The following is a 112,729-nucleotide window of genomic DNA, read 5'->3' on the forward strand; positions in this document are numbered from 1 at the left end:
GAGCTGGAGGGCGTCTACCCGGCCCTGGTCGAGGCGTACGAGGAGGTCGCCCGCCAGGCACCGGCGTACCGGGAGTGGCTGGAACGCGGCGGCGCGGAGCCACCGGTCCCGGCCCTCCCCTGAGGTGTCCTCGAGCTGTCCCCAGGTGTCTCAGACGCCGACGTCCCGCCCGTCCGCGCGCCAGACCGCGACCACGGCGGGCCGGACGTAGCTGCCGGGGCCGTCGGGCCAGGTGCTGGCCGGCTTCTCCACCGTCGCGCCGTCCACCTCGCCCGGGTGCTGCACGGCGACCAGCACCCGCCGGTCCTGGATGACCGGGCCGCAGGTCTCCGCGCCCGTCGGCACGGTCAGGAACTGCTTCAGCTCACCGCGCCGCTCGCCGTGCGTGGCGACGCCGAACAGGCCGTCGTGGGAGCCGAGGGCGCTGCCGTCGGTGGAGATCCACAGGTTGCCGTAGTCGTCGAAAGCGACGTTGTCCGGGCAGGAGATCGGGCTGACGGAGTCCTTCGGGAAGCCGGCGAAGTACGTCGCCGGGTCCTCCGGGTCGCCCGCGACCAGGAACAGCGACCAGGCGAACTTCGTGCTCTCCGGCCGGTTCCAGCGCTCGGTGAGCTCCAGGACGTGGCCGTGCTTGTTGGCGTTGCGCGGGTTGGCCTCGTCCGCCTTGGGGTGGGAGCCGACACCGCGGTTGGAGTTGTTGGTGAGGGCGACGTACACCTTGCCGGTGACCGGGTTGGGCTCGATGTCCTCGGGCCGGTCCATCTTCGTGGCGCCCACCTTGTCGCCGGCCAGGCGCGTGAAGACGAACACCTCCTCGGCGGTCATGCCCTCGACGTGCGAGACGGCACCGTCGGCGGTGGCGGTCGCCAGCGGGATCCACTCACCGCTGCCGTCGAACTCGCCGTCCTTGGGCAGCTTGCCCGTGCCGTCGATCTCGATGGCGGGCGAGTCGCCGGTGAGCTTGGCGACGTACAGCGTGCCCTCGTCGAGCAGCGTGAGGTTGTGCTCGCGCGCCCAGCGGCTGTTGCCGTGCCGCATCCGCTTGCTGCTGACGAACTTGTAGAAGTAGTCGAACCGCTCGTCGTCCCCGGAGTACACGACGGGCCGCCCGTCGTGGGTGAGCCGCACGGTCGCGGCCTCGTGCTTGAACCGGCCGAGCGCGGTGTGCTTGCGCGGGGTGGAGGTCGGGTCGTACGGGTCGAACTCGACGACATACCCGAAGCGGTGCACCTCGTTGGGCTCCTGGGCGACGTCGAACCGCTTGTCGAAGCGTTCCCACTTGCGCTCGGTGGCGCCGGTGCCGATGCCGTACCGCTTGTCGGTGGCGCGGCTGCTGTTGGCGAAGTACTGGTTGAAGTTCTCCTCGCCGTGCAGGGTCGTGCCCCACGGGGTGGTGCCGCCGGAGCAGTTGTTGAGGGTGCCGAGGACCTTGGTGCCGGTCGGGTCGGCGGAGGTCTTCACCAGGTCGGACCCGGCGGCGGGCCCGGTGAGCCGGAACTCGGTGGTGGCGGTGACACGCCGGTTGAGGTGGTGCCGGGTGACGGGCGTCAGCTTCCCGGTCTTCCGGTCCTCCTCCACGACCACGGCGGACAGCCCGTGCGCGGCCCAGGCGATCTCGACCTGCTCACGGGTGGGGTCGGCGGCGTCGTACCCGCGGAACATGAGCACCTCGTCGGTGTACTCGTGATTGGCGACGAGGAGCTGCCGCCCGCGCTCCCCCCGCAGCGGAAGCAGCGCGAGGAAGTCGCAGTTGTACCCGAACTGCCCGGCCTGCGCCTTGGCGCTCTGCTTCTCCGGGTCGAAGGCGGGCGCGCCGCGCAGGATCGGCTCGCCCCAGCGGATGACGACGTTCTGCCGGTAGCCCTCGGGGACGGTGACGGCGTCGGTGGTGTTGGGCGGGACGGGCGCGAACCGCAGCCCGCGGGCGCCCTTGGTTTTCTCGCGCCCCTCCTGGGCGGCGCTCGGGACGGCGTGCGCGCCGGGAGCGGCGGCGCCCCCGGCGACCCCGGCCCCGGCGGCGGCGACGGTCACGACGGCGGCGGCCCGCATCATGGACCGGCGGCTGAGCGCACCGGCGATCACATCGCCGACGTACTCGTTGGTGCTGGTGTTGGGCACCTCGTGGAAGCAGGCGTCACCACACCGGTAACGGCAGGTAAGGGCGGACCGGCCGCCGGGGTGCGAACCGGACGGCGTTCCGATCAACGGCAGCAGCTTGCGCACTGTTTCTCTCCTTGGATGCCCGTGGTGTCAGCGCGACCGTAGGGGCACATATGTGCGGTAGCCGGGCGCCCGGGTGAACGGCGAGTGAACCCGCGGCAGCGGAAAGGAAGTTGCGCGGGGGGAGAGCGGGGCTGCCGACGCGTCCGAATGCCACCCTTGACAGCCCGACCACAGGACATCCCGACCCTGCCCAAGATCGCCTGTACGGGCCGCTAACCTTACGTGTCCGTCCTGGCCAGGGATTGACGGGCATCAACTCACGCGAAGGGTTGCGCACATGGGCATTCTCACTCTCCTGCGGAACGCATTCGGCCGGTCACGCAAAGCGAGGCCCACCGAGGCGGAGGGTGCGCCGGCGCCCGCGACCCCGACCCCCGCCTCCGAACCCTCGTCACCGACGGTCCCGGAACCCCGCAACGAACACGACCTGGTGGCAGCGGCCTTCGACAACATCACGGTCCCCAGCCCCACCCGCCCGACCGACCCCGAGGAAAAGCACCCGACTCCCCCGACCCCGGAACCCAAGCCGACCCCGGAACCCACACATGAGCTGAAGCCCGAGCCCGAGGCGGAGGCGGAGGCCGGGCGTGAGGCGGAGGCCGGGCGTGAGGCGGAGGCCGGGCGTGAGGCGGAGGCTGAGGCGAAGCCCGAGCCCGAGGCGGAGGCCGAGCCCGAGGCGGAGGCCGAGCCCGAGGCGGAGGCCGAGCCCGAGGCGGAGGCCGAGCCCGAGGCGGAGGCCGAGCGTGCGGTCGAGGCCGAGCCCGAGGCGGAGGCCGAGGTCGAGGCTGAGCGTGAGGCGGAGGCTGAGCGTGAGGCGGAGGCTGAGCGTGAGGCGGAGGCTGAGCTGAAGCCCGAGGTCGAGGTCAAGGTCGAGACCAAGCGTGAGGCGGAGGCCGAGCCGAAGCCCGAGCCCGAGGTGGAGGCCGAGCGTGAGGTCGAGGCTGACCTGAAGACCGAGGTCGAGCGGGAAGCAGAGGCAGCCCCGGAGGGCGAGCCCCAGGCAGCGGCGAGGGAGACGGCCGAGCCCGTCGCCGTGCCGGAAGCCGAAGCTACGCCTGAGACGCAGGCCGAGCCCGAGACGAAGCCCGAGGCAGAGCCACAGCCCGAGGCCGAGAGCGGGCTCGAGGCCGGCGAGCCGGGAGCGGACGAACTCAAGGCGGATGCGACGGAGCCCGAGGCGCAGGCTGAGCCCGAGCAGAAGCCCGAAGCGGAGGCCCAGGCCGAGCAGGAGCAGCAGGCTCAGGCGGAACCGGAGCAGGTACAGGGACCGGAGCAGGTACAGGAGCCGGAGTCACCGGCGCAGCCGGAGCCCGCCCCCGAACCGATCGCCGCGGCCGCCGACGGCGAGGACACCCCACAGGGGCCACCCGCACCCGACGACGAAACCCGCACGGGCGGTGCGGGTGGGAACACCAGCGAGGCCGAAGGCGCAGCCGAGGCCGAGCCGCCCGCCGAACCGATCGCCGCAGCCGAGGCCGAGGGGCCTGCACTCCCCCCCACCCTCACCACCGCCTACGACGCCGCCGCCACCGCCCTCGCCGCCGCCGACCTCACCGGCACCCGCGCCAAGGTCTACCTCGTACTCGACCGCTCCGCCTCCATGCGCCCGTACTACAAGGACGGCTCCGCCCAGGCCCTCGCCGAGCAGACCCTCGCCCTCGCCGCCCACCTCGACCCCGCCGCCGACCCCACCGTCAAGGTCGTCTTCTTCTCCACCGAGGTCGACGGCACCGGCGAGCTCACCCTCACCGACCACGAGAACAAGATCGACACCCTGCACGCGCAGCTCGGCCGCATGGGCCGTACCAGCTACCACGCGGCCGTCCAGGAGGTCCTCGCCCTCCACGACAAGACGCGCGCCCCGAAGAAGACGCCCGCGCTGGTGATCTTCCAGACGGACGGCGCCCCCGACGCGAAGACCCCCGCCACCCAGGCCCTCACCGAGGCCGCGAAGACCCACCCCTCGGTCTTCTTCTCCTTCGTCGCGTTCGGCGTGCCCGACAACAAGGCCTTCGACTACCTCCGCAAGCTCAAGACGGGCAACACGTCGTACTTCCTCGCCGGCGAGGAACCCCGTGAGCTGACGGACAAGGAGCTGTACGAGGGCGTACTGGCCGGCTGGCGCCCGTAGCCCCGGATCGCGCCCCGGACCGCGCCCCGCATCGTGTCCACGCCGCCCGCTTCTCACCCCACAAAACGAGCAGCGGGCGGCGCACCCGTGTCGGCTACGATTTCAAGGTTCCGTACATACCGACCTGGGAGCAGCCCCCGATGGCTCGACACCTCATCACCAGCGCCCTTCCGTACATCAACGGGATCAAGCACCTGGGCAACATGGTGGGGTCCATGCTCCCGGCGGACGTGTACTCCCGCTACCTCCGCCAGCGCGGCCACGACGTCCTGTACATCTGCGCCACGGACGAGCACGGCACCCCCGCCGAGCTCGCCGCGAAGGAGCAGGGCCTGCCGGTCGACGCGTTCTGCGCGCAGGCGCACGACGCGCAGAAGGCCATCTACGACGGCTTCAACCTCGCCTTCGACTACTTCGGCCGCAGCAGCTCCCCGCAGAACCGCGAGATCACGCAGGAGATCGCCCGCGAACTGAAGGCGAACGGCTTCATCGAGGAGCGCGCGATCCGCCAGGTGTACTCCAACACCGACGGCCGTTTCCTCCCCGACCGCTACATCATCGGCACCTGCCCGCACTGCGGCTACGACAAGGCCCGCGGCGACCAGTGCGAGAACTGCACCCGCGTGCTGGACCCGACCGACCTGATCGAGCCGCGCTCCGCGATCAGCGGCAGCAGCGACCTGGAGGTCCGCGAGACCAAGCACCTCTTCCTCCTGCAGTCGGCGCTCGCCGGCGAGGTCGAGGCCTGGGTCGACGAGCGAGCCGAGAACTGGCCCGTCCTCGCCTCCTCCATCGCCCGCAAGTGGCTCACCGAGGGCCTGCACGACCGCGCCATCACCCGCGACCTCGACTGGGGCGTCCCGGTCCCCGCGGACACCTGGCCCGACCTCGCCGCCGAGGGCAAGGTCTTCTACGTCTGGTTCGACGCCCCGATCGAGTACATCGGTGCCACGAAGGAGTGGGCGGACCAGGACCCGGAGCACCGCGACTGGCGCTCCTGGTGGTGGGAGTCGGACGCCGACGTCCACTACACGCAGTTCATGGGCAAGGACAACGTCCCCTTCCACAGCGTGATGTTCCCGGCGACCCTGCTGGGCACCCGCGCCCCGTGGAAGAAGGTCGACGTCATCAAGGCCTTCAACTGGCTGAACTACTACGGCGGCAAGTTCTCCACCTCGCAGCAGCGCGGCGTCTTCACGCACGACGCGCTGGAGATCCTGCCCGCCGACTACTGGCGCTACTTCATGATGGCGAACGCCCCGGAGTCGGACGACTCGTCGTTCACCTGGGAGCACTTCACGGCCACGGTCAACAAGGACCTCGCCGACACCCTCGGCAACTTCGTCAACCGCGTGCTGTCCTTCTCCCGCAAGCGCTTCGGCGACGAGGTCCCGGCGGGTGCCGCGCCCGGCGAGGCGGAGGCGAAGCTGGGCGAGGAGATCGCCCGTCTCCTCGCCGAGTACGAGGAGCACATGGAGGCCATCCAGTTCCGCAAGGCCGCGGCGGCGCTGCGCGCCCTGTGGTCGGCGGGCAACTCCTACCTGGAGGAGAAGGCCCCCTGGCTGGAGATCAAGACCGACAAGGACGCCGCGGCCCTGACCCTCCGCACGGCGATGAACCTGATCCACCTCTACGCGGTGGTCTCGGAACCCTTCATCCCGACCTCCTCGAAGGCGATGCGCCAGGCCTTCGCCCTGAAGGACGACACCGCGACCTGGGTGACCCCGGGAGAGGCCCGCGCCCTCTCCACCATCCCCGCAGGCACCCCCTTCACGGTCCCCCCGGTCCTCTTCACCAAGCTCACGGACGACGACCTGGAGACGTACAAGGAGCGCTTCGGCGGCTCCGAGGAGTAAGCAGCCCGCTCTTGCCGCTGTTCCTCCGGCCCTGGATGATCGAACAGATCGTGATCGATCGATCCGAGCCATCCCGTGGGGGGACCTTTCATGGCACTGTTCGGCAACGCGCACCGCATCGACCAGGCCCAGGCCCAGCAGGAGTACGCGCGCCTGCTGGGTCACGGCGAGCAGGTGCACGCCGCGTACCTGCTGATCCGCGACACCATCCTGTTCACCGACCGCCGTCTGATCCTGGTCGACAAGCAGGGCATCACCGGCAAGAAGACCGAGTACCACTCGGTCCCGTACCGCAGCATCACCCACTTCTCCGTCGAGACGGCCGGGCACTTCGACCTCGACGCGGAGCTGAAGATCTGGATCTCCGGCACCCCGGCCCCGATCGAGAAGACCTTCACCAAGGGAGTCGACATCTACGAGGTCCAGGCCATCCTGACGCAGTTCGTGGCGAGGTAGCCCGAAGGAGCTCACGTGTCCAGGACCCTCGTCGACACCTCACGGATCGCGCCGCGCACCAGCCGCGCCTGACCCACCGGGTCCGCGTCGCTCGCGTACGTCAGCTCGACGCCGGCCTCCGCCGCCGGGGCCTCGGCGCCCTTCTGCACCAGAGCCGAGAACGCGTCGTCGTCCCCGCCGTGGGTGACCAGCGCGACCTTCGTCCGCCCCGCGCCGCCCACGCCGTCCTGGCCGGCGGTGTCCTCGGCCGTGCCGAACGCGGAGCAGCCGGCCACCAGCATCCCGACCGGGACCGCCAGAGCCGCCTCTTCCGCGAGGATGCGAAAGCGCCCCGGCCAGACGGGGGATTCCTGGCCGGGGCCGTTTGCGGGGGTGAAGCGGGTTGTGCCGGGGACGTTGCTCCCGCCAGCTGCGCCGTCAGGTGCCGGAGCGGGCGATGAACAGGAAGACGGCCAGGCCGATGGCGACTCCCACGCCGGTCGCGACCGCCGCCACCCCAACGCTGCCGGAATAGCCGTAGGCGACCCATCCGCCCAGGAGGCTCAGCGGGAGCGCCATCGCCGCGGCGAATCCCGCCTCCTTGAGGACTACCGTCCCGGCCGTGTGGTCCTGACCGTCGCCGACGACGGGGCGGGCTTCGACGAGGCCGCGGTGCCGCCGGGCGGTGTCGGCATCGCCGGGATGCGTGAACGGATCGCCGAGCTGGGAGGAGAGGTGAAGCTGTGCAGCAGCCCGGGACGGGGAACGACGGTTACGGTGAGCCTGCCCGACCGATCCGGGTGATCATGGCGGACGACCACACCGTGGTCCGGCAGGGGATCGTGGCCCTGCTCTCCCTGGAGTCCGGCATCGAGGTCGTGGGGCAGGCCGAGGACGGTACCTCCGTGGTCAGTGCGGCGACGGCACTGCGACCGGATGTCGTCCTGATGGATCTGCGCATGCCCCAGGGCGGCGGCATCGCCGCGACCCGCACACTCTGCTCGCTGCTGCCGGAGTGCCGTGTGGTCGTGCTGACGACCTACGACAACGACCACTCCATCGTCGGCGCCATCGAGGCCGGGGCCATCGGGTATCTGCTGAAATCGACCTCCACGGCGGACCTCGTGGCCGCGGTCCGTTCCGCGGCGGCAGGACGTTCCGTCATCACGCCCGCCGTCTCCCTGCAGATGGCGCGGCGGCGTACCGGCGCGGCCTCCTCACCCCTGACGCCGCGCGAGCGCGAGATCCTCGTCCTGGTGGCACAGGGACGGACGAACGCCCGCATAGCCCGCCAACTGGGCATCGGGGAGGCCACGGTCAAGACACATCTGCTCAGTGCCTTCCGCAAGCTGGGCGTGTCGGACCGGACGGGCGCGGTCATGGCAGCGCTGTCGTCCGGCCTGCTGCCGCTGCCGGAATGAAGCGCCCTGCCCGCGCGCTGGACGCGGGCCGGTGCGCGGGGAGTCGCCTACCGGATCGCGGCCACCGCGGCCATGGAGTCGGCCCACCAGTACGTGCAGTCGGCGGGCGGCTGCAGCCCGGAGACGACACCGACGCGGAAGCTGCTGAAATGACGCAGCAGGGCGCGCTGGTGGCGGCGGCTGAGCGAGTCGATCTCCATGGTGTAGTAGCTCAGCGTGCCGCCGGCCTCCAGATGTTCCGCTGCGGCCGGAAGGAAGTGCTCTATGTAGGCCGCGTCGCGGACTACGTACTGCTCGTACTCCCGCTCGTCGGCGGGATAGGTGTCGAACAGGATGCCGTCGAACGTGCCGAGCGAGTCGATGACGTCCTGCCAGCGGCCCTCGACCACGCGCGTCCGGGTCCGCCGGCCGTCCGCCCAGGCCCGCGCAGCCCGCGCCACCTCGGGATTGGCCTCCACGATGGTGTGCGAGGCGATCCCCTCGTCCTGGAGCATCGAGGCGGAGATGCCCATACCGAAGCCGACTTCGAGGACATGGCCGTGGGAGGCGGCCGCCAGCCTGCTCAGCTCGGCCATCAACTCCCGTATCGCCGCGTCCCTGCACGTCTCCGAAGCCACGGTCAAAACCCACATGCGCCGGGTGTTCCACAAGCTCAAGGCCAGCGACCGTGCGTCCGCCGTCGCCCTCGCGATGTCCAAGGGGATGCTGGAGCTGAAGGAGGATCCGGCGCCCCCCGACGGATCCGGCGGCTTCGCGGGGCCACCACCCCGCTCGGAGCCCGGATCCTGTGCCCGGCGCCCGGCGGCCTCCTGACCGGCGCACACCAGCGGCACGTAAGGGAGGTGCGCTCGCCTTCATAGAGGGGTACAGGAGCCCTCACACCGGGCAGGGCGGCGGCCCTGCGGTGGGCGTGGCCCAGGACGAAGCGGCGCCAGCACGAGGGACAGCGCACGACCCGCGACGGTCAAGCCGTCAGTTCCCGGACGCGTACGCCACGAAGTCCGTCCATGCCTCCGGCGCGAGGGCGAGGCGGGTGCTGGCGTCCCGGTGCTTGGAGTCGCGGACGTGGATGGTGCCGGGGGTGGTGGCGACCTCGATGCAGGAGTCACCGTCAGGGCCACTGCTGTAGCTGCTCTTGAACCACGCCAGTTCGAGGGTGTCACCGGCGGGGACCTTGCGGATCATGTCTCTCCCAGCAGTTGCTCGATGAAGGACAGCGACTCCCCTGGCGGGAGAGCCTGCGCCCGGATGGTGCCATACCGCAGCTCAAGGATGCGGAGCTGCCTCAGGTCAGTGACGGGTCGGCCGTTGAACGCCCCGTCGGAGCGCCCCACGGCTGTACCGTCCTCGAACTTCAGCAGCTCGATCCTGCCGCTCATGCCGGGGTGTGCCGCACTGTCCATCGGCATCACCTGGAGGGAGACGTTGCTCAACTGCCCCACCTCCAGCAAGCGTTCGAATTGCTGCCGCCGGACCATTGTGCCCCCAACCTTGCGTCGCAGAGTCCCCTCTTCCAGGACGAAGCTCAACGCGGGCGCCGGAGACCGCTCATACACGGCCTGCCGAGCCATGCGGGCGGCTACCCGGCGCTCCAGATCCTCCGGCGCATAGGCGGGCTGCCACGACTCAAGCAACGCCCTGGCGTACTCCGAAATCTGCAGCAGGCCCGGGATGTTGCTGTTCTCGTACACCCCGATCTCGACCGCCCGAGCCTCCATCTGAGCAAGATCCCGCACCTTCTTCGGATACCGGACTTTGTTGACGTCCTCCTTCATCGCGGCGAGCAACCCACCCGCTCCCAGCACCTCGTCCGCCCTGTCCAGATACTCAGGGCGAGGAATCCGCTTCCCGCTCTCGATCTTGTAGACGAGGTCCTCGCCGTACCCCACCGCCCTCCCGAAGTCCCCGGCCCGCATCCCCACCGCCTCGCGCCGCAGCTTCAACTGCCGCCCCACGGTGGCAACTACCGCCACTCCCCACTCGTCGTCCGGGTCCACCTCCCAGCCCGGCTCGTCAGCCTCGGTCCTCAGCTGCCGAACCTCACCGTCCACCGACATGCCCGTGCCCCTCCGCCGTACCGCCTCGTGCCAGCCACGCCCTACCCGTACGCAACGCCCCGACAAGCCCGGACACCACCGGACAACCACTGGACAGTCACCGTACGCAACGACGCCGTCACTCCAAACGGTAAGCAGATCCGGCCACGCTGAGTGACGTGAATCGGAAACTCGCCCAACCCGTCAGCTGTGTCCGCAACTTCAGCGTCCTGCTGTCGTCCACACCACGAGGCGCCCGCCTGGCCCGTCTGCTCGCCACCGAACAACTGCGCACCTGGGGGCTCCCGTCGGACCCGGCACAGCTCATCGTGGCCGAGCTGGCGAACAACGCTGCCACCCACGGCCGCGTCCCCGGCCGGAACTTCCAGCTCTTGCTCTACGTGGTCCGCGACACACTCCGCATCGAGGTCGTGGACACACGCGGTGACCGGCTGCCGTGCCTCCGGCACACCACCTCCGCCGACCAGACCGGCCGCGGCCTCACCCTCGTGGCCGCCCTCGCCGACCGCTGGGGAGTGACCCCCGGCCTCCCGCCCCGCAAGACGGTCTGGGCCGAACTCACCCTCCCCGTCACGGAATAACCGGCAGCCCCAGCTGCCCACCCTCGCTGTGGAGCAAGGGGAATGACCGGGCGCGCCCCTGGGTTGGGCCCGGTATGACGATCACTTCCCGGACTCCCGAAGTCCTGCGCTACACCGCGTTCTCGGACGACCCCGGCGGTGGCAATCCCGCCGGGGTCGTGCTCGACGCGACCGGTCTGTCGGACGAGGACATGCTGGGGATCGCCGCCGAGGTGGGGTACAGCGAGACCGCGTTCCTGTTCCCGACCTGCGAGCCGGGGCGGCGCTTCATGGTGCGCTACTTCAGCCCCAAGGCGGAGGTCCCGTTCTGCGGGCACGCCACCGTCGCCTCGGCGATCGCGCTGGCCGAGCGGTCCGGGCCGGGGGAGATGGAGTTCCGGACGCCTGCGGGGCTCGTTCCCGTGACGGTGAGCGCGGAGGCCGGCGGGACGCTGCTGGCCACGCTCACCAGCGTGGAGCCGCGTGTCGAGGAGGCCGACGCGGCGGATGTCGAGGAGGCGCTCGCCGCCCTCGGCTGGACGGCCGCCGAGCTCGACGCCGCGCTGCCGCCCCGGATCGCCTTCGCGGGCGCCCGTCACCTCGTGCTGGCCGCCGCGACCAGGGAGCGGCTGGCGGACCTGTCGTACGACTTCGACCGCCTCGAAGCGCTCATGCAGCGCCTTGATCTGACGACCGTTCAGCTGGTGTGGCGGGCCTCGGAGGCGGTCTTCCACGTCCGTGACCCGTTCCCGGTCGGCGGTGTGGTCGAGGACCCGGCGACCGGTGCGGCGGCCGCCGCGTTCGGCGCGTACGCCCGTGAGCTGGGTCTGGTGCCCGAGGCCGCCGTTCTCACCCTGCACCAGGGCGAGGACATGGGCCGGCCCGGGGTCCTGACGGTCGAGCTGCGGGCCGGTGACGCGCGGGTGCGGGTCAGTGGCACGGGGACCCGCATCCCCGAGTGACGCGACATGAGGGAGGGCCCGGAACCACCAGGTGGTGGTTCCGGGCCCTCCCTCATGCAGCGCCTACTTCGGCTGGGGCTTGCGCACCGACAGGTGCAGCTCCTTCAGCCGGGTCTCGTCCAGCTCCGTCGGTGCGCCCATCATCAGGTCCAGGGCGTTGCCGTTGAGCGGGAAGGCGATGGTCTCGCGGATGTTGGGCTCGTCGGCCAGCAGCATGACGATGCGGTCGACGCCCGGCGCGATGCCGCCGTGCGGCGGGGCGCCGAAGCGGAACGCGCGCAGCATGCCGGCGAACTTCTCCTCGACGGTCTCACGGTCGTAGCCCGCGATCTCGAAGGCCTTGAGCATGATCTCCGGCTCGTGGTTCCGGATCGCGCCGGAGGACAGCTCGACACCGTTGCACACGATGTCGTACTGCCAGCCGAGGATGTCCAGCGGGTCCTGGGTCTCCAGGGCCTCCAGGCCGCCCTGCGGCATGGAGAACGGGTTGTGCGAGAAGTCGATCTTCCCGGTCTCCTCGTCCCGCTCGTACATCGGGAAGTCGACGATCCAGCAGAACCGGAAGACGTCCTCCTCGAAGTGCCCGGCACGCTTGGCGGCCTCGACCCGCACCGCGCCCATGATCTTCGAGACCTCGTCGAACTCGCCCGCGCCGAAGAACACCGCGTGGCCGGCCGCCAGGGAGAGGCGCTTGGTCAGCTCGGCGACGTTCTCCTCGGTGAGGAACTTCGCGATCGGGCCGGTCAGGGAGCCGTCCTCGCCGACCCGCACCCACGCAAGGCCCTTGGCGCCCTGCGAGACGGCGAAGTCGCCGAGCTGGTCGAAGAACTTGCGGGGCTGGCCGGAGACGTCCGGCACGGGCAGCGCGCGGACGTGCTTGCCGGCGAAGGCCTTGAACTCCGAGCCCTCGAAGATGTCGGTGATGTCGACGAGCTCCAGCTTGGCGCGCAGGTCCGGCTTGTCGGAGCCGTACTTCAGCATCGCCTCGCGGAACGGGATCCGCGGGAACGGGGAGGTGACGTGGCGGCCACCGCCGAACTCCTCGAACAGCTCGGTCATCAGCTGCTCGATCGGCTGGAACACGTCCTCCTGCTCGACGAAGCTCATCTCCACGTCGAGCTGGTAGAACTCGCCCGGCGAGCGGTCGGCACGGGCGTCCTCGTCGCGGAAGCAGGGCGCGATCTGGAAGTAGCGGTCGAAGCCGGAGATCATCAGCAGCTGCTTGAACTGCTGCGGCGCCTGCGGCAGCGCGTAGAACTTGCCCGGGTGCAGCCGGGAGGGGACCACGAAGTCGCGGGCGCCCTCGGGAGAGGTGGCGCTGAGGATCGGCGTGGCCAGCTCGTTGAAGCCCAGCGCCGACATCTTCTGCCGGATCGCCGAGATGACCTGCGTGCGCAGCATGATGTTGCGGTGCATGCGCTCGCGGCGCAGGTCCAGGAAGCGGTACTCCAGGCGCCGCTCCTCGTTGACACCGTCCTCGGTGTTGATGGTGAACGGCAGGGGGGCCGCCTCGCCCAGCACCTCGACCTCGGCGACCTCGACCTCGACCTCACCGGTCGGCAGGTCGGGGTTGATGTTCTCCGCGCCGCGGGAGACGACCTTGCCGTCGACGCGGACCACCGTCTCCTTGGAGAGCTTGTCCAGCGCCTCGTACGCCTCCGTGCCCGGGCGGGCCACGAGCTGCGTGATGCCGTAGTGGTCGCGCAGATCGATGAAGAGGATGCCGCCCAGGTCGCGCCGATTGTGCAGCCAGCCACTCAGCCGGACGTCGGTGCCGACGTCAGAGGAGCGGAGCTCGCCGCAGGTGTGGGACCTGTACCGATGCATCGTCGTTCATCCAGTCTTCGCGGATCGGGGTCGTCGTTTCACGTGAAACGCTGCAGAACGCCGCAGAGCGCTGCGCGTGAAACAGGAAACTTCCCCCCAGCCTACCGGCCGCCCCAAGATCGGCTCCCCTGGATTGCCGCCCGGTCATGTGTGCGGCAACGGTGGCACCGTTCGATGCATTCTTCCTAAAGTGGGGCAATGCGTACTGGTGAGCCCCTGCCCTCGGTGGAGGACGTCCTCGCCGTCCTGGACACCGGCCGGTGGCACTGGGACACCGCAGCCGGGCAGGTCACGGTCGACGCCGTCGCTGCCCGGCTGCTGGGGCTGCCCGCCGAGGAGGTCACGCTCACCGAGGCGCAGGTGCGGTCCCGGCTGCACCCGGTCGACTGGAACGAGATCACCGGCGTGGTCCAGCTCGCCGTCGCCGAGGGCACGCTCGCCGAGGTGCGCATCCGGATCATGGACGACCGGGGGCGGGTCGTCCGGGTCGTCCGCAGCCGCTCCAAGCCGTCCTTCGACCACATGCGCAAGGCGTATGTGCTGACCGGCACGCTCCAGGAGGTCACCGAGCCGGCGCCGGGCACTCCCGCCGGGCGCAGCGCGGTCACCGGCGACTGGCGGCGCTCCAGGGAGGCCTTCCTGCTGGACGCGGGCCGGGCCCTGGCCGAGGCGCGGTCCACGCAGGAGGTGCTGCGGGTCACGGCGAACCTGTCGATGCCCGGCTTCACACCGGACGGCCTGGCCGTGTTCGGCGTCGAGGGCGAACGGCTGACGATCATCGGCCACCACGGGCACGAGCCCGGCGACGAGGGCCCCTTCACCTACATGCCGCTGGACACGGACTACCCGGCCGCCGAGGTGGTCCGCACCGGTCGCGCGGTGTATCTGTCCTCCCCGGAGCAGTACAAGGCCCGCTATCCGCTCACCTGGCCCATGGCGCAGCGTTTCGGCCGGCAGTCATGGGCGTTCCTGCCGCTGACCGTGGCCGGGCGCACCATGGGCGCGTGGATGGCGGCCTTCGCCTACCCGGTCGCGTTCACCCCCGACGAGCGGTCCGTGCTGACCACCGTGGCCCGGATGCTGGCGCAGGCGCTGAGCCGGGCGGGCACCGCCGAGAGCGAGCGGGCGCTGACCGACGGTCTGCAGCGCTCGATGCTGCCCCGGCTCGGCCCCCAGCGCATCCCCGGCATGAGCGTCGCCGCCCGCTACGTCCCGACCGGCGGCGGCCTCCAGGTCGGCGGCGACTGGTACGACGTGATCCCGCTGCCCAGCGGACGGTTCGCCCTGGTCATCGGGGACGTGCAGGGCCATGACGTACGGGCGGCGGGACTGATGGGCCAGCTGCGGATAGCCCTGCGGGCCTACGCCTCCGAGGGCCACCGGCCCGACGCGGTGCTCACCCGCGCCTCCCGCTTCCTGCACGGCATCGGCGAGGCCGACCCCAGCGAGCTGCGCTTCGCGACCTGCCTGTACGTCGAGGTCGACCCCACGACCGGCGTCCTGGAGGTCGCCCGCGCCGGGCACCCGGACCCGGTGATCCGCATGGCCGACGCCACGGTGCTGACCCGGCCGACGGCCGGCGGACTGCCGCTGGGCATCGACCCGGACGCCGACTACCCCACCACCCGGCTGATCCTGGAACCCGCCGAGACCATGCTGATCTGCACCGACGGCCTGATCGAGACCGGCGGCCACGACCTGGACACCGGCTGGACCCGGCTGCGCGGCATCCTCGAGGACCACAAGGGCAATCTGGAGGAGCTGGCCGACGCGCTGGTGCAGGCGGTGCACGGCCCCTCCTCGCACCACACCACCGGTCCCCTCGCCGACCGCCGCGAGGACGACATCGCCATGCTGCTGCTGTGCCGGCAGGGGGACGGCTGCGGCTGCGGCGCCGAGACGGACACCGTACGGCCGCCGGTGCGCCGCACGATGCTCACGGTGGCGCAGGCCGAGCCCGAGCGGGTCGCGGTGGCCCGGCACCAGCTGCGCGAACTGCTGCACGACTGGTCCTCACCGGACCAGGTGGACTCGGCGGTGCTGCTGCTGTCGGAGCTGCTCACCAACGTGCTGGTGCACACCGACGCCGACGCGCTGCTGGTCGCGGAGGTCACCGGCGGGCGGGACGGCCGCCGGATGCGCATCGAGGTCACCGACTCCGGCGACGACCTGCCCCACCGGCGCAGGCCGGGCGAGCTGGCCTCCTCGGGCCGCGGCCTGGTCCTGATCGAGCTCCTGGCGCACACCTGGGGGGTCGACCCGCGCGGCGAGGGCAAGAGCATCTGGTTCGAGCTGTACGAGACGGACGGCACGGAGCCGGACGGAGGCGACGGCCCGAGCGGCGACTGACGGCTACGGCGTCTTCCCGGGCTCGGCCGCCGCGTACCGGTCACGCAGCTCGTCCAGGACACCGAAGGCCGCCGCCGTCAGCGGCACCGCCATCAGCATGCCGACGATCCCCGCGACCGCGGCACCCGCGGCGATCGCCAGCATCACCACCGCCGGATGCATCTGCACGGTCCGGCTCTGGATCAGCGGCTGGAGCACATGCCCCTCCAGCACCTGGACCGCGAGCACCACCCCGAGCGCCCACAGCGCGATGACGAACCCGCGGTCGGCCAGCGCGACCAGCACCGCCACCGCCCCGGAGATGAAGGCGCCCAGGTAGGGGATGTAGGCACCGACGAAGACCAGCGCCCCGAGCCCCACCGCGCCCGGAACGTCGAGGATCAGCAGGCCGACGGTGATGCACACCGCGTCGATCAGCGCGATGAAGGTCGTCCCGCGCATGAACCCCTCGACGGCGTGGTAGGCCCGCCGGGCCATGGCCACCACCATGTCGCCCGAGCGGCGCGGGGCGAGGGCGCGCAGGGCTCCGGCGGTCCGGTCGGAGTCGCGCAGGAAGAAGAAGACGAGCAACAGGGCCAGCACGGCCATGGCGAGCGTCTCGCCGACCACGCTGACGCCGCTGATGACACCGGAGGCGGCCGTGCCGCCGAACTTGGACAGCAGCTCGCGGGAATTGGACGCGAGATCGTCGAGCGAGGTCCCGGCGGCCCCGAAGTGCTCGGCGAGATCCCGTGCCGCGGTGCGCAGCGAGGCGACGATCTGGTCCCCGGACTCGATCAGCGCGGCCACGACGATGTACACGGCCCCGCCGACCACGGCGACGACCGCGACACAGGTGAGCCCGGCGGCCAGGGACCGCCGCACCCCGACCCGCACGAGCCACCGGTGCAGCGGCCCGAGCAGCGCGGTCCCGAGCAGCGCGAGCAGCACGGGGATCACGGCCGGCCGGAACTCCACGCACAGCAGGATCCCGACGTAGACGACCCCGGAGGCGAGCAGGACGACGGCACACCAGGCGGCGAACCGTCGGACCGGCTCGGGCAGCAACGGCGAGAAGTCCTGCACACGCCCAGCCGATCACGCCCGGCGGGGCGTGTCCTGCCCTGGCACCCCGCGCGGGTGACCGGCCGGGCAGGACGGCCCGGTCAGCCCTCTTCGGGCCCCGCCTCGGTCATCCCGTGCACGGCCGGGATCGTGCCCAGCCGGCCCTTCTGGAAGTCCTCGAAGGCCTGCATGAGCTCGTCCTTGGTGTTCATCACGAACGGGCCGTAGTGGACCATCGGCTCCCGGATCGGCCGGCCGCCGAGCAGTACGACCTCCAGGTCCGGCGTGTGGGAGTCCTGCTTCTCGTCCGCCCGCACGGTCAGCGACGACCCGGCGCCGAAGACGGCGGTCTGACCCAGGTGGATCGGACGCCGCTCGGTGCCGACCGCGCCCTTGCCCGCCAGGACGTACGCGAGGCCGTTGAAGTCCTCGCGCCACGGCAGCGTGAGCTCCGCGCCCGGCGCCAGCGTCGCGTGGATCATCGTGATCGGCGTGTGCGTGATGCCGGGACCGGCGTGGCCGTCCAGCTCACCGGCGATGACGCGCAGCAGCGCGCCGCCGTCGGGGGTGGTGAGCAGCTGGACGCTGCCGCCCCGGATGTCCTGGTAGCGCGGCGGCATCATCTTGTCGGCGGCCGGGAGGTTCACCCACAGCTGGAGCCCGTGGAAGAGGCCGCCCGACATGACCAGGTGCTCCGGCGGCGCCTCGATGTGCAGCAGGCCGGCGCCCGCCGTCATCCACTGGGTGTCGCCGTTGGTGATGGTGCCGCCACCGCCGTTGGAGTCCTGGTGGTCGAAGATGCCGTCGATGATGTAGGTGACGGTCTCGAAGCCGCGGTGCGGGTGCCAGGGCGTGCCCTTGGGCTCACCCGGCGCGTAGTCCACCTCACCCATCTGGTCCATCATGATGAACGGGTCGAGATGGCGGTAGTTGATCCCGGCGAAGGCCCGGCGCACCGGGAAGCCCTCGCCCTCGAAACCGCTCGGCGCGGTCGTGACGGCCAGCACGGGACGCGCCACGGCGTCGGCCGGTGCGGCCACGCGGGGCAGCGTCAACGGGTTCTCGACGGTCACTGCAGGCATGTCGGTACCTCCTCGGGTACGCCCAGTTTAGTTGAGCGTTGAACTTCTTGCCACCCCAAACAGAGAAAGCCCGGAGGGCATTCCCTCCGGGCGGCACGCAACGGCGTCACAGGTCAGCCGTACATCCGGCGCATCGCGAACTCCACCATCTGCTCGACCGCCTTCGCGTCGAACACCATGCGGTGCTCGCCCTCCATGTCGAGGACGAATCCGTACCCGGTCGGCAGCAGGTCGATCACCTCGGCACCGGTGATCACGAAGTACTTGGACTCCTTGCCCGCGTACCGCCGCAGCTCCTTGAGCGAGGTGAACATCGGGATCACCGGCTGCTGGGTGTTGTGCAGGGCCAGGAATCCGGGGTTGTCGCCGCGCGGGCAGTACACCTTCGACGTGGCGAAGATCTGCTGGAAGTCCTCCGCGGCCATCTGCCCGGTGGTGAACGCGCGCACCGCGTCGGCGAGCGAGGGCGCGGACGGCTCCGGGTACAGCGGCGGCTGCTGCCCGTACCCGCCCGGCATCTGCTGCTGCGGCGGGACGTAGCCCTGCTGTGCCCCTACGTTCTGGTCGTAGCCGTACATGCCCCACAGACTACTGACCCGCGAGAGGGCTGAGTCACAGATGTCCGGATCGGGGTTGCTTCTTATTACCGACGGGTAGCATCATCGTAGCTACTGATTGGTACGTGAACTAGGTGCGAGGAGTCAGTGCCTCGCCGATCTCTCTAACGGAGCCGTCGCCATGGGGCACTACAAGTCGAATCTCCGCGACATCGAGTTCAACCTCTTCGAAGTACTCGGGCGCGACAAGCTGTACGGCACCGGCCCGTTCGAGGAGATGGACGTCGAGACCGCGAAGAGCATCCTCGAGGAGCTCACCCGCCTCGCGGAGAACGAACTGGCCGAGTCCTTCGCCGACGCCGACCGCAACCCCCCGGTCTTCGACCCCGAGACGAACACCGCCCCGGTCCCCGAGTCCTTCAAGAAGAGCTACCAGGCCTTCATGGACTCCGAGTACTGGCGCCTCGGCCTGCCCGAGGCCATCGGCGGCACGACGGCTCCCCCGTCGCTGATCTGGTCGTACGCGGAGCTGATCCTCGGCGCCAACCCGGCCGTGTGGATGTACTCCTCCGGCCCGGCCTTCGCCGGCATCCTCCACGAGGAGGGCAACGACGTCCAGAAGAAGATCGCGCAGATCGCGGTCGAGAAGCAGTGGGGCTCGACCATGGTCCTCACCGAGCCGGACGCCGGCTCGGACGTGGGCGCCGGCCGCACCAAGGCCGTGCAGCAGGAGGACGGCTCCTGGCACATCGAGGGCGTGAAGCGCTTCATCACCTCCGGTGAGCACGACATGTCGGAGAACATCCTCCACTACGTGCTCGCCCGCCCCGAGGGCGCAGGACCCGGCACCAAGGGCCTGTCCCTGTTCCTCGTCCCGAAGTACCTCTTCGACTTCGAGACCGGCGAGCTCGGCGAGCGCAACGGCGTCTACGCCACCAACGTCGAGCACAAGATGGGCCTGAAGGCCTCCAACACCTGCGAGATGACCTTCGGCGACCGCCACCCCGCCAAGGGCTGGCTGATCGGCGACAAGCACGACGGCATCCGCCAGATGTTCCGCATCATCGAGTTCGCCCGCATGATGGTCGGCACGAAGGCGATCTCCACCCTCTCCACGGGCTACCTCAACGCCCTGGAGTACGCCAAGGAGCGCGTCCAGGGTCCGGATCTGGCCAACTTCATGGACAAGACCGCGCCCAAGGTCACCATCACCCACCACCCCGACGTGCGCCGCTCGCTGATGACGCAGAAGGCGTACGCGGAGGGCATGCGCGCCCTCGTCCTCTACACGGCCTCGATCCAGGACGCCATCGCGGTCAAGGAGGCGGCCGGCGAGGACGCGAAGGCCGAGCACGCGCTCAACGACCTGCTCCTGCCCATCGTCAAGGGCTACGGCTCCGAGAAGGGCTACGAGCAGCTCGCCCAGTCGCTGCAGACCTTCGGCGGCTCCGGCTTCCTGCAGGAGTACCCGATCGAGCAGTACATCCGGGACTCCAAGATCGACACCCTGTACGAGGGCACCACGGCGATCCAGGGCCAGGACTACTTCTTCCGGAAGATCGTCCGCAACCAGGGCGCCGCGCTGAACTCGCTCGCCGAGGACATCAAGAAGTTCCTGGCGCTCGGCGAGGGCGGCGAGGAGCTGGCGACCGCCCGCGAGCACCTCGCCAAGGCCGCCGTCGAGCTGGAGGCCATCGTCGGCCTGATGCTCACCGACCTCGCGGCCACCGAGCAGGACGTCAAGAACATCTACAAGGTCGGGCTCAACACCACCCGCCTGCTGATGGCCTCCGGTGATGTGATCGTCGGCTACCTGCTGCTCAAGGGCGCCGCGGTGGCCGCCGAGAAGCTGCCGACGGCCACCGGCAAGGACCAGGCCTTCTACACCGGCAAGATCGCCGCTGCGAAGTTCTTCGCGGCCAACGTCCTGCCCGGCGTCACCCTGGCCCGCAAGGTCGCCGAGGGCGTCGAGCTGGACCTGATGGAGCTGGACGAGGCGGCGTTCTAGTCCCGTCCCCGGCCCGCCCCACGAGGGCCCGCCTCCCGTCCGCGGGAGGCGGGCCCTCGTCCGTCGTCACCCGGCCCTCATCCGTCGTTAAGGTGAACCCCATGAGCGCACCCTCCCGCTTCGACCGCGGCCACACCGACGACCTGATGACCTTCCTCGCGGCGAGCCCCACGCCGTACCACGCCGTGGCGAACGCCGCCGAGCGACTGGAGAAGGCGGGCTTCCGGCAGGTCTCGGAGACGGACGCCTGGGACGGGACGAGCGGCGGCAAGTACGTGCTGCGCGGCGGCGCGATCGTCGCCTGGTACGTCCCCGAGGGCGCGGAGGCGCACACGCCGTTCCGGATCGTCGGCGCCCACACCGACTCCCCCAACCTGCGCGTGAAGCCGCGGCCCGACAGCGGGGCGCACGGCTGGCGCCAGGTCGCCGTGGAGATCTACGGCGGCCCGCTGCTCAACTCCTGGCTCGACCGCGACCTGGGCCTGGCCGGCCGGCTGACCCTGCGCGACGGCTCGACCCGCCTGGTGAACGTCGACCGCCCGCTCCTGCGGGTCCCGCAGCTCGCCATCCACCTGGACCGCTCGGTGACGGCGGAGGGCCTCAAGCTCGACAAGCAGCGCCATATGCAGCCCGTCTGGGGGCTGGGCGGCGACGTGCGCGACGGCGACCTGATCGCCTTCCTCGAGGAGACCGCCGGCATCCCGTCCGGCGAGGTCACCGGCTGGGACCTGATGGTGCACTCCGTGGAGCCGCCGGCGTACCTGGGCCGCGACCGCGAGCTGGTGGCGGGCCCGCGCATGGACAACCTGCTGTCCGTGCACGCCGGCACGGCAGCGCTGGCGGCGGCGGCCGCCACCCCGGACCTGCGGTACATCCCGGTGCTCGCCGCCTTCGACCACGAGGAGAACGGCTCCCAGTCGGACACCGGCGCGGACGGCCCGCTGCTCGGCGGCGTCCTGGAGCGCTCGGTGTTCGCCCGCGGCGGCTCGTACGAGGACCGCGCCCGCGCCTTCGCGGCGACCGTCTGCCTCTCCTCGGACACCGGACACGCGGTCCACCCCAACTACGCGGAGCGGCACGACCCCACGCACCACCCCCGCATCGACGGCGGCCCCATCCTCAAGGTCAACGTCAACAACCGTTACGCCACGGACGGTTCGGGCCGCGCGGTGTTCGCGGCGGCCTGCGAGAAGGCGAACGTCCCCTTCCAGTCCTTCGTCTCCAACAACGCGATGCCCTGCGGCACCACGATCGGCCCGATCACGGCGGCCCGTCACGGCATCCGCACGGTGGACATCGGCGTGGCCATCCTCTCCATGCACAGCGCCCGCGAACTGTGCGGCGCCCAGGACCCGTTCCTGCTGGCCGAGGCGCTGACGGCGTTCCTGGAGGGCTAGGGCCGGGAGGTCAACTCCCGCCGGGAGCATGAGTCCTGACGGCCCGGGTACCCGGTGTCAACCGGAACGACCGGACAGGAAGGCGTGACTCATGGGCCTCGGCGGATGCATCATCCTCATCGCGGTGGGAGCCATTCTCACCTTCGCGACCGACTGGGACATGCAGGGAGTCAACCTGGACCTGGTCGGCATCATCTTCATGATCGTCGGCCTGATCGGCGTGGCGACCTTCAGCAGCATCGCCCGCCGCAGGCGCGTGGTGGTCCCGCCCGCGACCCCGGTCGTGGACGACCCGGCGGCCCATCACCACCGCCGCGACGGCTATTCGGACGGGTACGGCGCGTAAGCCGGTCCCCGGCCGGGAGGGCACGAGCGGGCTTCAGAGCCGCGAGGTCGGCGGTGACGGGAAAGGGGCTCACCCGCCTGTGCCGGTGAGCCCCCTCGTCAGCGCGTCGGTTCAGGCCTTGCCGAAGCCGTAGCTCAGGAGCTTCTTCGCGTCCTTCTCGCGCTGGGACGCCGAGGACGAGGCCAGGACCGTGCCGATGACCGTCTTGCCGTTCCGCGTCGCCGCGAAGACCAGGCAGTACTTGGCCTCCGGGCCCGAGCCGGTCTTCACCCCGATCGTGCCGCTGTAGCTGCTGAGCAGCGTGTTGGTGTTGGTCCACGGGGCCATCGTGCGGGTGCTGCCCGTCTTGGTGATGGTCTTCGCCGTGTACTTCTTCGTCTTGACGATCTTCCGGAAGGTCGTGCTCTTCATCGCGCTGCTGGCGATCTTCGTCAGGTCGCGCGGCGTCGAGTAGTTCTTGCCGTTGCCGATGCCGTCGAAGGAGTCGAAGTGGGTGTTCTTCAGGCCCAGCTTCTTCGCGTCGGCGTTCATCTTCCCGATGAAGGACTTCACGCGAGCGGCCCGCGTCGTGCCCGTGCCGAACTTGTCCGCCAGCGCGTACGCCGCGTCGCAGCCCGAGGGCAGCATCAGGCCGTAGAGCAGCTGGCGCACGGTGACCTTGTCGCCGACGATCAGGCGCGCGGACGAGGCGTTCTTCGACACGATGTAGTCGCTGTACGCCTTCTGGATCGTCACCTTGGCGTCCAGGTTCAGGTTCTTCTGCGCGAGCACGACCTTCGCGGTCATGATCTTCGTCGTCGAGCCGGTCGAGCGGCGCGTGTCCGCGGCCTTGGTGTACAGCGACTTGCCGCTCGCGTTGTTCATCACGTAGCCGCCCTTGGCGACGATCGTGGGCGCCGTCGCGGCGGCCTGCGCCGGCGCCGCGTAGAGGGCACCGGAGGCGAGCACGGCGCCGGTGGTCACGGCGACGCCGGCGGCTCTGCTGAGGCGGATGCCCATAATGCCGTTCTTCAAGTGAAATACCCCGATTACCGTGAATGGCCCTGCTGTGCGGCCTAGTTGAGGAGCGGCCTGGCATACAAGGGCCGCATGTATCCGACGCACACCTCGGGCGGATGGTTGTGCCGCGGGAGGGACGGATCTCGGCGGCGGGCACGCGTCCGCATGATGGACGGATGCAACCACGCGTACGTGTTGTATCTATCCTGTCGGCATGAGCCTGGCCGCCGTGAGACAACCGCCCGCCGCCGACCGCGTCTACACCCACGTCAAACAGGGCGTCCTGGAACGCCGTTACGAAGGCGGGACCCTCCTCACCGAGGGCGAACTGGCCGAGGCCGTCGGAGTGTCCCGCACCCCCGTGCGCGAGGCGCTCCTGCGTCTGGAGGTCGAGGGCCTGATCCGGCTCTACCCGAAGAAGGGCGCCCTCGTCCTGCCCGTCTCCGCGCAGGAGATCGCCGACGTCGTCGAGACCCGGCTGCTGGTCGAGGAGCACGCGGCACGCAAGGCCGTCCCCGCGCCGCCCGGCCTCGTCGAACGGCTGGAGGGCCTGCTCGCCCGGCAGAAGGAGCAGGCCGCCGCCGGCGACCTCGCCGGGGCCTCCGTCACCGACCGCTGCTTCCACGCCGAGATCGTGCGCAGCGGCGGCAACGAGATCCTCTCCCGCCTCTACGACCAGCTGCGCGACCGTCAGCTGCGCATGGGCGTCGCCGTGATGCACTCCCACCCCGACCGCATCGCCAAGACCCTCGTCGAGCACGAGGAGATCCTTCAGGCGCTGCGCGACGGCGACGCGGAGGCGGCGGTCGCGGTCGTCCGCCGGCACGTCGGCTGGTTCTCCCACCTGGCGCGGGGGGAGGTGCGATGAGCAGCGCGGGTTCCACCGGTACCCTGCCCGGCGATCCCCCGGGCGGACGGCGCGCCCTCGCCGTGTGGGGCATCGGCGTCTCGGTCTATTTCGTCGCCGTCATCTTCCGTACGTCGCTGGGGGTGGCCGGCCTCGACGCCGCCGACCGCTTCGACGTGGGCGCCTCCGCCCTGTCGACGTTCTCCATCCTCCAGCTGCTGGTGTACGCGGGCATGCAGATACCCGTGGGCCTGCTGGTCGACCGGCTCGGCACGAAGAAGGTGCTGGGCCTCGGGGTCGTGCTGTTCACCGTGGGTCAGCTCGGGTTCGCGCTGTCGCCGTCGTACGGCATGGCGCTCGCCTCGCGTGCGCTGCTCGGCTGCGGTGACGCGATGACGTTCATCAGCGTGCTGCGGCTGGGCACGCGCTGGTTCCCGGCCCGGCGCGGGCCCCTGGTCGCGCAGCTGGCGGGGCTGGTGGGCATGGCGGGGAACCTGGTGTCCACGCTCGTGCTGGCCCGGCTGCTGCACGGGGTCGGCTGGACGGCGGCGTTCGCGGGCAGCACGCTCGCGGGCGTGGTGGTGTTCGTGCTGCTGGTGCTGTTCCTCAGGGACCACCCCGAGGGGTACGAACCGGAGCCCGTCCCGCATCAGGGTGCCGCGTACGTACGGCGGCAGATCGCGGCGTCGTGGCGGGAGCCGGGGACGCGGCTGGGGCTGTGGGTGCACTTCACCACCCAGTTCCCGGCGATGGTGTTCCTGCTGCTGTGGGGCATGCCGTTCCTGGTCGAGGCGCAGGGGCTGACCCGCGCGACGGCCGGTGAGCTGCTGACACTGGTCGTGCTGTCCAACATGGTCGTCGGGCTCGTGTACGGCCAGGTGGTGGCCCGGCACCACGGAGCGCGGCTGCCACTGGCGCTGGGGACGGTGGGGGCGACCGCGCTGCTGTGGGGGTTCGTGCTGGGGTATCCCGGCGACACGGCGCCGATGTGGCTGCTGATCGTCCTGTGCGTGGTGCTGGGGGCGTGCGGTCCGGCGTCGATGATCGGGTTCGACTTCGCGCGTCCGGCGAACCCGCCGGAGCGGCAGGGGACGGCCTCCGGGATCACGAACATGGGCGGGTTCGTGGCTTCCATGACGACGCTGTTCGCGATCGGGGTGCTGCTGGATGTGACCGGGGACGACTACGTGGTGGCGTTCTCGTCGGTGTTCGTGCTGCAGGCGCTGGGCGTGAGCCAGATCCTGCGGCTGCGGAGGCGGGCCGCGCGCAGGGAGGAGCGGCTGGTGGCGAGCAGGGTGACGTCGGTCCACGTTCCCGCGTGAACACGCCGGCGGCCGCGTGGCGCCGGACGGCAACGTGACTGCCGGGGAGGCCGCGTGAGCGCGGACGGTCGCGTTAGCACCGGAGGGCCACGTGGCTGCCGGACGGCCGCGTTAGCGCGGACCGTCGCGTAAGCGCGGACGGCCACGTGACTGCCGGGGAGGCGGCGTGAGCGCCGGACAGCCGCGCGAGCGCGGACGGCTACGTGGCCGCCGGACAGCCACGTAGTGCCGGACGGTCGCGTGGCCGCCGGACAGCCACGTAGCGCCGGACGGCCGCGAGCGCGGACCGCCTCGTAAGCGCGGACGGCCGCGTGGCTGGCGGGGAAGCCGCGTGAACGCCGGGGAGGCTCCTCGTCGGCCGATCGCGCTGTTAGCGTGGCCGGTTGAGCGAGGGGGAGCGACACGTGACATCCACGACGTTTCGTATCGGCGGCGATCTGACGGTACGGCGGCTGGGGTTCGGGGCCATGCACCTGCCGACGGACCCGGGGCCGGCCCGCGAGAAGTCGGTCGCGGTCGCCCGCAGGGCCGTCGAGCTGGGGGTCACCCTGATCGACACCGCGTATCTGTACGGCGGGGGAGCCAACGAGCAACTCCTTGCCGACGCCCTGCACCCCTACCCGGACGGACTGCTGATCACCACGAAGGTCGGTGTCGCACGGTCGGGACCCTCGAGCGAGTGGAAGCTCGACGGGCGCCCGGCCGTGCTGCGCGATCAGGTCGAGCAGGCGCTGCGCCGGCTGCGCGTCGAGCGGATCGAGCTGCTCCAGCTGCATCGCATCGACCCCGAGATCCCGCTCGCCGACCAGGTGGGCACGCTGCGGGACCTCCGGGCCGAGGGCAGGATCGGCCGGATCGGGCTGTCCGAGGTCACCGTCGACGAACTCGGCGAGGCACGGAAGATCGTCGACATCGCGAGCGTGCAGAACCGGTACAACCTGCTCGACCGCGAGCACGAGCCCGTCCTCGCGGCCTGCGAGGCAGCGGGGATCGCGTTCCTGCCGTGGCGCCCCGTCGCCTGGGGCGAGTCGGGGGCGAGGGCCGAGATCGCCGCCGTGGCGTCCGCGCTCGGCGCCACACCGACGCAGGTCGCGCTCGCCTGGCTCCTCGGCCACTCACCGGTCGTCCTGCCGATCCCCGGCACGGCCCGGATCGACCACCTGGAGGAGAACCTCGCCGCGGAACACCTCGACATCCCCGCGGTGCACCGCGCCCGCCTCGACCGCCTGGCCGAACCGGGGTGACGCGGCGCCCCGGGGATGCCGTGGGGCTCCGGCAGGGGCGGCCCGGGGACTACTTCGTCACCGCGAAGTTCCGCAGGATCGCCGCCGCCAGATCCACGTCGCCCTCCGTCTTCACCCGGTCCGTCACCGCCTCGTGGGTCACGCGGCCGCAGGCCAGGCGGACATAGGTCTCCCAGTCGAGGGTGAGCGTCGCGGCGGGGCCGAGGGCGGGGGCGGTCTCCAGGGTGCCACGGCCCTGGATGTCGACGCGGATCGTGCGCAGGAACTCGACGGGACCGTGCACGTCGACGACCACGGCGGAGCTGCGCGGCGCCTGCGCCTTGTCGGCCACCACGTGCGGCAGCTCGTCGAGCAGTACGTCACGGGCGACGTACGCGCCGGGGGAATCCAGGTTGCCGGGGCGGCCGAGGGCCGTGCGCAGGTCCTGTTCGTGCACCCACACGTCGAACGCGTGCCGGCGCATGGACTCCTCCAGCGTCAGCTCGGTGCCGAGCGGGCCACGCACCTTCGTCCCCGGGTCGCGCGACTCGTTCCGCAGCTGGCGGTTGCGGCGGATGATCGTGTACTCCAGCTCGGCGGTCATCTCCGGCGCCGTGTGGTGGCGGCGGACGTCGACCTGCATCTCCATGTAGCGCTGGTGGTCGTTGGTGACGTGGAACAGGTCACGCGGCAGCGTGTGGATGGGACGGGGGTCGCCGAGCATCTCGCAGTCCAGGCCGATGACATGGGAGACGATGTCGCGGACCGACCAGCCCGGGCACGGGGTCCGCCGGTTCCAGTCGGCCTCCGGGAGCGGCTGCACCATCTCGGATATCGCTTCGACGGAGTGGGTCCAGGCGTCGGCGTAGGGCTGGAGGGTGGGATGCGGACTCACGGAACTTGGACCCCTCGGCGGTCGGTACACGGGCAGGTGGTGGCGGCGGTGCCTGTGGGCGGTGGCTGCACCCGGCGGGTGTCTCGGGAGGCTAAGTTACGCTGCGGAGAGGCACCCCGGCAGTGCTTTCGTGTGACGATCGTAGGCCCGTGTGGACGGGTCGAATGCCAGGACGGTGGTAGTGTGCGCGCTTCCTTGCTCCAAGTCGCCGTGAACGAGGACGAATCGGTCGAAGCACGTCGGCTGCGGGTCGCCGGGATGGTACGCGATCAGGCCGGAGCCGATCTCGTCGTACTGCCGGAGCTGTGGACCACCGGCGCGTTCGCCTACGAGGAGTTCGGGCGCGAGGCAGAGCCCCTCGAAGGGCCGACCCACGAGGCGATGGCCAAGGCCGCGAGCGACGCGGGCGTGTGGCTGCACGCGGGCTCGATCCCCGAGCGTGACCCGGACGGGCCGATCTACAACACCTCTCTCGTCTTCTCCCCCTCCGGTGATCTGGCCGCCGCCTACCGCAAGATCCACCGCTTTGGCTTCGACAAGGGCGAGGCCGTGCTGATGGGCGCGGGCGACGAGCTGGTGACGGTGCGTCTGCCGCGGACCACGCTGGGCGTGGCCACCTGTTACGACCTCCGTTTCCCCGAACTCTTCCGCGGTCTCGTGGACGCCGGTGCCGAGACCTTCGTGGTGCCGGCGGGCTGGCCGGAACGCCGCCGGTCCCACTGGACGCTGCTGGCTCAGGCGCGGGCGGTGGAGAACCAGTCGTTCGTCCTCGCGTGTGGAACGGCCGGGACGCACGCCGGGGTTCCCCAGGCGGGTCACTCGATCGTGGTCGATCCGTGGGGCGAGATCCTGGCGGAGGCCGGTCCCGACGAGGAGATCCTGACCGTCGACTTCGACCCGACCACGGTCACGAACACCCGCGAACGCTTCCCGGCCCTGAAGGACCGCGTCCTGGGCCTGAACCCGCCCCGCCGCTAGGACATCGCGGACCGCGGGAACGCAGGGACGCGGGGCCTAGTCGTCCCCGTCCTTCTCCGCGAGGTGGACCACGCACACCGCCACCGCGATCAGCAGCGCCGGGTCGGCGTCGTCGCGTACGACGTCCACGCCGTAGGTGTCGCGGACGCTCAGCCACCGGCGGGAGATCACCGCGAGGAGCTCTCCGTCGTACTCGACGGCGAACTCCCGGTCGAGGATCTTGCCGCTGACGTCGAGTTCCGTGCCGTCGACCAGGGACACGCGGTAGTGGTTGCGCAGCAGGGAGAGCCGTTTGCGCCGGATCCGGGCCAGCGGCTGTCCGTCCCGCTCGATGACCATGGTGTCCCGCAGGGCGAGCATCTTCTGGTGGATGTCGATCAGGACGCGGCCCTGGGTGTCCTTCAGCTCGAAGGTGTCCCGCAGCCGCATGGCCTTGCCGTCGACGAGGAAGACCTTGCTGCCGTGGTCGTCCTCGATCCAGTAGTCGTCACCGATGCCGAGGATCCGGTCCCGCACGAGAAATCTCATGAGACCAGGGCTTCCCCGACACCCGCCCCAAAACGCCGCCGGTAGGCCGACGGGCTGAGTCCCGGGGCTCCCTGGCTTGGGCAGTGCCGGGCAGGTGCGCGGGATTGCCGTGTCCGATGACGTCCGTCGGCGTATCAGTGGTGAGCGGGCGCCGGACGGCCCCATGAGGCGATGGAGCCGTGCGTCCCCGAGGGGGCGCACGGCTCCTTTGCCCGGTGATCAGGCTTGGGCCTACGCCCAGGTGATCAGCCGCTTCGGCTGTTCCAGGATGGCGGCGACGTCCGCCAGGACCTTGGAACCCAGTTCGCCGTCGACCAGGCGGTGGTCGAAGGACAGGGCCAGGGTGGTGACCTGGCGGGGCTTCACCTTGCCCTTGTGGACCCACGGTTGGGGCTTGATCGCGCCGACCGCCAGGATCGCGGACTCGCCGGGGTTGAGGATCGGCGTTCCCGTGTCGACGCCGAAGACGCCGACGTTGGTGATGGTGACCGTGCCGCCCTGCATCGCCGACGGGGAGGTCTTGCCCTCGCGGGCCGTGGACACCAGTTCACCCAGGGACTCGGCCAGTTGCGGCAGCGTCTTGGCGTGGGCGTCCTTGATGTTCGGCACGATCAGACCGCGCGGGGTGGCCGCCGCGATGCCCAGGTTGACGTAGTGCTTGACCACGATCTCCTGGGCCGCCTCGTCCCAGGAGGCGTTGATGTCGGGGTTGCGCTTGATCGCGACGAGCAGGGCCTTGGCGATCAGCAGCAGGGGGTTCACGCGCAGGCCCGTGAACTCCTTGTCCTGCTTCAGCTCCTCGACCAGCTTCATCGTGCGCGTCACGTCGACCGTCACGAACTCCGTGACATGCGGTGCCGTGAACGCGGAGCCGACCATCGCCGCCGCCGTCGCCTTGCGGACGCCCTTGACGGGGATGCGGGTCTCGCGGGCCGTGTCGTACGACGCCGGGGCGGCCGCGGCAGCCGGGGCGGCCGGCACCGGGGCCGGTGCCTGGACCTCGGGCTCGGGGGCGGCCGTGGTCGCGGCCACCGCCGCGTGGACGTCCTCGCGCGTGATGATGCCGTCCGGGCCGGTCGGGGTGACGGTCGCCAGATCGACGCCGAGGTCCTTGGCCAGCTTGCGGACGGGCGGCTTGGCCAGCGGACGCTGCTGCGGGGCCACCGGCGCGGGCGCCGGTGCGGGTGCGGCCGGCGCGGCGGGCGCGTGGCCGTTCAGCTCCGTCTGGATCGCGGCGGCCGCCGGGGCCTCGGCCTCGGTCGCCGGCTTGCGCGGGCGGCGGCGCGTGGAGGACGTCGCCACCCCGTAGCCGACCAGCACCGGCTGGCGGCCCGAGCCCGCGGCCTCCGCCTTCGGCTCCTCCCGCGGCGCCTCCGGCTCCTCGGCCACCGGCTCCTGCGCGGGCGCCCCCGCTCCGCCCGAGACGTCCACCGCGATGATGGACGTGCCCACGTCCACCGTGGTGCCCTCGGGGAAGTGCAGCGCGCGGACCACACCGTCGTAGGGGATGGGCAGTTCGACGGCCGCCTTGGCCGTCTCGACCTCGCAGACCACCTGGCCGTCGGTGACCGTGTCGCCGGGCTGGACGTACCACTTGAGGATCTCGGCCTCGGTGAGACCCTCGCCCACGTCCGGCATCTTGAACTCGCGTACGGACGCGTTCGTCATCGTCGTCACGACCCTCTCCTCAGTACGCCAGCGAGCGGTCGACGGCATCGAGCACCCGGTCCAGGTCCGGGAGGTAGGACTCCTCCAGGCGGGCCGGCGGGTACGGGGCGTGGTAGCCGCCCACCCGCAGCACCGGGGCCTCCAGGTGGTAGAAGGAGCGCTCCGTGATCCGCGCGGCGATCTCCGCGCCGGATCCGAAGAACACCGGTGCCTCGTGGACGACGACCAGGCGGCGGGTCTTCTCCACCGACGCCTGGACGGAGTCGAAGTCGATCGGGGAGACCGAGCGCAGGTCCAGCACCTCCAGGGAGCGGCCCTCCTCGGCCGCCGCGTCGGCGACCTCGCGGCAGAGCTTCACCATCGGGCCGTACGCGGCGAGCGTCAGGTCGGTGCCCTCGCGCACCACCCGCGCGGTGTGCAGCGGGCCCGGGATCGCCTCGGTGTTGACCTCGGCCTTGTCCCAGTAGCGCCGCTTGGGCTCGAAGAAGATCACCGGGTCGTCGCTCTGGATGGCCTGCTGCATCATCCAGTACGCGTCCGACGCGTCCGACGGGCTGACGATCTTCAGGCCCGCCACGTGCGCGAACAGCGCCTCGGGCGACTCGGAGTGGTGCTCCACCGCGCCGATGCCGCCGCCGTAGGGGATGCGGACGACGACCGGGAGCTTGACCTTGCCCAGCGAGCGCGCGTGCATCTTCGCGAGCTGGGTGACGATCTGGTCGTACGCCGGGAAGACGAAGCCGTCGAACTGGATCTCCACCACCGGGCGGTAGCCGCGCAGGGCCATGCCGATGGCCGTGCCGACGATGCCCGACTCGGCGAGCGGGGTGTCGATGACGCGGCTCTCGCCGAAGTCCTTCTGCAGGCCGTCCGTCACCCGGAACACGCCGCCGAGCTTGCCGACGTCCTCACCCATGACGACGACCTTGGGGTCCGTCTCCAGGGCGCGGCGCAGCGACTCGTTGATCGCCTTGGCCAGGGCCATGCTCTTGGCGCCCTTGGCCGCCACAGTCTGCGCTGCCATGTCAGACCCCCTCTGCATCCGTGAACGACGCCTGGTACGCGGCGAACTGGGCCCGCTCCTCGTCGACGAGGGCGTGTCCGTCCGCGTACACGTTCTCGAAGATGGCGAAGTGGTCCGGGTCCGGCATGGCACGGACCGCTTCGCGCACTCGCCTGCCCAACGCCTCGCTCTCGGTCTCGAGTTCCGCGAAGAATCCCTCGTCCGCGTGGTTTGCGGACTCCAGGTAGCGGCGAAGGCGCAGGATCGGGTCCTTCGCCTCCCAGGCCAGCCGCTCCTCGTCACCCCGGTAGCGGGTGGGGTCGTCGGAAGTGGTGTGGGCGCCCATGCGGTAGGTGAACGCCTCGATCAGCGTCGGGCCCTCACCGCCGCGCGCCCGCTCCAGGGCCCACTTGGTGACGGCGAGGTTCGCCAGGACGTCGTTGCCGTCCACGCGGACGCCCGGGAAGCCGAAGCCCTGCGCGCGCTGGTACAGCGGGACGCGGGACTGCTTCTCGGTCGGCTCGGAGATCGCCCACTGGTTGTTCTGGCAGAAGAACACCACCGGAGCGTTGTAGACCGCGGAGAAGGTGAACGCCTCGGCCACGTCGCCCTGGCTGGAGGCACCGTCGCCGAAGTAGGCGATGACGGCGCTGTCCGCGCCGTCCTTGGTGATGCCCATCGCGTAGCCGGTGGCGTGCAGCGTCTGGGAGCCGATGACGATCGTGTAGAGGTGGAAGTTGTTGCCGTTCGGGTCCCAGCCGCCGTTGTTCACGCCGCGGAACATGCCGAGCAGGTTGGTCGGGTCCACTCCGCGGCACCAGGCGACGCCGTGCTCACGGTAGGTGGGGAAGACGTAGTCGTCGTCGCGCAGGGCCCGGCCGGAGCCGATCTGCGCCGCCTCCTGGCCGAGCAGCGAGGCCCACAGGCCCAGCTCGCCCTGGCGCTGCAGGGAGGTGGCCTCGGCGTCGAAGCGGCGGGTGAGCACCATGTCGCGGTACAGGCCGCGGAGCTCTTCTGCGGTGATGCCGGCGACGTACTTGTCGAACTCGGCGTTCTTGACGCGCTTGCCCTCGGGGGTCAGCAGCTGGACGAGCTCCGGCTCGCTCCCCTTGGGGTTCTTGGCGGTCGTGCGGGTGGTGCGCTTGGTGCCGGTGGTGCCGGCCTTGCTTCCGGCGCTGCGTCGCGGTGTGCGCGCGGCAGTGCTCTCCACGGTCACGTGTGCTCCTCCGTCGGTCCGGCCCCCGGGGTTGCCGGTAGGCCAGTGCGGCTCACCTGTTGCTCGACCACCGGGCACGGGGTGGGTGCCACTCGGCCGGGAACAGGCGTGACAGGTGCCCCGGCGAGCGCCCTGCACTAAGCACGGTACCCAGTGCGGCACATTTCTGTGAAACCCCCTCTGACCTGCGATTTTGCTTGGATTTCCAAGTAAATCGGGTAGGTGGGGAAGGCGCGCTGGTCACAGCCTTGCAGGAGGCCGGAGCAACGGCACGTTATCCCGGCCACCCCGGGCACGGGAAGAGTCACCGCCCGCGCGAGGCGCCGGTTTTGAGCACGCTCAGTAAATGACCCGTACGGTGAGTGAAGAGACGCAGGTCACGGCGGTGCGGTGTCTCGTCGTCCGAATGTCGATCCGACCGGGATCTTCGAGGCGGCCTCCGTGACGGCGCGACCCGCGCGCGTCCAGGAGGCGAGGGGACGCCGCGCGGGGGCTCCCCCGCGCCCACGGAAGAGGCCGGAGGCGACACGCGCGCATGCGGCCTTCTCCACCCGGACAGCCGACAGCCGCACGCTCAGAGCTCACCCACGCCTCGGACCACCGGACCACACCGCAGACCACGTCAGGACCGCGCGCGGCTGATGCACTGCGCCCGCCCTCGACGGCGGGCGGTCCGGGGTCGAGCAGCTGACGTCGGCCGCGGCTGAGGCGGGGTGGATGTCGCTCACCCGCGCCAAGGGCCGTCCCGTCAGGTCAGCCGCCCACGTTCCCGCCGGGCACTCCGGCGCCGCCCGCGTCCGTACCGCCCGCGTCCGTGCCACCCGCATCGGTGCCACCCGCGTCCGTACCGCCCGCGTCGGTGCCGCCCGCGTCCGTGCCACCCGCGTCCGTGCCGCCGGCATCGGTGCCGCCCGCGTCCGTGCCGCCGGTGTCCGTGCCGCCCGACGTACTCGGCTGCGGGGACGTCGGCGGGTCCGACGGGTCGTCCGTCTCCGTCTCGGACGGGCTTTCGGACGGAGTCGGCGTCGGGCTCCAGTCGCCGTCGCCGTCGCCCGTGCCCGTGCCCGGATCCGTGCCCGGGTCGGTCTGTTCCTCGGTCGCCTCGTCGCTCGGGCTCTCGCTGGTCGTCTCGTCCTCGGTGGTCTGGGACGTGGCCGGGGGCTTGGTGGGGTCGTCGTCGCCCCCGCCACCGCCGCCGTTGTTCAGCGCCAGCGCGACGCCCGCGGCGATGGCGATCATCGCCAGCACGGCGAGGATCCACAGCTTGCCGCGGCCGCTGCCCTTGTTGCCGTTGCCCTCGAAACCGCCGTCGTCACCGCCGCCGTACCCGGCGGGCATGACCGGCTGCGGGATCGCCGTGGTGCCGGAGGCGTCCGGGTGCGCCATGACCGCCGTACCCGCGAAACCGCCCGCAGGCGTGTGCCGGCCCTCGTGCATCTCCACCGGGCCGGTGTTCCAGGTGCCGGTGTGGCCGCCCTGCTCGTAGAGCATCTGCAGGGCGTACTGGACCAGCCCGCGCATCTCCTCGGCCGTCTGGAACCGGTCGTCGGGCTCCTTGGCGAGCGAGCGCATCACCAGCCCGTCCAGCTCCGGCGGGCACGCGTCGGAGGCCTCCGACGGCGGCGTGGGGATGTCCTGGACGTGCTGGTAGACCACCGACAGCGGCGTCTCACCGGTGAACGGAGGCCGCAGCGCCAGCAGTTCGTACATCAGGCAGCCGGTCGCGTACAGGTCGGACCGGTGGTCGACGGCCTTGCCGAGGGCCTGCTCCGGGGAGAGGTACTGCGGTGTGCCCATGACCATGCCGGTCTGCGTCATCGTCGTGGACGCGCCGTGCAGCGCGCGGGCGATGCCGAAGTCCATCACCTTCACGGCGCCGTTGTTGGTGATGATGACGTTGGCCGGCTTGATGTCGCGGTGCACGATGCCGTGCTGGTGCGAGTAGGCCAGCGCCTCCAGGACACCCGACACGATGATCAGCGCCTGCTCGGGGCCCGGCGCCTCGGCGTTCATCAGCAGATCGCGGATGGTGCGGCCCTCGACCAGCTCCATCACGATGTACGGCACGGACTGGCCGCCGATGAAGTCCTCACCGGAGTCGTACACGGCGACGATGGCGTGGTGGTTGAGACCGGCCACCGACTGCGCCTCGCGCGTGAAGCGCGCCTTGGCCACCGCGTCCTCGGCGAGGTCGGACTTCAGCAGCTTGATGGCGACCGTACGCCCCAGCCGTACGTCCTCGGCCGCGTACACCTCGGCCATGCCGCCCCGGCCTAGTCTGCGCGTCAGCCGGTACCGGCCGTCGCCGACCAGCCCGCCGTTACCCCAGCTGTCCGGCGCGTCCGACATGCCGCCGCCAGTCGCCTCGGGGTCGGACGGGCCCTGAGCGCGCTGCTGCTGTGCCATCAGTCCTCGCCGTCGTTTCTGCCCGCGGTGCGCGCGGTGTTGTTACGGTCTCCGTCGGCCACGCTACAGCCTTTGCGCAAGGCTCCGGTCCGAGACGGGTCACCGGAAGGGGCACGAGACGGACCGGCCATCAAACCCGCCCCCCGTACCGTCGTGCAAATTCTGTGTACCGGCCGTACGCCGCCTGTAACGCTTCCGCGACGCTTCTTTCGCGTACGGTCACGGAACGGGCACCGCGCTTGACGTGTCAGTGGCCTGGGGCAGACTTGGCCGGGAATAGCACATTGGATCTACGGCAGACACGCAGATCAGTCACCGACGGCGGCGCCGGAGAGGCTACGGGGGACGCGGAACATGAGCCAGGACGGCGCACAGAGCCAGAACACGGGGCGGGCGCTCGCCGGCGGACGTTACCAACTGCGGGACCTGCTCGGCCAGGGCGGCATGGCGTCCGTGCACCTCGCCTACGACAGCGTGCTGGACCGTCAGGTCGCCATCAAGACGTTGCACACGGAACTCGGCCGCGAGCAGGCCTTCCGCGAGCGCTTCCGCCGTGAGGCCCAGTCCGTGGCGAAGCTCACGCACACCAACATCGTGTCGGTCTTCGACACCGGCGAGGACGATCTCGACGGGATGACGACGCCGTACATCGTCATGGAGTACGTCGAGGGCCGCCCGCTCGGCTCCGTGCTCGACGAGGACGTGCGGCAGTACGGCGCGATGCCCGCCGACAAGGCGCTGAAGATCACCGCGGACGTGCTGGCGGCGCTGGAGATCAGCCACGAGATGGGGTTGGTCCACCGCGACATCAAGCCGGGCAACGTGATGATGACCAAGCGCGGCGTGGTCAAGGTCATGGACTTCGGCATCGCGCGCGCCATGCAGTCCGGCGTCACGTCGATGACGCAGACCGGCATGGTCGTCGGCACCCCGCAGTACCTCTCGCCGGAGCAGGCGCTGGGCCGCGGTGTGGACGCCCGCAGCGACCTCTACTCCGTCGGCATCATGCTGTTCCAGCTGGTCACCGGGCGGCTGCCGTTCGACGCGGACTCGCCGCTGGCGATCGCGTACGCGCACGTGCAGGAGGAGCCGCCGGTCCCCTCCTCCATCAACCGCTCCCTTCCGCCGGCCGTGGACGCGCTGATCTCCCGCGCGCTGAGGAAGAACCCGAACGAGCGCTTCCCCAGCGCCGAGGCGATGCGCACCGAGTGCCTGCGGGTGGCGCAGTCCTTCCACCCGGCCCCGCCGAGCATCGTCCCCGGCACCCAGGCGCCCAGCGGCGCGGGCGTCGGCTCCGCGGTGTTCCCGCCGATCGACCAGTCGACCCCGGCCCCGACGGGCAACGTCCAGCAGCCCTACCAGCCGACCCCGCCCCCGAACCCGTACAACACCCCGTCCCCGGCGTACGGCTACCCGCAGCAGGGCGGCTACCAGACGCCCACGCCGTCGGCGTACACGCCGCAGCCGGGCCCGTCGACCCCGCCTCCGTACAACATCACGCCCCAGACCTCGCCGGCCCCCGGCCGCCGTGGCAACAAGCCGGTGATCATCGGCTCGGTCGCCGTCGCCGTCCTCGCGGCGGGCGGCCTGATCGCGGCGCTGCTGATGAACGGCGGTGGCGAGGACCCGCAGGGGGGCGGCGGAAGCAGCGCGTCGGCCTCGGCGTCGGCGAAGGCACCGGGTTACCGGGGGCCGGACGCCACGAAGACGATCGAGAAGGAGAAGTGCACGGAGCCGGTCGAGTCGTACAACGACCCGGAGAAGATCGAGGTTCCGAACTTCAAGTTCAAGTACATCAAGTCGGTCAAGGAATGCTTCCAGGCGGCCGGCTGGCAGTACGAGGTCGTCGACGTCGACGAGAACACCTACGGCGACGGCACGGTCATGAAGCAGTACCCGGAGGCCGGTACGGACGTCGAGGAGGACGACGTGCCCAAGATCCAGCTCTACGTCTCCACGGGCAACCCGCCGTCCTAGTCCTGACGCACCCTCACGGGAGCCCTCAAGGCATACGAAAGGGGTCCGGCATCCGCTGCCGGACCCCTTCGTGCTGCCGGGGCTTACAGGTACGGGCCGCCCGAGCGGCCGCCCGGGTGGGTGTCCTCGTGGCCCTCGCCCACGCCGGGCGGGAGGGCGCGGCGCATCTGTTCGAGCTGGGCGCGGGCGGCCATCTGCTGGGCGAAGAGCGTGGTCTGGATGCCGTGGAACAGGCCCTCCAGCCAGCCCACCAACTGGGCCTGCGCGATCCGCAGTTCGGCGTCGCTCGGGGTCGCCTCGTCGGTGAACGGCAGGGAGAGCCGCTCCAGCTCCTCGACCAGCTCCGGCGCCAGGCCGTCCTCCAGTTCCTTCACCGAGCTGGCGTGGATCTCCTTGAGCCGGACCCGGCTGGCCTCGTCGAGGGGAGCCGCGCGCACCTCCTCCAGCAGCTGCTTGATCATGCTGCCGATCCGCATGACCTTCGCGGGCTGCTCCACCTGCTCCGTCACCGGGGTCTCGCGGGAGTCCTCGTCTCCGTTGCCGCCGCTGAGCGCCATTCCGTCCTGGCCGACGACCAGGATCTGGGGGTTCTCCGGCGACCGTTCGTTCCTCGGCATCTCCATGCGGCCATTCTCTCGCACGTCTGCGTGTCACTTCCGTGGTGCCCCCGCACGGGGCTGATCCACCGTGGTGTCGCCGGGTCGACCTGTTGGGCGTATCCGGAATGCCGGGTTGATACGCGAATGGGAGGCTTATGGGCGTCCATCCGGCATCTTGCCGACGGTGTGCACGAGCACCGGTCGGCGCGGGAGGTCACGGTCGTGACTCCATGGCTGCGTATAGCGGGGGCGACGGGGGCGGGGGTTGCTCTGCGGGTGGGGGTTGTCCTGGGGGCGGGGGTCGTCCTGGGGGCGGGGTTGATGATGCCGTCCGCCGACGCCCTCACGCTGCCGCTCGGTGCGACGACTGCGGCCCACGGGATGCCTGCCTCCACCGGTGCCGGGGCAGGGACACCCGAGGAACGCCCCGGCCCCGCCAGCCGAACGGCTCCCGACGCCCGCCCGGAATTCGCCGGCCGACCGGAATCCGCTGACCGGCCGGATTCCGCCGGCCGACCCGGATCCACCGGCCGGGTCGAAACCGCCGGCCGACACGGATCTACCAGCCAGGGCGAGACCGCTGGCCGACTCGGATCTGATGGCCGCTCCGAAACCGCATCCCGCCCAGGTCCCCGGCCCGGCTCCGTCACCCGACCCGGCGCTCGGCCCGACGCCGCATTCCGCCCAGGCTCCCAGCCCGACGCCACATTCCGCCCGGGCTCCTGGCCCGACGCCGCATTCCGGCCCGGAAAGGAGTCCCGTGATCCCTCTCCCTCTCCCTCCGCCGAACCCTCCCGAGCCGGGAGTCGGGCGGGTGAGGGGCGGGAGCGGCCCGGGCGGCGGGACGTGGACGAGGACGAGCCGCCCCGCGCGGAGGACCGTGAGCGGGGCGAGGCGACGGAGCCAGGCGTGGGCGTCGCACCGAAGCAGCCCGGCCGCGACTCCGAGGCCGGCGACCGCACCGACGCACCGGGGGCCGGGGACGGCGAGGCCGGCTCCCAGGCGCCCGGCACGGGTGCGGCCGTCCCACCGGCGTCGGACGGGACCGCGCCGGTGTCGCCCGCGGCCGATGCCGTCGCCGGTCCCGAGCAGAGCGCCGAGCCCGTGTTGCGGATCCTGCCGCTGGGCAGCGGCCTGGTCCTCATCGGGCTCGGCTGCGGCCTGGCCTTCCTGGGCCTGAGGCTGCGACGCGGCTGAACGCATCCAACCGCCCCGGCCGGTGCAGCCGGCCTACGGCACCACCAGCAGCACCTTGCCTACATGCCCGCTCTCCTCGACCACCCGGTGGGCCTCGGCCGCGTCCGGCATCGGAATCTCGCGGTCGATCACGGGCCGGACATGGCCCCCGGCGACCAGCGGCCACACATGTTCCCGTACGGCCGCCACGATCGCCGCCTTCTCCTCCAGCGGCCGGGCCCGCAGCGAGGTCGCGCTGATGGCGGCGCGCTTGGCGAGGAGGGCACCGATGTTGAGCTCGCCCTTGACGCCGCCCTGCATCCCGATGATCGCGAGACGGCCGTTGACAGCAAGTGCCTTGACGTTGCGGGCCAGGTACTTGGCACCCATGTTGTCGAGGATGACGTCCGCGCCCGCGCCGTCCGTCGCCTTCCTCAGCTCGTCGACGAAGTCCTGCTCGCGGTAGTTGATCAGGATGTCGGCGCCCAGCTCGGCACAGCGCGCGAGCTTCTCCTCGCTGCCGGCGGTGACGGCGACTCTGGCGCCGACGGCCTTCGCGAGCTGGATCGCCATGGTGCCGATGCCGCTCGATCCGCCGTGCACGAGCAGCGTCTCGCCGGGCCGGAGGTGGGCGATCATGAAGACGTTGGACCAGACCGTGCAGACGACCTCGGGGAGCGCCGCGGCCTGCTTGATGCCGAGACCCTCGGGGACGGGGAGGAGCTGCCCGGCCGGGACGGCGACCTTCTCGGCGTAGCCGCCGCCGGAGAGCAGCGCGCAGACCTCGTCGCCGACGGCCCATCCGCCCACTCCGGGGCCGAGCGCGGCGATCCGCCCGGAGCACTCCAGGCCGGGGTGGGGGGAGGCACCGGGAGGCGGGTCGTAGTGGCCCTGCCGCTGCAGGATGTCGGCGCGGTTGACGGCACCGGCCACCACCTCGACCAGCACTTCGCCCTCGCCGGGCACGGGGTCGGGCACCTCCTCCCACACCAGCGCCTCGGGTCCACCGGGTTCGGAAATCGTGATCGCATGCATGAGGGGGACGCTACTCCTGCCCCCGCCCTCCTCCGCGAGCCCTCCGTCTCCGGTCGCTCCCTTCCTCCGTCAATGGGACTGTTCCCCCGGAATCCGTGTGCGGGAGCGATGAGTTTGCGCGACGGTAAAGGTCTGTCCATGCGTAGCCCGAACACGCGGAAGGACCCCCAGCATGAGCACGCAGACGTCCGGCCTGGCGATCGAGACCGCCGGCCTGGTCAAGACCTTCGGTGAGACACGGGCCGTGGACGGGGTGGATCTCGCCGTACCGGCCGGCACGGTGTACGGGGTCCTCGGCCCGAACGGCGCCGGGAAGACCACCACCGTGAAGATACTCGCGACCCTGCTGCGCCCGGACGGCGGTGAGGCCCATGTCTTCGGTCACGACGTGGTGCGCGAGGCCGACGAGGTCCGCGGCCGGGTGAGCCTCACCGGTCAGTACGCCTCCGTGGACGAGGACCTCACCGGCACCGAGAACCTGGTGCTGCTGGCCCGTCTCCTCGGTCACCGCAAGCCCGCCGCCCGGGTACGCGCGGCACAGCTCCTGGAGGCCTTCGGCCTCACGGACGCGGCCGGGAAGCAGGTCAAGCACTACTCGGGCGGCATGCGGCGCCGTATCGACATCGCCGCGTCCATCCTCAACACCCCGGACCTGCTGTTCCTCGACGAACCGACGACCGGCCTGGACCCGCGCAGCCGCAACCAGGTGTGGGACATCGTGCGCGCGGTGGTCGCCCAGGGCACCACCGTGCTGCTGACCACGCAGTATCTGGACGAGGCCGATCAGCTGGCCTCCCGGATCGCGGTCATCGACCAGGGCAAGGTGATCGCCGAGGGGACCAAGGGCGAGCTGAAGGCGTCCGTCGGCGCCGGATCCGTACATCTGCGGCTACGAGATCCGGACCAACGGCCCCTCGCGGCCGACCTGCTGCGCCGCGCACTGGACGCGCAGGTGCAGGCCGAGCCCGACCCGGTGGCGCTGACCGCCCGGCTCGGCACGGCCGCGAACCAGGACACCGCAGCCGAGCAGGCCGCCCGGGCGCTGAACGAACTGGCGGCCGCCGGCATCACCGTCGACAACTTCTCGCTCGGCCAGCCCAGCCTGGACGAGGTGTTCCTCGCCCTCACCGGGCACGACACGCACGCGTCCGGCTCCGACGACTCCGACCACTCCCACGACCCGAAGGACGAGGTGGCGGCATGAGCACCGCGACGACCACCGAGAGCACCGAACTCGCCCCGGTCCGCACCGAGTCCCTCGCCGAGCTGCTGGTCACCAAGGAGCGTCCGCCGCGGCCCAGTGCCTGGTCGGCCTCGCTCACCTTCGGCTGGCGCGCGATGCTCAAGATCAAGCACGTGCCGGAGCAGCTCTTCGACGTCACCGCCTTCCCGATCATGATGGTGCTGATGTACACGTACCTGTTCGGCGGGGCGCTGGCCGGCTCGCCGAAGGAGTACATCCAGTTCCTGCTGCCGGGCATCCTGGTGATGTCCGTCGTGATGATCACGATGTACACCGGGGTCTCGGTCAACACGGACATCGAGAAGGGCGTCTTCGACCGTTTCCGCAGTCTGCCGATCTGGCGGCCGTCGACCATGGTCGGCTATCTGCTCGGTGACGCCCTGCGCTACACCATCGCGTCCGTCGTGATGCTCACCGTCGGCATCATCCTCGGCTACCGCCCGGACGGCGGGGTCGGCGGTGTGGTCACCGGGATCGCGCTGCTGGTGGTGTTCTCGTTCGCGTTCTCGTGGATCTGGACGATGTTCGGGCTGATGCTGCGCACCGAGAAGTCGGTGATGGGCGTCAGCATGATGGTGATCTTCCCGCTCACCTTCCTGTCGAACGTCTTCGTCGACCCGAGCACCATGCCGGGCTGGCTGCAGGCCTTCGTCAACAACAGCCCCGTCACCCACCTCGCGTCCGCGGTGCGCGGGCTGATGGCGGGCGACTGGCCGGCCGACGAGATCGCCTGGACGCTGGGCTGGTCGGCTCTGTTCGTGCTGGTCTTCGGGCCGATCACGATGCGGCTGTACAACCGCAAGTAGTGCGGGGCCGGGTCAGCTCCGGGGGAGCGGGCGGATGTCGGGCGCGACCTGCGTGCCCGGCGTCGCCCGCACGATCGTGATGAGCCGGTCGGTCAGCTGGACCGTCCCCACGTCGGGGTCGTCGTAGCCGAGCACCCGGTGGCCGCGCACCACGCTCACCACCAGGTCGCTGAGCTCACGCGGCGTCTTGCCCACCTCGGCTTTTATGGCGGGGCGTTCGACGATGTCGAGTCCCGAGCCCTGCTGGATGAGGTCCTCCATCACCATGCCGGCCGCGGGGCTGAGCACGGACAGGCCCAGCAGCCGGCCGGCCGCGCTCGCGCTGGTGATGACCGCGTCGGCGCCCGACTGCTTCAGCAGCGGAGCGTTCTCCTCCTCCCGCACAGCGGCCACGATCTTCGCGCCGCGGTTGAGCTGGCGAGCCGTCAGTGTCACCAGCACCGCTGTGTCGTCACGCTGGGTGGCGATGATGATCTGCCTCGCCCGGTGCACCTCGGCACGCTTGAGCACCTCGCTGCGGGTCGCATCCCCTATGACGCCCGCGAAGCCGTCGGCCGTGGCGGCGTCGATCGCCTTGCCGCTGGGGTCGACCACCACGACCTGCTCCTTGCGGAGCCCCGTCGCGCAGACGGTCTTGATCGCGGACCTGCCCTTGGTGCCGAATCCGACGACGACAGTGTGATCGCGCAACGTGGACCTCCAGCGGTTCAGTCGCCACTCCTCCCGGGTGCGTTCGGTGAGGGCCTCGAGGGTGGTGCCGACCAGGATGATCAGGAACAGCACGCGCAGCGGCGTGACGACGAAGATGTTGGTGAGGCGGGCGGAGTCGCTGACCGGTGTGATGTCGCCGTACCCGGTGGTGGAGAGGGTGACGGTCGCGTAGTAGAAGGAGTCGAGGAGATCGAGTCCCCCGCCGGCGTTGTCGTTGTAGCCGCCGCGGTCGGCGTACACGATGAAGGCGGTCACCACGAGGACCCCCAGCGCCATGGACAGCCGCTTGGTGACCTGGCGGATCGGATGCTCCACCATCTTCCTCGGGAGCTTCACCCGATGGGTCACCAGATGTTCGTCGGCCTGGCGAGCGATGACGTCCTGGCCCGGAAGTTTCACGTGAAACACACCCCGATTCCCCCTGACGCCCAAGGCAGGTCGAGCAGTTCCGCCTCCTGACCGGGCCGTGCGCCGCCCGGTGGTACGACCGCCAGCGCGTCCGCCGCCGCGATGCCCCGCAGCATCGCCGGACCGTTGTACAGCAGCGGCAGTGCCCGGTCGCCGCGCAGCGCCACGGGGATCAGCCGCGTGTCGTACGGGTGTCCCTGCACGCCGTCCCGCAGCGGCAGCATGTAAGGCTCGGGGGCGGGGCGTGCCGCCAGGGTGCGCAGCAGCGGCTCGGCGAGGGTGAGCAGCCCGGAGACGGCGGCGAGGGGATTGCCGGGCAGCCCGACCAGGTGCTGGTCCTCCCCGGTACGGGCGAGGAGCATGGGATGGCCGGGGCGCACCTTCACGCCGTCCACCAGGAGCTCGGCGCCGATGCGGCGCAGGGTGGGGTGGACGTGGTCGACGGGGCCGGAGGCGGTGCCGCCGGTGGTGACGACGACCTCGGCCTCGGATGCCGTGATCGCCTCGTACAGGGCGTCGGCGTCGTCGCGGATCCGGCGGACGGCGGTGACCTCCGCGCCCAGGGCGCGCAGCCAGGACGGCAGCATCGGGCCGAGCGCGTCCCGGATCAGCCCGTCGTGCGGCAGGCCCTCGGTGAGCAGTTCGTCGCCGAGCACGAAGACATCGGCGCGGGGCCGGGGGACGGCGGTGAGCGTGTCGTAGCCGGCCGCCGCGGCGAGGCCGAGCACCGCGGGGGTCACCACGGTGCCGGCGGGCAGCAGGTGGTCGCCGTTGCGGCATTCCTGGCCCCGGGGACGGATGTCCTGGCCATGCGAGACGGTGTTCTGCGCGTGGGCCGCGGCGACGTGCAGGCGTCCCTTGTCGTCGATGTGGCCGTGCTCGCTGCGCAGGACGGCAGTGGTGTCCGGCGGGATGCGCGCGCCGGTAGCGATGCGGACGGCCTCGCCGTCGGTGAGGGGGGCGTGCGCGGTGTGCCCGGCGAGGACGCCCTTCTCCCGTACGTCCCAGGGGCCGGGGCCGGAGACGGCCCAGCCGTCCATCGCCGAGGTGTCGAAGGAGGGCAGGTCGGTCAGGGCGGTGAGGGGGGCGGCCAGGGTGAGGCCCAGGGTGTCACTGAGGGGCACCTGGACGGGGGTGCGGTGGCCGGCGCGGCCGCCGGTGCCGTGGCGTGGGGCCTGTTCGGCGACGGTCCGGGCGTCGGCCCATCCGATGGCGCGGTGGTGGCGGTCGTCGCCGTGGCGCTCGGGGGCCCTCGGCGAGGTGCCCGGGGGCTGTGGGACGGCCGTGGGGTGGCCGGAGGGGCGACCGGGGTTGTCGTTCACGAGGGCGAGCGCCTCCTCGACGTCGAGGTCATCGGCGTCCTCGTCGGCCCGGGTGGCATGCCTGTTCATCCTGCGTCCGGGCGGGTGTCGGGGGTGGCGTCCGGGGCGAGGTCCCCGGACGGGGTGCCGTCCGCCGTGTCCTCGTCGGCCCAGCGGCGGGCGAGGGCAGCGGCCTTGCGGGCGGCCTCGGCGACGGCCTCGCGGTCACCGCCTGCCTGCGCCGCGGCGTAGCCGACCAGGAAGGTGGTCAGCGGTGCCGCCGGCCTGGCGACACCGTGAGCGGCGTCGCGGGCGAGGTCGAGCAGCGCACCGGTGTCGACGTCCAGGTCGATGCCCAGCTCGTCCTTGACTGCGGAAATCCATTCTTCCAACACGTGCCCATGCTCCCTGATGCGTGCCCTGGCGGTGGCGATGTCGTCCCAGGTGTCGCAGTCGAAGGACGCCACCGGGTCGGAGAGTCGGGTGAGAGCGAGCCCTGCGGTCAGCCGGCGCAGGGGCAGCCCGGTCAGGGCGCCGTGCCGGGCGCCGAGCGCGGCCAGTTCCCGGCGCAGGGCCGACGTCCGGTAGGCGGCCACGAGCGGCTGGTCCCGGCCACCGGCGTCGGTGAGCTGGACGCCGTCGGCGCCGGTGTCGCGCAGCGCGGCCAACAGCCCTTGGACGGTGCGGGTGTCGAGGAACGGCAGGTCGGCGGAGAGCAGCAGCGCGCGGTCCGCCGTGGTGTGCCGCAGTCCGGCCGCCAGCGCGGCGAGCGGTCCGCCGCCCGGCGGTTCCTCGCGGGCCCAGACGACGGGCCGTGCGGTGGGCCGGGGCTCGGCCACGACCACGGTGGTCCGGGCGCCGGTACAGGCGGCCAGCACCCGGTCGAGCAGCGTCCGGCCGCCGACGCGCACACCGGGCTTGTCCACGCCGCCGAGCCGGCGGGCGGCACCCCCGGCGAGCACGACGGCGTCGTAGGCGGGGGCTCCGCCTGGATCGCCGGGATGCTCGTACGCGCTCACACCCCGAGTATGCGTGCCCCCGCGATCACAGGGAACGCGGGGGCGGGGACGCGATCAGGTGGAACCGGCCGTCACAGCGTGCGCAGCAGCACCGCCGGTTGCTCTACGCAGTCGGCCACGTACCGCAGGAAACCGCCCGCCGTGCCGCCGTCGCACACCCGGTGGTCGAAGGTGAGCGAGAGCTGCACGACCTGACGCACGGCCAGCTCGCCCTCGTGCACCCATGGCTTGGGGACGATGCGGCCGACACCGAGCATCGCGGCCTCGGGGTGGTTGATGATCGGCGTGGAGCCGTCGACGCCGAAGACGCCGTAGTTGTTCAACGTGAAGGTGCCGCCGGTGAGTTCCGCCGGCGTCAGCGTCCCGGCGCGGGCCGCCTCGGTCAGCCGGGCGAACTCGGCGGTGAGTGACTCCGCGTCCCGCGCGTGGGCGTCCCGGACGACGGGGACGACCAGACCCCGGTCGGTCTGCGCGGCGAAGCCGAGGTGCACGTCCTGGTACTGGACGACCTCCCTGGCCTCCGTGTCCACCGAGGAGTTGAGCTCGGGGAAGCGGGCCAGGGCAGCGGTGCAGATCCTGGCCAGCAGGGCCAGCACGGAGATCTTCGGGCCGCCGGCGGCGTTCATCGCGGCGCGGGTCCGCATCAGCTCCGTCGCGTCGGCGTCCACCCAGCAGGTCGCGTCCGGTATCTCGGTGCGGCTGCGGGAGAGCTTGTCGGCGACGGTACCGCGGATGCCCTTGAGGGGGACGCGGGTGACGCCCGGCGTGGCGACGGCGGGGGCCGACGGCTGCGCCACGGGGGCGGGCCGCTCCTGCGCCGCGGTGCCCTGTGCGGCGGCGGCGCGCAGCGCGTACTCCACGTCCGCGCGCATGATCAGCCCGTCGGGTCCGGAGCCGGTCATCTCGCGCAGGTCCAGGCCGTTCTGCCGGGCCAGCCTGCGCACCAGGGGGGAGATCACCGGGACGGGGCCGTCCACGGCCTCCCGCGCGGAGGCGGGGCCGCCGGGAGCGGTTCCGTTGGTGGCGGGCTGTGCGTCCCTCGCGGGGGCGGCGGGCGCGGGCCGGTCCGGGCGCACCCTGCGGCGGCGGGCCGGTGCCTCGGAGGTGCCGTAGCCGACCAGGACGTTGCCTGAGCCCTCCGTGCGGGAGCCCTCACGCGCGCCTTCCGCGCGGGCGCCGTCCGACCGGGCCCCTTCCGTGCGGGCGCCCTCGGTCGCCGCATCCGGAGAGCTCGCCCGCCCGTCCGGGCGGCCGTCGGCCGGCTCGCCCACCGCGACCGTCAGCAGCGGGGCACCGACGGGCAGTTCGGTGCCCTCCTCGCCGTAGCGGGCGGTGACGACGCCGCCGTAGGGGCAGGGCACCTCGACCATCGCCTTGGCCGTCTCGACCTCGACGACGGGCTGGTCGACCGCGACGACGTCGCCGACCTCGACCAGCCAGCGCACGATCTCCGCCTCGGTGAGCCCCTCACCGAGGTCGGGGAGCTTGAACTCCAGCACCTGTGCCATCAGCTCTCGGCCTCCCATTGCAGACGCCCCACGGCGTCCAGGATCCGGTCCACTCCGGGCAGGTGGTGGCGCTCCAGCATCGGCGGCGGATACGGGATGTCGAAACCGGCCACGCGGAGCACCGGCGCCTCCAGGTGGTGGAAGCAGCGCTCCGTGACCCGCGCGGCGATCTCCCCGCCCGGGCCGCCGAAGCCACCCGACTCGTGGACGACGACCGCGCGTCCCGTCCGCCGCACCGAGGCGCACACCGTCTCGTCGTCGAACGGCACCAGGGAGCGCAGATCGACGACTTCGAGGTCCCAGCCCTCGGCCCGGGCCGCCTCGGCCGCCTCCATGCAGACGGGTACGGACGGCCCGTACGTGATGAGCGTGGCGCTCCGCCCCGAGCGCCGCACCACCGCGCGGCCTATCGGTTCAACGGGCGCCGGCTCCTCCGGGTTCCAGGAGTCCTTCGACCAGTACAGGCGCTTCGGTTCGAGGAAGACCACCGGGTCGTCGGAGGCGATGGCGGCGCGCAGCAGCCCGTAGGCGTCGGGGACGGTCGCGGGCGTGACGACATGGAGGCCGGGCGTGGCCATGTAGTACGCCTCGGAGGAGTCGCTGTGGTGCTCCACGCCGCCGATGCCGCCGCCGTAGGGGACGCGGATGGTCAGGGGCAGCGGCATCTTCCCGCGCGTGCGGTTGCGCATGCGGGCGACATGGCTGACGAGCTGCTCGAACGCCGGGTAGGCGAAGGCGTCGAACTGCATCTCCACGACCGGCCGCAGACCGTACATCGCCATGCCGACGGCGGTGCCGAGGATGCCCGCCTCGGCCAGCGGGGTGTCCGTGCAGCGGTCCTCGCCGAACTCCTTGGCGAGTCCGTCGGTGATCCGGAAGACGCCGCCGAGGGTGCCGACGTCCTCGCCCATGACGTGCACCGACGGGTCGGCGGCCATGGCGTCGCGCAGGGCGCGCGTGAGGGCCTGCGCCATGGTGGCCGGCTTGACGGCGACGGTGGTCATCGCTGCGTCCCTTCCGACTCCGCCTCGGCCCGGAGCTCTGCCCTGAGCTGCGCCTGCTGCTCCCGCAGCTGCGGGGTGGGCTCGGCGTAGACGTGGGCGAAGAGATCCATCGGGTCGAGCGCGGGGTCCTGGTTCATGTGCTCGCGCAGGGAGGCGGCCATGGTCTCGGCGTCCCGGCGGGCGGCGGCGATGCCGTCCTCGTCGAGCAGGCCGCGTGCGGTCAGCTCGTGTTCGAGCAGCTCGATGGGGTCGTGCTGCTTCCACGTCTCGACCTCGGCGTCGCCCCGGTAGCGGGTCGCGTCGTCGGCGTTGGTGTGCGCCTCCACGCGGTACGTGATCGCCTCGACCAGGGTGGGGCCGCCGCCCGCGCGGGCGTGCCGTACGGCGTCGCTGAGCACCTCGTGCACGGCGGCGGCGTCGTTGCCGTCGACCAGTCGGCCCGGCATGCCGTAGCCGACGGCCTTGTGGGCCAGGGAGGGGGCGGCGGTCTGCTTGGCGAGCGGCACGGAGATGGCGAAGCCGTTGTTCTGGACCAGGAAGACGACCGGGGCCTGCCAGACGGCGGCGAAGTTCAGCGCCTCGTGGAAGTCGCCCTCGCTGGTGCCGCCGTCGCCGACCATGGCGAGCGCCACCACGTCGTCGCCCTTGAGGCGGGCGGCGTGCGCGAGGCCCACCGCGTGGGGCAGCTGGGTGGCGAGCGGGGTGCTCAGCGGGGCCACCCGGTGCACGTAGGGGTCGTAGCCGGTGTGCCAGTCGCCGCGCAGCAGGGTGAGGGCCTCGACGGGGTCCACACCGCGGGCGACGACGGCGAGGGTGTCGCGGTAGCTCGGGAACAGCCAGTCGCGCTCCTGAAGGACGAGCGCGGCGGCGACCTCGCAGGCCTCCTGGCCGGTGCTGGAGGGGTACACCGCGAGACGGCCCTGCTTGGTGAGGGCGGTGGCCTGCGCGTTGTAGCGGCGGCCCTTCACCAGCTCCGCGTACAGCCGGCGCAGCAGCTCCGGGTCGGCCTTGGCGGCCGCCTCGGTGCCGAGCACCCGGTACGGCTCCGCGTCGGGCAGCAGCGGCGCGGGGTCGGTACGGGGCTGCCAGGCGGGCGGCGGGGTCGGCCGGTAGGCCCCCCGCTGCTCCATGACCGTCATGACGGCACCTCCTCGTGGGAGCGACTCAGCAAGGCGCGGCGTCTGTGACGCGCCTCACCAACCGATTGTTCGGTCGTCGGCACATTTTGGCTACGGGTGGCGCCAGGCTGTGGACAAACGGTTCTCCACAGCCTGAGATGAATGCAGGACGTCCATCGGAGAGAGGCGGGGGCGGGTGGGATCTGAACAAATGGCCGAGGGACCGGAGGGAACCGGACCGCTTCCGCCGCCGCGCCCGCTCGACGCGATCGATCAGGACATCCTGCGCATGCTCCAGGCGGACGGCCGTGCGTCGATACGGTCGGTCGCCGAACGCGTCCACGTCTCGCGGGCGAACGCCTACGCGCGGATCAACCGGCTCGTCGAGGACGGCGTCATCCGCGGCTTCGGCGCCCGGGTGGACCACGAGCGGGCCGGACACGGCACGTCCGCCTACATCACCCTGAAGATCGTCCAGAACTCCTGGCGCACGGTCCGCGAGCAGCTCAGACAGCTTCCGGGCGCGTCCCACATCGCTCTGGTGGGCGGCGACTTCGACGTCCTGCTGCTGGTGCACACGCCCGACAACCGCGCGCTGCGCGAGCTGGTGCTCACCCGGCTCCAGGCGATCCCCGAGGTGCTCAGCACCCGCACCCTGCTGGTGTTCGAGGAGGAGGACCTGGAGCCGCAGGGGTGAGATGAGCGGGGGCGGGGGCCGCCGACCGGGCCCCGGCCCTGTGGCCCGCCCCTGGCCCCGCGGCCCGCCCTTGGCCCCGCGGCCCGCCCTTGGGCGGCCTGCCATGCCCCGTGGAGCCTCTCAGCCGGCTCTGCGGAGCCCCCCGAAGGCGAGCTGGGCGACCGCCTCGGCCACGTCCTGCTCGCTCATGCCGCGGCCGTCGGGCCGGTACCACTCGACGATCGAGTTGATCATCCCGAAGACCAGCCGGGTCACCAGGCCCGCGTCGATGTCGCCGCGCACGTCCCCGTCGGCCGCCGCGTCCTTCAGCAGCTCGGCCACGCGGTGGTCGAACTCGCGCCGCCGCTCCAGCGCCCACCGCTCGGTGTCCGTGTTGCCCCGCACCCTCAGCAGCAGCGTCACATACGGCAGTTCGGCGATCAGCACCTCGACCATGCGCCGCACGACGTACTCCAGCCGCTCGGCGGGACGCCCCACGCGCGCGTGCTCCTCGTCGAGGATCTCGAACAGCCCGTCCAGCGCCCGGCTCACCGCACGGCGCAGCAGTTCCTCCTTGCCCGCCACGTGGTGGTATATCGACGACTTGGAGATGCCGGCCGCCTTGGAGAGGTGCTCCATGGAGGTGCCGTCGTAGCCGCGCTCGTTGAACACCTGGACGGCGACGGTGAGCAGCGTCTCCGGGGTGTACGTGTCGCGCTTGGCGGTAGTCATGGGGTGCCCTCCCGCTTCTCGGTGGCGTACGCGTGCCGGTAGAGCGCCAGGGACGGCGCGTAGCGGCCGGACGGGTCGCGCTGATGCAGGTCGTCCAGGAGGGAGCAGGCCCAGGTGCGGCCGAGCCTGCGGTCCCACTCGAAGGGACCCAGAGGGTAGTTGACGCCGAGGCGCATCGCGGTGTCGATGTCCTCCTCGGTGGCCACCCCCTTGGCGACGGCGTCGTACGCCAGGTCGATGATCCGCGCCACCGTGCGGGCGACGATCATGCCGGGCACGTCCCCGATGACGCTGACCTTCTTGCCGAGCGCCTGGAACAGCCCGGTGGCCTCGGCGACGGTCCGGGCGGAGGTGTCCTGGGCGTGCGACAGGGCGATGCGGCCGGCCGTGCGGTAGTCGAGGGCGAGGTCGAAGTAGACGACGTCGCGGAACTCCACCGAGGTCTGGCCGTCGGCCAGGGCCAGCTGGCCGCCGCCGGGCAGCACCAGACGCGTGCCGTTGTCCTCGTCCTCCTCGCGCACCTCGATGCCCGCCTCGCGGATCAGCGCGAGCAGCTCCGAGGCGGGCCCCAGATCGCCCTCGGCGACCACGTACGCGGGCGGCGGCGCCTGTTCCGCGGTGTGCGGCTCGGGACGCTCGGCGCCGTCCCGGTAGTCGTACCAGCCCTGGCCGCTCTTGCGGCCGAGCCGCCCGGACTCGACCAGGCGGCGCTGGGCGAGCGAGGGGATGAAGCGCACGTCCTGGAAGAAGGACTGCCACACCGAGTGCGTGACGGACTCGTTGACGTCCTGCCCGATCAGGTCGGTCAGTTCGAAGGCGCCCATGCGGAAGCCGCCGGACTCGCGCAGCACCGCGTCGACGGTGGCCGGGTCGGCGCCCTGGGACTCGTACACCGCGAAGGCCTCGGCGTAGAAGGGCCGGGCGATGCGGTTGACGATGAAACCGGGGGTGTCGGCGCAGGCGACCGGGGTCTTGCCCCAGGCGCGGGCGGTCTCGTACGCGCGCGTGGCGTACGTGACGTCGGTGGCGAACCCGGAGACGACCTCGACCAGCGGCAGCAGCGGCGCCGGGTTGAAGAAGTGCAGGCCGACGAAGCGACCGGGGACGCGCAAGGCGCCGCCGATGGCGGTGACGGACAGGGAGGAGGTGTTGGTGGCGAGCAGGCAGTCGTCGTCGACGACGTCCTCCAGCGCGCGGAACAGCTCCTGTTTGACGTCGAGCCGCTCCAGGACCGCCTCGACGACCAGGGTGCAGTCGGCGAGCTCGGCGAGCTCGGCGGCGGGCAGCAGGCGGGCGCGGGCGGCGTCCCGGTCGGCGGGGGTGAGCCGGTCCTTCTCCACGAGCCGGTCGAGCCTGGCGCCGATCGCGTCGGCCGCTTCCCGGGCGCGGCCGGGGGCGGCGTCGTAGAGCCGCACCACATGGCCCGCGACCAGCGCGACCTGGGCGATTCCCTGGCCCATGGTGCCGGTGCCGACGACGGCCACAGGGCTGCTGAGGTCGAGTGCTGTCATGTGCGCGATCCTCCCGCACGGGGTTTTCCACAGATGCGGCGGACCCCCTTGTCCCGACCGATCGTTCGGTTACTCTAGCTCTGACCGCCCATTCCTGCCCACCTTTCTGCCAGGTCAGGAACTCGACGAAGAGTTCTGAAGACGAGGAGTTGGTCCCGTATGGCCGCCGAACTCACCGCGCACGAGCTGATCGCCCGGCACCGGCCCACCCTGGACCAGGCGCTCGAAGCGATCCGCACCCGCGCGTACTGGTCCCCCCACCCCGAGCACCCCAAGGCCTACGGGGAGAACGGCAGCCTGGACCTGGCCGCGGGCAAGGCCGCCTTCGACGCCCTGCTCGGCACCCGCCTCGACCTCGGCCAGCCCGGCACGGACGGCTGGGTGGACGGCGAGGTCTCCCCCTACGGCATCGAGCTGGGCGTGAGCTATCCGCACGCGGACCTCGACGTGCTGCTGCCCGCCATGAAGGCCGGGATGCGGGCCTGGCGGGACGCGGGCGCGGAGGCGCGCGCGGTGGTGTGCCTGGAGATCCTCAAGCGCATCAGCGACCGGACCCACGAGTTCGCCCACGCCGTCATGCACACGTCCGGCCAGGCGTTCATGATGGCGTTCCAGGCGGGCGGCCCGCACGCGCAGGACCGCGGCCTGGAGGCGGTGGCGTACGCGTACGTGGAGCAGGTCCGCACCCCGGACACCGCGGAGTGGACCAAGCCGCAGGGCAAGCGCGACCCGCTCGCGCTGACCAAGCAGTTCACGCCGGTCCCGCGCGGCATCGGCCTGGTCATCGGCTGCAACACCTTCCCGACGTGGAACGGCTACCCGGGCCTGTTCGCCTCCCTCGCCACCGGCAACGCGGTCCTGGTCAAGCCGCACCCCCGCGCGGTGCTGCCGCTCGCCCTGACCGTGCAGGTGGCGCGCGAGGTGCTCACCGAGGCCGGCTTCGACCCCAACCTGGTCGCGCTGGCCGCCGAGCGTCCCGGCGAGGGCATCGCCAAGGACCTGGCCACCCGCCCGGAGATCCGGATCATCGACTACACCGGCTCCACCGAGTTCGGCGACTGGCTGGAGGCCAACGCCCGCCAGGCGCAGGTGTACACCGAGAAGGCCGGCGTCAACACGGTGCTCGTGGAGTCGACCGGCGACTACAAGGGGATGCTGTCCAACCTGGCGTTCTCCCTGTCGCTGTACAGCGGCCAGATGTGCACCACCCCGCAGAACCTGCTGATCCCGCGCGAGGGCATCACCACCGACCAGGGGCCGAAGTCCTTCGACGAGGTCGTCGCCGATCTGGCGAAGGCGGTCGACGGTCTGCTCGGCGACGACGCGCGCGCGAACGCCCTGCTCGGCGCGATCGTCAACCCGGACGTCAAGGCCCGCCTGGAGGCCGCCGCCGGACTCGGCGAGGTCGCCCTCGCCTCCCGCGAGATCGCCAACCCCGAGTTCCCGGGCGCCGTGGTGCGCACCCCGGTGATCGTCAAGCTGGACGGCTCCAAGCCCGACGCCGAGGCCGCGTACATGAGCGAGTGCTTCGGCCCGGTCTCCTTCGCCGTCGCCGTCGACTCGTCCGGTGACGCCCTGGAGCTGCTGCGGCGCACCATCCGCGAGAAGGGCGCGATGACCGTCGGCGCGTACACGACTTCCCCGGAGGTCGAGGACGCCGTGCGCGAGGTGTGCCTGGAGGAGGCCGCCCAGCTCTCCCTCAACCTCACCGGCGGGGTGTACGTCAACCAGACGGCCGCCTTCTCCGACTTCCACGGCTCCGGCGGCAACCCGGCGGCCAACGCGGCCCTGTGCGACGGCGCGTTCGTGGCCAACCGCTTCCGGGTGGTCGAGGTGCGCCGGGAGGCGTAGGCCCCGCGGGCACGCGCTCAGGCGGGTGCGCCCCCGGTGGCGCTCCAGTGGTACAGCGTCATGGCCACACTGGTCGCGAGGTTGTAGCTGGAGACCTGGGGGCGCATCGGCAGGGCCACCAGATGGTCGGCACGCGCGCGCAGCTCGGGTGACAGTCCGCTGCGCTCGGAGCCGAAGGCGAGCAGTGCGTCGTCCGGCAGCTTCAGCGCGCGGATGTCCTCGCCCTCCGGATCGAGCGCGAACAGCGGGCCCTCGGGCAGCTCGTCGGCCGTCAGCCGTTCCACGGCGGTCGCGAAGTGCAGCCCGGCCCCGCCGCGGACGACCGTGGGGTGCCAGGGGTCGAGCGTGCCGGTGGTGACGACACCGGTGGCGCCGAAACCGGCGGCCAGGCGGATCACGGCCCCGGCGTTGCCCAGGTTGCGCGGGTGGTCGAGGACCACGACGGGGGCGGTGCGCTGGGTGTGCGTCAGCCGCGCGAGGCTGTCCGCGCGGGAGGGGCGCACGGCCAGGGCGGCCACGGCGGTGGGATGCGGACGCGGGACCAGCGAGGCGTACGTCTCGTACGGCACCTCGGTCAGCAGCGCGCCCAGCGCCTCATGGACGTCCGGGGCCAGTTCGTCGGCGAGGGCGAGGGCGCCGGCCCTGTCCGCGGTGACCGCGACCGGGACCTCGGCCCCGAAGCGCAGGCCGTGCTTGAGGGCGTGGAAGCCGTCGAGCAGGACGCTGTCGCCGGCCAGGCGGCGCCAGGCGGACACGAGGCCGGCCGCGGCGGTCGGGGCCTCGCCCTGGAAGTCGGTCATGCCCAGAAGCCTACGTGCGCGGGCGCGGGGCTCCTCGCGGTCCGGGGACGGCCTCGGTGGCGGAGGGCTGGGCTTGCGCGGAGGGGGCTGGGGCCTGAGCTTCGGCGGAGGGGGCCTGGGGTGCCGCGGCCGGGTGCTGAGTCTCGGCAGCGGACTCCTGGGCTGCCGCGGCGGGGTGCTGGGCTTCCGCAACGGACTGCTGGGCTGCCGCGGCCGGGTGCTGAGTCTCGGCAGCGGACTCCTGGGCTGCCGCGGCGGGGAGCTGGCCTTTCGCGGCCAGGTGCTGGGCTGCCGCGACGGAGAGCTGGCCTTTCGCGGCCAGGTGCTGGGCTGCCGCGACGGAGAGCTGGGCCTTCGCGGCGATGTCCGGGGCGCGGTGATCCGGGGGCCGTTGCTTCGGGAGGGACAAGCCGCCCCCGTCGCGCAGGCGCAGCCGGGCACGCGCGCGTGCCGCCCCGTCGCCCAGGCGCCGCAGGAACGACGTCGGCAGGAACACCATGTCCGCCGCGATCATCGCCAGCGAGAAGAACGGCAGCCCCAGAACGACGGCGATCATGGCGTGCTCAGTGATCATGACCGCCAGCAGGACGTTCTTCACCCGCCGGTTGAACAGCGTGAACGGGAAGGCGACCTGCACGGCGACCGTGCCGTAGGTCAGCAGCATCACCAGCGTGCCGCTGGACGCCAGCAGGTCGGCGAGGCCCGGCCAGGGGGAGAAGTACTCCAGTTGCAGCGGGTAGTAGACGGCCGTGCCGTCCTGCCAGCGGGAGCCCTGGACCTTGTACCAGCCGGCCGTGGCGTAGATCAGACACGCCTCGGCCATGATCACCAGGAGGGCGCCGTTGTGCACGATGTTGGCGACGACGTCCAGCAGGATCCGCGGCTGTGCGGTCCGCGCAAAGCGTCCGACCAGCCACCACACGGCCTGCGCCGACCAGACCGTCCACAGCAGCACCGGTACCAGGCGGTCACCGTCCATCCGCCCCGCAAGCGTCGCGGCGAGCAGGAGGAAACCGAGCACTCCCCACAGCGCCGGGCCCACCCGGTCCCGTACCCGCTCGCCACGCGCGCGTGCCTCCGCCTGGCGCCGCGCCCGCCGGGCGTCCAGCGACCACACCTGACCGCAGCGTGTGAACACGAGGTAGACCGACATCAGGTGCAGCACGTTGTCGCCGCCGTCGCCCATGAAGATGCTGCGGTTCTGCAGGGACAGCACCCCCACCATGAACAGCACCGACATGGTGCGGGTGCGCCAGCCGAGCAGCAGGAGCACGCTCCACAGCACCGCGAGCGCGTAGACGGCCTCGAACCAGATCTGACCGTCGGACCAGAGCAGTGCCGTGAACGCGCCGTTCGAGCCGACCAGCTGCTCGGCCAGATCCCAGTTCCAGGGGCCGTCGGGGCCGTACAGCTCCTGACGGTGCGGGAACTCGCGCAGCAGGAACAGCAGCCAGGTCGCGCTGAAGCCGATGCGGATCACGGCGCTCTGGCAGGGGCCGAGGGCGGAGTCGGCCACGCGCGCGATGAGACCGGAGACCGCCAGCGAGAAGCGGTTCACCCGACACCTCCCCGGGCTTCGTCCTCGGGCACCGACCACCAGGGCAGGGTGCGGTACACCGGCGACGTGGAGATCTTCTCGTCACTCCACTCGGGAGGCGGGACGTTCGTGGTGCGCGAGCGGATCTGGACCTGCTGGACGACACCGCCGTCTCCGGCCGCGTCCGCACGGTCGAGGCGGAGCACCGTGATCCGGCGCAGATAGGACTCGGACAGTGCGCCGCGCAGGCCCACCGGGCGGTTGTCGTTGTCGTGGGTGGCGACGAAGAAGTCCCAGGCGCGGCGCAGCTCGTTCTGCTGGGTGTGGCTGGGCAGCGGATTGCCGTCGATGGCCCGGCCGTCCTCGGCGGACAGGTCGTACCAGCCGGTGGTGCGCACTCCCCCGTCCGCCGTGCGTATCTCCGCGCGGACCTGCACGGCGACGTTCTGCTGAAGCGGGTTCGGAGCGAAGAGCTTCCAGTTCTGCTCGAACTCGGGGTAGACCCAGTCCTCGATCGCCTCGGCGTGCTCCTTGCTGACCGTGTTGGGGGGTGCGACGTGCAAGAAGGTCATCCCGAGGTGCACACACACCCCGACGGCGACGACGGCGAGTGCGACGGCGGCGGCGATCTGGTAGCGCAGGGAGAGGGCGGCGACACCGGAGCGGTGCTCGGGGAGCGGGGCGGGGGAGGGGGGCAGGGTCGACCCGGTGGGCCCAGTGGAACCAGGCGGTCCGCTCGGCCCGGTCGGCCCAGTGGGCCCCTTCGGCCCGTGCCGGGCGTCCGAGCCCTTGTCGTACGCGTCCATTCCGCCCCGTTCCACGTTTCCGGTCCGTCGCTGCCGCCGTCCGGCCACGGGGGCGGCACTCTTCGCCCACCGCTCCACCGCGTCGCACGGAACGGTACTCAGCACCGGCCACCCGGGCACACCCCCGGCGGGTGGTCCGTGCCGTGGCCGTGACCACATCGCAGCCGTGCCGACGCAGGGCACCCACACGACACCGGCCCTGGCACCAGCACCAGCACCAGCACCGGCACCGGCACCGGCACGAGCACCGCAGCCGCAGCCGCAGCCGCACTCGGACCCGCACCCACGGGAACCGTGCGCAGCCCCGCGGCGGTCACACCGTTGTCCACAGGCGGTCCCCGCAGGTTATCCACAGCGGTTGACACCGTGCGGCCCCCGTCTCACCATGGAATCGCACGAACCGAACGATCGGTCGGGAGCGTGCTCCGAGAAGAACCCAGGTCGAGGGGGACCTCATGGCGACAGCAGCCGCCCGCGAGACGGCCCGCAGCGAGGCGTACGACGCACCTGAAGGCGTCGGCGACATCACCGTCGATTACCAGCGCGCCTTCGACGCGGCCGTCGCCGCCGACGAGCGGATCGAGCCGCGCGACTGGATGCCGGACGCCTACCGGGCCACGCTGGTGCGGCAGATCGCCCAGCACGCCCACTCCGAGATCATCGGCATGCAGCCGGAGGCCAACTGGATCACCCGCGCGCCCTCGCTGCGCCGCAAGGCGATCCTCATGGCCAAGGTGCAGGACGAGGCCGGCCACGGCCTGTACCTGTACAGCGCCGCCGAAACCCTCGGCACCAGCCGCGACGAGCTGCTCGACAAGCTCCACTCCGGCCGCCAGAAGTACTCCTCGATCTTCAACTACCCGACGCTGACCTGGGCGGACGTCGGCGCGATCGGCTGGCTCGTGGACGGCGCCGCGATCACCAACCAGGTCCCCCTGTGCCGCTGCTCCTACGGCCCGTACGCGCGCGCGATGGTCCGGATCTGCAAGGAGGAGTCCTTCCACCAGCGCCAGGGCTACGAGCTGCTGCTCGCTCTGAGCAAGGGCACACCCGAGCAGCACGCGATGGCGCAGGACGCGGTCGACCGCTGGTGGTGGCCGTCGCTGATGATGTTCGGCCCGCCCGACGACGAGTCGCAGCACTCCGCGCAGTCGATGGCCTGGAAGATCAAGCGGCACTCCAACGACGAGCTGCGCCAGCGCTTCGTCGACATCTGCGTCCCCCAGGCCGAGTCGCTCGGCCTCACCCTCCCCGACCCCGACCTCAAGTGGAACGAGGAGCGAGGGCACTACGACTTCGGAGCGATCGACTGGACGGAGTTCTGGGAGGTCCTCAAGGGCAACGGCCCGTGCAACGAGCAGCGGCTGACCCGGCGCAGGCAGGCCCACGAGGAGGGCGCCTGGGTCAGGGAGGCGGCGGCCGCCTACGCGGCCAAGCACACGACCGGCCGCCCCGGCACCACCGGGCAGTCGGACACAAGCGGTAAGACCAGCGTGAACGGCGAGACAGGAGCGACGCGAGCATGACCACCACCGACTGGCCCCTGTGGGAGGTCTTCGTGCGTTCGCGCCGGGGCTTGTCCCACACCCACGTCGGCAGCCTGCACGCGCCGGACGCGGAGCTCGCCCTGCGCAACGCCCGCGATCTCTACACCCGGCGCGGCGAGGGCGTCTCCATCTGGGTCGTGCCGTCGTCCGCGATCACCGCCTCCTCGCCGGACGAGAAGGACCCGTTCTTCGAGCCGGCCGCCGACAAGCCCTACCGGCACCCGACGTTCTACGACATCCCCGAGGGGGTGCAGCACCTGTGACGACGACACCCGCCAAGGACACCGCCCTCACCCCGGCCGCCCTGGCGCTCGGCGACGACGCCCTGGTGCTCTCCCACCGCCTGGGCGAGTGGGCCGGCAACGCCCCCGTCCTGGAGGAGGAGGTCGCCCTCGCCAACATCGCGCTCGACCTGCTGGGCCAGGCCCGCGTCCTGCTGTCGATGGCCGGCGACGAGGACGAGCTGGCGTTCCTCCGCGAGGAGCGCGCCTTCCGCAACCTCCAGCTGGTGGAGCAGCCCAACGGCGACTTCGCCCACACCATCGCCCGCCAGCTGTACTTCTCCGTCTACCAGCACCTCCTCCACACCGAACTGGCCGGCGGCGACGGCCCGTTCGCCCCGCTGGCCGCGAAGGCCGTCAAGGAGGTCGCCTACCACCGCGACCACGCCGAGCAGTGGACCCTGCGCCTCGGCGACGGCACCGACGTGAGCCACGAGCGGATGCAGCGGGCCGTGGACGCGCTGTGGCGGTTCACCGGCGAGATGTTCCAGCCGGTCGAGGGCCTGGACGTCGACTGGCCGGCGCTCGAGTCGGCCTGGCTGGAGCACGTCGAGGACGTCCTGCGCCGGGCCGCGCTCTCGGTGCCCGAAGGACCGCGCACGGGAGCGTGGTCGGCCGGTGCGGGCCGTCAGGGCGTGCACACCGAGCCGTTCGGCCGCATGCTCGCCGAGATGCAGCACCTGCACCGCAGCCACCCGGGGGCGACATGGTGACCACCACCCCCCTGGAGGCGGAACTGCTCGAGCTGGCCGGTTCGGTGCCCGACCCCGAACTGCCCGTGCTGACCCTGCGTGAACTGGGCGTCGTCCGCGCGGTGCACGCCCGCGGGGCCGACACCGTCGAGGTCGAGCTGACCCCGACGTACACCGGCTGCCCGGCCATCGAGGCGATGTCCCTCGACATAGAGCGGGTGCTGCGCGAGCACGGGGTGCGTGAGGTCACCGTCCGCACCGTGCTGGCACCCGCCTGGTCCACCGACGACATCACCGACGAAGGGCGGCGCAAGCTGCGGGAGTTCGGCATCGCGCCCCCACGCGTGCGGTCGGCCTCCGGACCGGTCCGCGTCGAGCTCGGGCCGACACGCACCCAGGACGCCCGGCCGGCCGAGGCCGGCGACGGCCTGGAGGCGATCCGCTGCCCGCACTGCGGATCCGCCGACACCGAACTGCTCAGCCGCTTCTCGTCCACCGCGTGCAAGGCGCTGCGCCGCTGCCTGGCCTGCCGTGAACCGTTCGACCACTTCAAGGAGTTGTGATGGCCCGCTTCCACCGGCTCCGGGTGGCCGCGGTCGACCGGCTCACCGACGACTCCGTCGCCCTCACCCTCGCCGTCCCGCCGGAGCTGCGCGAGGCGTTCCGCTTCGCCCCCGGCCAGCACCTGGCGCTGCGGCGCACGGTCGACGGCGAGGAGATACGGCGCACCTACTCCATCTGCTCCCCCGCACCGGGCGGCGAGGGGCCGAGCACGCTGCGCGTCGGTGTACGACTGGTCGAGGGCGGCGCCTTCTCCACGTACGCCCTGAAGGAGATCAACCTCGGCGACGAGCTGGAGGTCATGACCCCGGCCGGCCGTTTCACGCTCCGGCCCGCACCGGGCCTGTACGCCGCGATCGTCGGCGGAAGCGGGATCACCCCGGTGCTGTCGATCGTCTCGACCCTGCTCGAGCGTGAGCCCCGGGCGCGGTTCTGCCTGATACGCAGCGACCGCACCGCAGCCTCCACGATGTTCCTGGAGGAGGTCGCCGACCTGAAGGACCGCTACCCCGACCGGCTCCAGCTGGTCACGGTGCTCTCCCGGGAGGAGCAGCAGGCAGGGCTGCCGTCCGGGCGGCTCGACCAGGAGCGGCTGACCGGACTGCTGCCGGCGCTGCTCGCGGTCGAGCGGGTGGACGGCTGGTTCCTGTGCGGCCCCTACGGGCTGGTCGAGGGTGCCGAGCGCACGCTGCGGAGCCTGGGTGTGCCCCGCTCCCGCATCCACGAGGAGATCTTCCACGTGGACGCGAGCCCGGCCCCCGCCGGCGCGGCGACGGCCCCCGCCCACAGCACGGTCACCGCCCGGCTCGACGGACGCGGCGGCACCTGGCCCGTCCAGGACGGGGAGTCCCTGCTGGACACGGTGCTGCGCAACCGCCCCGACGCCCCCTACGCCTGCAAGGGCGGGGTGTGCGGGACCTGCCGCGCCTTCCTGGTCTCCGGCGAGGTCCGGATGGACCGCAACTTCGCGCTGGAGGCGGAGGAGACCGAGGCGGGCTATGTCCTGGCCTGCCAGTCCCATCCGGTGACGGAGCAGGTGGAGCTGGACTTCGACCGTTGACGTGTTCTCCCGGCCGACGCCCGCTTCTCTTCTTCTGCAACCTGTTCTATCTTGACGCCCCGTCAGGTCAGCGTCGCATCAGCGCACGCCGCAGGCGCCGTGGGAGGACAGGACCGTGGACTTCACCTTCACCGAGGAGCAGCAGGCGGCGGCCGAGGCGGCACGCGGGGTCTTCGCCGGAGCCGCACCGGACGCAGTGCCCAGCCCCGCGCTCACCACGGGCGCCGTCGCCGACGGATTCGACCGTGCGCTGTGGGCCCGGCTCGCCGAAGCGGACCTGCTGAGCCTGCTGCTCGGCGAGGAACACGGCGGATCCGGCCTGGACGCGATCGCCCTGTGCCTGGTGCTGCGGGAGGCCGCCCAGGTACTGGCGCGGGTGCCGTTGCTGGAGAGCAGCGCGGCCGCGGCCGCCGTCCAGACGTACGGCAGCCCCGAGGCGAGGTCCGCGCTGCTCGCGCGGGCGGGCCGGGGGGAGCTCGTGCTGACCGTCGCCGCGCACGGCCGTACCGGCCACGACCCGGCGGAGCGTGCCGTGACCGCGCGACCGGACGGCACGGCATGGGTGCTGGACGGGGTGCAGACGGCGGTGCCGTGGGCCTACGACGCGGATGTCGTCGTCGTGCCCGCGCACACCGGCGACGATCGGACCGTTCTCGCGCTGGTGCGCCCGGAGCAGGAGGGGGTCGCCCTCGCCGAGCAGTTCTCCACCAGCGGGGAGCGGCTGGGCGAGCTGCGGCTGGCGTCGGTGCGGATCGCCGAGCGAGAGATGGTGGTGGCGGACGGGGCGTGGGAGTGGCTGCGGGATCTGCTCACCACGGGGACGTGCGCGCTGGCCCTCGGACTCGGTGAGCGGGTGCTGCGGATGACGGGCGAGTACACCGGCAAGCGGGAGCAGTTCGGGCATCCGCTCGCCACCTTCCAGGCCGTGGCGATGCAGGCCGCCGACCGCTTCATCGACCTGCGCGCCATGGAGGTCACGCTGTGGCAGGCGGCCTGGCGGATCGCCTCCGGGGCGCCGGGAGCCCTGCCCGCCGCCGGGGACGTCGCCGTCGCCAAGATCTGGGCGGCGGAGGGCGTGCGCAGAGTGGTGCAGACCGCACAGCATCTGCACGGGGGATTCGGCGCGGATGTGGAGTACCCCCTGCACCGGTACCACGCCTGGGCCAAGCATCTCGAACTCTCACTCGGCCCGGCGGCGGCCCACGAGGAAGCCCTCGGAGACCTGCTGGCGGCTCATCCCCCGGCGTGACGCCCCTCGGCGGGGCCACACGTGACGCCCCTCGGCGGGGCCACACGTGACGCCCCTCGGCGGGGCCACACGTGACGCCCCTCGGCGGGGCTACAGGGGCTGCAGGAGAGCCACGAGAGGCCTACAGGCGCCTACAGCACATGCCCCGGCTGTCCGTCGTCGGTGACGACCGGGCGGCCCGCGGACTCCCACACCTGCATGCCGCCGTCCACGTTCACGGCGTCGATGCCCTGCTGCACCAGATACATCGTGACCTGGGCCGACCGTCCGCCGGAGCGGCAGATCACATGCACCCGCCCGTCCTGCGGGGCGGCCTCGGTCAGCTCGCCGTAGCGGGCCACGAACTCGCTGATGGGGATGTGCAGCGCCCCTTCGGCGTGACCGGCCTTCCACTCGTCGTCCTCACGGACGTCCAGCAGGAAGTCGCCGTCCTTGAGGTCCGCGACCTCGACCGTGGGCACACCAGCTCCAAAACTCATGCCTCCGACGCTACCCGAAGAGGCATCGCCGAAGCTCAGGCCAGCAGGGCCGCCAGCTCCGCCTCGCGCTCGGTGAGCTGGGCCTGCAGCTGCTCGGCGATCTCGTCGAGGAGACCGTCGGGGTCGTCCGGGGCGAGCCGGAGCATGGAGCCGATGGCGCTCTCCTCCAGTTCCTTGGCGACCAGCGTGAGCAGTTCCTTGCGCTGGGAGAGCCATTCGAGGCGGGCGTAGAGCTCCTCGGCAGGGCTCGGGGCGCGCCGCAGCTCCGGTCCCGCGGCCCACTCGGCGGCGAGTTCCCGCAGCTCGACCTCGCTGCCGCGGGCGTAGGCGGCGTTGACGCGGGTGATGAACTCCTCTCGGCGGCTGCGGTCGGTGTCCTCCTGCGCCAGGTCGGGGTGGGCCTTGCGGGCGAGGTCCCGGTAGAGCTTGCGGGCCTCCTCGCTGGGCCGCACCCGCTGCGGCGGCTTCACCGGCCGGTCGGTGAGCATGGCGACGGCCTCCGGGAAGAGCCCCTCGCCGTCCATCCAGCCGTTCAGCAGCTCCTCGACACCGGGGATCGGCGCCAGGCGGGCGCGGGCCTCCTCGGCCCGGCGGCGGTCCTCGGCGTCACCGCTGCGGTCGGCGCGGGCCTGCAGGATCCGGGCGTCCAGTTCCTCGAGGCGGGCGTACATCGGTCCGAGCCTCTGCTCGTGCAGCCGGGAGAAGTTCTCGACCTCGATGCGGAAGGTCTCCACCGCGATCTCGAACTCGATCAGCGCCTGCTCGGCCGCCCGCACGGCCTGCTCCAGCCGCTCCTCGGCGCGCGGCGCGTCCCCGCCGCCGGGCACCTGCTCCGCACCGGCAGCGCCACCGCCCTGCCGCTCACCTTCCGAGCTCATCACCCGCCCAGCGTAGGCCACGCCCCGGGGCCACCACCCAGCCCGTCTTCCGGGGACTCGCCCGTGCGCCGGTCAGGCTCCGGCCGGTCCCGGAATCAGACCCCCATCTCCGCCGCGATCCGCCCCGACCGCACCGCCCGCACCAGGTCCGCGTGGTCCGCCTCCGTGCGGTCGGCGTAGGCGAGGGCGAACGCGGCCGTCGCTGCGTCCAGTTCGTCGTTCTTGCCGCAGTATCCGGCGATCAGGCGCGGGTCGGCGCTGTGGGAGTGGGCGCGGGCCAGGAGGGCGCCGGTCATACGGGCGTAGTCGTCTATCTGGTCGGCCGCCAGGGCCGCCGGGTCGACGCTGCCCTTGCGGTTGCGGAACTGGCGCACCTGGAAGGGCCGGCCCTCGACCGTCGTCCAGCCCAGCAGGCTGTCGCTGACGACCTGCATCCGCTTCTGGCCGAGGACCACCCGCCTGCCCTCGTGCTCCGTCTCGGGCACCTCGAACCCGGCCGTCGCCAGGTGCGGCACCAGCGCCGACGGGCGGGCCTCCTTCACCTGGAGCACCAGCGGCTCGCCCCGGTGGTCCAGGAGCAGGACGACGTACGAGCGCGTCCCGACACTGCCCGTGCCGACGACACGGAACGCCACGTCGTGCACCGCGTGCCGGGCCAGCAGCGGGTGGCGGTCCTCGGGCAGCGTGGCGAGGTACTGCTCCAGGGACGCGGCCACGGCGGCGGCCTCGTCGTCCGGGACGCGGCGCAGGACCGGCGGTGCGTCGACGAACCGGCGTCCGCCGTCGGCCGTCACCTCGGTCGACTTGGCGGCGAACCGGCCGCTGGTGTTGGCGCGGGCCTTCTCGGAGACCCGCTCCAGCGTGCCCAGCAGGTCGTGGGCGTCGGTGTGGGAGACCAGCTCCTCGTCGGCGATGGCGTTCCACGCGTCCAGCGCCGGCAGCTTCGACAGCAGCCGCATCGTGCGGCGGTACGCGCCGACCGCGTCGTGCGCCGCCGTCCGGCAGGTGTCCTCGTCGGCGCCGGCCTCCCGGCCCGCCAGCACCAGCGAGGTGGCGAGCCGCTTGAGGTCCCACTCCCAGGGGCCGTGCACCGTCTCGTCGAAGTCGTTCAGGTCGATGACCAGCCCGCCGCGCGCATCGCCGTACAGACCGAAGTTGGCCGCGTGGGCGTCGCCGCATATCTGGGCGCGGATCCGGGTCATGGGGGTGCGCGCCAGGTCGTACGCCATGAGGCCGGCCGCTCCGCGCAGGAAGGCGAACGGCGTCGCCGCCATCCGGCCCACCCGGATCGGGGTCAGCTCGGGCAGCCGGCCGCGGCTGGACTCCTCGACGGCGCTCACCGCGTCCGGCCGGGAGGCGTCCAGGTCGAGGGTGGCGTGTGCGCTGCGCGGCACCGTCCGGCGCAGCGCCTTGCCCTCCTCCTTGGGCGAGCCCTGGGCGGGCCACTCGGCGAAGCCGGGCACACGCGGCAGCCGCCGCCCGGCACCAGCACGCCCCGCACCGGAACGCCCGTCTCCGCTCTGCTCTCCCGCAGTGCCCGCCCCGGCCACCCCGGCAACGACCTCGGTCACAGCAACCGCCTCCCCCGTACGCAGGCACATCCGCACTTCAGCGATGCGCCGAATCTTCGATCGATGCCGACCGTACAACCGGCGACGGAATGGCGTCAGACCCTGTGGACAACTCCACGGCTGTGGAAAACACCACCTCGCACCGGCCTACCCGCCCGAACCACCTCGCTCCGGCCCCCCGGCCCGCGCCACGCCGCCCCGCTCACCCCGGCCCCGCTCACCCCGCCTCCGCCACCGGCTCCAGCCGCCCCTGAGCCACCAGGCCCGCCGCGCGGTTCTCCGAGATGTCCAGGCGGGCCAGCACCGCGGGGACCGCGATGCCCGGGAGCAGGTGGTGGAAGAGGATGACGACCCGGTGCTCCAGGTCCTCCCGCTGGCAGCGCAGCTGGGACAGCAGCTGAACTCCCGAGAAGCTGGCGACCAGCACTTCCGCCGTCTCCGTCGGGTCGACGTGGGGCAGCAGCTCGCCGCCGGCCTTCGCCTCGGCCAGGGTCCGCCTGGTCTGGTCGATCCACATGCCGAACGCCGGGGTCCGGTCCAGCCCCAACGCCCCTTGGTCCAGGGCGAGTCCGACGCTGGCCCGCACCAGCGGCTCGGTCCGCAGCCGCAGCGCCAGCACCAGGCCGGAGTCCACGAGCTCCTGCAGCTTGCTGGGCTGCGGCGGCAGGGAGATCGCCAGCTGCTCCTCGAAGATGCCGAGCGCGAGCTCCTCCTTCGAGCCGAAGTGGAAGTACAGCGCCCCCTTGGTCACACCGGCCCGCTCCAGGATCTCCCCGATGGTCGCCGAGGTGTAGCCGCGTTCGTCGAAGACGGCCGCCGCCGCCTCCAGGATGGTCCGCCGTGTGCGGATCGCGCGCTCCTGTCGCGCCATCGGGTGCCTCCTGAGCTCAGTGGATCTGTGATCTCTCGTCTCCTGGACCGCCGCTGGACCGCCGCGAGATCGCTGTCGCCTGGTCGTGGCCCAGCACTGTGGATCACCCTTGGAAAAAAACCGCCCCGTCCGTATCTTAGTGCGAAGTCGACCGGAGCCAGTTCGTCGATCCCGGGAGTTCCCGCATGCCGAAGAAGGGTCCCTCGAGCGCGCCCAGGGAGGATCAGACCGGACAGCAGGGCGCCGCCGCAAACGCGACTGGCGGGAGCGGTGCCCGCACCCGCGTCACGACCGAGCTCGCGCACCGCCCCCGCGCGTCGGACGTCTTCCCGGCGGAGTGGGTCCGGCTCACCGGCACCCGCTTCCGGGTCACCGCCCACTGGCCCGACGACCACAGCTTCTTCGGCGCCGTGGACGACCGCCACCAGGATCCGATGATCGTCGGCGAAACGTTGCGCCAGACCTCGATGGCCCTGGCCCACGCGGAGTTCGGCGCACCTGCGGACACCCACTTCGTCATGTGGGACCTGGAGGTCGCCACGGACCCGTCCGCGTTACGCCGCGCTGACGCCGCCGAGCCGGTCACGATCGACGTCGTCTGCTCCGAGATACGCCGGCGGGGCCGTGGCCTGAGCAGCATGCGGACGACGATGGAGTTCCACCGCGCCGGCCGCCTGGTCGCCCGCGGCACGGGCAGCACCGGCTGCACCTCCCCGGCCGCCTACCGCCGCCTGCGTGCCCGCCAGTTGGCCGCGCAGCACGCACCCGTACCGCTGCTGCCGCCCGTTTCACCCGAACTGGTCGGCCGCACCCGCGCGGAGGACGTCGTCCTCGCTCCCGCCGACTCCCCGGAGGCTCACCCCGACGGCACCGACGCCGACCGCAGCCACCACCCCGCCACCTGGCTGCTGCGCGCGAACACCGCCCACCCGGTGCTCTTCGCCCGGCCCAACGACCACGTCCCCGGCATGGTCCTGTTCGAAGCGGCCCGCCAGGCCGCGACGGCGGCGTCCGGCAGGCGCCCCTTCCTGCCCTACGACATGTCCGCCTCCTTCAGCCGCTACGCCGAACTGCACAGCCCCTGCCGGATCGAGGCCGAGGTGCTCGAGAAGGGCGAGGACGAGATGACGGTGCGCGTCTACGGCCACCAGGACGGCGAGACCGTCTTCACCGCCGTCCTCGCCGCGGCCTCGCCGGCCCCTCCGCTACGGTCCCTGCCATGACGGTGAACCTCCTCATCACCGGCGCGACCGGCTTCATCGGCGGCCGAGTGGCGGCCGCGGCGCACCAACGACCGGACGTGCACGTCAGGTTGCTGTCCCGGCATCCTTCGGCCCCGGACTCCGCGACCGCCGCCACCGTCCACGGCGACCTCACCGAACCCCGCTCCCTGCACGGCAGTTGCGCCGGCGTCGACGTCCTCGTCCACTGCGCCTCGCGCATCGGCGGCGACCCGGAGGGCGTCGCGGCGGTCAACGACCGGGGCACGAAGGCCCTGGTGGAGGAGGCGGTCCGCAGCGGCGTGCGGCGGATCGTGTACGTGAGCACGGCCGCCGTCCACGGCAGGGGACCGTTCCGCGGCGTACGGCCCGGCGAGGCCCCGATCGCCCCGGCCTCCGCCACCAGCGCCACCCGGGCCGCGGCCGAACGGCACGTCCTCGCAGCCGGTGGCCTGGTCCTGCGCCCCCACCTGGTCCACGGTGTCGGCGACCGCTGGGTGATCCCGGGACTGGTGGGCCTCCTGCGGGAGTTGTCCGCCACCCTCACCGGCTGCGCGGCACTCCAGTCGATGATCGACGTCGATGCCCTGGGCCGGGCGACCGTCGCCGCGGCCCTGTCCCCGTCCCTCGGCTCCGGCGCCCACTACGTCAACCATCCGGACCCGGTCCCCGCGACAGAGCTGCTCGCCGCGGTGTCCGCGCAGGTGGAACTCCCCGGAGCCGAAGCGACGATCGACGTCGCCACCGCCCGCGCCCGGGCCGCCGGTTCACCCGTCGCGCGGCATCACCTCGGCATGCTCACCGTGGACCACTGGTTCACGGACGACGCCTTCTGGAAGACCGTGGACTGCTCCCCGGGCGAGAGCTTCGCCCGTACCTTCCCGCAAGCCGCCCCCTGGTACCGCTCGTTCCTGTCCAGCCACTGACGTGAACGAACGGCGCCGCCTCAAGCTGTACAAACCGCGTCAGCGGTTTGTTTCACGTGAAACCTTGCCGTCCCTCACGCCCGCAGATACGCCAGCACCGCCAGCACCCGCCGGTGCACATCGTCCGCCGGCGGCAGATCCAGCTTGCTGAAGATGCTGCCGATGTGCTTGCCCACGGCAGCCTCCGAGACCACCAGTTCACGGGCGATCGCGCCGTTGGACCGCCCCTCCGCGATCAACGCCAGCACCTCCCGCTCACGCGGTGAGAGCCGCTCGAGCGGATCACGGCGCCGGCGCAGCAACTGCCGTACCACCTCGGGATCCACGACCGTGCCCCCGTCCGCGACCTCGCACAGCGCCGCCACGAACTCCTCGACCTGGCCGACCCGGTCCTTCAGCAGATACCCGATGCCCGTGCCGTCACCGGAGTCCAGCAGGTCGGAGGCGTAGCGACGCTGCACGTACTGGCTGAGCACCAGAACGGGCAGCGAGGGCCGCTCGGCGCGCAGCCGGACGGCCGCGTGCAGGCCCTCGTCCTGGAAGCCGGGCGGCATCCGCACGTCGGTCACCACGACGTCGGGCTCGTGCTCGGCGACCGCGGCCGGCAGCGCCTGCGCGTCCCCCACCGCCGCGACGACCTCGTGGCCGCACCGCTGGAGCAGGCCGATCAGCCCTTCCCGCAGCAGCACACTGTCCTCGGCCAGCACGACCCGCAGGGCCCGCCGGTCGTATGGCCGGGAACCCGACGAGGAGTTCAGAGGGTTCGAGGAGTGGTGCCGGGAGTGCAGGGGGTGCAAGGAATCTCCACACGCAACAGGGTCGGTCCGCCCGCCGGACTGGACAGGGAGAGTCTGCCATCCAGCACCGACACCCGGTCCGCGAGCCCGGTCAGCCCGCTGCCCGCCCCCGCGCGGGCCCCGCCCCGCCCGTCGTCGCCTATCTCCAGGACCAGCCGCCCGTCGCGGTGTCCCCCGCTCACCCACGCGCGGCGCGCCCCACTGTGCCGGGCGACGTTGGCGAGCGCCTCGCGCACCACGAAGTACGCGGCCGCCTCGACGGACGCCGGAAGCCGCTCGGACAGACCGAGTTCGACGTCGACGGGTACCGCTGACCGGTCGGCGGCGTCGGCGACGGCGGCCTCCAGACCGTAGTCGGCGAGGACCTGGGGATGGATGCCGTGGATGAGCTCACGGAGTTCCCTCAGCGCTCCCTCCGCCTCCCCGTGGGCCTTGGCGAGCTGGTCGACGAGCGGGCCGGGCGGGGCATCCAGGCGGGCCAGCCCGAGGGTCATCGTCAGGGCCACCAGCCGCTGTTGGGCACCGTCGTGCAGATCGCGCTCGATGCGCCGCCGCTCCGCCTCGAAGGCGTCCACCAGGCGCACCCGGGACCGGGTCAGTTCCGTGATGCGGGCGTCCGGGTCACCGTCGCGGGGCGCGATCAGCAGCCGCGTCAATGCCGCCCGCGCACCGGCCGCTACGCCCAGCAGATAGGCCCCGAGGGCGAGCAGCACGAGCCCGAGGGCGGCGACGGCGAACGCGGCGGGCCAGCCGGTGACCGTCCACATCTTGAGGACCTTGGCCTCCCGGCCGTCGCCCACCGTGGCCATCAGCAGCGGGGTGGCGGTCACCGCCACGGGGAACAGCAGGGCGACGGTGAGCGCCAGCGCGTCCACCGGCCACAGCAGACACGCGAACAGCAGGGCGTGGCCCAGCTCCCGCCAGGTGGCCGGTTCGCGCAGCCGGGTGGTGAGCCAGACCCGCAGCCCGGGGCCGGGCGGCGGCCGGTGCGGGTCGGGCGCCGGGTCCCGGTCGACCAGCCGCAGCCGCAGTCGTTCCAGCCGGGCCACCGGGATGCCCGCGAGGGCGGTGCCGAGCAGCAGCGGCAGCCCGACGAGGGCGAGAGCGAGCAGCCCGCCGGCCGTCACCGAGACCACCAGGCACGCCAGCACGACCGCACCGGTCACCGCTCCCGTGAGCAGATATCCGGCCGAGCGCCAGGGCCACGGCGACAGCGGGTAGCCGGGGCCGGCCATGGCCTGCCAGGCGTTGCGTGGATGCATGCCGATCACCGTAGAAGCCCGGCACCGCCCCGGGCCATCGGCCAGGACGGAGCTCCGGGGGTAGGGCAGGCCATACCCCGTTTCTCGCCCCTGCCGCACTGCGCGACAGCCCCCTCGGCCGGTTTCGTTGCCGGCACACGAACCGGACACCGGCCCCGGGGCGGCCGGCCCCGGAACCACCACATCACCATGACGCGCAGGGGGAGTCGGCCACATGCACGAGCGGACCGAACGGAACGACCGGCACGGCGACGCGGTACGGCTGCGGGCGGTGAGCAGACGATACGGCTCGGGCGCGGGCCTGGTGACCGCGCTGGACGAGGTCTCCCTCGCCTTCCCGCACGGCAGCTTCACGGCCGTGATGGGGCCCTCGGGCTCCGGGAAGTCGACGCTGCTGCACTGCGCGGCCGGACTGGACCGGCCCACCTCCGGCTCGGTCACCGTCGGCGGCACGGAGCTGACCGTGCTCGGCGAGCGGCGCCTGACACTGCTGCGGCGTGAGCGCATCGGCTTCGTCTTCCAGGCGTTCAACCTGCTGCCGGCGCTGACCGCCGAGCAGAACGTCGCCCTCCCGCTGCGGCTCGCGGGCCGCCGGGTACGCACGAGCGAGGTCCGGGCGGCCCTCGGCCGGGTCGGTCTCGGCGACCGCGTCCGGCACCGGCCGGCGGAACTCTCCGGTGGCCAGCAGCAGCGGGTCGCACTGGCCCGCGCGCTGATCACCCGCCCCGACGTGCTGTTCGCGGACGAGCCGACCGGCGCGCTGGACTCCCGCACGGGGCGCGAGGTGCTCACCCTGCTGCGCACCATGGCCGACCGCGACGCCCAGACGGTCGTCATGGTCACCCACGACCCGGTCGCCGCCGCCCACGCCGACCGCGTCGTCTTCCTGGCCGACGGCCGGATCCAGGACGAACTGACCGCGGCGAGCGCGGACATGATCGCCGCCCACATGACGGGCCTGGAGACGACGCGGCGCTGACCGGCGCAGGCCACGGCCCGGAAAAGCCGCGCTGACCACGCCCCGGCCCGACCCCGAGACGCCGCCACGCTCTCCGTCGCCCCCAGGCCCGACCGAGACGCCGCCGCGCTGACCACGCCCCGGCCCGACCGCCCTGTCCCATCCCGGAAACGCCCCGTCCTCGCCACCCGGCCCACCACCCACCAGGAGCCCCCCGCATGCTGACCCTCGCCCTGCGCACCCTGCGTGCCCGCTGGACCCCCTTCCTCGGCAGCTTCGTCGCACTCTCGCTGGGCGTGGCGCTGCTCACCGCCACGGGGCTCGTGCTCGCCGCGTCGCTCGACGCTCCCGAGCGGCACCCGGAGCGTTTCGCCGCCGCCTCGGCCGTCGTCAAGGGACAGGACACCCTGCGCGTCCCGACCCCGGTCGGCGACCGCACGGAGAAACTCGCCCACCCACGCCCCGTCCCGCCGGACGCCGTGGCGAAGCTGCGCGGCCTCGGCCGCGTCGTCGAGGACCGCTCCTTCGCCGTACGCGCCGAGGGCGGGCCCGCCGGTCTCGTCGGCCACCCCTGGTCGACGGCCGCCTTCGCCCCGTACACCCTCGACGCCGGCCGCGCTCCCCGCACCACGGGCGAGGTCGTGGCCGGCGGCGACTGGGCGCGGCCCGGTGAGCGGGTGCGCACGGACCACGGCACCGTCCGGGTCGTGGGCACCGTGACCGACCTGGGCTTCGAGGAGACCCTCTTCTACACCGACGCCGACGCCGCCCGGCTGTCCCCCGCCCCCACCCAGCTGGTCGTCGACGCCGACCCCGACGCCGTGCGGGACGCGCTGCGCGGCACCCCCGGCGTCCGCGTCCTGAGCGGTGACGACCTGCGGTACGCCGACGCCGATCCGGAGCGGGACAGCGAAGCACTCACCGCGGTGAACGCCCTGTTCGGCACCGCCGGCGGCGTCAGTGCCTTCGTCTCGGTCTTCGTCGTGGCGTCGACCTTCGCCTTCGCGGTGGCGCAGCGGCGCCGTGAGTTCGGGCTGCTGCGCACCGCCGGGGCGACGCCGGGGCAGATCCGGCGGCTGGTGTTCGCCGAGGCCCTGCTGGTCGGTGTCCTCGCGTCGGGCACCGGTTGCGTGCTCGGCGCGTACACGGCACCGCACCTGGCGGCCCGGGCGGTCGACACGGGTCTCGCTCCCCGCTGGTTCGCGCTGGGCGAGGCCACCTGGCCCTATCACGTGGCGTTCTGGACCGGGTTCGCCGTCGCCCTGTGCGGGGTGACGGCGGCGTCCTGGCGGGCGGGGCGCACGAGTCCCGCCGAGGCGCTGCGCGAGGCGTCCGCCGACAGCGGGGCCGCCCTCACACGCGGACGCCTGCTGACCGGTGCCGTCCTGCTGCTGACCGCCGCGGTCACCCTCGCCCTGGCCCTGCTCGGCGACCCGGGCGACCTGCTGCACCGCAAGACCTATGTGAGCCGCCCGATGCTGCTGATCGGCGCGGTGGCGCTGCTCGCACCCCTGGTGGTGCGCCCGCTCACCCGCCTGCTCACCTGGCTCCCCGCCCGGCTTCCGGGCGCCGTCGGCCTGCTGGTCCGCGAGAACGCGGCCACCGGGGTGCGCCGTACGGCCGCGATCGCGGCGCCCGTCCTGGTCACGGTCGCCCTCGCCGGCTCCCTGCTCGGCGCCACCGCCACCCTGAACGACGCGCGGGCGGCGGAGGAGCGCGCCCGCGCGACCGGCGACTTCGTCGTCACGGCCCCGTCCGGCGCGGGCCTCGACGAGCGGACCGTGGACCGGCTGCGCGCGGTGCCCGGCGCACGGGTGTCCGTGAGCGCGGCGAGCGAGGTGTACGTGCTGGAGGAGGGCGTGGCGCTGATCGCGTCCGAGGCCCGCGCCGCGGACCCCGAGGCGCTGGCGGCGACCACGCGCCTGCCGCTCACGGCGGGGCGGTTGACCGGCCTCGACGACGACTCGATCGTCGTCAACGAGGAGTGGGAGCAGCACTCGGTCGGGCAGAAGGTGCGGGTGTGGCTCGGCGACGGCACCGAGCGGACCCTGCGCATCGCCGCCGTGATGCCCACCGGCACCGGCGACAACGGCGTCTACGTCACCCCCGCCAACGCCCCCGGCGCCCGCCCCGACCGGGTGGACGTGGCCCTGGCCGACGGCGCCGACGCCCGGGCGGTGACCGCGGCCCTGCGCGAGGCCGTGGGGCCCTCCGGCGCTCGGCTCCTCCCCACCGACCGGTGGCTGGAGGCGAACCGCCCCGGCACCGACCGCACCACCCGCCACGGCCTCCTGCTGGTGCTCGGCATCGCCCTGCTCTACACCGGTATCTCCCTGGCCAACACCATGGTCATGGCGACCTCGGACCGGCTGCGCGACCTCGCGGCGCTGCGCCTGGCCGGGGCCACCCGCCCGCAGGTGCTGCGGCTGGTGGCCGCCGAGGCCCTCACGGTGGTCACGGTCGGCGCGCTGCTGGGGCTGCTGGTCACCGCGCTCGACCTGGCCGGGATGCGGGCCGCGCTGGCCCTGCAGTCGGCACCGGCCGCCATCACCGTCCCGTGGACGGCCATCGGCACGGTCACCGCCGCCTGCGCCGCCCTGGCGGTGGCGTCCTCGGTCGTCCCCGCAGCACTCGCCCTGCGCCGGAGCGCCCCTCACTCACCCAAACGATCATGAGATGTTCCTCACACGCCCGGGCCGGCGCACCGGCCCGGACATGCGAAACGGGCGGCATCCGAAGATGCCGCCCGTTTCACTCTGTGCGCGAGGGGGGAGTTGAACCCCCACGCCCTTGCGGGCACTGGAACCTGAATCCAGCGCGTCTGCCTATTCCGCCACCCGCGCATTTGGGTGTGTGTCCTCGGGCTCCGTCCTGTGGGGCGCGGTGCCTTCCGACACCCAGAACATTAGCACGCTGGTCGGGGTGGATTCACATCCCTTTCCCCGCCCCCGGACCCCACCGCCCCTGAGCAGCACTGCCGCCCGACCGGCGGCGCGGGCGGTCGGGCGGCGCCGTGTTGCGGCGAGAACCGCTTCACGTATCAACCTCGTACCGGTACCCCCGGTCTCCCCAGGAGCGGACAGAGTCCACAGCCGGGTGCGGGACACTGGTTTGCGTCCCCCTCTACGATCCATGGCAGGACGCGCACGGAGCACGGCCCGCAGGAGTTCGAAGGGGAGCCCGGCAGGGAACTTCGTCAGGCGTCGACACCGGTCGGCCCGGGCGGACAGGGGGAACCAGCCGATCGACCGGCGCGTGGATACGATCAGTAAGCAGTACCAAGCAGTACCGGGTGAGTGGTGCACGAAGCGGTGCACAGCGCGCGCACGGGGCAGTACACAGGACGGCAGCGACGGAGGAGGTGCCCCATGGGAGTCCTGAAGAAGTTCGAGCAGCGTCTCGAAGGTCTGGTCAACGGCACCTTCGCCAAGGTGTTCAAGTCCGAGGTGCAGCCCGTGGAGATCGCGGGAGCGCTTCAGCGTGAGTGCGACAACAACGCGACCATCTGGAACCGCGACCGCACCGTCGTCCCCAACGACTTCATCGTCGAGCTGAGCACCCCCGACTTCGAGCGGCTCAGCCCCTACTCGGGCCAGCTCGGCGACGAGCTCGCCGGCATGGTGCGCGACTACGCCAAGCAGCAGCGCTACACCTTCATGGGCCCCATCAAGGTGCACCTGGAGAAGGCGGAGGACCTCGACACCGGCCTGTACCGGGTGCGCAGCCGTACGCTCGCCTCCTCCAGCAGCCAGGCCGCCGCCCCGGGAGCCGCGGCTCCCGGCGGCTACGGCTACCCGCCCGCCGGACCGGCGGCCGCACCGGGCGCTCCGGCCGGCGCCCCGCCCATGCCGGCCGCGCCGCCCCCCGGCGGCCGCCCCGGCGGTTACGGCTACCCGCAGCCCGCAGGCGCCGGGCGGCCCCCCGCCGCACCCGTGCCCACCGGGCGCGCCCGCTACTGGATCGAGATCAACGGCACCCGCCACCAGATCTCCCGCGCGACCCTCGTGCTGGGCCGCAGCACCGACGCCGACGTGCGGATCGACGACCCCGGCGTGAGCCGCCGGCACTGCGAGATCCGGACCGGAACGCCCTCGACGATCCAGGATCTCGGATCCACCAACGGCATCGTGGTGGACGGACAGCACACCACCCGCGCTACGCTCCGCGACGGCTCGCGGATCGTCGTGGGCAGCACCACCGTTATCTATAGGCAAGCCGAAGGGTGAAGCGGGGGCAATGTCAGAGCTGACCCTCACGGTCATGCGGCTGGGATTCCTGGCCGTACTGTGGCTGTTCGTGATCGTGGCCGTGCAGGTCATCCGCAGTGACCTGTTCGGTACGCGGGTCACCCAGCGCGGCGCGCGCCGGGACGCCGGCCGCGCCCAGCAGCAGGCCGCCCGTCAGGCGCCCCCGCAGCAGCGCCAGCAGTCCGGCGGCGGTCGCCGCGGCCGGAACGCCCCCACCAAGCTGGTCGTGACCGAGGGCACCCTCACCGGCACCACCGTCGCGCTCCAGGGCCAGACCATCACCCTGGGCCGGGCGCACGACAGCACGATCGTGCTGGACGACGACTACGCCTCCAGCCGCCATGCCAGGATCTACCCGGACCGCGACGGCCAGTGGATCGTCGAGGACCTGGGCTCCACCAACGGCACCTATCTGGACCGGACCCGGCTGACGACCCCCACACCGATTCCGCTGGGCGCGCCGATCCGCATCGGCAAGACCGTCATCGAGCTGCGGAAGTAGTACGAGAATGAGCGAGCGGAGCGAGCACGCAGCGGTGGGCCCCACCCCGGGCCCCGGCGCGCTCCCGACCGGAGGGTGGGCAGTGTGGCTCGACACGACCGGCTGTACCCGGAGCCGACAGGCGAGGTGCGCATGAGTCTGTCCCTGCGCTTCGCCGCCGGATCACACAAGGGGATGATCCGTGAGGGCAACGAGGACTCCGGTTACGCCGGTCCCCGGCTGCTCGCGATCGCCGACGGCATGGGCGGCGCCGCGGCCGGCGAGGTCGCCTCCTCGGAGGCCATCTCCACCATCGTCTCGCTCGACGACGACGTCCCCGGCTCCGACCTGCTCACCTCCCTCGGCAGCGCCGTGCAGCGGGCCAACGACCAGCTGCGCATGATGGTCGAGGAGGACCCCCAGCTCGAGGGCATGGGCACCACCCTGACCGCCCTGCTGTGGACCGGTCAGCGGCTCGGCATGGTGCACGTCGGCGACTCCCGCGCCTACCTGCTGCGCGACGGCGTCCTCACCCAGATCACCCAGGACCACACCTGGGTGCAGCGCCTCGTCGACGAGGGCCGCATCACCGAGGAGGAGGCGACCACGCACCCGCAGCGGTCGCTGCTCATGCGGGCCCTCGGCAGCGGCGAACACGTCGAGCCCGACCTGTCCATCCGCGAGGTCCGCGCCGGCGACCGCTACCTGATCTGCTCCGACGGCCTGTCCAGCGTCGTCTCCCACCAGACCCTGGAAGACACCCTGGCGAGCTACCAGGGCCCCCAGGAGACGGTGCAGAACCTGATCGAGCTGGCGCTGCGCGGCGGCGGCCCCGACAACATCACCGTGATCGTCGCCGACGTCCTGGACCTGGACACCGGGGACACCCTCGCCGGGCAGCTGTCCGACACCCCGGTCGTGGTGGGCGCCGTCGCCGAGAACCAGAACCAGCTGCACGACAACGGCATCATGCAGACCCCGGCCGGCCGCGCCTCCGGCCTCGGCCGTCACCGCGGTCAGGGCGGTGGCGGGGGAGAGTTCGGCCCGCCCGGCAGCGGCGACATCACCGGCTTCATCCCCACCGACGGCTTCGGCTACGACGAGGACGACTTCGTCAAGCCCAAGAAGCGCAAGTGGGTCAAGCGCTCCCTGTACAGCCTGCTCGCGCTCGCCGTCATCGGCGGCGGCGTCTACGGCGGCTGGCGCTGGACGCAGACGCAGTACTACGTCGGCGCCAACGACGAGCACGTCGCCCTGTACCGGGGCATCAGCCAGGACCTGGCCTGGGTGTCGCTGTCCGAGGTGGTCAAGGACCACCCCGAGATCGAACTCAAGTACCTGCCGCCCTACCAGCAGAAGCTGGTCGAGGCGACCATCGCCGAGGGCGACCTGAAGGGCGCCCGGGCGAAGATCGAGGAACTGTCCGTGCAGGCCTCCGCGTGCAAGAAGCAGGCCGAGCGGCGCGCCGCCGAGAGCGAGAACAACGCGAAGACCGGCGAGGGCGAGGCCGGGGGCACCACGGGAACCACTCCCGCCTCCTTCACGTCCAAAGCCACACCGACGCCGAACCCCTCGGGCTCGACGAAGGCTCCGCAGCAGTCCACGCCCCCGTCCACGACCGCACCCACTCCCAGCCCCGGCCCCAACCTCTCGGAGGAAGAGCAGAAGGTCGTCTCGCTGTGCGGTAAGCAGTAGGCAAGCCGTGAGAGGCCCTGTCACACGATGAGCAGTACTCCCAACCCGTCGACCCAGCACACGTCCACGATCGGCGCGATCGGCGCCCCGAGCCGACGCAACACCGAGCTGGCCCTGCTGGTCTTCGCCGTCGTCATCCCGGTCTTCGCCTACGCCAACGTCGGCCTGGCCCTCAACGACTCGGTGCCGCCGGGCCTGCTCAGCTACGGTCTCGGACTGGGCCTGCTCGCCGGCGTCGGCCACCTGGTCGTGCGGAAGTTCGCGCCGTACGCGGACCCGCTGATGCTGCCGCTGGCGACGCTGCTGAACGGACTCGGGCTGGTCGTCATCTGGCGCCTCGACCAGTCCAAGCGGCTCAGCAACTACGCCGAGGCGGCACCGCGCCAGCTGCTGTACTCCGCGATGGGGGTCGCCCTCCTTGCGGTCGTGCTGATCTTCCTCAAGGACCACCGCGTCCTGCAGCGCTACACGTACATCTCCATGGCCGGTGCGCTGTTCCTGCTGATCCTGCCGCTCGTGCCCGGACTCGGCGCGAACATCTACGGCGCCAAGATCTGGATCAAGATCCCCGGCCTCGGCACCCTCCAGCCCGGTGAGTTCGCGAAGATCGTGCTAGCGGTCTTCTTCGCCGGCTACCTCATGGTGAAGAGGGACGCCCTGGCGCTGGCCAGCCGCCGGTTCATGGGCCTGTACCTGCCGCGCGGGCGCGACCTCGGTCCGATCCTCGTCGTCTGGGCGCTGTCGATCCTCATCCTGGTCTTCGAGACCGACCTCGGTACGTCCCTGCTGTTCTTCGGGATGTTCGTCATCATGCTGTACGTCGCCACCGAGCGGACCAGCTGGATCGTCTTCGGTCTGCTGATGTCCGCGGTCGGCGCCGTCGGCGTGGCGAGCTTCGAGCCGCACATCCAGACCCGTGTGCAGGCGTGGCTCGACCCGATGCGCGAGTACGAGCTCTCCCGGGCGGGCGTCCAGGACGGCATCGTCCACTCCGAGCAGGCCATGCAGGCCCTGTGGGCCTTCGGCTCCGGCGGCACCCTCGGCACCGGCCTCGGCCAGGGCAACTCCGACCTCATCGGCTTCGCCGCCAACTCCGACTTCATCCTCGCCACCTTCGGCGAGGAGCTGGGCCTGGCGGGCGTCATGGCGATCCTGCTGCTCTACGCACTGATCATCGAGCGTGGCATCCGCACCTCGCTCGCGGCCCGCGACCCGTTCGGCAAGCTGCTGGCCATCGGCCTGTCCGGCTCCTTCGCCCTCCAGGTCTTCGTCGTGGCCGGCGGTGTCATGGGCCTCATCCCGCTGACCGGTATGACGCTGCCGTTCGTGGCCTACGGCGGTTCGTCCGTCATCGCCAACTGGGCGCTGATCGGCATCCTGCTGCGCATCAGCGACACAGCACGCCGCCCCGCGCCCGCCCCCGCCGCCAACCCCGACGCCGAGATGACCCAGGTGGTCCGACCGTGAACAAGCCCCTGCGCCGGATCGCGATCTTCTGCGGCCTCCTCGTCCTCGCCCTGCTCGTCCGTGACAACTGGCTGCAGTACGCCCAGGCGGACAAGCTGAGGACCGACGAGCACAACCGCCGCGTCGCCATAGAACGGTATGCCTCCCCGCGCGGCGACATCATCGTCGACGGCGAGGCCATCACCGGGTCCAAGGAGACGTCGGGCAGCGACTACAAGTTCAAGCGCACCTACAAGGACGGCCCCATGTGGGCGCCGGTCACCGGGTACGCCTCACAGGCCTTCGGCGCCACCCAGCTGGAGAGCATCGAGGACGGCATCCTCACCGGCAACGACGACCGGCTCTTCTTCCGCAACACGCTCGACATGCTCACGGGCAAGAAGAAGCAGGGCGGCAACGTCGTCACCACGCTCAACGCCGCCGCCCAGAAGGCCGCGTACGACGGCCTGAAGCAGCAGGGCGGCAAGGGTGCGGTCGTCGCCCTCGAACCGTCCACCGGCAAGATCCTGGCGCTGGCCTCCTTCCCGTCGTACGACCCCTCGTCGTTCGCCGGCAACTCCACGACCACGGACACCAAGGCCTGGCAGAAGCTGCAGAAGAAGAACAACCCGGACGACCCGATGCTGAACCGGGCGCTGCGCGAGGTCTACCCGCCCGGCTCCACGTTCAAGGTCCTCACCGCCGCCGCGGCGCTGGAGAACGGCCTCTACACGGACCCCGAGGCGCCGACCAAGACGCCCCTGCCGTGGACGATGCCGGGCACCACGACCGAGCTGAAGAACGAGGGCAACATCCCCTGCAAGAACGCCTCCCTGCGCGAGGCGCTGCGGTGGTCCTGCAACACCGTCTTCGGCAAGATCGGCTCCGACCTCGGCAACGACAAGATGCTGGAGATGGCCAAGAAGTTCGGCTTCACCGAGGAGCAGTTCACCCCCGTCCGCGCCACCGCCTCGGTGTTCTCCGAGGACATGGCCCCCTCCGAGGTGGCGCTGTCCTCCATCGGCCAGTTCAACACCGCCGCCACCCCCCTGCAGATGGCCATGGTCGCCTCCGCGGTCGCCAACGACGGCGTGCTGATGAAGCCGTACATGGTCGACATGCTCCAGGCCCGTGACGTCGATCCCATCGAGCGGACCGATCCGGAGGAGTACAGCCGCCCGCTGTCGGCGGAGAACGCGCAGAAGCTCCAGTCGATGATGGAGACGGTCGTCGAGTCCGGCACGGGCAAGAACGCCCAGATCCCGAACGTCACCGTCGGCGGCAAGACCGGCACCGCCCAGCACGGCGAGAACAACAGCAAGAACCCGTACGCCTGGTTCATCTCCTACGCCAAGACCGGCGACGACGCCTCCCCCGTGGCCGTCGCCGTCGTGATCGAGGACGAGGACGCCGTGCGTGACGACATCTCCGGTGGCGGCCTCGCCGCGCCGATCGCCAAGAGCGTGATGGAGGCGGTCATCAACAGCAAGCAGTGACTCCGGTCACGTCTGCTTCACATCGGTGCACGTTGCGGTACCGGTCCTGTATCGGCTGACGAGCTTGGCCAGGTCACACAAAGCGAGCCGGGTACGGTAGGCCCGGACGGCAGCCTCCGGCGGCACGAGTGTGCTGTCTGGGACCGACGGAGAGAGCTGGTAGGTAGCTATGGAAGAGCCGCGTCGCCTCGGCGGCCGGTACGAGCTGGGCCAGGTGCTCGGCCGTGGTGGCATGGCGGAGGTCTACCTCGCGCATGACACCCGGCTCGGCCGCACCGTGGCGGTGAAGACGCTGCGCGCGGACCTCGCGCGCGACCCGTCCTTCCAGGCCCGGTTCCGCCGGGAGGCCCAGTCGGCCGCCTCGCTCAACCATCCCGCGATCGTCGCGGTCTACGACACGGGCGAGGACTACATCGACGGGGTGTCCATCCCGTACATCGTCATGGAGTACGTGGACGGTTCCACGCTGCGCGAGCTGCTGCACTCCGGCCGCAAGCTGCTGCCCGAGCGGGCCATGGAGATGACCATCGGCATCCTCCAGGGCCTGGAGTACGCCCACCGCAACGGCATCGTCCACCGCGACATCAAGCCGGCCAACGTCATGCTGACGCGCAACGGCCAGGTCAAGGTGATGGACTTCGGCATCGCCCGCGCCATGGGTGACTCCGGAATGACGATGACGCAGACGGCCGCCGTCATCGGCACCGCGCAGTACCTCTCCCCGGAGCAGGCCAAGGGTGAGCAGGTGGACGCGCGAAGCGACCTCTACTCGACCGGCTGCCTCCTCTACGAACTGCTGACGGTCCGCCCGCCCTTCGTGGGCGACTCCCCGGTCGCGGTCGCCTACCAGCACGTCCGCGAGGAACCGCAGGCCCCCAGCGTCTTCGACCCCGAGATCACGCCCGAGATGGACGCGATCGTGCTGAAGGCACTGGTCAAGGACCCCGACTACCGCTACCAGTCGGCCGACGAGATGCGCGCCGACATCGAGGCCTGCCTCGACGGCCAGCCGGTCGCGGCCACCGCCGCGCTGGGCGCCGTCGGCTACGGCGGCTACGGCAACGACCAGCCGACCGCGGCCCTGCGCTCGGACTCCGGCGCCGGCGCCCCCACGTCGATGCTGCCGCCCATGAACCCTGACGACGGCGGCTACGGCTACGACGAACGCCCCGACCGCCGCCGCCAGGGCGCGAAGAAGAACAGCACCTCGACGATATTGCTCGTCGTCGCGGGCGTCCTCGTCCTGATCGGCGCCATCCTGATCGGCCGCTGGGCCTTCAGCGGCAGCGGGGGCGTGGGCAACGACACGGTCTCGGTGCCGAACTTCGTGGGCGAGAAGAAGGACACCGCCCAGCGGCTCGCCGAGAACGGCGACCTGAAACTGTCCTTCACCTCCAAGCCCTGCGAAGAGCAGAGCAAGGGCAAGATCTGCGACCAGGACCCGGACCCGGGCACCAAGGTCGACAAGAACTCGACCGTCAACCTGGTCGTGTCGACCGGCGCGCCGAAGGTGACCGTGCCCAGCGTCACCGGCCTCGACATCGACGAGGCGACGGAGAAGCTGGAAGCCGACAAGTACGCCTTCGAGGTCAAGACGGAGACCCGCGAGTCGCCCGAGCCCGCGGGCACCGTGCTGGAGCAGGACCCGACGACCGGCGCGGAAGTGGAGAAGGGCACCACGATCACGCTGACCATCGCCAAGGCCGAGGCGAAGTCCACGGTCCCGGACGTCATCGGCAAGACGTGTGACGAGGCGAAGGCCCAGATGACGGCCAACGAGCTCGTGGGCAACTGCGTGGACGAGGAGACCGACGACCCGAACCAGGTCGGCAAGGTCATCCGCACCTCGCAGCAGGCCGGCGCCTCGGTCGACAAGAACTCCCAGGTGCAGATCTTCGTCGGCAAGGCCAAGCAGCAGAACGAGCAGGTCGCCGTCCCGAACATCAACGGGCAGACCCTCAAGGACGCCCAGAAGATGCTCCAGGACGCGGGTCTGGCGGTCGGCAACATCGCCGGCTCGCAGGACCCCAACTCCCGCGTCTTCGGCTCCAACCCGCCCCAGGGCACCCAGGTCCAGAAGGGAACAGCGGTCAACCTGTTCACCGCGGACCAGGGCGGCAACAACGGGGGCGACAACGGCGGGATCTTCGGCGGCGTCACCGGCGGTCGCGAGGACGACTGACCCGCACCTCGCACATGACGGACGGGCTCGGCATCCGATTCGGGTGCCGAGCCCCTCGTCGTCCGTGTCACGGAGCGACCTGCCCATTCCAACTCCCGTGCGAGGTCGAACAGTTGTGTTAGTGTCATGCACACACCAACTGCAAGACCGACCTTCCATCTGGGGGAACCACACGTGCTCAAGTCCCGCGCCGCCACCGTGCTCGGCGCCGTAGCCGCGGCCACCATGCTCACCATCACCACGGCCTCCGCGGCCGACGGCCATCAGCACGCCACCGCCGTCGCCGGGCCCGAATGGGACGAGTTCATGTGCGACGACGCCGTCGGCGCCCGCGCCTGCTTCTTCCACGACGGCGACTGGTTCTCGATCGAGGACCGCTACAAGGACGGCAACTCGGCGGTCGTGAAGTGGAAGATCAGCACCTCGTACAACGGCCCCGCCGTCCGCTCGGGCTACATCTGGAACACGTCCGGATATGACACCGTCCGGTACATGAACAAGGACTTCCCCGAGCTCTACGACGTCTACTTCTACGCCTGCGAGGGCAACTGGAGCACCAAGAAGATCATCTCGGGCAGCTGCGGCACGGGCCAGTCCGGCCTGGCCTAGCAGGGCGACGAGCGGCGGTCCTGATCGCGGGCCGCCGCTCCGTCACGCCAGTTCCTCCGGCGGGGTCCGCTCCTCGTCCACCTTCTCCGTGCGGACCAGCTCGCCCCAGACCACGTACCGGTACTTGCTCGTGTAGACCGGGGTGCAGGTCGTGAGCGTGATGTAGTGGCCGGCCTTGGTCTTCCCCGATTCCTTCGGGATCCTCGACAGGACGTCGACGTTGAACTTCGAGGTCTCGGGGAGGATGCCGTAGACCTTGTAGACGTACCACGTGTCCTTCGTCTCGAAGACGATCGGGTCGCCCTTCTCGATCTTGTGGATGCCGTGGAACTTGGCCCCGTGCCCGTCCCGGTGCGCGGCCAGCGAGAAGTTGCCCTTCTTGCCGGAGGTGGGGAGGGTCGCCTTCACCGGGTCGGTGTAATAGCCGGCCACGCCGTCGTTGAGGACCTTCATCGACGTGCCCTTCTCGACGAGGATCTCGTCACCGCTCATCGTGGGCACATGCAGGAAGCCGATGCCGTCCTTGCTGTCGAAGGAGACGGGACCGCCGCCGCCGGACTCCTGGGCCCAGTGGTCGCGGACCTTCTCCGCCTGCTTGTCCGCCGCCCGGTCGGCGACGACGTTCGTCCACCACAGCGAGTACGCGACGAACAGGCCGAGCACCAGGCCCGCGGTGATCAGGAGTTCCCCGAAGAAGCTGATCGCCATCGCGACCGGCCCCATGCGGCGGCGCGCCCGGCGCGGCGATGGCGCGCGCGTGCCGGTGTGCTCTTCGGTGTCGTCGGTGGTCGCTGCCACGTTCCCTCTGCCCCTAGTTGACGAGCGCATCCGGCTTGCCCTTGCTGCGCGGCCGTTCCTCGGCCATCTTGCCCCAGACGATCAACCGATACTTGCTGGTGAACTCCGGCGTGCAGGTGGTCAGTGTGATGTAGCGGCCCGGCGCCTTGAAACCCGACCCCTTCGGGACGGGATCGAGCACGCTCACGTTCTTCGGCGACGTCACCGGCAGCATCGACGCCATCTTGTAGACGTAGTACGTGTCCTGCGTCTCCACCACGATCGGGTCGCCCGGCTCCAGCCGGTTGATGTACCGGAACGGCTCCCCGTGCGTGTTGCGGTGCCCCGCCAGCCCGAAGTTCCCGGCCTTCGCGTCCGGCATGGCCGTCTTCAGCGCGCCCTCCGCGTAGTGGCCCACCATGCCCCGGTCCAGCACCCGCTTGCTGTCGATGCCCTCCGCGATCGGCACCACCACGTCCAGCCGCGGAATGTGCAGCAGTGCGAAACCCTGCCCCGGCTCGAACGCGCCCGGGTTCCGCTTGCCGTTCGCCCAGTCGCTCTGCAGATCGCTGACCTCCTTGCCGGCCTGCGCCTGCGCCCGCACGTTGGTCCACCACAGCTGATACGTGACGAACAGCAGCATCAGCACGCCGGTGGTGATGAACACCTCACCGATCGCCCGGCTCGCCATCACCGCCGGACTCGCCTTGCGGGCCTTCGCCCGCCGGCGCGCCTCCACACGCGACAGCGGGGCCCGCGGCTCGTCGTCCGCCTCCCGGCCCCCGAGTCCTGCCCCCGCCGCCTCACCGGCCTTGTGGGTGCCGCCATGGCGCCCGTGACGCCGCTTGGCGGCCTTCCTGCGCGCGGCGCGACCGCCCGTCGCGGAGGACGCCGCCGAGGAGGACGCCGCCGAGGAGGACCGGTCCTCCCGTACGGCCCCGCGCGGCGGATCGGGGATCCGCAGCGCGACGGTCTCGTCGTCGAGCAGGGGCTCGTACGCAGCCTGCGGGGGCTCCTCGGCGGGCGCGTACGCGTCCCACGACTCCCCGCCCCGCTGCCCCTGGTACGCCGCCTCCTGGCCGTACCAGTCCCCGAACGCACCCGGCCCCTCGTACGACCGACCGCCGTACGAGCTGCCCTGGCCGCCGGCGCCACCATAGGCGTGGGCGCCGGACTCACGCTCGGGGCGCAGCGCGGTCACGCCGTGGACCTGCCCACCACCGGGGCGAGCCCCGCAGACCTCGCCACCGCGCCTTCGTCCCCGCACTCCACCAGCCAGTTGGCCAGCATCCGGTGCCCGTGTTCGGTCAGCACCGACTCCGGATGGAACTGCACGCCCTCCACGCGGAGTTCACGGTGCCTCAGGCCCATCACGATGCCGTCCGGCGTCCGGGCCGTCACCTCGAGCTCCGCCGGTACCGTGGCCGGCTCCGCGGCCAGCGAGTGGTAGCGGGTCGCCGTGAAGGGCGAGGGCAGGCCCGCGAAGACGCCCTTGCCCTCGTGCTCGACCGGCGAGGTCTTCCCGTGCAGCAGCTCCGGCGCCCGGTCCACCACACCGCCGTACGCCACCTGCATGGACTGCATGCCCAGACACACACCGAAGACCGGTACGCCCGTCGACGCGCAGTGCCGCACCATGTCCACGCACACCCCGGCCTCCTCGGGCGTGCCGGGTCCCGGCGACAGCAGCACACCGTCGAAGCCGTCCTGCGCGTGCGCCGTGGACACCTCGTCGTTGCGCAGCACCTCGCACTCGGCGCCCAGTTGGTACAGGTACTGGACCAGGTTGAAGACGAAGCTGTCGTAGTTGTCGACGACGAGAATGCGCGCGCTCACTGGTTGTCCACCGTCACATCGTTGAAGGGCAGCAGCGGCTCGGCCCACGGAAAGACGTACTGGAAGAGGATGTAGACCACGGCGATGATCAGCAGGAGTGAGATGAGAGCCTTCACCCATCCGTTCCCCGGCAGATGCCGCCAGATCCAGCTGTACATGCCGTCCCTTCCGTCGTGCCACGGCACCTGACCCACGCCGTACGCCAACAGACTAACGGCGCAACGCCTCCGGTTTCCCGGCCTCCACAGGCTGTGTGGAGTCCAGATGCGCCCAGACGATCAGCCGGTGACTGTGCCCCCATTCCGGATCGCACGTCGTCAGCGTCAGATAGCGGCCCGGACGCGTGTACCCGGATGTACGTGGCACAGGGTCGATCACCTCGATGTCCGTGGGCACTGTTTTGTACGGCCCCTTGTCGATGCGATACGTGAACCAGGTCGCCCCGTCCGTCAGCACCACCGCGTCACCCCGTCCGAGCTCGGGGAAGTCCTTGAAGGGATCACCATGGGTGCGCCGGTGTCCGGCCACCGCGAAATTGCCCTTCTGCCCCAGCTGCGCGGTGTTCGCGTAATGACCGAGGCCCTTCTCGAGCGTGCCGGTGGCCGTCCCCTCGAGCACGGGCTTGTTCCACGTGAAACCGAGACGCGGGATGTACATGATCGCGAAGGGCTGCCCCTTCACATACGGCTTCGGCCTCGCGGGCGCGGCGGGGCCCCCGGGCACGGGCCGCGCGCTGTCCCTGGCCCACTGCTCCCGGAGCCGGTCGATCTGCTGGTCCATCACGTCGTCGGCCCGCACGCCGGTCCAGAACAGCACGTAGACGACGAAGAGCACGATCACGGTGCCGACGGTGATGCACAGTTCGCTGACGGTCCTGACGATCACGCGCACCGGCGGCCCCCCGCCTCGCTGGCTACTCCACAGGCTTCGCGTAGTGCAGATCCACTGTGCCCGAGTAGCCGGGAAGAGTCACCGTCCCGTTGTCCTCGACTTTCCAGCCCAGCCCGTAGACGTTGACGTACACCATGTAGTTCTGGATCGCCGGGGAGGCCGCGAGCGCCTTCTTCAGCTTCTCCGGATCACCGACCGCCGTGATCTTGTACGGCGGTGAGTAGACGCGGCCCTGCAGGATCAGCGTGTTGCCCACGCAGCGCACCGCACTCGTGGAGATCAGCCGCTGGTCCATGACCTTGATGCCCTCGGCGCCGCCCTGCCACATCGCGTTCACCACGGCCTGGAGGTCCTGCTGGTGGATCACCAGGTAATCGGGCTGCGGCTCGGGATAACCGGGGAGCTTCGCCGTGGCGTCCGGCGGGGCGTCATTGAGCGTGACCGTGATCGCCTCACCCTTGAGCTTCTGTGTGCCCGCGCGTTTCTCCAGGTCGGTGAGCTTGTCCTGCTCCGCCTGGGTGCTGCCGTCGTCGCGCTCCGCCAGCGCCTCTATCTCCCGGCGCAACGAGCCGTTGGACTCGTCCAGCCGTCCGTTCTCGCGGCTGCGCTCGTGGATCAGGTCGGACAGCTTCAGCAGGGAGCTGTCCGTGCGGATATTCGTGCCTTTGGCCGTGTTGAAACTGGTGAAGAAGATGAGCCCGGCGAGAGCGAAGACACCCATGCTGAGGATCCGCACGGGCCGGAAACGGCGTCGGCGGGCAGGGCTGGATTCCGTCCCCGGGAAGTCGGCAGAATTGCTCAACGTACCCTTATCTCCTTCGGCGCCACGGAAGCACTACGCTAACGGACGCCCGGGGGAGCGCTCAGAGTCCCCTTGTACGCTGCCCCGAGCCCGACCCAGATCCCTGCGCGGCCACGCAGCGCATCGACAGGAGAGACCCTCGTGCCGAAGTCACGTATCCGCAAGAAGGCCGACTACACGCCGCCGCCGGCGAAGCAGACGACCGCCATCAAGCTGACCAACCGCGCCTGGGTCGCGCCGGTGATGCTGGCCCTGTTCCTCATCGGCCTGGCCTGGATCGTCGTCTTCTACGTCACCGACGGCTCGCTGCCCATCGACGCTCTGGGGAACTGGAACATCGTCGTGGGCTTCGGTTTCATCGCCGCCGGATTCGGCGTCTCCACGCAGTGGAAGTAGGCCCCGGCTCAGCTCTGCCCAGGGCTATCCACTGAGTTATCCACAGGCGTTGTCCACAGTGGGGAAAAGAAAGACGATCTGTGGATAACTCACTGCGGGTTGACGCCGGTGTGACCGAACGACTGCCACCCGAAAGCTTGTTCGCCCCCTGCCTGACCTGCGAAAACACGGGTCAGCGACAGGGGGCACAGATGTTCCCGCACCCTGTGCACAAGATCCGCCACACGCTGTGGACAACGCCTGCTCAGGTGAGCTGTGCAGTCCTCAACAGGGTCAGTCCGACGATGACGGCGAGCATCAGCGCACAGGTGCCGTACTGGACGAGCGAGCGGCGCTCACGCGGGGCGTGGACCATGGCGTAACCGACCACGACACCGGCCACCAGGCCCCCGATGTGGGCCTGCCAGGAGATGTTGGCCCAGGTGAAGGTGAAGATCAGGTTGATCACCAGCAGGGCGATGATCGGCCGCATGTCGTAGTCGAGCCGCCGCATGAGCACGGCGGTCGCGCCGAACAGACCGAAGATGGCGCCGGACGCGCCGAGTGTGGCCGTGGTGGGCGCCCCCAGCAGATACGCGAGGGTGCTGCCCGCGAGGCCGGAGACGAAGTAGAGCGCCAGATAGCGGGCCCGGCCGAGGGCTGCTTCCAGCGGGCCGCCCAGCCACCACAGGCTGAGCATGTTGAAGGCGATGTGCCAGATCTCCTCGTGGGTGAACATCGAGGTGACGAGGCGATACCACTCACCGTCCGCGACGCCCTCCGTGGGCAGGAACGGCGCGGGCGGCCACCGGCCGATCAGCACGAGATCGTTCAGCAGCGACTCGCGGAGGTGGACGGCGATGAACACCGCCACGTTGATGCCGACGAGGATCTTGGTGAGCAGATGGGGGTCGGCCGCGACGGTGCCGCCGGCGAGGGTGCGGGGCATCGCGGCGGTGGGTGCGTGTCCCGTGCCGGAGCCGCTGCGCACGCATTCCGGGCACTGGAAGCCCACCGAGGCGTTGACCATGCACTCGGGGCAGATCGGGCGTTCGCAGCGGGTGCAGCGGATGCCCGTCTCGCGGTCCGGGTGGCGATAGCAGTGAGGGACGCTGTGGGCGTCCTGCGGGCTGCCGGCAGCCTGGTCGTCCATGACATCCCCTCGGTGGTGTGGAAAAGCCCCGCCCCGCCCATCCTTACGGATGAGCGGGGCGATTGGTTCCCTCCGGTGGCTTTCGCACTCCCGGGAGGGAGAGAGGCTCAGCTCTCGGTGATCTCGACCGACTCGATCACGACGTCGTTCACCGGACGATCCGTGCGCGGGTTGGTCTGGGTGGAGGCGATGGTGTCGACGACCTTCTGGCCGGCCGCGTCGGCGACCTCGCCGAAGATGGTGTGCTTGCGGTTCAGCCATGCCGTCGGGGCGACGGTGATGAAGAACTGCGAGCCGTTGGTGCCCGGGCCCGCGTTGGCCATGGCCAGCAGGTAGGGCTTGTCGAAGCGCAGGTCGGGGTGGAACTCGTCCTCGAACTGGTAGCCGGGGCCGCCGGTGCCGTTGCCGAGCGGGTCACCGCCCTGGATCATGAAGCCGCTGATCACCCGGTGGAAGACCGTACCGTCGTAGAGCTTGTCGGTGGTCTTGGCACCGGTCTCCGGGTGGGTCCACTCCCGCTCGCCCTTGGCGAGCTCGACGAAGTTCTTGACCGTCTTCGGCGCCTGGTCCGGGAAGAGCCGAACCTTGATGTCGCCGTGGTTGGTCTTCAGGGTGGCGTAGAGCTGCTCAGCCACGATGTGCCTTCCGTTGTCTTTCCGTGACCCCCTGATCCTCGCACGGACGGCGCCCGCAGTCGCCCGACCTCCGGTCACAGACGGGCAAGCGGGCCGATCCGGTTGCGGAAATCCGGCCGAGTCGTTCCGCGGCGGGGGCGAGAGGCGGCGATCCGTGGCATTGTCGTCGACAAGCTCCTGTTGCCCCGGATTCATCCCCTATTGCACTCGATCACACCGCATCGGCACCCGTATGCCCGACCGCGCATGCCCCGTGGCCGCCCGGCAGGCATGATCCGTAAAAGGGTGGAAAGTCGAAATACCGTACGCCACCGAGGAGGAGGAACCCGTGACCCGCATCGACAGCGTGCGCGCCGCGACCGGTTCGGCGAAGGACAGCGTGCTGCACGCCGCGGAAGTGGTGGCGCCCTACGCCGACACGGCCAAGGTCAGGGCCGCGCACTACGCACACGAGGCACGCGTACGGCTAGCGCCCAAGGTGACGCAGGCCGCAGGGCAGGCCCGCGTCCAGTACGGCACACACGTCCAGCCGTATCTGGAGCAGGCCAGGACGCATGTGCCGCCGAAGGTCGACCTGGCCGCCCAGGAGGCCGCCCTCCGTACGCGCAAGGCCGCGCGTCAGGCGGCGGACTTCTCCCGGCCGAGGATCGAGCAGGCGAGGGCCGCCGCCGGGCCCGCGAAGGACGAGGCCGCCGCGCGCAGTGCGGCCGTGCTGGCCGCACTGCGCGGCCAGGTCTCGGCCAAGCAGATCCAGAAGCTTGTCCGCAAGCAGCAGCGCCGGGCGAAGGCCGGTCGCGCCGCGAAGGTGATCCTGATGCTGGGTGCCGTCGCGGGCGGTGCCTTCGCCGCGTGGAAGTGGTGGGACAAGCAGGCCAACCCCGACTGGCTGGTGGAGCCCCCGGCCCCGACGGACGTCCCGGAGGGCAGCACGCTGACATCCGTGGACGGCAGCGGCCAGTCCACGCTCGACCCCGAGGTCGAGGCCAAGGAGGCCGAGGAGGAGGCCGCCAAGCGCGACGATCAGACGTGACGCGCACCGGCATCAACGGCGCGGCGGGACAGGAGAGTTGAACGCCTCCTCGTCCCGTCGCGCCGTTTCACGTGAAACACGGACGACAAGACCCCTCTCACCGCTTTTCCGCAGGTGGGAGGGGTCTTCTGTGTGGAGCCTAGGGGAGTCGAACCCCTGACATCTGCCATGCAAAGACAGCGCTCTACCAACTGAGCTAAGGCCCCGGAAGGAAAGCGTCCACCCGGAAGAAAGCCGTCCTGGTGGGCGCCGGAGACCAGAGTACCGGGTCACCCCGGGGATTCCGCAAAAAGATTGGGGGTCCCCGTGACCAACCACTCTCCGTAAGATGCTCGGCGTGGTTCGCTACAGCGAACCACAGTTCATGGGGAAGCGATGGGGAGACGCAATGGACGCCGCACAGCAGGAAGCCACCGCAAGAGCGCGGGAACTGCAGCGGAACTGGTACGGGGAGCCACTGGGGGCGCTCTTCCGTAGGCTCATAGACGACCTCGGCCTCAACCAGGCTCGTCTCGCGGGGGTACTGGGACTGTCCGCACCGATGCTTTCGCAGCTGATGAGCGGGCAGCGGGCGAAGATCGGCAATCCGGCCGTGGTCCAGCGGGTGCAGCTGCTGCAGGATCTGGCCCGGCAGGTCGTGGACGGCAGCGTCAGCGCGGCCGAGGCGACCGAGCGGATGGAGGAGATCAAGAAGTCGCAGGGGGGCTCGGTGCTCAGCAACACCACGCAGACGACGAACAGTTCGGGAGCGCCGACGGTCAAGCGGGTGGTCCGCGAGATCCAGTCTCTGCTGCGCTCGGTGGCGGCCGCCGGCGACATCATCGAGGCCGCCGACACCCTCGCCCCCACCCACCCCGAACTGGCAGAGTTCCTCCGGGTCTACGGTGCCGGCCGCACCTCCGACGCGGTGGCGCACTACCAGTCCCACCAGAACTGATCTCTGCGGGGGGCAGCAGAGGGGGATACGGGGGAGTCACAGGGGGAGTCACGGGGGACACCGCAGGGGGAGGAGCGACGCACAGCCATGGGTGAGGTCTTCGCCGGCCGGTACGAGCTGGTCGACCCGATCGGACGCGGCGGCGTCGGTGCCGTCTGGCGCGCCTGGGACCACCGCCGTCGGCGCTATGTGGCCGCCAAGGTCCTCCTCCAGAGCGACGCCCACTCCCTGCTCCGGTTCGTACGCGAGCAGGCCCTGCGTATCGACCATCCCCATGTTCTCGCTCCCACCAGCTGGGCCGCCGACGACGACAAGGTCCTGTTCACCATGGACCTCGTCGCCGGCGGTTCGCTGGTCCACCTGGTCGGGGACTACGGCCCCCTGCCGCCCACGTTCGTCTGCACCCTGCTCGACCAGCTGCTGGCCGGTCTCGCCGCGGTGCACGCGGAGGGCGTGGTGCACCGTGACGTCAAGCCCGCCAATGTGCTCCTGGAGGCCACCGGCACGGGCCGGCCGCGGCTGCGGCTGTCCGACTTCGGCATCGCCATGCGGCTGGGCGAGCCCCGGCTGACCGAGACCAACCTGGTGGTGGGCACGCCCGGCTACATCGCGCCGGAGCAGATGATGGGCTCGGAGCCGGACTTCCCCGCCGATCTGTTCGCCGTGGGACTGGTCGCGCTGTATCTGCTCGAGGGCGCCAAGCCGGACGCCAAGGCGCTCATCCAGCATTTCGCCGAGCACGGGACGCCCGGCGCGCCCCAGGGCATCCCGGAGCCGCTGTGGCAGGTCGTGTCGACCTTGCTGCAACCGGATCCGCCGGCGCGGTTCCGCACGGCCACGGGGGCGCGCAAGGCACTCGCCGCGGCCGCGGAGCTCCTCCCGGAGCCGAGCCCCGACGACGAACTCATCGAGATCTTCGACCAACTCGGCCCCCTGCCGCCGGGGTTCGCGGCGGACGGTCCGGTGAAGAAGGCGTCCGGTGTCCGGCCGAGCCCCGGCAACGGGGTCTCCGGGGACGAGGCAGGGCACGGCGATGCCGCCACCTCTGCCGGGCACACGACCGGCACGGTCTCCGGGCAGCCGGCCATGCCGCAGGAGCCGGCTTCGGCGGGAAGCGGACCCGTGCCGTCGGCCGCCGTCGACCGCGCCACCGGGACGGGGTCCATCGACCCACGCAGGGGCACCGCCTCCCCCACGACGCCCCCCGGCCCGGCTCGGCCGGCCGTACCCGAGCGATTGCCCATCTCTGCGCCGGCCTCCGCGCCGGCACACCCGCCGGGCGGGGCGCGGAGCATGTCGGACACCGGCAGCTTCCACCTGCCGCCGCCGCAGGCCGGCGGTCCCTCCTCCGGCGTTCCGTCCGCCGCGTCGGCTCCAGCCCAGCCCGGCACACCACAGCCACACGTTCAGCCGGAGGCACAGCCACAGCCACCAGCAACGCCCCCCGAGCCCGACGCAGCCCCTCACCCGGCGGCGGCCCATTCCGCCTACGTCTCCCCCCACGATCCGACTCACCCCCTGCGCTCCCCCCTGCCGCATCCGCCGGCGTATCCCGTCTCGGCCCGGCTCCAGCCCGCCGAGACCTCTACTGCTGAATACACCGCCGAGGCCCCGCAGGTTCCGCCTCCCGGCGAGTCGATCTCGCGTCGGCGAGCGACCACCCACCGCCGTAGCCGCAGGGGCCCGCAGGCGAAGGTGGCGGTCCCCCTCCTGCTCCTGGCCCTGGCCTGCTACGCCGTGGGGTTCTGGGCGCTCACCCAGATCTGAGCACCTCCGGGACGAGGCCGCCGACCGCGCTACGCAGCACCCTGCCGCCGGGCCACCACCGTCCACACGCCGAGCCCGATCAGCAGCGCGCTCCCGGTACCGATGCCGCCCACGGCGAGCGCCTTCATGGCGGAGTCGTCGCCCGTCTCCGTCCCCTCGCTCGCCGCATCCCGGTCCTGGTCCGTCACCGTGAAGATGCCCGGCGGCACGGATCGCCCCTGGTAGCCCGGCCCGTCCTGTCGCTCACCGCTCAGCCGGACCCGCAGGGTCAGCGGGACCGGCTCGTCGCCGAACTCGTCCGCCACCTCCGCCGTGAGGTGGGCGACGAGGTAGTACGAGCCGGCGAACCGCATCCCGTCCGCCCGGCTGCCGGCGGCTTGGCGATTGCCGTAGGTGACGGGCGGCAGGGGAGCGAGGCCGTCCGACTCCTGGCTGCCGTCGTAGCCGACGCCGAGGTCGGTGACATATCCGCGCACGGGGTTGTAGAGGTCCAGGTCCAGGGCCGCGGCGACATAACCGGTGGTGTCGGGCTCGGTGCCGCCCAGCTCGGCGGTGACGTGGAGCTGCTGCCCCCAGTCGACGGGCACCCGGTAGAAGAGGGTCCGGCCGGGCCGGATGTCGTCCCGCCAGACTCCCTCCCCCACCAGAGTGGCCCGCGTGAATCCCGCTCCGCCCGGGCGCCGTACGGCCTTCCCCTCGACGGGCTCGGGGGTCGCGGAGTTCCACGCCTCGGGCGCGCTCGTCGCCGCGCTGTCGTCCAGTGGCGGCTCCGAGACCGCGACGAGCTCCAGCCCCCAGGGCTCGGGGGAGGCTCCCCCTGCGTCCGCACCGGCGCGCTCGACGGTCACGTAGTACGTCCCGGCGTCCTTGCACACGGACCTCCGGGGGGAGATCTCCCGTACGGTCCAGGCGGCGACAGGGTGCGTGCTGCGGCCGGCGCCGAACGTCGCCGTGTTCGCATCGCAGGAACGGCCGTCGCCGTCCTCCAGGGTCACCTTGACGCCGTCGACGGCGGAGGCGGTGACGCCCGCGGGAGGAACGGCGGTGGCGGAGACGTACGTGGTCGAGGTGGCGTCCAGTTCCAGGCGGTAATGGGCCTTGCCGCTCGGCGGAAGGGTGCTCCGGTAGCTCCGGCCCGCCTCGAGGAGCACGGCGTCGGCGGTGCTCAGGGCACCCTCGACACGCTGGGACTCCTCGGCGAAGGCATAGGGGCCGGGCGTCTCGGACACCCCGGAGAGCGCCCTCGCACCACCCCCGGTGCCGGATGGGCCGGACGAGCCGGACGGTACGGCCGCTGTGACGGCGTGGGCATGCGGACCCGGCAGCACCAGCCCGGCCATCGTGCCCCACGCGACCAGGACCGCGAGCGTCGCCGCACCCACCCGCGCGGGAGCCGACGTAAGGCCGCGCCCCGCCGAGGTACGGCCGCGCCCCGCCCACGTAAGGCCGCGCCCCGCCGGCGGACGGCTCCACCCCGGCCGAGCGCGCCCCCACGCCGTACACCGCCGTCCCTTCACGCGCCACCCCTCGTCATTGCCCGCGTGTCCTCACGCGCCCGTCGACTTCGCCCGCACGTCGCGCCGCGGCCCATCCTGCCCCGCCCGCAAGGGCCGTCGGCAAGGCCCACCACACACAAAACCCCGACCGCGCAAGCGGCCGGGGTCTGTCTCAGCTGTCTCAGCTGTGGCTGTCGGTACTCACGAACCCGTGGGCACGGAGTCAGTCGCCTCCGTCCACAGATCCTGCTCGGCGCGATCCGCCTGGATCTGGCGGTACACGAGGAGCCCGCCGATGGCGGCCAGTGCGACCAGGAGAAGCTTCTTCACCGCGCGACCTCGTCTTTCCTTGACGTAGGGGACCTCTGGCGCCCGACTATACACACCGACCGATACCGATCGGTGACCTGCGTCGGCCGTCAACTCCCGTCCGGCACGGCGCAGTAGAAGCGGAGCGCTCCAGTCCGATCGGACGGTGATCACACCCTCACAGAGCGTTGTTTTGGCCGCTTTCCTCCACTCTTCTCCCTTTTTCAGCGCTCTTGCGGCCATCCGGGTGGTGTTCATCTGAACATCCACGCGCCACGGGCGTCGGTCCACCACTTCGCGGCCCTCATACACATCATGAGGAAAGTACGCAAATCGCCCGACCCGAAAGTGAGGGGACCATGGCCAGGAACAAGGTCATGAAGCTCTGGACCGTCGTCGTCACCGCCTTCCTCGCGCTGTGCACGGCGCTCGGACTCGTCACCACGACGGCCTCCGCGGCCGTACCGCAGGCCGAGACGACGCGCAACCGCGAGAGCGCCGCGGACAAGACCGCGCCGACGGTGGCCCTCAGGCCCTGGTCCCGGCCCAGCGCCCTGCCCCCCACGATGAAGCAACGCATCCACGCCGAGGCCCACGGCAAGTCCCCCAGCTGCCGCCACCTCCCCCTCGCCGACACAGCCGCGGATCCACTGACCTGCCTCCTCGACACGACATCCCCGTCGGAACCCCGCACAGGCAACACGCCGCTCCAGCGCTGATCCCCAGGCCACACCCCCGCCTGCGTGCCGTACCGGCCTCAAGAAGTCCCGGCGAACTTGCGTACAGCCTCACGGCACGCACAGGCCCGGCAGCTCGAACAGAGCAGCCGGGCCTTCGTCGCGCGTCCGCTTCAGCCGCGCGACAACCTGATAAGACCGCTCGGGCGTCCGCCTCGCGGTCTGGCCTCGTCCCGACCCGCGCTATGCCGGGCCCTGAGGAAGCCGACGTAGCGCTGATGTCTGCCGTGGATGTCAAAGACCCCCAGCCGGTATCGACTGGGGGTCTTCTCGCTGTGGGGCTAACAGGATTTGAACCTGTGGCCTCATCCTTATCAGGGATGCGCTCTAACCAACTGAGCTATAGCCCCGCCGCGCTCTGCGGTGTATGTCCCGCGCGCTGACTCCTGAAGATTAGCGCACGACCGGGGCAGTCCCAAAATCGGTTGTCCGGGGACCGCCGGAGGGGGCCGCCAGGAGCCGCGGCCGACGAATCCCGCAGCGAATCCCGCCGCTCTACTCGTCCTCGGCCAGCGTCAGCTCGACGCCGCCCACGAAGCCCGCGGAGAGGTTGTAGATGAACGCGCCGAGCGTCGCCAGAGCCGTCGCCAGGACGACGTCGATGACCGCGATGATCGTCGTGAACAGCAGCACGTTCGGCAGCGACAGGAAGGACTGCAGGTCGAAGCCGTTCGACTCGTTGGAGCCGGTCGCCTCGGAGATCGTGCCGCCGACCGACGAGAAGACGCCCATCGCGTCCATGACCATCCACAGCACCGCGGACGCGACGATCGTGCAGATGCCGAGCGCGATGGACAGCAGGAAGCTGACCTTCATGACCGACCACGGGTCGGCCTTCGCCACCCGCAGGCGGGCCTTGCGTACGCGCGGGGTGGTGCGCGCCCCCGTGCGCGGCCGCCGTACCGCGCCGGCCGGGCCTCCTGCCGTGCCCGCGGCGGCTGCTGCCGCGCCGGGCTGCGCCTGGTAGGCCTGCGGCGGGTGGTACGGCGCCGCCTGCTGCTGCGGCTGCCGCTCCCCGGGCAGCGGTGAGGCCGTCTGAGCGGCGGCGCCCTGTTCCGGCGCGGCCTGCTGCGGGCCTCGGGTGTCCGTCACCGTTCCCCCCTGGGATCCATGTGGCTGGGACGAGAACGAGTCCTTGGCCGACGCCTTCACCGGCTTCAGATTGGTCGTCTGCGGATCGGCCGCGGGCGCGGCGGAGCCACGGCCACCGCCGTCCGTTCCCCTACTGGTACCGGTCGGTCCGGCGCCCGTGGCTCCGCTCACGCTGACTCACTCCTCGTGCTACTCGGCCGAGGGCGCCTCGCCCTCGTCCGTGCCGGTGGTCTCGGCACCCTCGGCGTTCTCGTCGACGACCACGTCGGCGTCGACTTCCTCCGCCTCGCGTCCCGCCTCGGCGTTCCGGGCGATGCCGACCACGGCATCGCGCTTGCCCAGATTGATCAGTTGAACGCCCATGGTGTCACGGCCGGTTTCCCTGATCTCGTTGACTCGCGTGCGAATCACACCGCCCGACAGCGTGATGGCGAGGATCTCGTCGGTCTCCTCGACCACCAGCGCGCCGACGAGCGATCCACGGTCCTCGACGATCTTGGCGGCCTTGATGCCGAGGCCGCCGCGGCCCTGGACGCGGTACTCGTCGACAGCGGTCCGCTTCGCGTACCCGCCGTCTGTGGCAGTGAACACGAACGTACCGGGTCGAACAACATTCATCGAGAGCAGCTCGTCTCCCTCACGGAAACTCATGCCCTTGACGCCCGAGGTCGCACGGCCCATGGGCCGCAGCGTGTCGTCCGACGCGGTGAACCTGATCGACTGCGCCTTCTTGCTGATCAGCAGCAGATCGTCGTCGGCCGATACGAGTTCGGCACCGATCAGTTCGTCGTCGGTTCCGTCCTCGCGCTCGCGCAGGTTGATCGCGATCACGCCACCCGAGCGCGGGGAGTCGTAGTCCTTCAGCGAGGTCTTCTTGACCAGACCGCCCTTGGTGGCCAGGACCAGGTAGGGCGCTGCGTCGTAGTCGCGGATCGCGAAGATCTCGGCGATCGTCTCGTCGGGCTGGAAGGCCAGCAGGTTCGCGACGTGCTGCCCGCGTGCGTCCCGGCCGGCGTCGGGCAGTTCGTAGCCCTTGACGCGGTAGACGCGGCCCTTGTTGGTGAAGAACAGCAGCCAGCGGTGGGTCGTCGAGACGAAGAAGTGGTCGACGATGTCGTCTTCCTTCAGCTTCGCCCCGCGTACGCCCTTGCCTCCGCGCTTCTGTGCCCGGTAGTCGTCGGTCTTGGTGCGCTTGATGTAGCCGCCGCGCGTGACCGTGACGACGATGTCCTCCTCGGCGATCAGGTCCTCGATGGACATGTCGCCCTCGTAGGGGATCAGCTTCGTCTTGCGGTCGTCGCCGTACTTCTCGACGATCGCGGCCAGCTCCTGGCTGACGATGCCGCGCTGACGGACCGGGGACGACAGGATCTCGTTGTACTCGCGGATCCTCGCCTGGAGTTCGTCGTGCTCCTGGACGATCTTCTGGCGCTCCAGTGCGGCCAGGCGGCGGAGCTGCATCTCCAGGATCGCGTTGGCCTGGATCTCGTCGATGTCCAGGAGGTCCATCAGGCCGCCGCGGGCGATCTCGACGGTGTCGCTGCGCCGGATCAGCGCGATGACGTCGTCGATGGCGTCCAGGGCCTTGAGCAGACCGCGCAGGATGTGGGCGCGCTCCTCGGCCTTGCGCAGCCGGAAGCGGGTCCGGCGGACGATGACCTCGATCTGGTGGTTCACCCAGTGGCGGATGAACGCGTCGAGGGACAGGGTGCGCGGCACCCCGTCGACCAGCGCCAGCATGTTGGCGCCGAAGTTGGTCTGCAGGTCGGTGTGCTTGTACAGGTTGTTCAGCACGACCTTGGCGACCGCGTCACGCTTCAGCACGATGACCAGTCGCTGACCGGTGCGCGAGGAGGTCTCGTCGCGGACGTCCGCGATGCCGCCGATCTTGCCGTCCTTCACCAGGTCGGCGATCTTCTGCGCGAGGTTGTCCGGGTTGACCTGGTAGGGCAGCTCCGTGACGACCAGGCACTGGCGGTTCTGGATCTCCTCGACCTCGACCACCGCGCGCATGGTGATCGAGCCGCGGCCGGTGCGGTACGCCTCCTCGATGCCCTTGCGGCCCACGACGAGCGCGCCGGTCGGGAAGTCGGGGCCCTTGATGCGCTCGATCAGCGCGTCGAGGAGCTCCTCGTGGGAGGCCTCCGGGTTCTCCAGGTACCACTGGGCGCCGGCCGCCACCTCGCGCAGGTTGTGCGGCGGGATGTTGGTCGCCATGCCGACCGCGATACCGGCCGAGCCGTTGATCAGCAGGTTCGGGAAGCGGGCGGGCAGGACGGTCGGCTCCTGGGAGCGGCCGTCGTAGTTGTCCGTGAAGTCGACGGTCTCCTCGTCGATGTCACGGACCATCTCCATCGACAGCGGCGCCATCTTGCACTCGGTGTAGCGCATCGCCGCCGCCGGGTCGTTGCCCGGGGAGCCGAAGTTGCCGTTGGAGTCCACCAGCGGCATCCGCATCGACCACGGCTGCGCGAGGCGGACCAGCGCGTCGTAGATCGAGGAGTCGCCGTGCGGGTGGTAGTTGCCCATGACGTCGCCGACGACGCGGGCGCACTTGTAGAAGCCGCGCTCGGGGCGGTAGCCGCCGTCGTACATCGCGTACAGCACGCGGCGGTGGACGGGCTTGAGGCCGTCCCGGACGTCCGGCAGCGCTCGGGAGACGATGACGGACATCGCGTAGTCGAGGTACGAGCGCTGCATCTCCGTCTCGAGCCCGACGGGCTCGACACGCATGGCCAGGGCTTCACCCTCGGGCGTCGTCACAGGGGTGTTCTCGTCGGTCATTGCTGGTGAAGGTCCTTCCAGGTGCGGTCAGCTGAGACCGACTCAGATGTCGAGGAAACGGACGTCCTTGGCGTTGCGCTGGATGAACGCGCGGCGGGCCTCGACGTCCTCGCCCATCAGCACCGAGAACAGGTCGTCGGCCTGGGCGGCGTCGTCGAGGGTGACCTGGCCGAGGACGCGGTGCTCCTGGTCCATCGTCGTGATGCGCAGTTCCTCGGCGTTCATCTCGCCGAGACCCTTGAAGCGCTGCACCGAGTCCTCGCGGATGCGCTTGCCCGCCTGGCGGCCCATCTCGATCAGCGCGTCGCGCTCGCGGTCGGAGTACGCGTACTCGAAGTCGTCCTTGCCCCACTTGATCTTGTAGAGCGGCGGGCGGGACAGGTACACGTGCCCGGCCTCGACCAGCGGCCGCATGAAGCGGAACAGGAAGGTCAGCAGCAGGGTGTTGATGTGCTGGCCGTCCACATCGGCGTCCGCCATCAGGATGATCTTGTGGTAGCGGAGCTTCTCGATGTCGAAGTCCTCGTGCACGCCGGTGCCGAACGCGGAGATCATCGCCTGGATCTCCTGGTTCTGCAGGATCCGGTCGATGCGCGCCTTCTCGACGTTGAGGATCTTGCCGCGGATCGGGAGGATCGCCTGGTACTCCGGGTTGCGGCCGGACTTGGCCGAGCCGCCGGCGGAGTCACCCTCGACGATGAAGATCTCGCACTTGGTGGGGTCGTTCGACTGGCAGTCGGAGAGCTTGCCCGGCAGGGACGCGGTCTCCAGCAGGCCCTTGCGGCGGGTGAGGTCACGGGCCTTGCGGGCCGCCACCCGCGCGGTGGCCGCCTGGATGCCCTTGCGGACGATGTCCGCGGCCTCGTTCGGATTGCGGTCCAGCCAGTCGTTGAGGTGCTCGTAGACCGCCTTCTGGACGAAGGTCTTGGCCTCCGTGTTGCCCAGCTTGGTCTTGGTCTGGCCCTCGAACTGAGGCTCGCTAAGCTTGACCGAGATGATCGCCGTCAGGCCCTCGCGGATGTCGTCACCCGTGAGGTTGTCGTCCTTCTCGCGCAGCAGCTTCTTGTCACGCGCGTACTTGTTGATCAGCGAGGTCAGCGCGGCGCGGAAGCCCTCTTCGTGCGTACCGCCCTCATGGGTGTGGATGATGTTGGCGAAGGAGTACACGCCCTCGCTGTAGCCGCTGTTCCACTGCATGGCGACCTCGAGGGACAGGCTCTTGTCCTTGTCCTCGGCCTCCAGCGACACCACGGTGGGGTGCACCGCGTCTCCCTTGCGGGAGTTGAGGTACTTCACGAAGTCGACGATGCCGCCCTCGTAGTGGTACGTGACGGTCTTCGCCTCGTCCTTCTCGTCCGCGCCCGCCTCGTCCGCGCCGGCCGTGGCCTTCGCCGACTCGCGCTCGTCGGTGAGGTTGATGCGCAGGCCCTTGTTGAGGAAGGCCATCTCCTGGAAGCGCCGGGAGAGCGTCTCGAACGAGTATTCGGTCGACTCGAAGATGTCGGGGTCGGCCCAGAAGGTCACCGAGGTACCGGTCTCCTCGGTGGCCTCGTGTTTGGCGAGCGGCGCCGTGGGGACGCCCATCTTGTATTCCTGCGTCCAGCGGTGACCGTCCGTCTTGACCTCGACGGACACCTTGGTCGACAGGGCGTTCACGACGGAGACACCGACGCCGTGCAGACCACCGGAGACGGCGTATCCGCCGCCGCCGAACTTGCCGCCGGCGTGCAGCACGGTGAGCACGACCTCGACGGCCGGCTTGCCCTCGGAGGGGACGATGCCCACGGGGATGCCACGGCCGTTGTCGACGACGCGCACGCCGCCGTCGGCGAGGATCGTCACGTCGATGGTGTCCGCGTACCCGGCCAGCGCCTCGTCGACGGAGTTGTCGACGACCTCGTACACGAGGTGGTGCAGGCCGCGCTCACCGGTCGAGCCGATGTACATACCGGGTCGCTTGCGGACCGCGTCCAGACCCTCGAGGACGGTGATGGCGCTCGCGTCGTACGAGGCCGCTGCCTCGCCGCCGGCCGTGTCGGCCGGGATCGCGCCTTCGTCGGTGGACGGGATGTTCTCGTTGGGGTTGCCGGAATCGGCCACGAAGCGCCCTTTCTGGCACAGCACGAGCCGGGCTCGTCGGCGGTCGCCGGAGCGGCTGCGGCATGTTGCGTTGGTAAGCCTTGATCAGCGTTGCTCAGCTTTTCCCGGACGGTCCCCTCGATCGGGGCGGGATTGTCTTCCAGTCTACCGGTAGCGCTGACATCGATGGGGGTTTGGCGGTCCCTGAGTCCTCATGTGCCGCCCTGAATCGGCCCTGCCCGACTCCCGATATGCGGATGGGGGCTCCAAGAGGCTCACGAGGGCACTCAGCGCTTCCGGCCGTCAACCCTTGGCTACTTAGGAGTCAGGTGGCGATTCGTCACCCTCTCCGGGGGTACGCCGAGCCGCCCGCGGGCCCCTCGAACAGGCAGCTGAGAACCAGTGTTGTGATGTCAGTCACTTGTTGCCGAAGAGCCGGAAAACGGGCCCGGGTCACCCGTACGTGTCGCCGGGGCCGGTGCTTCCGGGCGCTCGCAGGGGGCCGTAGCGGCGGGCGGGACCGCCCGGGCCGTTGACCTTGATCAGCCGTACCGTGCCGTGCCCGAGGTCCTCGTTGAGCCGGGCGACCAGGGTGGGCGCGAGCAGCCGCAGATTCGTCGCCCATGCCGTGGAGTCGCAGCGGACGACCAGCACCCGCTCGTCCTCGTCGTACCGCTCGGGCTCGCAGTGCTTGGCCACGTCCTCGCCGACGATCTCCGGCCAGCGGCCCATCACGCCGCCCACCGCGGCCGGTGCCTCCCAGCCGCGCTCCGCGATCAGCCGGTTGATCGCCGGGCCCAGCGGCATCGGGTCACGCCGGTCGGCGCGCGCCCCGGAGCGCAGGCCGCCGCCGCGCCGCGCCTGCTTCTTCTGCTGCGCCACGTCCCCACGCGCGCGTGCCGCCTCCCTGGCCGCGCGCAGCGCCACGCGGGCTAGGTCGACCCCGGAGGGCTCGGGTGCCTTGCCGGGACCGCTCGGGGGCGTCTCGGGCTCGCTCATACGCGTTCCACCGTCCCCTCCGCCACGGCGAACCGCGCCCCCGCCAGCACATGGGGTACGTCGTCGTCGACGGCCGCGGTCACCAGGACCTGCTCGCCGGGCGCCACCAGCTCGGCGAGGCGTTCGCGGCGGCGGGTGTCCAGCTCGGCGAAGACGTCGTCGAGCACCAGCACCGGCTCGTTGCCCTCGGCGCGCAGCAGATCGTAGGAGGCCAGGCGCAGCGCCAGGGCGTACGACCAGGACTCGCCGTGGGAGGCGTAGCCCTTGGCGGGCAGCTGACCGAGTTTGAGCAGCAGATCGTCCCGGTGGGGGCCGACGAGGGTCACGCCCCGCTCGATCTCCTGCTTGCGGGACTCGGCGAGGGCGGCCAGCAGCTGCTCGAACAGGTCCTCGCGCGTGTGCGCCTCGCCGGGCGCGGACGCCTTGTACTCCAGGGCGACCGGTCCGCCGCCGGGCGCCAGCTGCTCGTACGCCTTGTCGGCCAGCGGCTGCACCGCGGCGATCAGATCCAGGCGCTGGGCGAGCAGTTCGGCGCCCGCACGCGCGAGATGCTGGTCCCAGACGTCGAGGGTGGACAGGTCCATGGTGCGACCGCCGTGCCGACGGGCCAGCGCGGCCGACTTCAGCAGGGTGTTGCGCTGCTTGAGCACCCGCTCGTAGTCGGAGCGGACACCGGCCATGCGCGGAGAGCGGGCGGTGATCAGCTCGTCCAGGAAGCGGCGCCGCTCACCGGGGTCCCCCTTGACCAGGGCCAGGTCCTCGGGCGCGAACAGGACCGTGCGCACGATGCCGAGGATGTCACGGGGCCTGACCTGCGAGGACCTGTTGATACGGGCGCGGTTGGCCCGGCCCGGGTTCAGCTCCAGCTCCACCAGCTGCTGCCGCTCGCCCTGGCGCACCTGCGCCCGGATGATCGCGCGGTCGGCGCCCATGCGGACCAGCGGGGCGTCCGAGGAGACCCGGTGACTGCCGAGCGTGGCGAGATAGCCGACCGCCTCGACCAGGTTCGTCTTGCCCTGTCCGTTCGGCCCGACGAACGCCGTGACCCCCGGGTCGAGCGGGACCTCGACCCGGGGATACGAGCGGAAGTCGGCCAGCGACAGATGCGTGACGTGCATGGTCGTTCGCCGACCTCCCCGGTGCTTGTCGTGCTTGCTTACTTCTTCTCGACCGCGTGGCCGCCGAACTGGTTGCGCAGCGCCGCGATCATCTTCATCTGCGGCGAGTCCTCCTGACGCGAGGCGAACCGCGCGAACAGCGAGGCGGTGATCGCCGGCAGCGGGACCGCGTTGTCGATGGCGGCCTCCACAGTCCAGCGTCCCTCACCGGAGTCCTGTGCATAACCCCGGAGCCCGTCCAGGTGCTCGTCCTCGTCGAGGGCGTTCACCGCGAGGTCCAGCAGCCAGGAGCGGATGACCGTGCCCTCCTGCCAGGAGCGGAAGACCTCCCGGACGTCGGTCACGGAGTCGACCTTCTCGAGCAGCTCCCAGCCCTCGGCGTAGGCCTGCATCATCGCGTACTCGATGCCGTTGTGGACCATCTTCGCGAAGTGGCCCGCGCCGACCTTGCCGGCGTGCACCGAGCCGAAGTCGCCCTCCGGCTTGAGCGCGTCGAAGATCGGCTGCACCTTGGCGACGTGCTCCTTGTCGCCGCCGTACATCAGCGCGTAGCCGTTCTCCAGGCCCCAGACGCCGCCGGAGACACCGCAGTCGACGAAGCCTATGCCCTTGGCAGCCAGCTCCTCGGCGTGCTTCTCGTCGTCCGTCCAGCGCGAGTTGCCGCCGTCCACGACGACGTCGCCGGGCTCCAGCAGCTCGGCGAGTTCGTCGATGGTGGACTGGGTGGGCTCGCCGGCCGGGACCATCACCCACACCACCCGCGGGGCCTCGAGCTTGCCCACAAGCTCCTGGAGGCTGTGGACATCGGCGAGGTCCGGGTTGCGGTCGTATCCGTGGACGGTGTGGCCCGCGCGGCGGATCCGCTCGCGCATGTTGCCGCCCATCTTGCCGAGGCCGACGAGACCGAGCTCCATCAGTTGTGTTCCTTAGGTTGCGACGTGACGTGGCGGCACGGGTGTGCCGCGGCACTGACGTACCGCCCCGAGCCTAAACCCGGACTCTCACGCACATCTGTGGGCATACGCGCTCATACGCACACGCCCTCACCTGGGGGTTTTCCTCCACACCTGTGGACAACCGGACGCCGGCGCGCCCCGGGGGCCGACCTCAGCCGCTCAGCCGCACCGGCATGATCAGGTACTTGTAGGCCTCGTCCGCCTCCGCGTCCACCGCCGGCCGGCCGCTGAGCAGCGCGGGCTTGGTGGACGTGGTGAACGACAGCTGGGCCACCGGCGAGTCGATGGCGCTCAGGCCGTCCAGCAGGAACGTCGGGTTGAAGGCGATCGAGATGTCGTCGCCCTCCAGCTGGGCGTCGACCCTTTCCACAGCCTGTGCGTCGTCGCTGGAACCGGCCTCCAGGATGAGCACGCCCTGCTCGAAGCTCAGCCGCACCGGGGTGTTGCGCTCGGCGACCAGCGCCACACGCTTGACGGCCTCCACGAAGGGGGCGGTCTCGATCACGGCGACGCTGTTGAACTCCGTCGGGAACAGCGTGCGGTACTTCGGGAGGTCGCCCTCCAGCAGGCGGGTCGTGGTCCGGCGGCCGGCGCCCTCGAAACCGATCAGGCCCTCGCCCGCACCCGAGCCGGACAGCGCCAGGATCACCTGGTCACCGCTGGTCAGCGCCTTGGCGGTGTCCAGGAGCGTCTTGGCGGGCACCAGGGCGACGGCGGACGCGTCCGGGTTCTCCGGCTTCCACAGGAACTCGCGGACCGCGAAGCGGTAGCGGTCGGTGGAGGCGAGGGTCACGGTGTCGCCCTCGATCTCGATGCGCACACCGGTGAGGACGGGCAGCGTGTCGTCCCGGCCGGCCGCGATGGCGACCTGCTGCACCGCGGAGGAGAAGACCTCGCCGGGGACCGTGCCCGTCGCGTTCGGCATCTGCGGCAGGGCCGGGTACTCCTCCACAGGCAGGGTGTGGAGTGTGAACCGGGAGGAGCCGCAGACCACGGTCGCTCGTACACCGTCTGTGGAAATCTCCACCGGCCGGTTGGGGAGGGCCCGCGAGATGTCGGCGAGCAGACGGCCGGAGACCAGGACCGTGCCCTCCTCCTCGACCTCCGCCTCGACGGACACCCGCGCGGAGACCTCGTAGTCGAAGCTGGACAGGCTCAGCTGGCCGTCCTCCGCCTTCAGCAGAAGGCCGGCGAGGACAGGCGCCGGCGGACGGGCCGGGAGGCTGCGTGCCGCCCAGGCCACTGCCTCCGCGAGTACGTCGCGTTCCACCCGGATCTTCACTGTTGCCGCCTCCTGCTGTTGCCGGCGCTTCTCGCCCTGCTTCGGCTTCGTCGTCTGACTCGGTGTCGTGGGCCCCGGTGAGGGGAAGGACACCGGGGACCAGTCTGACGCACCGCACTGACAGTAGGTGCCCCTCGGGGTCAAGTCGTGACGAGTGGCAGCCGGGGTCGAGAGAGCGAGTTGTGCACAGGTCCCGCTTCGAAACGAATTCCTCGCTCTCTATGGTCGGGAGTAGTAGTAGGGCCTGTGGATACCGTGGATAACCTCGTTTTCCCAGGTCAGCTGCCTGATTTTGTCCACGGGGCCTGTGGGTGGAGGCCGTGGACAACTCGGTGCCTCTGTGGAGAACAGAAAGTTCTGCACATCCCGTGCACAGGCAGGGGCGAGTTCTCCCCAGAGTCGTCCCCAGCTTTCGCCGTCTTTCCCACAGCCCCCTTCGGCAGCCTGATGTGACGCCTTTCACTCGACACGGTGAGGAGGCGCGCCGGGTTGCCGAACAGTGGACAGCCATGTGGAGAACCCGGTGAACTTTGGGGACAACCGGCCTCAGCCTGTGGGTTGCCCGTGGACAACTCCGTGCACAGCCTGTGGATCACCTCGTCGTCCACAGCCTGTGGAGATCGTCCGTCCACGAATCCACAACCGGCTGATCTGGGCTGATGGTTCCTCAACAGGGGGGCCTGTGGACAAGATCGGGACAACTTCGCGGTCCCCAGGATGTGGACGGGAAAAAGTCACCGAATCTGTGGAGAGAGGCCGTAACCAGGCAGTTAATCGAACAGCGGGAGACCGGCGGGCGAGGGCGCGGAGAGCGGCAGCCGACGCCGGGACGAAGGGCGGGACGCCGACCGGAGCGGACGGCGGGGCCGGACCGGAGCGGACGGCGGGGCCGGACCTGGATGAAGACCAGGACGAAGAAGGGCGCCCCCGGATCCGATCCGGGAGCGCCCTGCGGGGGCCTGTCCGCCGCCGTCAGCCGGCCTTGATGCGGTTGGTGAGCTCGGTGACCTGGTTGTAGATGGAACGCCGCTCGGCCATCAGATTGCGGATCTTCCGGTCGGCGTGCATCACCGTCGTGTGGTCGCGGCCGCCGAACAGCGCACCGATCTTCGGCAGCGACAGATCCGTCAGCTCGCGGCACAGGTACATGGCGATCTGGCGGGCCGTGACGAGCTGCCGTCCCCGCGAACTGCCGCACAGGTCCTCGACGGTGAGCCCGAAGTAGTCGGCGGTCGCGCCCATGATGGCCGTGGAGGTGATCTCGGGGGTCGCGTCGTCGCCCCCCGGGATCAGATCCTTGAGGACGATCTCCGTCAGGCCCAGGTCCACCGGCTGCCGGTTGAGCGACGCGAACGCCGTTACCCGGATCAGCGCGCCCTCCAGCTCCCGGATGTTCCTCGAGATGCGGGAGGCGATGAACTCCAGCACCTCCGGCGGGGCGTTGAGCTGCTCCTGCACCGCCTTCTTGCGCAGGATCGCGATGCGGGTCTCCAGCTCGGGCGGCTGGACGTCGGTGATCAGGCCCCACTCGAAACGGTTCCGCAGCCGGTCCTCCAGCGTCACCAGCTGCTTGGGCGGCCGGTCGCTGGACAGCACGATCTGCTTGTTGGCGTTGTGGAGCGTGTTGAAGGTGTGGAAGAACTCCTCCTGCGTCGACTCCTTGTCCGCCAGGAACTGGATGTCGTCGACGAGCAGGATGTCCATCTCGCGGTAGCGCTTGCGGAAGCTGTCGCCCTTGCCGTCGCGGATGGAGTTGATGAACTCGTTGGTGAACTCCTCCGAGCTGACGTACCGCACGCGCGTGCCGGGATAGAGGCTGCGCGCGTAGTGCCCGATCGCGTGCAGCAGATGCGTTTTGCCGAGCCCCGACTCCCCATAGATGAAAAGGGGGTTGTACGCCTTCGCCGGCGCCTCGGCGACGGCGACCGCGGCGGCGTGCGCGAAGCGGTTGGACGCGCCGATGACGAACGTGTCGAAGAGGTACTTCGGGTTGAGGCGCGCGGTGGGTTCACCGGGGCCGGGTGCCGGTGCGGGCTGCGCGGCCAGCGGGCCGGGCGCGCCGGTGGTCGGCAGGTTCGGGCCGACGGGACCGCCGCGATGGACGTGCCCGGAGCCGGTCCCCGGCTCGGGCAGCTCGCGGCGGGCGGCGTCGCGCTGGTCGTAGTCGCCGCCGCGGTCGTACTCGCCACGGTCGCCGCGGTCGTAGTCGGCTCGTTCGTAGTCACCGCGTGCGCCGTCGTAGTCGGAGCGCTGCTGGTCGTAGGAGGGGCGCTCCACCGGCTGCGGGCGGTAGTCCTGCGGATGGGAAGGGGCACCGCCGTAGGCGTCCGGTGCGGGCGAGGCGTACGGGTCGCGCTCGGGGAAGCCGAGCCGCTGCTGCTGCCAGCTGTACTCGTCCTGCGGCGGCCGCGGCCAGGAGCCCGGCTCGGGGCGCTGGTACTCCGAGGGGTAGGCGGGACGCGCGGTGGGGAGCTCGTCGCCGGACGGCCCGGGGTGCTGCTCGGCGCGGCGGCGGCCGTAGGGCTCGTAGCCGCCGTAACCGCCTTCGTACTGCTCGCGCTCCGGGCGGTCGGGACGGTCCTGGCGGTCCTGCGGCTCCGGCCGGGCGGTCGGGAGCTCCGGCTCCTCGTAGCGCGGCTGGGGGCGGGGGGCCTGCGGGGCCGGGGGCTCGCCCGCGGAGTCGTCGACGGTGATCGCGATCCGGATGGGGCGGCCGCACTCGCGGCTCAGGCTCTCGCTGACGACCGGGGCGAGTCGCCCCTCGAGCACGCCCTTGGCGAACTCGTTCGGCACGGCGAGCAGCGCCGTGTCGGCGACCAGCGCGAGCGGCTGGCAGCGCCGGATCCAGTGCTCGTCCTTCCCCTCGACCCCCTGGCCGCGGCCCTCACCGAGGAGCTGCTCCAGTACGCGTGGCCACACTGCGGCAAGATCGGCAGGTACGTCAGCCACAGGGCACGCTCTCTCACAGGTCCCTCGAACGTGTGATTCGGGGACGGGTCGGGATGTAAAGGGGATGGTCGAGTGACAAGGGAACGAATCGGAGTCCAGTCACGGTAGTCAGCGCGGCCCGTGCGGTTCAAGTTGTTGTCCCCAGCCTGTGGACAAGTGTCTCCCGGTCGCCGCTGGTTTGACCGAATGGCGCAGCCCCGCGTACCGTAACCAGGTCGAGTTGTCGATGGCTGCTGCCGCCTGCCTCCGATGGGCACAGATCGCTCAAGGTGATCGGTCAGCGGTGCACTGGGGCGTAACGCGAGCTACTCGTGGGCGCACGGTGACAGCCAGGACGGCACCCCGCAAACACCGATTCTTTCTGGAGCCCCCGAGTGAGCAAGCGCACCTTCCAGCCGAACAACCGTCGTCGCGCGAAGACCCACGGCTTCCGGCTGCGTATGCGCACCCGTGCCGGCCGCGCGATTCTCGCGTCCCGCCGTAGCAAGGGTCGCGCCCGTCTGTCCGCCTGATACCGGTCAGGTCATGACGTCGTGCTGCCCACCGAGAACCGGCTGAGGCGGCGCGAGGACTTCGCGACTGCGGTACGACGAGGACGCCGGGCCGGACGCCGGCACCTCGTCGTGCACCTTCGTAGCGATGCCACGGACCCGCATGCGCCTGGGGAGAGCGCTCCCCCGACGCGTGCGGGTTTCGTCGTGAGCAAGGCCGTGGGCAAAGCGGTCGTCCGCAACAAGGTGAAGCGCCGGCTTCGCCATCTGATGCGGGACCGAGTCGCCCAGTTGCCCCCCGGTAGCCTGGTAGTCGTACGAGCGCTGCCCGGAGCGGGTGACGCCGACCATGCACAACTGGCCCGAGACCTGGACGCCGCTCTGCAGCGGCTCCTGGGAGGGGGCGCGAGATGAAGTACCCGCTGCTGGCTCTGATCAAGCTCTACCAGTGGACGATCAGTCCGCTGCTGGGGCCGGTGTGCAAGTACTACCCGTCGTGTTCCCACTACGGCTACACGGCCATCGACCGGCACGGTGCCGTCAAGGGCACAGCACTCACGGCCTGGCGCATCCTGCGATGCAATCCGTGGTCGCTGGGCGGTGTGGACCATGTCCCGCCGCGCAAGCGTCCGCGGTGGCACGAAATGCTGCGGAACGCCTGGCGTGCACGCAAGGGCGGGCCCTCCGCCGCCGACCCGGCCACCGAGGGACAGACTTCACCCACAAGTCCGACGAGTCCTTCGAGCCCGGCCGCAGAGACCTCGTCCCATGCCCAAGGAGCATGATTAGTGGACACGATTGCCAGCCTCTTCAGTTTCATCACGACACCCGTCTCCTGGGTCATCGTCCAGTTCCACAGCGTGTACGGCGCCATCTTCGGCCCGGACACCGGGTGGGCCTGGGGCCTGTCCATCGTGTCCCTGGTGATCGTGATCCGTATCTGCCTGATCCCGCTCTTCGTGAAGCAGATCAAGGCGACGCGGGCCATGCAGACGCTCCAGCCGGAGATGAAGAAGATCCAGGAGCGCTACAAGAACGACCGGCAGCGTCAGTCCGAAGAGATGATGAAGCTGTACAAGGACACGGGCACCAACCCGCTGTCCTCGTGCCTTCCCATCCTGGCGCAGTCCCCGTTCTTCTTCGCCCTGTACCACGTGCTCAACAGCATCGCGTCGAACGACACCGTCGGCGTGATCAACGAGCGGCTGCTGGCCAGCGCCCAGAAGGCCCACATCTTCGGGGCCCCGCTCGCGGCGAAGTTCACGGACAGCGAGGAGAAGGTGCAGGCGCTCAACGCCTCCCTGACCGACGTCCGTGTCGTCACCGCGCTCATGATCGTCCTGATGTCGCTGTCGCAGTTCTACACACAGCGCCAGCTGATGACGAAGAACGTCGACACCACGGTGAAGACGCCGTTCATGCAGCAGCAGAAGATGCTGATGTACGTCTTCCCCATCATCTTCGCCGTCTTCGGCATCAACTTCCCGGTCGGTGTCCTCGTCTACTGGCTGACCACCAACGTGTGGACCATGGGCCAGCAGATGTACGTGATCCACAACAACCCGACGCCGGGTTCCAAGGCCCAGGCCGCCTACCTCGAGCGCCTCTCCAAGCACGTCACCAAGCACGGCAGGACCCGCGGTCGCGGCGAGCGCGCCATCGTCAAGGCCATCGTCGCCAAGGGCCGGGACCGCAACGAGTACGAGCGCAAGTTCATCAACGGTCTGAACAAGGCGGGTCTCGCGGCCCAGGCCGACGGAACGGTGATCAAGAGCGAGGCCACGGCCGCCGCTCAGGCCGAGGACGGTGCGCCCACCACCGGGGCCGCCCCCAAGCGTCAGCAGCCCAAGCGGCAGACCAAGGCCAAGCGCCAGTCGGGCGCGGCCAAGGCGCCGGGTGAGCCCACGTCGCTGACCAAGACCGATCAGCCGCAAGGTGACGCCAAGTCCGCAGGTGCGGCGCAGAAGAACCCCGCCAAGCCCGGCAGCGGTGCCCGCAGCAAGGCCCAGTCCGGACAGCGCAAGGGTCCGCAGCGGCCCAAGTCCCCGTCCAAGAAGTAAGAAGGAGTCCATCCCGTGACGGAAGGCACCACCTCCGCCGCTGCCGAGGGTGCAGACACCCTGACCCGCCTCGAGCAGGAGGGCGAGATCGCGGCGGACTACCTGGAGGGTCTGCTCGACATCGCCGACCTCGACGGCGACATCGACATGGACGTCGAGGCCGACCGTGCCTCCGTCTCGATCATCAGCGACACGGGCAGCCGTGACCTGCAGAAGCTGGTCGGTCGTGACGGCGAGGTGCTGGAAGCGCTCCAGGAGCTCACGCGCCTGGCCGTGCTCCGGGAAACCGGAGACCGCAGCCGGCTCATGCTCGACATCGCCGGGTACCGCGCCAAGAAGCGGACCGAGCTGTCCGAGCTGGGGGCCAAGGCCGCCGCCGAGGCCAAGAGCAGTGGCGAAGCCGTCAGGCTCAAGCCGATGACGCCCTTCGAGCGCAAGGTCGTGCACGACGCGGTCAAGGCAGCGGGGCTGCGCAGCGAGTCTGAGGGCGAGGAGCCGCAGCGCTTCG

103 protein-coding genes, 3 tRNA genes and 1 pseudogene (2 of these 107 only partly in view) are annotated in these 112,729 nt (G+C 71.0%); 50 read left to right on the forward strand and 57 right to left on the reverse strand.

Features of this window, described 5'->3' with window-relative positions; translation table 11 throughout:
- On the forward strand, positions 1 to 123 hold the final stretch of the coding sequence (locus AB0412_RS15025) for a LysR family transcriptional regulator (protein WP_366402993.1). The gene continues 819 nt to the left of window position 1, outside the view; only the last 123 of its 942 coding nucleotides appear in the window; the start codon falls outside the window, past its left edge; its stop codon occupies positions 121 to 123.
- Positions 124 to 150: 27 nt separating this feature from the next.
- Here the strand turns inward: AB0412_RS15025 and AB0412_RS15030 are convergent, their stop codons facing one another.
- Positions 151 to 2,223 (reverse strand): PhoX family protein, encoded by a 2,073-nt coding sequence (locus AB0412_RS15030; RefSeq protein WP_366402994.1) that lies wholly within the window; start codon positions 2,221 to 2,223, stop codon positions 151 to 153.
- Between the two features lie 277 nt (positions 2,224 to 2,500).
- Here AB0412_RS15030 and AB0412_RS15035 point away from each other — a divergent pair, with 277 nt between their 5' ends.
- The 3 genes from AB0412_RS15035 (at position 2,501) to AB0412_RS15045 (ending at position 6,666) form a co-directional block, all read left to right on the forward strand.
- Positions 2,501 to 4,354 carry a VWA domain-containing protein gene (locus AB0412_RS15035; protein ID WP_366402995.1) on the forward strand — a complete coding sequence of 618 codons (1,854 nt, stop codon included), beginning with the start codon at positions 2,501 to 2,503 and terminating at the stop codon, positions 4,352 to 4,354.
- Positions 4,355 to 4,494: 140 nt separating this feature from the next.
- Positions 4,495 to 6,210: a methionine--tRNA ligase gene (gene metG, locus AB0412_RS15040; RefSeq protein WP_366402996.1), complete on the forward strand. Its 1,716-nt coding sequence runs from the start codon at positions 4,495 to 4,497 to the stop codon at positions 6,208 to 6,210.
- Positions 6,211 to 6,300: 90 nt separating this feature from the next.
- The gene (locus AB0412_RS15045; protein WP_366402997.1) at positions 6,301 to 6,666 is read left to right on the forward strand and encodes a PH domain-containing protein; all 366 of its coding nucleotides are present in this window, start codon (positions 6,301 to 6,303) and stop codon (positions 6,664 to 6,666) included.
- A gap of 11 nt (positions 6,667 to 6,677) precedes the next feature.
- Here the strand turns inward: AB0412_RS15045 and AB0412_RS15050 are convergent, their stop codons facing one another.
- Both AB0412_RS15050 and AB0412_RS15055 read right to left on the reverse strand, forming a co-directional pair.
- Positions 6,678 to 6,941 carry a hypothetical protein gene (locus AB0412_RS15050; protein WP_366402998.1) on the reverse strand — a complete coding sequence of 88 codons (264 nt, stop codon included), beginning with the start codon at positions 6,939 to 6,941 and terminating at the stop codon, positions 6,678 to 6,680.
- Between the two features lie 142 nt (positions 6,942 to 7,083).
- Positions 7,084 to 7,224: a hypothetical protein gene (locus AB0412_RS15055; protein WP_366402999.1), complete on the reverse strand. Its 141-nt coding sequence runs from the start codon at positions 7,222 to 7,224 to the stop codon at positions 7,084 to 7,086.
- 45 nt (positions 7,225 to 7,269) lie between these two features.
- Between AB0412_RS15055 and AB0412_RS15060 the strand changes: the two genes are divergently transcribed.
- Both AB0412_RS15060 and AB0412_RS15065 read left to right on the forward strand, forming a co-directional pair.
- Positions 7,270 to 7,449: an ATP-binding protein gene (locus tag AB0412_RS15060; protein ID WP_366403000.1), complete on the forward strand. Its 180-nt coding sequence runs from the start codon at positions 7,270 to 7,272 to the stop codon at positions 7,447 to 7,449.
- Between the two features lie 2 nt (positions 7,450 to 7,451).
- Positions 7,452 to 8,066: a response regulator transcription factor gene (locus AB0412_RS15065; protein WP_366403001.1), complete on the forward strand. Its 615-nt coding sequence runs from the start codon at positions 7,452 to 7,454 to the stop codon at positions 8,064 to 8,066.
- Between the two features lie 47 nt (positions 8,067 to 8,113).
- On the opposite strand, the gene AB0412_RS15070 is transcribed toward AB0412_RS15065, so the two are convergent.
- Complete coding sequence (locus tag AB0412_RS15070) at positions 8,114 to 8,683, reverse strand: class I SAM-dependent methyltransferase (protein WP_366403002.1); 570 nt, start codon at positions 8,681 to 8,683, stop codon at positions 8,114 to 8,116.
- A gap of 13 nt (positions 8,684 to 8,696) precedes the next feature.
- Between AB0412_RS15070 and AB0412_RS15075 the strand changes: the two genes are divergently transcribed.
- A complete protein-coding gene (locus tag AB0412_RS15075; protein WP_366403003.1) occupies positions 8,697 to 8,879 on the forward strand; it encodes a hypothetical protein in 183 nt (60 codons plus the stop codon).
- Between the two features lie 159 nt (positions 8,880 to 9,038).
- Here AB0412_RS15075 and AB0412_RS15080 read toward each other — a convergent pair whose 3' ends face one another.
- Positions 9,039 to 9,251, reverse strand: a complete 213-nt coding sequence (locus AB0412_RS15080; protein WP_366403004.1) for a DUF397 domain-containing protein — start codon at positions 9,249 to 9,251, stop codon at positions 9,039 to 9,041.
- Entirely contained in the window at positions 9,248 to 10,123 is an 876-nt protein-coding gene (locus AB0412_RS15085; RefSeq protein WP_366403005.1) for a helix-turn-helix transcriptional regulator, read from the reverse strand. The genes AB0412_RS15080 and AB0412_RS15085 overlap by 4 nt, the downstream gene beginning before the upstream one ends.
- 158 nt (positions 10,124 to 10,281) lie before the next feature.
- Here AB0412_RS15085 and AB0412_RS15090 point away from each other — a divergent pair, with 158 nt between their 5' ends.
- Together AB0412_RS15090 and AB0412_RS15095 are read left to right on the forward strand one after the other, a co-directional pair.
- Positions 10,282 to 10,704 (forward strand): ATP-binding protein, encoded by a 423-nt coding sequence (locus tag AB0412_RS15090; RefSeq protein WP_366403006.1) that lies wholly within the window; start codon positions 10,282 to 10,284, stop codon positions 10,702 to 10,704.
- Positions 10,705 to 10,778: 74 nt separating this feature from the next.
- A complete protein-coding gene (locus AB0412_RS15095; RefSeq protein WP_366403007.1) occupies positions 10,779 to 11,645 on the forward strand; it encodes a PhzF family phenazine biosynthesis isomerase in 867 nt (288 codons plus the stop codon).
- Positions 11,646 to 11,708: 63 nt separating this feature from the next.
- Here AB0412_RS15095 and aspS read toward each other — a convergent pair whose 3' ends face one another.
- The gene (aspS, locus tag AB0412_RS15100; RefSeq protein ID WP_366403008.1) at positions 11,709 to 13,472 is read right to left on the reverse strand and encodes an aspartate--tRNA ligase; all 1,764 of its coding nucleotides are present in this window, start codon (positions 13,470 to 13,472) and stop codon (positions 11,709 to 11,711) included.
- A 198-nt stretch (positions 13,473 to 13,670) separates the two neighbouring features.
- Here aspS and AB0412_RS15105 point away from each other — a divergent pair, with 198 nt between their 5' ends.
- On the forward strand, positions 13,671 to 15,821 hold the full coding sequence (locus AB0412_RS15105) for a SpoIIE family protein phosphatase (protein ID WP_366403009.1): 2,151 nt from the start codon (positions 13,671 to 13,673) through the stop codon (positions 15,819 to 15,821).
- A gap of 3 nt (positions 15,822 to 15,824) precedes the next feature.
- Here AB0412_RS15105 and AB0412_RS15110 read toward each other — a convergent pair whose 3' ends face one another.
- The 3 genes from AB0412_RS15110 to AB0412_RS15120 all read right to left on the reverse strand — a co-directional run bounded on the left by AB0412_RS15110 (position 15,825) and on the right by AB0412_RS15120 (position 18,525).
- Entirely contained in the window at positions 15,825 to 16,886 is a 1,062-nt protein-coding gene (locus AB0412_RS15110) for an AI-2E family transporter (protein WP_366403010.1), read from the reverse strand.
- Positions 16,887 to 16,966: 80 nt separating this feature from the next.
- Positions 16,967 to 17,947, reverse strand: coding sequence for a pirin family protein (locus AB0412_RS15115; protein ID WP_366403011.1), 981 nt, complete (start codon positions 17,945 to 17,947; stop codon positions 16,967 to 16,969).
- A gap of 113 nt (positions 17,948 to 18,060) precedes the next feature.
- On the reverse strand, positions 18,061 to 18,525 hold the full coding sequence (locus AB0412_RS15120; RefSeq protein ID WP_260826196.1) for an SseB family protein: 465 nt from the start codon (positions 18,523 to 18,525) through the stop codon (positions 18,061 to 18,063).
- Between the two features lie 160 nt (positions 18,526 to 18,685).
- Here AB0412_RS15120 and AB0412_RS15125 point away from each other — a divergent pair, with 160 nt between their 5' ends.
- The 3 genes from AB0412_RS15125 (at position 18,686) to AB0412_RS15135 (ending at position 22,255) form a co-directional block, all read left to right on the forward strand.
- Positions 18,686 to 20,512 carry an acyl-CoA dehydrogenase gene (locus tag AB0412_RS15125; RefSeq protein WP_366403012.1) on the forward strand — a complete coding sequence of 609 codons (1,827 nt, stop codon included), beginning with the start codon at positions 18,686 to 18,688 and terminating at the stop codon, positions 20,510 to 20,512.
- 101 nt (positions 20,513 to 20,613) lie between these two features.
- Complete coding sequence (locus tag AB0412_RS15130) at positions 20,614 to 21,909, forward strand: M18 family aminopeptidase (protein WP_366403013.1); 1,296 nt, start codon at positions 20,614 to 20,616, stop codon at positions 21,907 to 21,909.
- Positions 21,910 to 22,000: 91 nt separating this feature from the next.
- Positions 22,001 to 22,255, forward strand: coding sequence for a DUF6458 family protein (locus tag AB0412_RS15135; RefSeq protein ID WP_366403014.1), 255 nt, complete (start codon positions 22,001 to 22,003; stop codon positions 22,253 to 22,255).
- A 111-nt stretch (positions 22,256 to 22,366) separates the two neighbouring features.
- On the opposite strand, the gene AB0412_RS15140 is transcribed toward AB0412_RS15135, so the two are convergent.
- A complete protein-coding gene (locus AB0412_RS15140) occupies positions 22,367 to 23,269 on the reverse strand; it encodes a D-alanyl-D-alanine carboxypeptidase (protein ID WP_366403015.1) in 903 nt (300 codons plus the stop codon).
- Between the two features lie 199 nt (positions 23,270 to 23,468).
- Here AB0412_RS15140 and AB0412_RS15145 point away from each other — a divergent pair, with 199 nt between their 5' ends.
- From AB0412_RS15145 to AB0412_RS15155, 3 genes are all read left to right on the forward strand, one after another.
- Entirely contained in the window at positions 23,469 to 24,122 is a 654-nt protein-coding gene (locus tag AB0412_RS15145; RefSeq protein ID WP_366403016.1) for a GntR family transcriptional regulator, read from the forward strand.
- Complete coding sequence (locus AB0412_RS15150; protein WP_366403017.1) at positions 24,119 to 25,423, forward strand: MFS transporter; 1,305 nt, start codon at positions 24,119 to 24,121, stop codon at positions 25,421 to 25,423. The genes AB0412_RS15145 and AB0412_RS15150 overlap by 4 nt, the downstream gene beginning before the upstream one ends.
- A 404-nt stretch (positions 25,424 to 25,827) precedes the next feature.
- A complete protein-coding gene (locus AB0412_RS15155) occupies positions 25,828 to 26,667 on the forward strand; it encodes an aldo/keto reductase (protein WP_366403018.1) in 840 nt (279 codons plus the stop codon).
- Positions 26,668 to 26,716: 49 nt separating this feature from the next.
- On the opposite strand, the gene AB0412_RS15160 is transcribed toward AB0412_RS15155, so the two are convergent.
- Positions 26,717 to 27,541: a maleylpyruvate isomerase family mycothiol-dependent enzyme gene (locus AB0412_RS15160; protein ID WP_366403019.1), complete on the reverse strand. Its 825-nt coding sequence runs from the start codon at positions 27,539 to 27,541 to the stop codon at positions 26,717 to 26,719.
- A 183-nt stretch (positions 27,542 to 27,724) separates the two neighbouring features.
- On the opposite strand from AB0412_RS15160, the gene AB0412_RS15165 reads away from it, so the two are divergent.
- A complete protein-coding gene (locus AB0412_RS15165; RefSeq protein ID WP_366403020.1) occupies positions 27,725 to 28,519 on the forward strand; it encodes a carbon-nitrogen family hydrolase in 795 nt (264 codons plus the stop codon).
- A gap of 36 nt (positions 28,520 to 28,555) precedes the next feature.
- On the opposite strand, the gene AB0412_RS15170 is transcribed toward AB0412_RS15165, so the two are convergent.
- The 5 genes from AB0412_RS15170 to AB0412_RS15190 form a co-directional block, all read right to left on the reverse strand.
- Entirely contained in the window at positions 28,556 to 29,047 is a 492-nt protein-coding gene (locus AB0412_RS15170; protein WP_366403021.1) for an LURP-one-related family protein, read from the reverse strand.
- Between the two features lie 231 nt (positions 29,048 to 29,278).
- Positions 29,279 to 30,724, reverse strand: a complete 1,446-nt coding sequence (locus tag AB0412_RS15175; protein WP_366403022.1) for a dihydrolipoamide acetyltransferase family protein — start codon at positions 30,722 to 30,724, stop codon at positions 29,279 to 29,281.
- A 10-nt stretch (positions 30,725 to 30,734) separates the two neighbouring features.
- Positions 30,735 to 31,700 (reverse strand): alpha-ketoacid dehydrogenase subunit beta, encoded by a 966-nt coding sequence (locus tag AB0412_RS15180; RefSeq protein ID WP_366403185.1) that lies wholly within the window; start codon positions 31,698 to 31,700, stop codon positions 30,735 to 30,737.
- A gap of 40 nt (positions 31,701 to 31,740) precedes the next feature.
- Positions 31,741 to 32,934 carry a pyruvate dehydrogenase (acetyl-transferring) E1 component subunit alpha gene (gene pdhA, locus AB0412_RS15185; protein WP_366403023.1) on the reverse strand — a complete coding sequence of 398 codons (1,194 nt, stop codon included), beginning with the start codon at positions 32,932 to 32,934 and terminating at the stop codon, positions 31,741 to 31,743.
- 753 nt (positions 32,935 to 33,687) lie between these two features.
- Positions 33,688 to 35,340 carry a protein kinase gene (locus tag AB0412_RS15190; RefSeq protein ID WP_366403024.1) on the reverse strand — a complete coding sequence of 551 codons (1,653 nt, stop codon included), beginning with the start codon at positions 35,338 to 35,340 and terminating at the stop codon, positions 33,688 to 33,690.
- Between the two features lie 354 nt (positions 35,341 to 35,694).
- Here AB0412_RS15190 and AB0412_RS15195 point away from each other — a divergent pair, with 354 nt between their 5' ends.
- The gene (locus AB0412_RS15195) at positions 35,695 to 37,317 is read left to right on the forward strand and encodes a protein kinase (RefSeq protein WP_366403025.1); all 1,623 of its coding nucleotides are present in this window, start codon (positions 35,695 to 35,697) and stop codon (positions 37,315 to 37,317) included.
- An 83-nt stretch (positions 37,318 to 37,400) separates the two neighbouring features.
- Here AB0412_RS15195 and AB0412_RS15200 read toward each other — a convergent pair whose 3' ends face one another.
- Positions 37,401 to 37,940 (reverse strand): bacterial proteasome activator family protein, encoded by a 540-nt coding sequence (locus tag AB0412_RS15200; RefSeq protein WP_366403026.1) that lies wholly within the window; start codon positions 37,938 to 37,940, stop codon positions 37,401 to 37,403.
- 885 nt (positions 37,941 to 38,825) lie between these two features.
- On the opposite strand from AB0412_RS15200, the gene AB0412_RS15205 reads away from it, so the two are divergent.
- Positions 38,826 to 39,113, forward strand: a complete 288-nt coding sequence (locus AB0412_RS15205) for a hypothetical protein (protein ID WP_366403027.1) — start codon at positions 38,826 to 38,828, stop codon at positions 39,111 to 39,113.
- Positions 39,114 to 39,146: 33 nt separating this feature from the next.
- Here AB0412_RS15205 and AB0412_RS15210 read toward each other — a convergent pair whose 3' ends face one another.
- Positions 39,147 to 40,127, reverse strand: a complete 981-nt coding sequence (locus tag AB0412_RS15210; protein WP_366403028.1) for an NAD(P)H-quinone oxidoreductase — start codon at positions 40,125 to 40,127, stop codon at positions 39,147 to 39,149.
- Between the two features lie 172 nt (positions 40,128 to 40,299).
- On the opposite strand from AB0412_RS15210, the gene AB0412_RS15215 reads away from it, so the two are divergent.
- Positions 40,300 to 41,331 (forward strand): ATP-binding cassette domain-containing protein, encoded by a 1,032-nt coding sequence (locus tag AB0412_RS15215; protein WP_366403029.1) that lies wholly within the window; start codon positions 40,300 to 40,302, stop codon positions 41,329 to 41,331.
- Complete coding sequence (locus AB0412_RS15220; RefSeq protein ID WP_366403030.1) at positions 41,328 to 42,176, forward strand: ABC transporter permease; 849 nt, start codon at positions 41,328 to 41,330, stop codon at positions 42,174 to 42,176. The genes AB0412_RS15215 and AB0412_RS15220 overlap by 4 nt, the downstream gene beginning before the upstream one ends.
- A 12-nt stretch (positions 42,177 to 42,188) precedes the next feature.
- On the opposite strand, the gene AB0412_RS15225 is transcribed toward AB0412_RS15220, so the two are convergent.
- From AB0412_RS15225 to pdhA (AB0412_RS15250), 6 genes are all read right to left on the reverse strand, one after another.
- Entirely contained in the window at positions 42,189 to 43,286 is a 1,098-nt protein-coding gene (locus AB0412_RS15225; protein WP_366403031.1) for a potassium channel family protein, read from the reverse strand.
- Positions 43,283 to 44,686 (reverse strand): molybdopterin molybdotransferase MoeA, encoded by a 1,404-nt coding sequence (locus tag AB0412_RS15230; RefSeq protein WP_366403032.1) that lies wholly within the window; start codon positions 44,684 to 44,686, stop codon positions 43,283 to 43,285. Before AB0412_RS15230 ends, AB0412_RS15225 begins: the two co-directional genes overlap by 4 nt.
- Positions 44,683 to 45,615, reverse strand: a complete 933-nt coding sequence (locus tag AB0412_RS15235; RefSeq protein ID WP_366403033.1) for an NTP transferase domain-containing protein — start codon at positions 45,613 to 45,615, stop codon at positions 44,683 to 44,685. The genes AB0412_RS15230 and AB0412_RS15235 overlap by 4 nt, the downstream gene beginning before the upstream one ends.
- 71 nt (positions 45,616 to 45,686) lie before the next feature.
- Positions 45,687 to 47,123 (reverse strand): dihydrolipoamide acetyltransferase family protein, encoded by a 1,437-nt coding sequence (locus tag AB0412_RS15240; RefSeq protein ID WP_366403034.1) that lies wholly within the window; start codon positions 47,121 to 47,123, stop codon positions 45,687 to 45,689.
- A complete protein-coding gene (locus AB0412_RS15245) occupies positions 47,123 to 48,127 on the reverse strand; it encodes an alpha-ketoacid dehydrogenase subunit beta (RefSeq protein WP_260829270.1) in 1,005 nt (334 codons plus the stop codon). The genes AB0412_RS15240 and AB0412_RS15245 overlap by 1 nt, the downstream gene beginning before the upstream one ends.
- The gene (gene pdhA / locus AB0412_RS15250; RefSeq protein WP_366403035.1) at positions 48,124 to 49,266 is read right to left on the reverse strand and encodes a pyruvate dehydrogenase (acetyl-transferring) E1 component subunit alpha; all 1,143 of its coding nucleotides are present in this window, start codon (positions 49,264 to 49,266) and stop codon (positions 48,124 to 48,126) included. Before pdhA (AB0412_RS15250) ends, AB0412_RS15245 begins: the two co-directional genes overlap by 4 nt.
- Before the next feature lie 190 nt (positions 49,267 to 49,456).
- On the opposite strand from pdhA (AB0412_RS15250), the gene AB0412_RS15255 reads away from it, so the two are divergent.
- On the forward strand, positions 49,457 to 49,942 hold the full coding sequence (locus AB0412_RS15255; RefSeq protein WP_366403036.1) for an Lrp/AsnC family transcriptional regulator: 486 nt from the start codon (positions 49,457 to 49,459) through the stop codon (positions 49,940 to 49,942).
- A gap of 120 nt (positions 49,943 to 50,062) precedes the next feature.
- Here AB0412_RS15255 and AB0412_RS15260 read toward each other — a convergent pair whose 3' ends face one another.
- Both AB0412_RS15260 and AB0412_RS15265 read right to left on the reverse strand, forming a co-directional pair.
- Positions 50,063 to 50,653 carry a TetR/AcrR family transcriptional regulator gene (locus AB0412_RS15260; RefSeq protein WP_366403037.1) on the reverse strand — a complete coding sequence of 197 codons (591 nt, stop codon included), beginning with the start codon at positions 50,651 to 50,653 and terminating at the stop codon, positions 50,063 to 50,065.
- A complete protein-coding gene (locus AB0412_RS15265; protein ID WP_366403038.1) occupies positions 50,650 to 52,164 on the reverse strand; it encodes a 3-hydroxyacyl-CoA dehydrogenase in 1,515 nt (504 codons plus the stop codon). Before AB0412_RS15265 ends, AB0412_RS15260 begins: the two co-directional genes overlap by 4 nt.
- Before the next feature lie 159 nt (positions 52,165 to 52,323).
- Between AB0412_RS15265 and paaN the strand changes: the two genes are divergently transcribed.
- On the forward strand, positions 52,324 to 54,015 hold the full coding sequence (paaN, locus tag AB0412_RS15270) for a phenylacetic acid degradation protein PaaN (protein ID WP_366403039.1): 1,692 nt from the start codon (positions 52,324 to 52,326) through the stop codon (positions 54,013 to 54,015).
- Positions 54,016 to 54,032: 17 nt separating this feature from the next.
- Here the strand turns inward: paaN and AB0412_RS15275 are convergent, their stop codons facing one another.
- The 3 genes and pseudogenes from AB0412_RS15275 to AB0412_RS15285 form a co-directional block, all read right to left on the reverse strand.
- Positions 54,033 to 54,815 carry a TrmH family RNA methyltransferase gene (locus AB0412_RS15275; protein WP_366403040.1) on the reverse strand — a complete coding sequence of 261 codons (783 nt, stop codon included), beginning with the start codon at positions 54,813 to 54,815 and terminating at the stop codon, positions 54,033 to 54,035.
- A 388-nt stretch (positions 54,816 to 55,203) separates the two neighbouring features.
- Positions 55,204 to 56,373 (reverse strand): annotated as a pseudogene (locus AB0412_RS15280) (HTTM domain-containing protein); the annotation flags it as partial.
- Positions 56,370 to 57,158 carry a DUF5819 family protein gene (locus tag AB0412_RS15285; RefSeq protein ID WP_366403186.1) on the reverse strand — a complete coding sequence of 263 codons (789 nt, stop codon included), beginning with the start codon at positions 57,156 to 57,158 and terminating at the stop codon, positions 56,370 to 56,372. The pseudogene AB0412_RS15280 and the gene AB0412_RS15285, both read right to left, overlap by 4 nt.
- Positions 57,159 to 57,613: 455 nt before the next feature.
- Between AB0412_RS15285 and paaA the strand changes: the two genes are divergently transcribed.
- The 6 genes from paaA to AB0412_RS15315 all read left to right on the forward strand — a co-directional run bounded on the left by paaA (position 57,614) and on the right by AB0412_RS15315 (position 62,548).
- The gene (paaA, locus tag AB0412_RS15290; protein ID WP_366403041.1) at positions 57,614 to 58,684 is read left to right on the forward strand and encodes a 1,2-phenylacetyl-CoA epoxidase subunit PaaA; all 1,071 of its coding nucleotides are present in this window, start codon (positions 57,614 to 57,616) and stop codon (positions 58,682 to 58,684) included.
- The gene (gene paaB / locus AB0412_RS15295) at positions 58,681 to 58,968 is read left to right on the forward strand and encodes a 1,2-phenylacetyl-CoA epoxidase subunit PaaB (protein WP_366403042.1); all 288 of its coding nucleotides are present in this window, start codon (positions 58,681 to 58,683) and stop codon (positions 58,966 to 58,968) included. Before paaA ends, paaB begins: the two co-directional genes overlap by 4 nt.
- Positions 58,965 to 59,699, forward strand: coding sequence for a 1,2-phenylacetyl-CoA epoxidase subunit PaaC (gene paaC, locus AB0412_RS15300; RefSeq protein WP_366403043.1), 735 nt, complete (start codon positions 58,965 to 58,967; stop codon positions 59,697 to 59,699). The genes paaB and paaC overlap by 4 nt, the downstream gene beginning before the upstream one ends.
- Complete coding sequence (gene paaD / locus AB0412_RS15305; RefSeq protein WP_366403044.1) at positions 59,693 to 60,241, forward strand: 1,2-phenylacetyl-CoA epoxidase subunit PaaD; 549 nt, start codon at positions 59,693 to 59,695, stop codon at positions 60,239 to 60,241. Before paaC ends, paaD begins: the two co-directional genes overlap by 7 nt.
- A complete protein-coding gene (gene paaE, locus AB0412_RS15310; protein WP_366403045.1) occupies positions 60,241 to 61,299 on the forward strand; it encodes a 1,2-phenylacetyl-CoA epoxidase subunit PaaE in 1,059 nt (352 codons plus the stop codon). The genes paaD and paaE overlap by 1 nt, the downstream gene beginning before the upstream one ends.
- Before the next feature lie 115 nt (positions 61,300 to 61,414).
- Entirely contained in the window at positions 61,415 to 62,548 is a 1,134-nt protein-coding gene (locus tag AB0412_RS15315; RefSeq protein WP_366403046.1) for an acyl-CoA dehydrogenase family protein, read from the forward strand.
- A gap of 131 nt (positions 62,549 to 62,679) precedes the next feature.
- Here the strand turns inward: AB0412_RS15315 and AB0412_RS15320 are convergent, their stop codons facing one another.
- The 4 genes from AB0412_RS15320 to AB0412_RS15335 form a co-directional block, all read right to left on the reverse strand.
- Complete coding sequence (locus AB0412_RS15320; RefSeq protein WP_366403187.1) at positions 62,680 to 63,009, reverse strand: rhodanese-like domain-containing protein; 330 nt, start codon at positions 63,007 to 63,009, stop codon at positions 62,680 to 62,682.
- Positions 63,010 to 63,062: 53 nt separating this feature from the next.
- Entirely contained in the window at positions 63,063 to 63,905 is an 843-nt protein-coding gene (locus tag AB0412_RS15325) for a J domain-containing protein (protein WP_366403188.1), read from the reverse strand.
- 95 nt (positions 63,906 to 64,000) lie between these two features.
- On the reverse strand, positions 64,001 to 65,506 hold the full coding sequence (locus AB0412_RS15330) for a DUF2252 domain-containing protein (RefSeq protein ID WP_366403047.1): 1,506 nt from the start codon (positions 65,504 to 65,506) through the stop codon (positions 64,001 to 64,003).
- Positions 65,507 to 65,693: 187 nt separating this feature from the next.
- Positions 65,694 to 66,347 carry a ScbR family autoregulator-binding transcription factor gene (locus AB0412_RS15335; RefSeq protein WP_366403048.1) on the reverse strand — a complete coding sequence of 218 codons (654 nt, stop codon included), beginning with the start codon at positions 66,345 to 66,347 and terminating at the stop codon, positions 65,694 to 65,696.
- 185 nt (positions 66,348 to 66,532) lie between these two features.
- Here AB0412_RS15335 and AB0412_RS15340 point away from each other — a divergent pair, with 185 nt between their 5' ends.
- Complete coding sequence (locus AB0412_RS15340; RefSeq protein ID WP_366403049.1) at positions 66,533 to 67,570, forward strand: ScbA/BarX family gamma-butyrolactone biosynthesis protein; 1,038 nt, start codon at positions 66,533 to 66,535, stop codon at positions 67,568 to 67,570.
- Positions 67,567 to 68,493, forward strand: coding sequence for an NAD-dependent epimerase/dehydratase family protein (locus AB0412_RS15345; RefSeq protein ID WP_366403050.1), 927 nt, complete (start codon positions 67,567 to 67,569; stop codon positions 68,491 to 68,493). The genes AB0412_RS15340 and AB0412_RS15345 overlap by 4 nt, the downstream gene beginning before the upstream one ends.
- Positions 68,494 to 68,567: 74 nt before the next feature.
- Here AB0412_RS15345 and AB0412_RS15350 read toward each other — a convergent pair whose 3' ends face one another.
- The gene (locus tag AB0412_RS15350; protein ID WP_366403189.1) at positions 68,568 to 69,200 is read right to left on the reverse strand and encodes a response regulator transcription factor; all 633 of its coding nucleotides are present in this window, start codon (positions 69,198 to 69,200) and stop codon (positions 68,568 to 68,570) included.
- A gap of 47 nt (positions 69,201 to 69,247) precedes the next feature.
- Entirely contained in the window at positions 69,248 to 70,552 is a 1,305-nt protein-coding gene (locus AB0412_RS15355; protein ID WP_366403051.1) for a sensor domain-containing protein, read from the reverse strand.
- Between the two features lie 214 nt (positions 70,553 to 70,766).
- Between AB0412_RS15355 and AB0412_RS15360 the strand changes: the two genes are divergently transcribed.
- Both AB0412_RS15360 and AB0412_RS15365 read left to right on the forward strand, forming a co-directional pair.
- Positions 70,767 to 71,531 carry an ABC transporter ATP-binding protein gene (locus tag AB0412_RS15360; protein ID WP_366403052.1) on the forward strand — a complete coding sequence of 255 codons (765 nt, stop codon included), beginning with the start codon at positions 70,767 to 70,769 and terminating at the stop codon, positions 71,529 to 71,531.
- Positions 71,532 to 71,728: 197 nt separating this feature from the next.
- On the forward strand, positions 71,729 to 74,185 hold the full coding sequence (locus AB0412_RS15365) for an FtsX-like permease family protein (protein WP_366403053.1): 2,457 nt from the start codon (positions 71,729 to 71,731) through the stop codon (positions 74,183 to 74,185).
- 84 nt (positions 74,186 to 74,269) lie between these two features.
- On the opposite strand, the gene AB0412_RS15370 is transcribed toward AB0412_RS15365, so the two are convergent.
- Positions 74,270 to 74,353, reverse strand: a tRNA-Leu gene (locus tag AB0412_RS15370).
- A gap of 525 nt (positions 74,354 to 74,878) precedes the next feature.
- Between AB0412_RS15370 and AB0412_RS15375 the strand changes: the two genes are divergently transcribed.
- The 7 genes from AB0412_RS15375 to AB0412_RS15405 all read left to right on the forward strand — a co-directional run bounded on the left by AB0412_RS15375 (position 74,879) and on the right by AB0412_RS15405 (position 83,666).
- A complete protein-coding gene (locus AB0412_RS15375) occupies positions 74,879 to 75,736 on the forward strand; it encodes a DUF3662 and FHA domain-containing protein (RefSeq protein ID WP_366403054.1) in 858 nt (285 codons plus the stop codon).
- A 10-nt stretch (positions 75,737 to 75,746) separates the two neighbouring features.
- Positions 75,747 to 76,259, forward strand: a complete 513-nt coding sequence (locus tag AB0412_RS15380; protein ID WP_260826079.1) for an FHA domain-containing protein — start codon at positions 75,747 to 75,749, stop codon at positions 76,257 to 76,259.
- 132 nt (positions 76,260 to 76,391) lie between these two features.
- On the forward strand, positions 76,392 to 77,933 hold the full coding sequence (locus AB0412_RS15385) for a Stp1/IreP family PP2C-type Ser/Thr phosphatase (protein WP_366403190.1): 1,542 nt from the start codon (positions 76,392 to 76,394) through the stop codon (positions 77,931 to 77,933).
- Between the two features lie 27 nt (positions 77,934 to 77,960).
- Positions 77,961 to 79,400 carry an FtsW/RodA/SpoVE family cell cycle protein gene (locus tag AB0412_RS15390; RefSeq protein WP_366403055.1) on the forward strand — a complete coding sequence of 480 codons (1,440 nt, stop codon included), beginning with the start codon at positions 77,961 to 77,963 and terminating at the stop codon, positions 79,398 to 79,400.
- Complete coding sequence (locus tag AB0412_RS15395; RefSeq protein WP_366403056.1) at positions 79,397 to 80,875, forward strand: penicillin-binding protein 2; 1,479 nt, start codon at positions 79,397 to 79,399, stop codon at positions 80,873 to 80,875. The genes AB0412_RS15390 and AB0412_RS15395 overlap by 4 nt, the downstream gene beginning before the upstream one ends.
- A gap of 169 nt (positions 80,876 to 81,044) precedes the next feature.
- Positions 81,045 to 83,057, forward strand: coding sequence for a Stk1 family PASTA domain-containing Ser/Thr kinase (gene pknB / locus AB0412_RS15400; protein WP_366403057.1), 2,013 nt, complete (start codon positions 81,045 to 81,047; stop codon positions 83,055 to 83,057).
- A 174-nt stretch (positions 83,058 to 83,231) separates the two neighbouring features.
- A complete protein-coding gene (locus AB0412_RS15405; RefSeq protein WP_366403058.1) occupies positions 83,232 to 83,666 on the forward strand; it encodes a hypothetical protein in 435 nt (144 codons plus the stop codon).
- Between the two features lie 42 nt (positions 83,667 to 83,708).
- Here AB0412_RS15405 and AB0412_RS15410 read toward each other — a convergent pair whose 3' ends face one another.
- Genes AB0412_RS15410 through AB0412_RS15435 form a run of 6 tightly spaced genes read right to left on the reverse strand, consistent with a single transcriptional unit; the run spans position 83,709 to position 87,972 of the window.
- A complete protein-coding gene (locus AB0412_RS15410; RefSeq protein WP_366403059.1) occupies positions 83,709 to 84,464 on the reverse strand; it encodes a class E sortase in 756 nt (251 codons plus the stop codon).
- 13 nt (positions 84,465 to 84,477) lie between these two features.
- Complete coding sequence (locus AB0412_RS15415) at positions 84,478 to 85,644, reverse strand: class E sortase (protein ID WP_366403060.1); 1,167 nt, start codon at positions 85,642 to 85,644, stop codon at positions 84,478 to 84,480.
- Complete coding sequence (locus AB0412_RS15420; protein ID WP_366403061.1) at positions 85,641 to 86,279, reverse strand: aminodeoxychorismate/anthranilate synthase component II; 639 nt, start codon at positions 86,277 to 86,279, stop codon at positions 85,641 to 85,643. The genes AB0412_RS15415 and AB0412_RS15420 overlap by 4 nt, the downstream gene beginning before the upstream one ends.
- Positions 86,276 to 86,437, reverse strand: coding sequence for a hypothetical protein (locus AB0412_RS15425; RefSeq protein WP_366403062.1), 162 nt, complete (start codon positions 86,435 to 86,437; stop codon positions 86,276 to 86,278). Before AB0412_RS15425 ends, AB0412_RS15420 begins: the two co-directional genes overlap by 4 nt.
- Before the next feature lie 52 nt (positions 86,438 to 86,489).
- Positions 86,490 to 87,170 (reverse strand): class E sortase, encoded by a 681-nt coding sequence (locus AB0412_RS15430; protein ID WP_366403063.1) that lies wholly within the window; start codon positions 87,168 to 87,170, stop codon positions 86,490 to 86,492.
- Positions 87,171 to 87,192: 22 nt separating this feature from the next.
- Positions 87,193 to 87,972: a DUF881 domain-containing protein gene (locus AB0412_RS15435; RefSeq protein ID WP_366403064.1), complete on the reverse strand. Its 780-nt coding sequence runs from the start codon at positions 87,970 to 87,972 to the stop codon at positions 87,193 to 87,195.
- Between the two features lie 141 nt (positions 87,973 to 88,113).
- On the opposite strand from AB0412_RS15435, the gene crgA reads away from it, so the two are divergent.
- Positions 88,114 to 88,368 (forward strand): cell division protein CrgA, encoded by a 255-nt coding sequence (gene crgA, locus AB0412_RS15440; protein ID WP_053635432.1) that lies wholly within the window; start codon positions 88,114 to 88,116, stop codon positions 88,366 to 88,368.
- A gap of 244 nt (positions 88,369 to 88,612) precedes the next feature.
- Here the strand turns inward: crgA and AB0412_RS15445 are convergent, their stop codons facing one another.
- Complete coding sequence (locus AB0412_RS15445) at positions 88,613 to 89,500, reverse strand: rhomboid family intramembrane serine protease (protein ID WP_366403065.1); 888 nt, start codon at positions 89,498 to 89,500, stop codon at positions 88,613 to 88,615.
- A 107-nt stretch (positions 89,501 to 89,607) separates the two neighbouring features.
- Positions 89,608 to 90,135, reverse strand: coding sequence for a peptidylprolyl isomerase (locus tag AB0412_RS15450; protein ID WP_366403066.1), 528 nt, complete (start codon positions 90,133 to 90,135; stop codon positions 89,608 to 89,610).
- A 328-nt stretch (positions 90,136 to 90,463) separates the two neighbouring features.
- Here AB0412_RS15450 and AB0412_RS15455 point away from each other — a divergent pair, with 328 nt between their 5' ends.
- Entirely contained in the window at positions 90,464 to 91,165 is a 702-nt protein-coding gene (locus AB0412_RS15455) for a DUF5324 family protein (RefSeq protein WP_366403067.1), read from the forward strand.
- A gap of 133 nt (positions 91,166 to 91,298) precedes the next feature.
- On the opposite strand, the gene AB0412_RS15460 is transcribed toward AB0412_RS15455, so the two are convergent.
- Positions 91,299 to 91,371: transfer RNA gene (locus tag AB0412_RS15460), tRNA-Ala, on the reverse strand.
- A 182-nt stretch (positions 91,372 to 91,553) separates the two neighbouring features.
- Between AB0412_RS15460 and AB0412_RS15465 the strand changes: the two genes are divergently transcribed.
- Positions 91,554 to 92,102 (forward strand): DNA-binding protein, encoded by a 549-nt coding sequence (locus tag AB0412_RS15465; protein WP_366403068.1) that lies wholly within the window; start codon positions 91,554 to 91,556, stop codon positions 92,100 to 92,102.
- Between the two features lie 87 nt (positions 92,103 to 92,189).
- Positions 92,190 to 93,869 (forward strand): protein kinase, encoded by a 1,680-nt coding sequence (locus AB0412_RS15470; protein ID WP_366403069.1) that lies wholly within the window; start codon positions 92,190 to 92,192, stop codon positions 93,867 to 93,869.
- A gap of 29 nt (positions 93,870 to 93,898) precedes the next feature.
- Here the strand turns inward: AB0412_RS15470 and AB0412_RS15475 are convergent, their stop codons facing one another.
- Together AB0412_RS15475 and AB0412_RS15480 are read right to left on the reverse strand one after the other, a co-directional pair.
- Positions 93,899 to 95,209, reverse strand: a complete 1,311-nt coding sequence (locus AB0412_RS15475) for a hypothetical protein (protein WP_366403191.1) — start codon at positions 95,207 to 95,209, stop codon at positions 93,899 to 93,901.
- A 357-nt stretch (positions 95,210 to 95,566) separates the two neighbouring features.
- Positions 95,567 to 95,695, reverse strand: coding sequence for a DLW-39 family protein (locus AB0412_RS15480; protein ID WP_003999697.1), 129 nt, complete (start codon positions 95,693 to 95,695; stop codon positions 95,567 to 95,569).
- A 338-nt stretch (positions 95,696 to 96,033) separates the two neighbouring features.
- Between AB0412_RS15480 and AB0412_RS15485 the strand changes: the two genes are divergently transcribed.
- Positions 96,034 to 96,393 (forward strand): DUF6344 domain-containing protein, encoded by a 360-nt coding sequence (locus tag AB0412_RS15485; protein WP_366403070.1) that lies wholly within the window; start codon positions 96,034 to 96,036, stop codon positions 96,391 to 96,393.
- A gap of 294 nt (positions 96,394 to 96,687) precedes the next feature.
- Here the strand turns inward: AB0412_RS15485 and AB0412_RS15490 are convergent.
- The 9 genes from AB0412_RS15490 to dnaA form a co-directional block, all read right to left on the reverse strand.
- A tRNA-Ile gene (locus AB0412_RS15490) sits at positions 96,688 to 96,761 on the reverse strand.
- Positions 96,762 to 96,906: 145 nt separating this feature from the next.
- Positions 96,907 to 97,674 (reverse strand): DUF3566 domain-containing protein, encoded by a 768-nt coding sequence (locus AB0412_RS15495; protein ID WP_366403071.1) that lies wholly within the window; start codon positions 97,672 to 97,674, stop codon positions 96,907 to 96,909.
- Between the two features lie 18 nt (positions 97,675 to 97,692).
- Positions 97,693 to 100,287 carry a DNA gyrase subunit A gene (gyrA, locus tag AB0412_RS15500; protein ID WP_366403072.1) on the reverse strand — a complete coding sequence of 865 codons (2,595 nt, stop codon included), beginning with the start codon at positions 100,285 to 100,287 and terminating at the stop codon, positions 97,693 to 97,695.
- Between the two features lie 42 nt (positions 100,288 to 100,329).
- Complete coding sequence (gene gyrB / locus AB0412_RS15505; RefSeq protein WP_366403073.1) at positions 100,330 to 102,387, reverse strand: DNA topoisomerase (ATP-hydrolyzing) subunit B; 2,058 nt, start codon at positions 102,385 to 102,387, stop codon at positions 100,330 to 100,332.
- A 432-nt stretch (positions 102,388 to 102,819) separates the two neighbouring features.
- Positions 102,820 to 103,365: a DciA family protein gene (locus AB0412_RS15510; RefSeq protein WP_366403074.1), complete on the reverse strand. Its 546-nt coding sequence runs from the start codon at positions 103,363 to 103,365 to the stop codon at positions 102,820 to 102,822.
- Positions 103,362 to 104,483 (reverse strand): DNA replication/repair protein RecF, encoded by a 1,122-nt coding sequence (gene recF, locus AB0412_RS15515; RefSeq protein ID WP_366403075.1) that lies wholly within the window; start codon positions 104,481 to 104,483, stop codon positions 103,362 to 103,364. Before recF ends, AB0412_RS15510 begins: the two co-directional genes overlap by 4 nt.
- A 38-nt stretch (positions 104,484 to 104,521) precedes the next feature.
- Positions 104,522 to 105,397 carry a phosphogluconate dehydrogenase (NAD(+)-dependent, decarboxylating) gene (gnd, locus tag AB0412_RS15520; RefSeq protein ID WP_366403076.1) on the reverse strand — a complete coding sequence of 292 codons (876 nt, stop codon included), beginning with the start codon at positions 105,395 to 105,397 and terminating at the stop codon, positions 104,522 to 104,524.
- Between the two features lie 193 nt (positions 105,398 to 105,590).
- Positions 105,591 to 106,721: a DNA polymerase III subunit beta gene (gene dnaN, locus AB0412_RS15525; RefSeq protein ID WP_004985918.1), complete on the reverse strand. Its 1,131-nt coding sequence runs from the start codon at positions 106,719 to 106,721 to the stop codon at positions 105,591 to 105,593.
- A 972-nt stretch (positions 106,722 to 107,693) separates the two neighbouring features.
- On the reverse strand, positions 107,694 to 109,670 hold the full coding sequence (dnaA, locus tag AB0412_RS15530) for a chromosomal replication initiator protein DnaA (protein ID WP_366403077.1): 1,977 nt from the start codon (positions 109,668 to 109,670) through the stop codon (positions 107,694 to 107,696).
- A 374-nt stretch (positions 109,671 to 110,044) separates the two neighbouring features.
- Between dnaA and rpmH the strand changes: the two genes are divergently transcribed.
- The 5 genes in view from rpmH to AB0412_RS15555 are tightly spaced (at most 21 nt apart) and all read left to right on the forward strand, a layout consistent with a single transcriptional unit that may run on beyond the window.
- Complete coding sequence (gene rpmH, locus AB0412_RS15535; protein WP_003956500.1) at positions 110,045 to 110,182, forward strand: 50S ribosomal protein L34; 138 nt, start codon at positions 110,045 to 110,047, stop codon at positions 110,180 to 110,182.
- Positions 110,183 to 110,203: 21 nt separating this feature from the next.
- Positions 110,204 to 110,575 carry a ribonuclease P protein component gene (rnpA, locus tag AB0412_RS15540; RefSeq protein ID WP_366403078.1) on the forward strand — a complete coding sequence of 124 codons (372 nt, stop codon included), beginning with the start codon at positions 110,204 to 110,206 and terminating at the stop codon, positions 110,573 to 110,575.
- The gene (gene yidD, locus AB0412_RS15545; RefSeq protein ID WP_366403079.1) at positions 110,572 to 110,946 is read left to right on the forward strand and encodes a membrane protein insertion efficiency factor YidD; all 375 of its coding nucleotides are present in this window, start codon (positions 110,572 to 110,574) and stop codon (positions 110,944 to 110,946) included. The genes rnpA and yidD overlap by 4 nt, the downstream gene beginning before the upstream one ends.
- Positions 110,947 to 110,949: 3 nt before the next feature.
- Positions 110,950 to 112,221 (forward strand): membrane protein insertase YidC, encoded by a 1,272-nt coding sequence (yidC, locus tag AB0412_RS15550; protein ID WP_366403080.1) that lies wholly within the window; start codon positions 110,950 to 110,952, stop codon positions 112,219 to 112,221.
- A gap of 15 nt (positions 112,222 to 112,236) precedes the next feature.
- On the forward strand, positions 112,237 to 112,729 hold the 5' portion of the coding sequence (locus tag AB0412_RS15555) for a R3H domain-containing nucleic acid-binding protein (protein ID WP_366403081.1). Its footprint extends 20 nt past the window's final position; 493 of the gene's 513 nt are visible here — the first part of the coding sequence; it begins with the start codon at positions 112,237 to 112,239; the stop codon falls past the right edge of the window.

It is taken from the genome of Streptomyces sp. NPDC052012, from assembly GCF_040689265.1.
In the GTDB taxonomy this organism is placed as follows: Bacteria; Actinomycetota; Actinomycetes; order Streptomycetales; family Streptomycetaceae; genus Streptomyces.

What these genes read in the sequence shown, in the direction of transcription:
- pknB (WP_366403057.1), top strand. Translation starts at nt 81,045, where the DNA reads ATGGAAGAGCCGCGTCGCCTCGGCGGCCGGTACGAGCTGGGCCAGGTG.
- AB0412_RS15265 (WP_366403038.1), bottom strand. Translation starts at nt 52,164, where the DNA reads ATGACAGCACTCGACCTCAGCAGCCCTGTGGCCGTCGTCGGCACCGGC.
- AB0412_RS15465 (WP_366403068.1), top strand. Translation starts at nt 91,554, where the DNA reads ATGGACGCCGCACAGCAGGAAGCCACCGCAAGAGCGCGGGAACTGCAG.
- AB0412_RS15035 (WP_366402995.1), top strand. Translation starts at nt 2,501, where the DNA reads ATGGGCATTCTCACTCTCCTGCGGAACGCATTCGGCCGGTCACGCAAA.
- AB0412_RS15365 (WP_366403053.1), top strand. Translation starts at nt 71,729, where the DNA reads ATGCTGACCCTCGCCCTGCGCACCCTGCGTGCCCGCTGGACCCCCTTC.
- AB0412_RS15085 (WP_366403005.1), bottom strand. Translation starts at nt 10,123, where the DNA reads ATGTCGGTGGACGGTGAGGTTCGGCAGCTGAGGACCGAGGCTGACGAG.
- AB0412_RS15170 (WP_366403021.1), bottom strand. Translation starts at nt 29,047, where the DNA reads ATGAGATTTCTCGTGCGGGACCGGATCCTCGGCATCGGTGACGACTAC.
- AB0412_RS15095 (WP_366403007.1), top strand. Translation starts at nt 10,779, where the DNA reads ATGACGATCACTTCCCGGACTCCCGAAGTCCTGCGCTACACCGCGTTC.
- paaD (WP_366403044.1), top strand. Translation starts at nt 59,693, where the DNA reads ATGGTGACCACCACCCCCCTGGAGGCGGAACTGCTCGAGCTGGCCGGT.
- AB0412_RS15385 (WP_366403190.1), top strand. Translation starts at nt 76,392, where the DNA reads ATGAGTCTGTCCCTGCGCTTCGCCGCCGGATCACACAAGGGGATGATC.
- AB0412_RS15245 (WP_260829270.1), bottom strand. Translation starts at nt 48,127, where the DNA reads ATGACCACCGTCGCCGTCAAGCCGGCCACCATGGCGCAGGCCCTCACG.
- AB0412_RS15485 (WP_366403070.1), top strand. Translation starts at nt 96,034, where the DNA reads ATGGCCAGGAACAAGGTCATGAAGCTCTGGACCGTCGTCGTCACCGCC.
- AB0412_RS15190 (WP_366403024.1), bottom strand. Translation starts at nt 35,340, where the DNA reads ATGGCACAGCAGCAGCGCGCTCAGGGCCCGTCCGACCCCGAGGCGACT.
- AB0412_RS15375 (WP_366403054.1), top strand. Translation starts at nt 74,879, where the DNA reads ATGGGAGTCCTGAAGAAGTTCGAGCAGCGTCTCGAAGGTCTGGTCAAC.
- AB0412_RS15340 (WP_366403049.1), top strand. Translation starts at nt 66,533, where the DNA reads ATGCCGAAGAAGGGTCCCTCGAGCGCGCCCAGGGAGGATCAGACCGGA.
- AB0412_RS15255 (WP_366403036.1), top strand. Translation starts at nt 49,457, where the DNA reads ATGGCCGAGGGACCGGAGGGAACCGGACCGCTTCCGCCGCCGCGCCCG.
- AB0412_RS15325 (WP_366403188.1), bottom strand. Translation starts at nt 63,905, where the DNA reads ATGAGCTCGGAAGGTGAGCGGCAGGGCGGTGGCGCTGCCGGTGCGGAG.
- paaA (WP_366403041.1), top strand. Translation starts at nt 57,614, where the DNA reads ATGGCGACAGCAGCCGCCCGCGAGACGGCCCGCAGCGAGGCGTACGAC.
- AB0412_RS15045 (WP_366402997.1), top strand. Translation starts at nt 6,301, where the DNA reads ATGGCACTGTTCGGCAACGCGCACCGCATCGACCAGGCCCAGGCCCAG.
- AB0412_RS15380 (WP_260826079.1), top strand. Translation starts at nt 75,747, where the DNA reads ATGTCAGAGCTGACCCTCACGGTCATGCGGCTGGGATTCCTGGCCGTA.
- AB0412_RS15360 (WP_366403052.1), top strand. Translation starts at nt 70,767, where the DNA reads ATGCACGAGCGGACCGAACGGAACGACCGGCACGGCGACGCGGTACGG.
- pdhA (WP_366403035.1), bottom strand. Translation starts at nt 49,266, where the DNA reads ATGACGGTCATGGAGCAGCGGGGGGCCTACCGGCCGACCCCGCCGCCC.
- AB0412_RS15470 (WP_366403069.1), top strand. Translation starts at nt 92,190, where the DNA reads ATGGGTGAGGTCTTCGCCGGCCGGTACGAGCTGGTCGACCCGATCGGA.
- recF (WP_366403075.1), bottom strand. Translation starts at nt 104,483, where the DNA reads ATGCACGTCACGCATCTGTCGCTGGCCGACTTCCGCTCGTATCCCCGG.
- AB0412_RS15240 (WP_366403034.1), bottom strand. Translation starts at nt 47,123, where the DNA reads ATGGCACAGGTGCTGGAGTTCAAGCTCCCCGACCTCGGTGAGGGGCTC.
- AB0412_RS15200 (WP_366403026.1), bottom strand. Translation starts at nt 37,940, where the DNA reads ATGGAGATGCCGAGGAACGAACGGTCGCCGGAGAACCCCCAGATCCTG.
- AB0412_RS15510 (WP_366403074.1), bottom strand. Translation starts at nt 103,365, where the DNA reads ATGAGCGAGCCCGAGACGCCCCCGAGCGGTCCCGGCAAGGCACCCGAG.
- AB0412_RS15105 (WP_366403009.1), top strand. Translation starts at nt 13,671, where the DNA reads ATGCGTACTGGTGAGCCCCTGCCCTCGGTGGAGGACGTCCTCGCCGTC.
- AB0412_RS15425 (WP_366403062.1), bottom strand. Translation starts at nt 86,437, where the DNA reads ATGTACAGCTGGATCTGGCGGCATCTGCCGGGGAACGGATGGGTGAAG.
- AB0412_RS15475 (WP_366403191.1), bottom strand. Translation starts at nt 95,209, where the DNA reads ATGGCCGGGCTGGTGCTGCCGGGTCCGCATGCCCACGCCGTCACAGCG.
- AB0412_RS15335 (WP_366403048.1), bottom strand. Translation starts at nt 66,347, where the DNA reads ATGGCGCGACAGGAGCGCGCGATCCGCACACGGCGGACCATCCTGGAG.
- AB0412_RS15065 (WP_366403001.1), top strand. Translation starts at nt 7,452, where the DNA reads ATGGCGGACGACCACACCGTGGTCCGGCAGGGGATCGTGGCCCTGCTC.
- AB0412_RS15355 (WP_366403051.1), bottom strand. Translation starts at nt 70,552, where the DNA reads ATGCATCCACGCAACGCCTGGCAGGCCATGGCCGGCCCCGGCTACCCG.
- yidD (WP_366403079.1), top strand. Translation starts at nt 110,572, where the DNA reads ATGAAGTACCCGCTGCTGGCTCTGATCAAGCTCTACCAGTGGACGATC.
- AB0412_RS15210 (WP_366403028.1), bottom strand. Translation starts at nt 40,127, where the DNA reads ATGCATGCGATCACGATTTCCGAACCCGGTGGACCCGAGGCGCTGGTG.
- AB0412_RS15330 (WP_366403047.1), bottom strand. Translation starts at nt 65,506, where the DNA reads ATGTGCCTGCGTACGGGGGAGGCGGTTGCTGTGACCGAGGTCGTTGCC.
- AB0412_RS15120 (WP_260826196.1), bottom strand. Translation starts at nt 18,525, where the DNA reads ATGTACGGCTACGACCAGAACGTAGGGGCACAGCAGGGCTACGTCCCG.
- AB0412_RS15180 (WP_366403185.1), bottom strand. Translation starts at nt 31,700, where the DNA reads ATGGCCCTGGCCAAGGCGATCAACGAGTCGCTGCGCCGCGCCCTGGAG.
- aspS (WP_366403008.1), bottom strand. Translation starts at nt 13,472, where the DNA reads ATGCATCGGTACAGGTCCCACACCTGCGGCGAGCTCCGCTCCTCTGAC.
- AB0412_RS15055 (WP_366402999.1), bottom strand. Translation starts at nt 7,224, where the DNA reads ATGGCGCTCCCGCTGAGCCTCCTGGGCGGATGGGTCGCCTACGGCTAT.
- paaE (WP_366403045.1), top strand. Translation starts at nt 60,241, where the DNA reads ATGGCCCGCTTCCACCGGCTCCGGGTGGCCGCGGTCGACCGGCTCACC.
- AB0412_RS15230 (WP_366403032.1), bottom strand. Translation starts at nt 44,686, where the DNA reads ATGAACAGGCATGCCACCCGGGCCGACGAGGACGCCGATGACCTCGAC.
- paaN (WP_366403039.1), top strand. Translation starts at nt 52,324, where the DNA reads ATGGCCGCCGAACTCACCGCGCACGAGCTGATCGCCCGGCACCGGCCC.
- paaB (WP_366403042.1), top strand. Translation starts at nt 58,681, where the DNA reads ATGACCACCACCGACTGGCCCCTGTGGGAGGTCTTCGTGCGTTCGCGC.
- AB0412_RS15275 (WP_366403040.1), bottom strand. Translation starts at nt 54,815, where the DNA reads ATGACCGACTTCCAGGGCGAGGCCCCGACCGCCGCGGCCGGCCTCGTG.
- AB0412_RS15285 (WP_366403186.1), bottom strand. Translation starts at nt 57,158, where the DNA reads ATGGACGCGTACGACAAGGGCTCGGACGCCCGGCACGGGCCGAAGGGG.
- AB0412_RS15145 (WP_366403016.1), top strand. Translation starts at nt 23,469, where the DNA reads ATGAGCCTGGCCGCCGTGAGACAACCGCCCGCCGCCGACCGCGTCTAC.
- AB0412_RS15125 (WP_366403012.1), top strand. Translation starts at nt 18,686, where the DNA reads ATGGGGCACTACAAGTCGAATCTCCGCGACATCGAGTTCAACCTCTTC.
- AB0412_RS15150 (WP_366403017.1), top strand. Translation starts at nt 24,119, where the DNA reads ATGAGCAGCGCGGGTTCCACCGGTACCCTGCCCGGCGATCCCCCGGGC.
- AB0412_RS15390 (WP_366403055.1), top strand. Translation starts at nt 77,961, where the DNA reads ATGAGCAGTACTCCCAACCCGTCGACCCAGCACACGTCCACGATCGGC.
- AB0412_RS15080 (WP_366403004.1), bottom strand. Translation starts at nt 9,251, where the DNA reads ATGATCCGCAAGGTCCCCGCCGGTGACACCCTCGAACTGGCGTGGTTC.
- AB0412_RS15445 (WP_366403065.1), bottom strand. Translation starts at nt 89,500, where the DNA reads ATGGACGACCAGGCTGCCGGCAGCCCGCAGGACGCCCACAGCGTCCCT.
- gnd (WP_366403076.1), bottom strand. Translation starts at nt 105,397, where the DNA reads ATGGAGCTCGGTCTCGTCGGCCTCGGCAAGATGGGCGGCAACATGCGC.
- AB0412_RS15115 (WP_366403011.1), bottom strand. Translation starts at nt 17,947, where the DNA reads ATGCCTGCAGTGACCGTCGAGAACCCGTTGACGCTGCCCCGCGTGGCC.
- metG (WP_366402996.1), top strand. Translation starts at nt 4,495, where the DNA reads ATGGCTCGACACCTCATCACCAGCGCCCTTCCGTACATCAACGGGATC.
- gyrA (WP_366403072.1), bottom strand. Translation starts at nt 100,287, where the DNA reads ATGACCGACGAGAACACCCCTGTGACGACGCCCGAGGGTGAAGCCCTG.
- AB0412_RS15215 (WP_366403029.1), top strand. Translation starts at nt 40,300, where the DNA reads ATGAGCACGCAGACGTCCGGCCTGGCGATCGAGACCGCCGGCCTGGTC.
- AB0412_RS15075 (WP_366403003.1), top strand. Translation starts at nt 8,697, where the DNA reads ATGCGCCGGGTGTTCCACAAGCTCAAGGCCAGCGACCGTGCGTCCGCC.
- AB0412_RS15135 (WP_366403014.1), top strand. Translation starts at nt 22,001, where the DNA reads ATGGGCCTCGGCGGATGCATCATCCTCATCGCGGTGGGAGCCATTCTC.
- AB0412_RS15195 (WP_366403025.1), top strand. Translation starts at nt 35,695, where the DNA reads ATGAGCCAGGACGGCGCACAGAGCCAGAACACGGGGCGGGCGCTCGCC.
- AB0412_RS15220 (WP_366403030.1), top strand. Translation starts at nt 41,328, where the DNA reads ATGAGCACCGCGACGACCACCGAGAGCACCGAACTCGCCCCGGTCCGC.
- AB0412_RS15345 (WP_366403050.1), top strand. Translation starts at nt 67,567, where the DNA reads ATGACGGTGAACCTCCTCATCACCGGCGCGACCGGCTTCATCGGCGGC.
- AB0412_RS15130 (WP_366403013.1), top strand. Translation starts at nt 20,614, where the DNA reads ATGAGCGCACCCTCCCGCTTCGACCGCGGCCACACCGACGACCTGATG.
- AB0412_RS15260 (WP_366403037.1), bottom strand. Translation starts at nt 50,653, where the DNA reads ATGACTACCGCCAAGCGCGACACGTACACCCCGGAGACGCTGCTCACC.